The organism is Roseateles sp. So40a, from assembly GCF_048081605.1.
Taxonomy (GTDB): domain Bacteria; phylum Pseudomonadota; class Gammaproteobacteria; order Burkholderiales; family Burkholderiaceae_C; genus Roseateles.
Map to the genome: position 1 here is coordinate 4,462,848 of NZ_CP182288.1, position 108,934 is coordinate 4,571,781.

At 68.0% G+C, this 108,934-nt stretch carries 116 protein-coding genes and 2 tRNA genes (2 of these 118 only partly in view); 35 read left to right on the forward strand and 83 right to left on the reverse strand.

Annotation, left to right across the window (positions count from 1 at the left end):
• Together ACNI65_RS20250 and ACNI65_RS20255 are read left to right on the forward strand one after the other, a co-directional pair.
• Positions 1-969, forward strand: the 3' portion of a protein-coding gene (locus ACNI65_RS20250) for a transglycosylase SLT domain-containing protein (RefSeq protein WP_416758980.1). It extends 1,095 nt beyond the left edge of the window; 969 of the gene's 2,064 nt are visible here — the last part of the coding sequence; its start codon lies off the left edge, out of view; the stop codon is at positions 967-969.
• A 26-nt stretch (positions 970-995) separates the two neighbouring features.
• The gene (locus tag ACNI65_RS20255) at positions 996-1,697 is read left to right on the forward strand and encodes a glutathione S-transferase family protein (RefSeq protein WP_416758981.1); all 702 of its coding nucleotides are present in this window, start codon (positions 996-998) and stop codon (positions 1,695-1,697) included.
• Between the two features lie 92 nt (positions 1,698-1,789).
• Here ACNI65_RS20255 and ACNI65_RS20260 read toward each other — a convergent pair whose 3' ends face one another.
• Positions 1,790-2,062, reverse strand: a complete 273-nt coding sequence (locus ACNI65_RS20260; RefSeq protein WP_416758983.1) for a hypothetical protein — start codon at positions 2,060-2,062, stop codon at positions 1,790-1,792.
• Positions 2,063-2,229: 167 nt separating this feature from the next.
• Here ACNI65_RS20260 and ACNI65_RS20265 point away from each other — a divergent pair, with 167 nt between their 5' ends.
• On the forward strand, positions 2,230-3,465 hold the full coding sequence (locus tag ACNI65_RS20265) for a multifunctional CCA addition/repair protein (RefSeq protein WP_416758984.1): 1,236 nt from the start codon (positions 2,230-2,232) through the stop codon (positions 3,463-3,465).
• 107 nt (positions 3,466-3,572) lie between these two features.
• On the opposite strand, the gene ACNI65_RS20270 is transcribed toward ACNI65_RS20265, so the two are convergent.
• The 11 genes from ACNI65_RS20270 to purE form a co-directional block, all read right to left on the reverse strand.
• Complete coding sequence (locus tag ACNI65_RS20270; RefSeq protein ID WP_416763664.1) at positions 3,573-4,694, reverse strand: class I SAM-dependent methyltransferase; 1,122 nt, start codon at positions 4,692-4,694, stop codon at positions 3,573-3,575.
• Between the two features lie 56 nt (positions 4,695-4,750).
• The gene (locus ACNI65_RS20275; protein WP_416758986.1) at positions 4,751-6,868 is read right to left on the reverse strand and encodes a putative bifunctional diguanylate cyclase/phosphodiesterase; all 2,118 of its coding nucleotides are present in this window, start codon (positions 6,866-6,868) and stop codon (positions 4,751-4,753) included.
• Positions 6,869-7,840: a uracil-DNA glycosylase gene (locus ACNI65_RS20280; protein ID WP_416758988.1), complete on the reverse strand. Its 972-nt coding sequence runs from the start codon at positions 7,838-7,840 to the stop codon at positions 6,869-6,871.
• Positions 7,837-8,334 (reverse strand): ribosomal protein S18-alanine N-acetyltransferase, encoded by a 498-nt coding sequence (rimI, locus tag ACNI65_RS20285; protein ID WP_416758989.1) that lies wholly within the window; start codon positions 8,332-8,334, stop codon positions 7,837-7,839. Before rimI ends, ACNI65_RS20280 begins: the two co-directional genes overlap by 4 nt.
• The gene (gene tsaB / locus ACNI65_RS20290; RefSeq protein WP_416758991.1) at positions 8,331-9,095 is read right to left on the reverse strand and encodes a tRNA (adenosine(37)-N6)-threonylcarbamoyltransferase complex dimerization subunit type 1 TsaB; all 765 of its coding nucleotides are present in this window, start codon (positions 9,093-9,095) and stop codon (positions 8,331-8,333) included. Before tsaB ends, rimI begins: the two co-directional genes overlap by 4 nt.
• Before the next feature lie 75 nt (positions 9,096-9,170).
• Complete coding sequence (locus ACNI65_RS20295) at positions 9,171-9,869, reverse strand: OmpW/AlkL family protein (RefSeq protein ID WP_416758992.1); 699 nt, start codon at positions 9,867-9,869, stop codon at positions 9,171-9,173.
• A gap of 30 nt (positions 9,870-9,899) precedes the next feature.
• A complete protein-coding gene (locus ACNI65_RS20300; protein ID WP_416758993.1) occupies positions 9,900-11,294 on the reverse strand; it encodes an alpha/beta hydrolase family protein in 1,395 nt (464 codons plus the stop codon).
• 255 nt (positions 11,295-11,549) lie between these two features.
• On the reverse strand, positions 11,550-12,488 hold the full coding sequence (locus tag ACNI65_RS20305) for an SGNH/GDSL hydrolase family protein (protein ID WP_416758995.1): 939 nt from the start codon (positions 12,486-12,488) through the stop codon (positions 11,550-11,552).
• Between the two features lie 22 nt (positions 12,489-12,510).
• Entirely contained in the window at positions 12,511-13,500 is a 990-nt protein-coding gene (locus ACNI65_RS20310) for an L-threonylcarbamoyladenylate synthase (RefSeq protein WP_416763665.1), read from the reverse strand.
• Between the two features lie 25 nt (positions 13,501-13,525).
• Entirely contained in the window at positions 13,526-14,686 is a 1,161-nt protein-coding gene (locus ACNI65_RS20315) for a 5-(carboxyamino)imidazole ribonucleotide synthase (protein ID WP_416758996.1), read from the reverse strand.
• The gene (gene purE / locus ACNI65_RS20320) at positions 14,686-15,174 is read right to left on the reverse strand and encodes a 5-(carboxyamino)imidazole ribonucleotide mutase (RefSeq protein WP_416763666.1); all 489 of its coding nucleotides are present in this window, start codon (positions 15,172-15,174) and stop codon (positions 14,686-14,688) included. The genes ACNI65_RS20315 and purE overlap by 1 nt, the downstream gene beginning before the upstream one ends.
• 160 nt (positions 15,175-15,334) lie before the next feature.
• On the opposite strand from purE, the gene ACNI65_RS20325 reads away from it, so the two are divergent.
• The 3 genes from ACNI65_RS20325 (at position 15,335) to ACNI65_RS20335 (ending at position 17,686) form a co-directional block, all read left to right on the forward strand.
• The gene (locus ACNI65_RS20325; protein ID WP_416758998.1) at positions 15,335-16,297 is read left to right on the forward strand and encodes a tetratricopeptide repeat protein; all 963 of its coding nucleotides are present in this window, start codon (positions 15,335-15,337) and stop codon (positions 16,295-16,297) included.
• 290 nt (positions 16,298-16,587) lie between these two features.
• The gene (locus ACNI65_RS20330) at positions 16,588-16,899 is read left to right on the forward strand and encodes a hypothetical protein (RefSeq protein ID WP_416759000.1); all 312 of its coding nucleotides are present in this window, start codon (positions 16,588-16,590) and stop codon (positions 16,897-16,899) included.
• Positions 16,900-16,966: 67 nt separating this feature from the next.
• Positions 16,967-17,686 (forward strand): hypothetical protein, encoded by a 720-nt coding sequence (locus ACNI65_RS20335; RefSeq protein ID WP_416759001.1) that lies wholly within the window; start codon positions 16,967-16,969, stop codon positions 17,684-17,686.
• Positions 17,687-18,424: 738 nt separating this feature from the next.
• On the opposite strand, the gene ACNI65_RS20340 is transcribed toward ACNI65_RS20335, so the two are convergent.
• On the reverse strand, positions 18,425-19,183 hold the full coding sequence (locus ACNI65_RS20340; protein WP_416759003.1) for a DeoR/GlpR family DNA-binding transcription regulator: 759 nt from the start codon (positions 19,181-19,183) through the stop codon (positions 18,425-18,427).
• Positions 19,184-19,452: 269 nt separating this feature from the next.
• On the opposite strand from ACNI65_RS20340, the gene ACNI65_RS20345 reads away from it, so the two are divergent.
• Genes ACNI65_RS20345 through ACNI65_RS20375 form a run of 7 tightly spaced genes read left to right on the forward strand, consistent with a single transcriptional unit; the run spans position 19,453 to position 27,683 of the window.
• Positions 19,453-21,774, forward strand: coding sequence for a TonB-dependent receptor (locus tag ACNI65_RS20345; RefSeq protein ID WP_416759005.1), 2,322 nt, complete (start codon positions 19,453-19,455; stop codon positions 21,772-21,774).
• 4 nt (positions 21,775-21,778) lie between these two features.
• Complete coding sequence (locus tag ACNI65_RS20350) at positions 21,779-22,996, forward strand: alkaline phosphatase D family protein (RefSeq protein WP_416759008.1); 1,218 nt, start codon at positions 21,779-21,781, stop codon at positions 22,994-22,996.
• Positions 22,993-24,114, forward strand: a complete 1,122-nt coding sequence (locus ACNI65_RS20355) for an ABC transporter substrate-binding protein (protein WP_416759010.1) — start codon at positions 22,993-22,995, stop codon at positions 24,112-24,114. The genes ACNI65_RS20350 and ACNI65_RS20355 overlap by 4 nt, the downstream gene beginning before the upstream one ends.
• A gap of 8 nt (positions 24,115-24,122) precedes the next feature.
• On the forward strand, positions 24,123-24,968 hold the full coding sequence (locus ACNI65_RS20360) for an alkaline phosphatase family protein (RefSeq protein ID WP_416759011.1): 846 nt from the start codon (positions 24,123-24,125) through the stop codon (positions 24,966-24,968).
• Complete coding sequence (locus ACNI65_RS20365; RefSeq protein ID WP_416759013.1) at positions 24,959-25,795, forward strand: hypothetical protein; 837 nt, start codon at positions 24,959-24,961, stop codon at positions 25,793-25,795. Before ACNI65_RS20360 ends, ACNI65_RS20365 begins: the two co-directional genes overlap by 10 nt.
• Entirely contained in the window at positions 25,792-26,631 is an 840-nt protein-coding gene (locus ACNI65_RS20370) for an ABC transporter permease subunit (RefSeq protein WP_416759014.1), read from the forward strand. Before ACNI65_RS20365 ends, ACNI65_RS20370 begins: the two co-directional genes overlap by 4 nt.
• Positions 26,622-27,683 (forward strand): ABC transporter ATP-binding protein, encoded by a 1,062-nt coding sequence (locus ACNI65_RS20375; RefSeq protein ID WP_416759016.1) that lies wholly within the window; start codon positions 26,622-26,624, stop codon positions 27,681-27,683. Before ACNI65_RS20370 ends, ACNI65_RS20375 begins: the two co-directional genes overlap by 10 nt.
• 19 nt (positions 27,684-27,702) lie before the next feature.
• Here ACNI65_RS20375 and ACNI65_RS20380 read toward each other — a convergent pair whose 3' ends face one another.
• The 3 genes from ACNI65_RS20380 to ACNI65_RS20390 all read right to left on the reverse strand — a co-directional run bounded on the left by ACNI65_RS20380 (position 27,703) and on the right by ACNI65_RS20390 (position 30,627).
• Positions 27,703-28,554 carry a hypothetical protein gene (locus tag ACNI65_RS20380; RefSeq protein ID WP_416759017.1) on the reverse strand — a complete coding sequence of 284 codons (852 nt, stop codon included), beginning with the start codon at positions 28,552-28,554 and terminating at the stop codon, positions 27,703-27,705.
• A 14-nt stretch (positions 28,555-28,568) separates the two neighbouring features.
• On the reverse strand, positions 28,569-29,858 hold the full coding sequence (locus tag ACNI65_RS20385; protein WP_416759018.1) for an AAA family ATPase: 1,290 nt from the start codon (positions 29,856-29,858) through the stop codon (positions 28,569-28,571).
• An 82-nt stretch (positions 29,859-29,940) separates the two neighbouring features.
• Positions 29,941-30,627, reverse strand: a complete 687-nt coding sequence (locus ACNI65_RS20390) for a glutathione S-transferase family protein (protein ID WP_416759019.1) — start codon at positions 30,625-30,627, stop codon at positions 29,941-29,943.
• Between the two features lie 149 nt (positions 30,628-30,776).
• Between ACNI65_RS20390 and ACNI65_RS20395 the strand changes: the two genes are divergently transcribed.
• Positions 30,777-32,570, forward strand: a complete 1,794-nt coding sequence (locus ACNI65_RS20395) for a glycoside hydrolase family 15 protein (protein ID WP_416759020.1) — start codon at positions 30,777-30,779, stop codon at positions 32,568-32,570.
• Between the two features lie 21 nt (positions 32,571-32,591).
• Here the strand turns inward: ACNI65_RS20395 and ACNI65_RS20400 are convergent, their stop codons facing one another.
• Positions 32,592-33,356, reverse strand: a complete 765-nt coding sequence (locus tag ACNI65_RS20400) for an SDR family oxidoreductase (protein ID WP_416759021.1) — start codon at positions 33,354-33,356, stop codon at positions 32,592-32,594.
• A gap of 114 nt (positions 33,357-33,470) precedes the next feature.
• Between ACNI65_RS20400 and ACNI65_RS20405 the strand changes: the two genes are divergently transcribed.
• The gene (locus ACNI65_RS20405; RefSeq protein ID WP_416759022.1) at positions 33,471-34,421 is read left to right on the forward strand and encodes a LysR substrate-binding domain-containing protein; all 951 of its coding nucleotides are present in this window, start codon (positions 33,471-33,473) and stop codon (positions 34,419-34,421) included.
• 12 nt (positions 34,422-34,433) lie between these two features.
• On the opposite strand, the gene tehA is transcribed toward ACNI65_RS20405, so the two are convergent.
• Positions 34,434-35,405 (reverse strand): dicarboxylate transporter/tellurite-resistance protein TehA, encoded by a 972-nt coding sequence (tehA, locus tag ACNI65_RS20410; RefSeq protein WP_416759023.1) that lies wholly within the window; start codon positions 35,403-35,405, stop codon positions 34,434-34,436.
• Positions 35,406-35,570: 165 nt separating this feature from the next.
• Between tehA and ACNI65_RS20415 the strand changes: the two genes are divergently transcribed.
• Entirely contained in the window at positions 35,571-36,611 is a 1,041-nt protein-coding gene (locus ACNI65_RS20415; RefSeq protein ID WP_416759024.1) for an alpha/beta hydrolase family esterase, read from the forward strand.
• On the opposite strand, the gene ACNI65_RS20420 is transcribed toward ACNI65_RS20415, so the two are convergent.
• The 4 genes from ACNI65_RS20420 to ACNI65_RS20435 all read right to left on the reverse strand — a co-directional run bounded on the left by ACNI65_RS20420 (position 36,606) and on the right by ACNI65_RS20435 (position 39,939).
• Complete coding sequence (locus ACNI65_RS20420; RefSeq protein ID WP_416759026.1) at positions 36,606-37,292, reverse strand: alpha/beta fold hydrolase; 687 nt, start codon at positions 37,290-37,292, stop codon at positions 36,606-36,608. The genes ACNI65_RS20415 and ACNI65_RS20420 overlap by 6 nt on opposite strands.
• Before the next feature lie 93 nt (positions 37,293-37,385).
• Positions 37,386-38,522 (reverse strand): tetratricopeptide repeat protein, encoded by a 1,137-nt coding sequence (locus tag ACNI65_RS20425; protein WP_416759027.1) that lies wholly within the window; start codon positions 38,520-38,522, stop codon positions 37,386-37,388.
• Between the two features lie 7 nt (positions 38,523-38,529).
• A complete protein-coding gene (locus ACNI65_RS20430) occupies positions 38,530-39,426 on the reverse strand; it encodes a phosphoribosylaminoimidazolesuccinocarboxamide synthase (RefSeq protein WP_416759028.1) in 897 nt (298 codons plus the stop codon).
• Positions 39,427-39,513: 87 nt separating this feature from the next.
• Positions 39,514-39,939 (reverse strand): gamma-glutamylcyclotransferase family protein, encoded by a 426-nt coding sequence (locus tag ACNI65_RS20435; protein WP_416759030.1) that lies wholly within the window; start codon positions 39,937-39,939, stop codon positions 39,514-39,516.
• A gap of 108 nt (positions 39,940-40,047) precedes the next feature.
• Between ACNI65_RS20435 and ACNI65_RS20440 the strand changes: the two genes are divergently transcribed.
• The 3 genes from ACNI65_RS20440 to ACNI65_RS20450 are packed head-to-tail and all read left to right on the forward strand — an operon-like array spanning position 40,048 to position 42,696.
• Positions 40,048-40,716: a nucleotidyltransferase domain-containing protein gene (locus tag ACNI65_RS20440; protein ID WP_416759032.1), complete on the forward strand. Its 669-nt coding sequence runs from the start codon at positions 40,048-40,050 to the stop codon at positions 40,714-40,716.
• A complete protein-coding gene (locus tag ACNI65_RS20445; protein WP_416759033.1) occupies positions 40,667-41,158 on the forward strand; it encodes a hypothetical protein in 492 nt (163 codons plus the stop codon). Before ACNI65_RS20440 ends, ACNI65_RS20445 begins: the two co-directional genes overlap by 50 nt.
• Positions 41,155-42,696: an alkaline phosphatase D family protein gene (locus tag ACNI65_RS20450; protein WP_416759035.1), complete on the forward strand. Its 1,542-nt coding sequence runs from the start codon at positions 41,155-41,157 to the stop codon at positions 42,694-42,696. The genes ACNI65_RS20445 and ACNI65_RS20450 overlap by 4 nt, the downstream gene beginning before the upstream one ends.
• A gap of 87 nt (positions 42,697-42,783) precedes the next feature.
• On the opposite strand, the gene fba is transcribed toward ACNI65_RS20450, so the two are convergent.
• Positions 42,784-43,848 carry a class II fructose-bisphosphate aldolase gene (gene fba, locus ACNI65_RS20455; RefSeq protein ID WP_416759037.1) on the reverse strand — a complete coding sequence of 355 codons (1,065 nt, stop codon included), beginning with the start codon at positions 43,846-43,848 and terminating at the stop codon, positions 42,784-42,786.
• Positions 43,849-44,150: 302 nt separating this feature from the next.
• On the opposite strand from fba, the gene ACNI65_RS20460 reads away from it, so the two are divergent.
• Positions 44,151-45,170 (forward strand): STAS-like domain-containing protein, encoded by a 1,020-nt coding sequence (locus tag ACNI65_RS20460; protein ID WP_416759038.1) that lies wholly within the window; start codon positions 44,151-44,153, stop codon positions 45,168-45,170.
• 48 nt (positions 45,171-45,218) lie between these two features.
• On the opposite strand, the gene ACNI65_RS20465 is transcribed toward ACNI65_RS20460, so the two are convergent.
• From ACNI65_RS20465 to ACNI65_RS20480, 4 genes are all read right to left on the reverse strand, one after another.
• Positions 45,219-46,982 (reverse strand): phosphoethanolamine transferase, encoded by a 1,764-nt coding sequence (locus ACNI65_RS20465; RefSeq protein WP_416759039.1) that lies wholly within the window; start codon positions 46,980-46,982, stop codon positions 45,219-45,221.
• A 100-nt stretch (positions 46,983-47,082) separates the two neighbouring features.
• Entirely contained in the window at positions 47,083-47,859 is a 777-nt protein-coding gene (locus ACNI65_RS20470) for a substrate-binding periplasmic protein (RefSeq protein ID WP_416759040.1), read from the reverse strand.
• Positions 47,860-47,890: 31 nt separating this feature from the next.
• Positions 47,891-49,321 carry a pyruvate kinase gene (gene pyk, locus ACNI65_RS20475; protein WP_416759042.1) on the reverse strand — a complete coding sequence of 477 codons (1,431 nt, stop codon included), beginning with the start codon at positions 49,319-49,321 and terminating at the stop codon, positions 47,891-47,893.
• A gap of 98 nt (positions 49,322-49,419) precedes the next feature.
• Positions 49,420-51,738: an NADP-dependent malic enzyme gene (locus tag ACNI65_RS20480; RefSeq protein ID WP_416759043.1), complete on the reverse strand. Its 2,319-nt coding sequence runs from the start codon at positions 51,736-51,738 to the stop codon at positions 49,420-49,422.
• A gap of 266 nt (positions 51,739-52,004) precedes the next feature.
• Between ACNI65_RS20480 and pstS the strand changes: the two genes are divergently transcribed.
• On the forward strand, positions 52,005-53,111 hold the full coding sequence (gene pstS, locus ACNI65_RS20485; protein WP_416759044.1) for a phosphate ABC transporter substrate-binding protein PstS: 1,107 nt from the start codon (positions 52,005-52,007) through the stop codon (positions 53,109-53,111).
• Between the two features lie 4 nt (positions 53,112-53,115).
• Here pstS and ACNI65_RS20490 read toward each other — a convergent pair whose 3' ends face one another.
• The 9 genes from ACNI65_RS20490 to def form a co-directional block, all read right to left on the reverse strand.
• Entirely contained in the window at positions 53,116-54,687 is a 1,572-nt protein-coding gene (locus ACNI65_RS20490) for a M48 family metallopeptidase (RefSeq protein WP_416759046.1), read from the reverse strand.
• Complete coding sequence (locus ACNI65_RS20495) at positions 54,684-55,889, reverse strand: phosphoglycerate kinase (RefSeq protein WP_416759048.1); 1,206 nt, start codon at positions 55,887-55,889, stop codon at positions 54,684-54,686. The genes ACNI65_RS20490 and ACNI65_RS20495 overlap by 4 nt, the downstream gene beginning before the upstream one ends.
• A 73-nt stretch (positions 55,890-55,962) precedes the next feature.
• The gene (locus tag ACNI65_RS20500; protein ID WP_416759049.1) at positions 55,963-56,292 is read right to left on the reverse strand and encodes an AzlD domain-containing protein; all 330 of its coding nucleotides are present in this window, start codon (positions 56,290-56,292) and stop codon (positions 55,963-55,965) included.
• Positions 56,289-57,029 (reverse strand): AzlC family ABC transporter permease, encoded by a 741-nt coding sequence (locus tag ACNI65_RS20505; protein ID WP_416759050.1) that lies wholly within the window; start codon positions 57,027-57,029, stop codon positions 56,289-56,291. Before ACNI65_RS20505 ends, ACNI65_RS20500 begins: the two co-directional genes overlap by 4 nt.
• 114 nt (positions 57,030-57,143) lie before the next feature.
• Complete coding sequence (locus tag ACNI65_RS20510) at positions 57,144-57,923, reverse strand: head GIN domain-containing protein (protein WP_416759051.1); 780 nt, start codon at positions 57,921-57,923, stop codon at positions 57,144-57,146.
• A 157-nt stretch (positions 57,924-58,080) separates the two neighbouring features.
• The gene (locus ACNI65_RS20515) at positions 58,081-58,506 is read right to left on the reverse strand and encodes a hypothetical protein (protein ID WP_416759052.1); all 426 of its coding nucleotides are present in this window, start codon (positions 58,504-58,506) and stop codon (positions 58,081-58,083) included.
• A 130-nt stretch (positions 58,507-58,636) separates the two neighbouring features.
• The gene (htpX, locus tag ACNI65_RS20520; RefSeq protein ID WP_416759053.1) at positions 58,637-59,482 is read right to left on the reverse strand and encodes a zinc metalloprotease HtpX; all 846 of its coding nucleotides are present in this window, start codon (positions 59,480-59,482) and stop codon (positions 58,637-58,639) included.
• Between the two features lie 180 nt (positions 59,483-59,662).
• On the reverse strand, positions 59,663-60,628 hold the full coding sequence (fmt, locus tag ACNI65_RS20525) for a methionyl-tRNA formyltransferase (protein WP_416763667.1): 966 nt from the start codon (positions 60,626-60,628) through the stop codon (positions 59,663-59,665).
• Between the two features lie 26 nt (positions 60,629-60,654).
• Positions 60,655-61,167: a peptide deformylase gene (gene def, locus ACNI65_RS20530; RefSeq protein WP_416759055.1), complete on the reverse strand. Its 513-nt coding sequence runs from the start codon at positions 61,165-61,167 to the stop codon at positions 60,655-60,657.
• Positions 61,168-61,396: 229 nt separating this feature from the next.
• On the opposite strand from def, the gene ACNI65_RS20535 reads away from it, so the two are divergent.
• The 3 genes from ACNI65_RS20535 (at position 61,397) to ACNI65_RS20545 (ending at position 64,331) form a co-directional block, all read left to right on the forward strand.
• Positions 61,397-62,554, forward strand: a complete 1,158-nt coding sequence (locus ACNI65_RS20535; protein WP_416759056.1) for a LysM peptidoglycan-binding domain-containing protein — start codon at positions 61,397-61,399, stop codon at positions 62,552-62,554.
• A gap of 43 nt (positions 62,555-62,597) precedes the next feature.
• The gene (dprA, locus tag ACNI65_RS20540) at positions 62,598-63,767 is read left to right on the forward strand and encodes a DNA-processing protein DprA (protein ID WP_416759058.1); all 1,170 of its coding nucleotides are present in this window, start codon (positions 62,598-62,600) and stop codon (positions 63,765-63,767) included.
• A 111-nt stretch (positions 63,768-63,878) separates the two neighbouring features.
• Complete coding sequence (locus tag ACNI65_RS20545; RefSeq protein ID WP_416759059.1) at positions 63,879-64,331, forward strand: DUF494 family protein; 453 nt, start codon at positions 63,879-63,881, stop codon at positions 64,329-64,331.
• Positions 64,332-64,427: 96 nt separating this feature from the next.
• Here ACNI65_RS20545 and ACNI65_RS20550 read toward each other — a convergent pair whose 3' ends face one another.
• From ACNI65_RS20550 to yajC, 4 genes are all read right to left on the reverse strand, one after another.
• Positions 64,428-66,788: a DUF1631 family protein gene (locus tag ACNI65_RS20550; RefSeq protein ID WP_416759061.1), complete on the reverse strand. Its 2,361-nt coding sequence runs from the start codon at positions 66,786-66,788 to the stop codon at positions 64,428-64,430.
• Positions 66,789-66,821: 33 nt separating this feature from the next.
• Positions 66,822-67,856, reverse strand: a complete 1,035-nt coding sequence (gene secF / locus ACNI65_RS20555; protein ID WP_416759063.1) for a protein translocase subunit SecF — start codon at positions 67,854-67,856, stop codon at positions 66,822-66,824.
• Between the two features lie 31 nt (positions 67,857-67,887).
• A complete protein-coding gene (gene secD, locus ACNI65_RS20560) occupies positions 67,888-69,789 on the reverse strand; it encodes a protein translocase subunit SecD (protein ID WP_416759064.1) in 1,902 nt (633 codons plus the stop codon).
• Positions 69,790-69,926: 137 nt separating this feature from the next.
• Positions 69,927-70,256 (reverse strand): preprotein translocase subunit YajC, encoded by a 330-nt coding sequence (yajC, locus tag ACNI65_RS20565; protein WP_416759066.1) that lies wholly within the window; start codon positions 70,254-70,256, stop codon positions 69,927-69,929.
• Between the two features lie 216 nt (positions 70,257-70,472).
• Here yajC and ACNI65_RS20570 point away from each other — a divergent pair, with 216 nt between their 5' ends.
• Together ACNI65_RS20570 and ACNI65_RS20575 are read left to right on the forward strand one after the other, a co-directional pair.
• A complete protein-coding gene (locus tag ACNI65_RS20570; protein WP_416759067.1) occupies positions 70,473-71,138 on the forward strand; it encodes a GntR family transcriptional regulator in 666 nt (221 codons plus the stop codon).
• A complete protein-coding gene (locus ACNI65_RS20575; RefSeq protein WP_416759068.1) occupies positions 71,135-71,635 on the forward strand; it encodes a proline racemase family protein in 501 nt (166 codons plus the stop codon). Before ACNI65_RS20570 ends, ACNI65_RS20575 begins: the two co-directional genes overlap by 4 nt.
• Positions 71,636-71,641: 6 nt before the next feature.
• On the opposite strand, the gene ACNI65_RS20580 is transcribed toward ACNI65_RS20575, so the two are convergent.
• Positions 71,642-72,577: a DMT family transporter gene (locus tag ACNI65_RS20580; protein ID WP_416759069.1), complete on the reverse strand. Its 936-nt coding sequence runs from the start codon at positions 72,575-72,577 to the stop codon at positions 71,642-71,644.
• Positions 72,578-72,686: 109 nt separating this feature from the next.
• Between ACNI65_RS20580 and ACNI65_RS20585 the strand changes: the two genes are divergently transcribed.
• The gene (locus ACNI65_RS20585; protein WP_416759070.1) at positions 72,687-73,583 is read left to right on the forward strand and encodes a LysR family transcriptional regulator; all 897 of its coding nucleotides are present in this window, start codon (positions 72,687-72,689) and stop codon (positions 73,581-73,583) included.
• A gap of 86 nt (positions 73,584-73,669) precedes the next feature.
• Positions 73,670-75,223: a glycine betaine ABC transporter substrate-binding protein gene (locus ACNI65_RS20590; RefSeq protein ID WP_416763668.1), complete on the forward strand. Its 1,554-nt coding sequence runs from the start codon at positions 73,670-73,672 to the stop codon at positions 75,221-75,223.
• A gap of 31 nt (positions 75,224-75,254) precedes the next feature.
• On the opposite strand, the gene ACNI65_RS20595 is transcribed toward ACNI65_RS20590, so the two are convergent.
• On the reverse strand, positions 75,255-76,193 hold the full coding sequence (locus ACNI65_RS20595; RefSeq protein WP_416759071.1) for an HDOD domain-containing protein: 939 nt from the start codon (positions 76,191-76,193) through the stop codon (positions 75,255-75,257).
• A 410-nt stretch (positions 76,194-76,603) separates the two neighbouring features.
• Between ACNI65_RS20595 and ACNI65_RS20600 the strand changes: the two genes are divergently transcribed.
• Positions 76,604-77,074 carry a VOC family protein gene (locus tag ACNI65_RS20600; protein ID WP_416759072.1) on the forward strand — a complete coding sequence of 157 codons (471 nt, stop codon included), beginning with the start codon at positions 76,604-76,606 and terminating at the stop codon, positions 77,072-77,074.
• Between the two features lie 144 nt (positions 77,075-77,218).
• Here ACNI65_RS20600 and ACNI65_RS20605 read toward each other — a convergent pair whose 3' ends face one another.
• The 3 genes from ACNI65_RS20605 to ACNI65_RS20615 are packed head-to-tail and all read right to left on the reverse strand — an operon-like array spanning position 77,219 to position 80,835.
• Positions 77,219-77,950: an ABC transporter ATP-binding protein gene (locus ACNI65_RS20605; RefSeq protein ID WP_416759073.1), complete on the reverse strand. Its 732-nt coding sequence runs from the start codon at positions 77,948-77,950 to the stop codon at positions 77,219-77,221.
• Position 77,951: 1 nt separating this feature from the next.
• Entirely contained in the window at positions 77,952-79,778 is a 1,827-nt protein-coding gene (locus ACNI65_RS20610; RefSeq protein ID WP_416763669.1) for an ABC transporter permease subunit, read from the reverse strand.
• Between the two features lie 22 nt (positions 79,779-79,800).
• Complete coding sequence (locus ACNI65_RS20615; protein WP_416763670.1) at positions 79,801-80,835, reverse strand: branched-chain amino acid ABC transporter permease; 1,035 nt, start codon at positions 80,833-80,835, stop codon at positions 79,801-79,803.
• Between the two features lie 263 nt (positions 80,836-81,098).
• Here ACNI65_RS20615 and ACNI65_RS20620 point away from each other — a divergent pair, with 263 nt between their 5' ends.
• Entirely contained in the window at positions 81,099-81,857 is a 759-nt protein-coding gene (locus tag ACNI65_RS20620; protein WP_416759075.1) for an enoyl-CoA hydratase/isomerase family protein, read from the forward strand.
• Positions 81,858-81,866: 9 nt separating this feature from the next.
• Here ACNI65_RS20620 and ACNI65_RS20625 read toward each other — a convergent pair whose 3' ends face one another.
• Entirely contained in the window at positions 81,867-82,424 is a 558-nt protein-coding gene (locus tag ACNI65_RS20625; RefSeq protein ID WP_416759076.1) for a hypothetical protein, read from the reverse strand.
• 299 nt (positions 82,425-82,723) lie between these two features.
• Here ACNI65_RS20625 and ACNI65_RS20630 point away from each other — a divergent pair, with 299 nt between their 5' ends.
• Positions 82,724-82,963 carry a hypothetical protein gene (locus tag ACNI65_RS20630; RefSeq protein WP_091728029.1) on the forward strand — a complete coding sequence of 80 codons (240 nt, stop codon included), beginning with the start codon at positions 82,724-82,726 and terminating at the stop codon, positions 82,961-82,963.
• A gap of 52 nt (positions 82,964-83,015) precedes the next feature.
• Here ACNI65_RS20630 and ACNI65_RS20635 read toward each other — a convergent pair whose 3' ends face one another.
• Positions 83,016-83,576 (reverse strand): thymidine kinase, encoded by a 561-nt coding sequence (locus ACNI65_RS20635; RefSeq protein WP_416759077.1) that lies wholly within the window; start codon positions 83,574-83,576, stop codon positions 83,016-83,018.
• Positions 83,577-83,776: 200 nt separating this feature from the next.
• On the opposite strand from ACNI65_RS20635, the gene ACNI65_RS20640 reads away from it, so the two are divergent.
• The 4 genes from ACNI65_RS20640 (at position 83,777) to selD (ending at position 86,823) form a co-directional block, all read left to right on the forward strand.
• The gene (locus tag ACNI65_RS20640; protein WP_416759078.1) at positions 83,777-83,980 is read left to right on the forward strand and encodes a hypothetical protein; all 204 of its coding nucleotides are present in this window, start codon (positions 83,777-83,779) and stop codon (positions 83,978-83,980) included.
• Between the two features lie 171 nt (positions 83,981-84,151).
• Positions 84,152-85,009 (forward strand): ProQ/FINO family protein, encoded by an 858-nt coding sequence (locus ACNI65_RS20645; protein ID WP_416759079.1) that lies wholly within the window; start codon positions 84,152-84,154, stop codon positions 85,007-85,009.
• 42 nt (positions 85,010-85,051) lie between these two features.
• A complete protein-coding gene (locus tag ACNI65_RS20650) occupies positions 85,052-85,717 on the forward strand; it encodes a tRNA-uridine aminocarboxypropyltransferase (RefSeq protein WP_416759080.1) in 666 nt (221 codons plus the stop codon).
• An 11-nt stretch (positions 85,718-85,728) separates the two neighbouring features.
• Positions 85,729-86,823, forward strand: a complete 1,095-nt coding sequence (selD, locus tag ACNI65_RS20655) for a selenide, water dikinase SelD (protein ID WP_416759081.1) — start codon at positions 85,729-85,731, stop codon at positions 86,821-86,823.
• Between the two features lie 22 nt (positions 86,824-86,845).
• On the opposite strand, the gene ACNI65_RS20660 is transcribed toward selD, so the two are convergent.
• The 36 genes from ACNI65_RS20660 to fusA all read right to left on the reverse strand — a co-directional run.
• Complete coding sequence (locus tag ACNI65_RS20660; RefSeq protein WP_416759082.1) at positions 86,846-87,913, reverse strand: acyltransferase family protein; 1,068 nt, start codon at positions 87,911-87,913, stop codon at positions 86,846-86,848.
• Between the two features lie 152 nt (positions 87,914-88,065).
• A tRNA-Met gene (locus ACNI65_RS20665) sits at positions 88,066-88,142 on the reverse strand.
• 91 nt (positions 88,143-88,233) lie between these two features.
• Positions 88,234-88,310 (reverse strand) — tRNA-Met (locus ACNI65_RS20670).
• A 68-nt stretch (positions 88,311-88,378) separates the two neighbouring features.
• Positions 88,379-90,280, reverse strand: a complete 1,902-nt coding sequence (gene dsbD, locus ACNI65_RS20675) for a protein-disulfide reductase DsbD (RefSeq protein ID WP_416759084.1) — start codon at positions 90,278-90,280, stop codon at positions 88,379-88,381.
• Positions 90,281-90,474: 194 nt separating this feature from the next.
• Positions 90,475-90,858 (reverse strand): 50S ribosomal protein L17, encoded by a 384-nt coding sequence (gene rplQ / locus ACNI65_RS20680; RefSeq protein ID WP_416759085.1) that lies wholly within the window; start codon positions 90,856-90,858, stop codon positions 90,475-90,477.
• A gap of 92 nt (positions 90,859-90,950) precedes the next feature.
• Positions 90,951-91,943, reverse strand: a complete 993-nt coding sequence (locus ACNI65_RS20685) for a DNA-directed RNA polymerase subunit alpha (RefSeq protein ID WP_067278809.1) — start codon at positions 91,941-91,943, stop codon at positions 90,951-90,953.
• A gap of 142 nt (positions 91,944-92,085) precedes the next feature.
• Positions 92,086-92,709, reverse strand: a complete 624-nt coding sequence (gene rpsD, locus ACNI65_RS20690) for a 30S ribosomal protein S4 (RefSeq protein ID WP_088404622.1) — start codon at positions 92,707-92,709, stop codon at positions 92,086-92,088.
• Positions 92,710-92,968: 259 nt separating this feature from the next.
• Entirely contained in the window at positions 92,969-93,373 is a 405-nt protein-coding gene (gene rpsK, locus ACNI65_RS20695; RefSeq protein ID WP_056194196.1) for a 30S ribosomal protein S11, read from the reverse strand.
• A gap of 26 nt (positions 93,374-93,399) precedes the next feature.
• Positions 93,400-93,765: a 30S ribosomal protein S13 gene (rpsM, locus tag ACNI65_RS20700; protein ID WP_088404620.1), complete on the reverse strand. Its 366-nt coding sequence runs from the start codon at positions 93,763-93,765 to the stop codon at positions 93,400-93,402.
• 36 nt (positions 93,766-93,801) lie between these two features.
• Positions 93,802-93,915 carry a 50S ribosomal protein L36 gene (rpmJ, locus tag ACNI65_RS20705; protein WP_058933616.1) on the reverse strand — a complete coding sequence of 38 codons (114 nt, stop codon included), beginning with the start codon at positions 93,913-93,915 and terminating at the stop codon, positions 93,802-93,804.
• A gap of 63 nt (positions 93,916-93,978) precedes the next feature.
• Positions 93,979-94,197 (reverse strand): translation initiation factor IF-1, encoded by a 219-nt coding sequence (infA, locus tag ACNI65_RS20710; protein WP_009855680.1) that lies wholly within the window; start codon positions 94,195-94,197, stop codon positions 93,979-93,981.
• 50 nt (positions 94,198-94,247) lie between these two features.
• Complete coding sequence (gene secY, locus ACNI65_RS20715; protein WP_416759089.1) at positions 94,248-95,558, reverse strand: preprotein translocase subunit SecY; 1,311 nt, start codon at positions 95,556-95,558, stop codon at positions 94,248-94,250.
• Positions 95,559-95,584: 26 nt separating this feature from the next.
• On the reverse strand, positions 95,585-96,016 hold the full coding sequence (gene rplO / locus ACNI65_RS20720; protein WP_416759090.1) for a 50S ribosomal protein L15: 432 nt from the start codon (positions 96,014-96,016) through the stop codon (positions 95,585-95,587).
• 25 nt (positions 96,017-96,041) lie between these two features.
• Positions 96,042-96,224, reverse strand: a complete 183-nt coding sequence (gene rpmD, locus ACNI65_RS20725; protein ID WP_067065198.1) for a 50S ribosomal protein L30 — start codon at positions 96,222-96,224, stop codon at positions 96,042-96,044.
• A 16-nt stretch (positions 96,225-96,240) separates the two neighbouring features.
• Positions 96,241-96,759, reverse strand: a complete 519-nt coding sequence (gene rpsE / locus ACNI65_RS20730; protein ID WP_416759092.1) for a 30S ribosomal protein S5 — start codon at positions 96,757-96,759, stop codon at positions 96,241-96,243.
• Between the two features lie 18 nt (positions 96,760-96,777).
• Entirely contained in the window at positions 96,778-97,137 is a 360-nt protein-coding gene (rplR, locus tag ACNI65_RS20735) for a 50S ribosomal protein L18 (protein ID WP_416759093.1), read from the reverse strand.
• A gap of 11 nt (positions 97,138-97,148) precedes the next feature.
• Positions 97,149-97,682: a 50S ribosomal protein L6 gene (gene rplF, locus ACNI65_RS20740; RefSeq protein ID WP_416759094.1), complete on the reverse strand. Its 534-nt coding sequence runs from the start codon at positions 97,680-97,682 to the stop codon at positions 97,149-97,151.
• Between the two features lie 18 nt (positions 97,683-97,700).
• Positions 97,701-98,096, reverse strand: a complete 396-nt coding sequence (rpsH, locus tag ACNI65_RS20745) for a 30S ribosomal protein S8 (RefSeq protein WP_416759095.1) — start codon at positions 98,094-98,096, stop codon at positions 97,701-97,703.
• Positions 98,097-98,119: 23 nt separating this feature from the next.
• Entirely contained in the window at positions 98,120-98,425 is a 306-nt protein-coding gene (gene rpsN / locus ACNI65_RS20750) for a 30S ribosomal protein S14 (RefSeq protein ID WP_067065192.1), read from the reverse strand.
• An 8-nt stretch (positions 98,426-98,433) separates the two neighbouring features.
• The gene (rplE, locus tag ACNI65_RS20755; RefSeq protein WP_067278833.1) at positions 98,434-98,973 is read right to left on the reverse strand and encodes a 50S ribosomal protein L5; all 540 of its coding nucleotides are present in this window, start codon (positions 98,971-98,973) and stop codon (positions 98,434-98,436) included.
• Positions 98,974-98,983: 10 nt separating this feature from the next.
• A complete protein-coding gene (rplX, locus tag ACNI65_RS20760) occupies positions 98,984-99,301 on the reverse strand; it encodes a 50S ribosomal protein L24 (protein ID WP_416759096.1) in 318 nt (105 codons plus the stop codon).
• A 25-nt stretch (positions 99,302-99,326) separates the two neighbouring features.
• Complete coding sequence (gene rplN, locus ACNI65_RS20765; protein WP_058933605.1) at positions 99,327-99,695, reverse strand: 50S ribosomal protein L14; 369 nt, start codon at positions 99,693-99,695, stop codon at positions 99,327-99,329.
• A gap of 259 nt (positions 99,696-99,954) precedes the next feature.
• Complete coding sequence (locus tag ACNI65_RS20770) at positions 99,955-100,464, reverse strand: peroxiredoxin (protein ID WP_416759097.1); 510 nt, start codon at positions 100,462-100,464, stop codon at positions 99,955-99,957.
• Between the two features lie 160 nt (positions 100,465-100,624).
• A complete protein-coding gene (gene rpsQ / locus ACNI65_RS20775; RefSeq protein WP_058933603.1) occupies positions 100,625-100,894 on the reverse strand; it encodes a 30S ribosomal protein S17 in 270 nt (89 codons plus the stop codon).
• Positions 100,891-101,088 carry a 50S ribosomal protein L29 gene (rpmC, locus tag ACNI65_RS20780; RefSeq protein ID WP_088404614.1) on the reverse strand — a complete coding sequence of 66 codons (198 nt, stop codon included), beginning with the start codon at positions 101,086-101,088 and terminating at the stop codon, positions 100,891-100,893. The genes rpsQ and rpmC overlap by 4 nt, the downstream gene beginning before the upstream one ends.
• Before the next feature lie 14 nt (positions 101,089-101,102).
• Positions 101,103-101,519, reverse strand: a complete 417-nt coding sequence (gene rplP / locus ACNI65_RS20785) for a 50S ribosomal protein L16 (protein WP_416759098.1) — start codon at positions 101,517-101,519, stop codon at positions 101,103-101,105.
• A 12-nt stretch (positions 101,520-101,531) separates the two neighbouring features.
• Positions 101,532-102,341, reverse strand: a complete 810-nt coding sequence (gene rpsC / locus ACNI65_RS20790; RefSeq protein ID WP_416759100.1) for a 30S ribosomal protein S3 — start codon at positions 102,339-102,341, stop codon at positions 101,532-101,534.
• Between the two features lie 15 nt (positions 102,342-102,356).
• Positions 102,357-102,686: a 50S ribosomal protein L22 gene (gene rplV, locus ACNI65_RS20795; protein ID WP_058937144.1), complete on the reverse strand. Its 330-nt coding sequence runs from the start codon at positions 102,684-102,686 to the stop codon at positions 102,357-102,359.
• A gap of 11 nt (positions 102,687-102,697) precedes the next feature.
• On the reverse strand, positions 102,698-102,976 hold the full coding sequence (gene rpsS / locus ACNI65_RS20800) for a 30S ribosomal protein S19 (RefSeq protein ID WP_056194250.1): 279 nt from the start codon (positions 102,974-102,976) through the stop codon (positions 102,698-102,700).
• Between the two features lie 12 nt (positions 102,977-102,988).
• Positions 102,989-103,813: a 50S ribosomal protein L2 gene (rplB, locus tag ACNI65_RS20805; RefSeq protein WP_416759102.1), complete on the reverse strand. Its 825-nt coding sequence runs from the start codon at positions 103,811-103,813 to the stop codon at positions 102,989-102,991.
• Complete coding sequence (gene rplW / locus ACNI65_RS20810) at positions 103,813-104,127, reverse strand: 50S ribosomal protein L23 (protein ID WP_091728076.1); 315 nt, start codon at positions 104,125-104,127, stop codon at positions 103,813-103,815. Before rplW ends, rplB begins: the two co-directional genes overlap by 1 nt.
• Complete coding sequence (rplD, locus tag ACNI65_RS20815) at positions 104,124-104,744, reverse strand: 50S ribosomal protein L4 (protein ID WP_416759104.1); 621 nt, start codon at positions 104,742-104,744, stop codon at positions 104,124-104,126. The genes rplW and rplD overlap by 4 nt, the downstream gene beginning before the upstream one ends.
• Positions 104,744-105,415 carry a 50S ribosomal protein L3 gene (gene rplC, locus ACNI65_RS20820; RefSeq protein ID WP_416759105.1) on the reverse strand — a complete coding sequence of 224 codons (672 nt, stop codon included), beginning with the start codon at positions 105,413-105,415 and terminating at the stop codon, positions 104,744-104,746. Before rplC ends, rplD begins: the two co-directional genes overlap by 1 nt.
• A gap of 309 nt (positions 105,416-105,724) precedes the next feature.
• The gene (rpsJ, locus tag ACNI65_RS20825) at positions 105,725-106,039 is read right to left on the reverse strand and encodes a 30S ribosomal protein S10 (protein WP_067278868.1); all 315 of its coding nucleotides are present in this window, start codon (positions 106,037-106,039) and stop codon (positions 105,725-105,727) included.
• Positions 106,040-106,173: 134 nt separating this feature from the next.
• Positions 106,174-107,364 carry an elongation factor Tu gene (tuf, locus tag ACNI65_RS20830; RefSeq protein ID WP_416759106.1) on the reverse strand — a complete coding sequence of 397 codons (1,191 nt, stop codon included), beginning with the start codon at positions 107,362-107,364 and terminating at the stop codon, positions 106,174-106,176.
• A 157-nt stretch (positions 107,365-107,521) separates the two neighbouring features.
• Positions 107,522-108,934, reverse strand: the 3' portion of a protein-coding gene (gene fusA / locus ACNI65_RS20835; protein ID WP_416759108.1) for an elongation factor G. The gene runs 690 nt beyond the window's last position; the window shows 1,413 of its 2,103 coding nt (coding positions 691-2,103); its start codon lies beyond the right edge, outside the window; its stop codon occupies positions 107,522-107,524.

The window sequence follows — 108,934 nt, forward strand, 5'->3', positions numbered from 1 at the left end:
ATCACCTGGACCTACTGGCGCGCCAAGGCGCAGCAGCAACTGGCGCCCAATGGCGCGGCCGGCGACGCCCAACGCCGCGAGGCGCAGGACACGCTGCGCTCGATCGCCTCGCCGCTGAGCTTCTACGGCAAGCTGGCCGCGGACGAGCTCAAGCTGCGCCTGCCGCTGCCGCCCACGCCGGCCGAGCTCACCGCGCCGGAGCGGGCGCAGGCGGCGGCCAATCCCGGCATCCAGCGCGCGTTGCTGCTGCTGGCCGTGGGGCTGCGCAGCGAGGGTCAGCGCGAGTGGAACTTCAGCCTGCGCGGCCTGTCCGACCGCGAGCTGCTGGCCGTCGCGCAGACCGCCTGCGAGCGCGAACTCTGGGAGCGCTGCATCCAGACCAGCGAGCGCACCAAGCTCGAGATCGACCTCGCGCAGCGTTTCCCGATGCCGTATCGGGCGGACGTCTTCAAGCAGGCCACCGCGGTGGGCCTGGACCCGGCCTATGTCTACGGGCTGATCCGCCAGGAGTCGCGCTTCATGATGGATGCGCGCTCGCATGTGGGCGCCGGTGGCCTGATGCAGGTCATGCCGGCGACGGCCAAGTGGACCGCGAAGAAGCTGGGCGTGGATTTCCGACCCGACATGCTGCATGACCGCGACACCAACCTGCGTCTGGGCACCGGCTACCTGAAGCTGGTGATGGACAGCTTCGAGGGCTCGCAGGCGATGGCCGCGGCCGCGTACAACGCCGGGCCCAACCGGCCGCGTCGCTGGCGCGAGGGGCCGCAGCTCGACGCGGCGATCTGGACGGAGAACATTCCCATCTGGGAGACCCGTGACTATGTGCGCAAGGTGCTGTCCAACGCGACCATCTATGCCCAGCTGATGGGCCGCGAGGGCGGCACGCTGCTGCGCGACCGGCTCGGGCGCGTGATCGGGCCGGCCGCGGCGTCGGCGCCCGACATCCCGGCCAACGGCACGAACTGAACCAGGCACTGGACAAGGATCTCCGCATGCAATTGATCGTCGGCAACAAGAACTACTCGTCCTGGTCGATGCGCCCGTGGGTGCTGATGAAGGCGCTGGGCATCGACTTCCAGGAACGCGTGGTCCGTTTCGACTTCACGCCCGATTCGGCCTTCTATCGCGAGATCGGCGCGGTGACACCCACCGGCAAGGTGCCGGTGCTGGTGGACGACGGGCTGGCGGTGTGGGACTCGCTGGCGATCGTCGAGTATCTGGCCGAGCGCTTCCCCGAGGCAGGCGTCTGGCCGCGCGACGCGCGCCAGCGCGCCCGGGCGCGTTGCCTTTGCGCGGAGATGCACAGCGGTTTCGGCCAGCTGCGCACGCATTGCGTGATGAACATCGATGCCGATCTGACGAGCATCGGCCCGCGGCTGCTGCAGACAGAAGCCGGCCTGCGCAAGGACCTGGCGCGGGTGGTGGAGTTGTGGACCAACGCGCTGGCCGAAAGCGGCGGTCCTTTCCTGTTTGGCGAGTTCGGCGCGGCGGATGCGTTCTTCGCGCCGGTCGTGATGCGGGTGACGCGCTACGGCCTGCCGGTGCCCGAGCCGCTGCGGGCCTATCTGGCGCGCGTGGAAGCGGCGCCCGGCGTGCGCGAGTGGATCGCCGATGCGATCGCGGAGAAGGACTTCCTGGACTTCGAGGAGCCGTACCGGGACGTCAGCGGTCCGGTGCCGGTGCTGAAGGTCTGAAGTCCTGAACGGGGAGCGGAAATGAAAACGCCGCTTCTGGCGCCTTGTGCGGGCAAGGCGGGAAGCGGCGAGGTGGTCTTGGGTGCTGAGGGTCAGTGTTCGCGCCTACGCCTGACCATGAAAACGGCCGCCAGGAGGCCGCCGACCATCATGGCCTGGTTCTGGGGCTCGGACACGAAGGACGGCACCACGGTGGCACCCTCCTGCTCATTGACATCAGCCAGTTGCACCGGTGCCGGTTGGCTCTGCTGCACGAAACTGGCGTCTGCGGCGATCTGCGCCTGGGGCGCTTCGGTGGCCGACATCTCTTGCGCCTGGGCAGCGAGACCAATTCCGCCCAGCAAGAGGAGGAGAACAGACTTCATTCAAAAACTCCCTACTGCTTGCCGCCTGCCTGACTACGTGTCTCTCTCGGTAGCTGGCCTGCTGAAGCAGGCACTGGTGTGCAGGTGGCATTGGTGAATATACGGATCAACAGCCTACGTGAGCACCCCCACCCTTGGGGATGCTGCGCCGCAACATGAGTGTTCAGATGTTTCTCGTCGGAGGGGCCGTCCGGGATGCCCTGCTGGGATTGCCGGTCCAGGACCGGGATTGGGTGGTGGTCGGTGCATCACCCAAGTCCTTGATCGACAAGGGATTTATTCCTGTCGGCAAGGATTTCCCGGTCTTCCTGCACCCCGAGTCCCATGAAGAGGTGGCATTGGCGCGGACCGAGCGCAAGACGGCCGCTGGATACCACGGTTTCCAGTTCCACACGGCCCCGGACGTCACCCTTGAGCAGGACCTCGCGCGTCGCGACCTGACCATCAACGCGATGGCGCAGGCCGAGGACGGCACGCTGATCGACCCCTACGGCGGCCAGCGCGACCTGGCGGACCGGGTGCTGCGGCATGTGTCGCCGGCGTTCGCCGAGGATCCGGTGCGCATCCTGCGGCTGGCGCGCTTCGCCGCGCGTTTCGGCGATTTCAGCGTCGCGCCCGAAACCATGGCCCTGATGCGCGAGATGACGCAGGCCGGCGAGGTCGATGCCCTGGTGGCCGAGCGGGTCTGGCAGGAGGTCTCGCGCGGGCTGATGGAAAAGCACCCGGCGCGAATGATCGAGATCCTGCGCGAGAGCGGCGCGCTGGCGCGCATCGCGCCGGAGGTGGATCGGCTGTTCGGCGTGCCGCAGCCGCCGGCGCATCACCCCGAGGTCGACACTGGCGCGCACCTGCTGCTGGTCCTGGAGGAATGCGCGCGCGTGGACGCGCCGCTGCCGGTGCGCTACGCCGCGCTGTGCCACGACCTGGGCAAGGGGTCGACGCCCGAGGCCGAATGGCCGCGCCACCTGAAGCACGAAACCCGGAGCGAGGACCTGTCGGCGGCCTTGTCGCAGCGCTGGCGGGTGCCGTCGGACTGCAAGGAGCTGGCCGAGCTGGTGTCGCGCGAACACACGCACGTGCATCAGAGCCTCGATTTCACCGTCGAGGCGCGGCTGAGGCTGCTCGAGCGCTGCGACGCGACGCGGCGGCCCGAGCGTTTCGCGCAGATGCTGCTGGCCTGCGAATGCGATGCGCGCGGCCGCGAGGGGCTGCGCGATCGGGACTATCCGCAACGCGCGGCGCTGCTGCACGACCTGCGCGCGGTGCAGTCGGTGGATCAGGCGTCGATCTCGGCGGCGGCGCTGGCCGCCGGCAAGCAGGGCCCGGCCATCGGCCAGGCGATCCAGGAGGCGAGGAAGGCGGCGTTGAAGGCCGCGTCAGCGCACAGACCGGGCAACTCCTGACCCCGGCGCCGGGGCGATGAACCTGCATGGCCGGCCCGGATCAGCCGTCCTGCCACGGCCGCTGGCCCTCACCCCTCCCTCTTCCGCAAGCGGGAGAGAGTGTCAGGTCACAGCGTGTGCGAGCGGTCCCCCGCGATGAAGCCCATCGCGTCGAACCCGTCGCCCGGCGCGAAGCCGATGACCTTGAACAGCTCGCCCATCTCGTGCTCGGCGATCAGCCGGTGCGCCATGCCGCGCTGCGCCAGCGTGGCCTCGCTCATCAGGTCCACCAGGCCGCAATTGATCAGGAAGTTGGCCTGGCTCGTGTAGCCCAGCACCATCAGCCCCGCGTCCTGCCCCGCGAGCGCGATGCCGGTGAAGTTCACATGCGCGGTGATGTCCTTCTGCCCCGGCAACGCGAGCGGATCCGGATCGGCCCGGTGCAGGTGGTGGCACATCAGCGTGCCGCCCGTGCGCTGCGGGTGGTAGTACTCCGACTCCGGGAACCCGTAGTCGATCAGGAAGGCCGCGCCCCGCTTGAGCCGCTCCGCCAGCGTCTTCACGAACGCCTCCGCCTGCGGGTGGATCTCGGTCACCGTGCCCGGCACGAAACCCGCGTCCTCCTCCGCCGGCAGCGGCGGCCGCGCATCGCCGGCGCGGTCGACGAAGACCAGCTCGCCCAGCGCGTCCAGGCCCACGCCGCGTTGCAGCCACTGCTGCCCGTCCCAGCGCAGCAGGTCCACGGGAATCGCGTCCAGCAGTTCGTTGGCCACCATCACGCCGTGGATCTCGTCGGGCCAGCGGTCCAGCCATTCGACCCGCGGCGCGAATCGCGCCAGGCGCTCGGCCTGACGTTCGCGCAGCGTGCCCGACAGGTCCACGATGAAGTAGCGCGTTACCGGCTGCCCGAGCGCATCGAGCGCCTCCAGCAACTGCTCGGCCAGCGCGCCGCTGCCGGCGCCGAACTCGATCACCGTGTCGGTGCCGCTGACCTGCAGCGCCTGCGCCACCTGACGCGCCAGCGCGCGCCCGAACAACGGCGACAGCTCCGGCGCCGTGACGAAGTCCGACCCCTGCTGCGGCATCGTGCCGAACTTGCGCCGCGCGTTGGCGTAGTACCCCAGGCCCGGCGCGTACAGCGCCAGGCTCATGTAGCGGTCGAACGGCAGCCAGCCTCCGGCAGCAGCGATCTCCTCGCGCAGCAGCGCGGTCATGGCCGGATCGGTCGCGTGGGCGGCCGCTGCCGTCATGGATGGGGTGGGCGCCGCCGCGCCGTTCAGGCGGGCGGACTCGGGGGTCTTCGAAGTCATGTGTCGATCCTGGGCAGCCGCGACTGGCCGCGATCGGCCAGCCACGCTTCAAATTCCTGGGCGGGCATCGCCGGCGCGATGACCTCGCCTTGCAGCTCGTCGCAGCCCCACTCGGCCAGCAGGTGCCACTGGCGCGCGTTGCGCACGCCCTCCGCGCCGACCCGCAGACCCAGCCCCTTGGCCATCTGCACCATCGCGCGCGTGATCGCGGCCGCGCCGCCGTCATCGGGCAGCACGGCGACGAAACTCTGGTCGATCTTGAGCTTGTCCAGCGGCAGCCGGGTCAGCTGGTTCAGCGCCGTGTAGCCGGTGCCGAAGTCGTCGATCGAGATCGCCAGGCCCTGCGAGCGCAGCGTCTGCAGCAGCTCGGGCAGGCGATCGATCTCCTCGGTCAGCATGCGTTCGGTGAGCTCCAGCTCGAGCCACTCGCCCGGCACGCCGACGGTCCTGAGCACATGCGCCACCGACTTGGAGAAACTCGCCAGCCGGAACTGCATGCTCGACAGGTTCACCGCGATCGGCACCTCGGCGATGCCGCGCTCGTGCCAGGCACGGGCCTGCCGGGCGGCCTCGTACATGACCCACTCGCCCAGCGGCAGCATCAGCCGGTGGCGCTCGGCCACGACGATGAACGCGTCCGGCGTCAGCAGCCCGCGCTGCGGATGCCGCCAGCGCAGCAGCGCCTCGGCGCCGACCAGCTCGCCGCTGCGCGCGTCGACCTGCGGTTGATAGAACAGCACGAACTCGTCCGCGGTCAGCGCCTGCGCGAGCTCGCTCTCCAGCACCAGGTCGGCATAGGCGTTCTCCGCCATCGCCTGCTCGAAGAAGCGATAGGTCGCGCGGCCCGCGGTCTTGGCGAGGTACATCGCCGTGTCGGCGTGCTGCAGCAGCTCCTCGGGCGTGTCGCCGTGCTCCGGATACATCGCCACGCCGATCGACGGCGTCACCGACAAGTCCCGCCCATCCGCCTGCACCGGCACCTCCACGACGCTCAGCAGCGCGTTGAGCACCGTCTGCACGTCCTTGCGCTGATGCACGTCCTCGAGCAGCACGACGAACTCATCGCCGCCGAAGCGCGCCACCAGGTCGCTGCCGCGCAAGCCGCCGCGCAGGCGCTCGGACACGGTCTGCAGCACCCGGTCCCCCTCGAGATGGCCCAGCGAGTCGTTGACGCGCTTGAAGTTGTCGAGGTCGATGAAGAGCAGCGCCGCCCGACGTACGCCACCCGGCCCGTTGCCCGGGGCGAGCCGCTCGCGCAGCCGCTCCATGAAGGTCGACCGGTTGAGCAGCCCGGTCAGCGGATCGTGCTGCGCGAGGTGCTGGATGCGCGCCAGCGCCTCCAGGTGCGGCCGCAGGTCGCGCACGATCGTCATGCGCAGCCGCTCGCCGTTGCGCCACAGGGTGCGGACGATGAATTCGACGTCGATGCGCTCGCCGCTGCGATGCAGGATGGCCGTGGCGTAGCGGGTCTCGTGGCCGGCCGCCATGACCGCGCGCACCGTGTCGACCTGGTCCGGCGCGATCATCGACAGCGCCGAGCGTCCGACGAGCTCCTCGAGCGCGTAACCCACCAGCTCGCACAGCGGCGGGTTGACGTCGGTCATCACGCCGTCGCGGTGGAAGACGATGCCCTCCATCGACGCCTGCATGAACTTGGCCAGCCGCTCCTCGGAGTCGCGCACGGCGGCCTCGGCCTCGCGGAAGCGGGTGATGTCGGAGATCAGCACGAAGCTGGACTGCACCTCGAGCGCGCCGGGCGGCACGTACGGGATCAGGTTGACCTCGATCCAGCGCCGGCTGCCGTCGCGCCGGTCCAGCCGGCGTTCGTAGTTGACGCTGATGCGCTCGCCGAGCACGCGCTGCACATGGGGCTCGATCTCCTGCGCGGCGTCCTCGCCGATGATCTGCGCGAAGGTGCGGCCGACCACGCTGTGCTCGTCCAGGCCGAAGCTCCGGGCGTACTGGCGGTTGGCGAAGCGGCAGGTGCGCGTGGCCGCGTCGAACACGGCGATCAGCACCGGCACGTTGTCGGCGAGCAGCCGGAACTGCGCCGCCTGGTCCTCGGCGGACGGCGCCGGGGAAGCCGGCGACAGGGGCGGCACCGGCGCGGTCATTCAGCCGCCTCCGTCTCCGTCACCGGAGGCCGGCGCGCTGGCCGCATCCCCCGCGAGCGTCTGCATCGCCAGGCACAGGTCCTCCCAGGCGCGCGCCTTGTCGGGCAGGTTGCGCAGCAGGTAGGCCGGGTGGTACGTGACGATCAGCGGCACGCCCTGGTAGCGGTGCACCCGGCCGCGCAGCTTGCCGATGGGCTCCTGGCTGCGCAGCAGTTGCTGCACGGCGAAGCGGCCCATGGCGAGGATGATGCGCGGCTGGATCAGCGCGATCTGGCGTTCCAGGAAGGGCTCGCACTGCGCGAGCTCCGCCGGATCGGGATTGCGGTTGCGCGGCGGCCGGCACTTCAGCGTGTTGGCGATGTAGACCTGGCGCTCGGGCGTGCCCTCGCCGCGGGACAGACCGATGGACCGCAGCATGCTGTCGAGCAGCTTGCCGGCGGCGCCGACGAAGGGCTCGCCCTGCAGGTCCTCCTGCTCGCCGGGCGCCTCGCCGACGACCATCCAGTGTGCGCGTTCGTTGCCGACGCCGAAGACGGTCTGCTTGCGGGACTCGCACAGCGTGCAGGCCCGGCAGGCGGCGACCTCGTCGCGCAGCCCCGGCCAGTCGAGGCGGGCGATCGCCTCGCGCGAGACGGCGGGTGCGGAGGCGGGTTCCACGGCCGGTGCCGGCGCGGCAGCGGGCAAGGCCTTGGCCAGCACCTCGGCGACGCGGCGCGGCGCAGGCGCCGGTGCCGACGTCGAAGTCGGTAGTTCGGCGACGGCGACATCGCCTTCCGGCGCACGGCGCGAGACGGCCGGGGCAGCGGCTGCGGGCGCGCCGCGTGACGCGGTGGCCGGGGCAGCCACGGCGGACGGGGCGGTGGCCAGTGAGGCGACAGATGCCGGCGCGGCGTTCGATCCCGCGTCCGGCGGCAGCCACAGCTTGAGGCCCATCGCCTCCAGCATCGCGCGTTGACGGTCGGTCCAGCTCATGCGGGGGTCTCCGTCAGGCGCAAGGTCATGAGCACCGCGTTCTCGCGGCCGTCGGTGCCCGGGTAGTAGCCGCGGCGCAGGCCGCTCTGCGCGAAGCCGTAGCGGTCGTAGAGCTTGCGCGCGCGCAGGTTGCCCTCGCGGACTTCCAGCCACACCTGGTGGCAGCCTCGCGCCCGCGCCAGCAGCGCCAGCGCGTCCAGCATGCGCCGGGCCAGGCCCTGGCCCTCGCGCTCGGGCAGCACGGTGAGGTTGAGCAGGTGCATCTCGTCGATGACCTGCATCGCGAGGAAATAGGCGCACAGCCGGGCCTGCTCGTCACGCATGACGAAGGCGGCGTAACCGGCGGCCATCGAATCGATGAAGTTGCCCCGCGTCCACGGATGGCTGTAGGCCACGGACTCGATGGCCATGACCTCGTCGAGGTCGACCGCGCGCAGCGGCTGCAGCGATTGCAGCGACGCCGGCCAGACCAGGTCCTTGGGTTGGGCGCTCATCTGCCGGAACCTCCGGACGGGGCCGCGTCCGCCTTGGCGTCCGATTTGGCGTCCACCTTGGCGGCCTCGCGCTCGGCCGTCGTCAGCGCGACCTTGTCGCGTACGTACAGCGGCAGCGCGTGAGCGGCGTCCTCGGCCAGGCCGGCGTCGTAGGCCTGTTGTGCCAGCGCGCCCAGCGCGCGGGCCCGCGACACCGCCGTCGGGAAGCGGCGAGCGGTGCCGGTGTCCAGCGCGAAGGCGCCCAGCGCGGAGCCGGCGACCAGCGCCGGGGGCTCGTCGCGCCACAGCGACTGCAGCGGCTCGGGATCGGTGAGCGCCGGCGCGAGCAAGGTCGCCCAACGCGTGCCGTCCCAGCGATATCTGCCGACGTAGATCTGATTCATGCGCGCGTCCATCGCGACCCAGACCTCGAGCGGTCCGGTGGAAGGAGCTTCAGCATCCAACTGCTGACGCGCGTCCTCGGCCACCAGCATGAGGCTGTCCAGCGCGAGCACCGGCTTGCCGGCGCCGAAGGCCAGGCCCTGCGCGACCGAGCACGCGGTGCGCAGTCCGGTGAAGGCACCGGGGCCGCGGCCGAAGCCGACCGCGTCGACGTCAGCCAGCGCCACGCCGGCCTGCTTCAGCAGCGCCAGGGCGTCCGGGACCATCCGCTGCGAGGCTTGCGCCCCGCCATCGGCGTCCATAAATGCAGCATGGCCCTGACCCAGAAGGGCCAGAGCCATGTGTTCGGTCGAGCTATCCAGGGCCAGCAACACGCTCATGCGGCAAGTGTAGTGGTCCCGGACGCCCGCAGGCAGGGTGAACCCCTGTCTGCAGGGCTCATGCCGGGGTCGTCGTTAGAACGAGTAGCCCAGCGACATGGTGTAGACCATGGGGCGGAAGTTGATCTTCGTGTGCAGCTCTTCCACGCCGTCCTTGGTCGTCGTGTACGAGCGCATCGTGCTGCGCACGTCCGCGTAGGCGGCCGTGGCGGTCAGCGACCATTGCTTCGTGTACTGGACCGTGAAACCGGCGTGCGCCGCGGCGCCCCAGGAGTTGGTCAGCGTGATGCGGGTCGGGCCGCCGCTGATCGCGTCACCGGTCGGGGTGCTGCGCTTCTTCTCGAAGTAGGTGTAGTTCACACCGACGCCGACGAAGGGCTGCACCTTGGTGAAGTACTCGCCCAGGTGGTAGTTCACGAACACCGTCGGGGGCATCTGACGCACGACCGCGATCTGGCCGGCATTGGCCAGCACGCCGTTGCCGTAGATCTTGTGCGAGGGCGGGATGCCCAGCACGATCTCGCCGCTCCACTTCGGCGCGAAGCGGTAGGTGTAGCCGAAGCCCGTGGTGGTGGCGTCGCCGACGCGGATCTGCGCGCCCGGTGCCGGGAACTGCTTGGTGCCGCCTTCCAGCGGACCGGCCTTGCTGTTCACGTCGATGTGGGCCAGGCCCAGGTAGAACGTGTGCGTGCCGACAGCGGGTTCCTCGGCGCGCGCGGCGCCGGCCACGACCATCAGCGAGGCGGCCAGGATGAGGGTGATGTTCTTTTTCATGAAAAGTGTCTCCGTGCGGATCGGCTGCGATTACGGCTGAGCCGCCAGGACCGATTGGAAGTAGCCGCGCGCGATCGCGCTGCAGAACGGCGGGACCAGGGTGCCGTGGTAGGCGCCCTGCACCGCGGCCGCGCCTGCGGTGCCGCCGCCAGCCGCTGCCGACACGCCGGCCTTGGCCTGCTGGAAGCCGCCGTACAGCGTCGCCGCGGTCGTCGTGCCCAGCGGTGCCAGCGAGGCCTGGCTTTCCAGGTTGAACGCCGGGTACTGCTTGCCGCGCGAGGCGAAGTCCGCCTGGGCTTGCGTCGTGTTGAAGAAGAACACGGTCGGGTCGTTCGCGCCGCCGCACATCGCGACCGGGGCCTTCGGCGTCCAGCCCAGCAGGGTGTTGGTCTGCAGCGCCTTGCGGAAGTTGGAGGTCGCGTAACCGGCCTTGAACGAGTCGGTCAGCAGGCCACCCGTGCCGAACAGCTTCGTGAAGGTCGGATCGGCCGGCAGCTTGCCCTCGGCGATCAGCTGGCTGACCGAGACCTTGGACGGGAACAGCGTTTCCGCGGTCGCGGCGAACTGCGACTGGTACACGTCGGTCGGGGCCGAGTAGATGTTGCCGTAGGCCTTCTGGTAGCTGGTCAGCATCAGCGGCAGGAACAGCGTCGCGCCGGCGTTGACCTGCGTGTTCAGCACGTAGTCGCCGAAGGTCACCAGGTTGTAGGGGCCCGACATCGGCACCGCGGCGGTGACGGTGAACTCGGACGTGTAATCACGCTCCATCACCTTCTGCGTGGCCATGGCCACGTGCCCGCCCTGCGAGTAGCCGGAGATCAGCAGCTTGGCCGACGGCTTGACCGGGCTTTCCGCGGCCAGGTGGGTCTTGGCGGCGCGCAGGCCGTCGACCATCTCGATGGCCGACTGCTCGGCGTTCAGGTAGGTCGTGTACTGCAGGCCGGAACGGTCGTAGCCGAGGTAGTTCGGAGCAACGACGATGAAGCCTTGCGCGGCGTAGAACGCGGCGACCAGCGAACCTTCCTGGTTGTTGGTCAGGTCGGCCATGTTGAAGGCCTGGTCGGTCGTCGTGCCGTGGGCATACAGCACCACCGGGCGATTGCCCGTGCACTGGGCGGCGGTGCCCGCGGGCACCAGCACGGCGGCGGAGGCCGTCGCGGGCAGGCCTTGCGGATCGCGGGTCATGTAGTAGACGTAGCGCACGTCCACGTCGCAGGCGGCCTTGCCGGTCAGCGCCTGGATGCCCTTGGCCGCGGTGCCCGCGTCGATCTGGGCGGCCGTGGCCGCGCCCGCCTTCACGCCCAGCTGCAGCGCGCCACGCGCCGGCGGGGGATCGTCATTGGCCGGCGAGCTGCCGCCACCGCAGGCGCTCAGCAATGCCACAGCGGCCAGCGTCAGGCTGGCCAGTTTGAATTGGCTGTTCATTCGGACTTCTCCAGGGGTTGTCTCCGTCGTTCACACCGTCCCGGCGATCGCGGTCGGCATTAAATCGAACGGTCGTTCGTTTTTCTCAGGGATCACTTTAAGCGCACGATTCGTGACAAGCCCAAAGAGAAAACCCTGACAAGCCGGAGCATGCCAGGGTCTCGGAGATGACGGACGCACAACCTGACCCCTTTCGAGGCGCGGCTGCAACAGTCCTGTCACAAGTGCGCGCGTTGCGCGCGCAGCGCGACAGCGTCAGAACGGATTGTTCGTGGCGCGGCTGATCGCCTGATTGGCGACGTAGGTGTGGACGACCGGCGCGACCAGCGTGTCGCTGGCCCACATGTGGCTGGCGGACGTGGCGTTGGCGACCAGCGTCTTGTCGGTGCACACGGGCGGCAGCGAGGACGTCAGGCAGGCGCCGTCGGCCGAGTTGCTCGCGCCGTACGCGCCGGGATAGCGGCTCATCGTGCCCATCAGCTCGTCGGTCAGCAGCAGGCCGATGTAGTGGCCGTCGTTGCGGATCTTCAGGCGCATGCCGGCATTGAAGCGGCGCGAGAGCTCGCTGAGCAGCGCGGCGCGGTCGGTGTCGGCGTGGCTGGCCTTCTCCTTGATCGCGAACGGCGACAGGCCCATGTCCTGCACGGTGCTCAGCAGGATGCGGCCGTCGGCGTTGACGATGCGGTTGACCTGCGCGGCCAGTGCCTCGCCGCGCGCCTGGGCGGCGTTGCCCAGCGTGCCGGCGTCCTGCGCGGGGAATTGCGCGTAGAGCTCCAGCACGTCGTTGGCGCCGGCCAGGATCGTGACCATGTCCTTCGAGTTGAACCCGTCCAGCGCGAACTGGCGGTCGATCTGCGCGGTGACGTCGGCGACCTTCGCGCCCGCGGCGGCATACATGCGGCCGGTGGGCGTGGCGAGCTTGTCCGGGTTGCACTCGCCGAAGACCAGGCCGAAGTGCGCGGCCAGCTGCTGCACCCAGATCTGGTTGACCGCGCAGCTCACCACGTTGGTGGTCGCGTCGGTGCCGTTGATCGTGTACTTGGAGCCGTCCGAGCGGAGGGTGCTCGTCTCGTCGCCGAAGGACAGGATGCGGGTGGGCTTGAAGGGGTCGATCTGTTCGCCGCCGCCGCCACAGGCCGCCAGCATCGCGGTCGCACCCAGCAGCACGGCCAGGTGGCGCTTCACACTCTTCATGAACTCTCCAAATCTCGAAAACTCAGCGGGGCGCGAAAGCCGCCGCCGCGCGGGACAAGCGGTCCCGCACACCATCCCAGGCCGCCTCCTGAGGAGGCGACTCGATCCAGATCTGCGTCGCGCCAGCCGCGTCCAGCTCGCGCAGGACGGCAAACAGCTGCCGCGCCGCCGCGCGTGCCTGGGCCGGCATGGCCCGCAGCAGCACCGGCGATCCTCGTGTCCCGGCAAAGGACGTGCGGGAATATACCGCCAGCCCCGCCGGATGCTCGCCCGCGAGGGCTTCACGCAGCGCTTCGGTGCTCATCAGCCGGACCGTCGCCCGCGGGGCGTAATGGGCCGCGAGTGTGCCCGAGGCCCGTGGCGCCTGGGCGTCGGGCGCGTGTAAAGGCAGGCCGGCGGCCGCTTCCAACTGCTCGGGCGTCAGGACGCCGGGGCGCAGCAGCACCAGGCCGCCGCGGCTGACGTCCACGATCGTCGATTCGATGCCGACCTCGCAGGGGCCGCCGTCCAGGACGGTCAGCCCGGGGTCGAACTCGTCGGCCACGTGCGCGGCGGTGGTCGGGCTGACGCGGCCGAAACGGTTGGCGCTGGGCGCGGCCAGCCCTTCCACGCCCAGGGCGCGGCATTCGGCCATCAGCGCCCGGAAGACCGGATGCGACGGGCAGCGCAGCCCGACGGTGTCCTGCCCGCCGGCGGCCGCGGCGGCGATGCCGGGCACGCGACGCACGATCAGCGTCAGCGGGCCGGGCCAGAAGGCTTCCATCAGCAGGTGCGCGACCGGCGGCAGGTCCTGCGCGAAGACCCGGGCGCCGGCCTCGTCCAGCACGTGGACGATCAGCGGGTGGTCGCTCGGGCGACCCTTGGCGGCGAAGATCCTGGCGACCGCCTCGTCCTGGTCGGCCCGGGCGGCCAGGCCATAGACGGTCTCGGTGGGCACGCCCGCGAGTTCACCCGAAGCCAGCGTGCGCGCCGTCTGGCGGACCGCGTCGGGCGATTGACCGTCGAGCACCATGGCGCCGTTGTCCGTCATCACCTGCTCACCACGTCTCGGGCAGGCCGAGCAGCGCGCAGGCACGGCGCGCGTTGGCGCGGGCGTCCTCGGCGGTGGCGCCGATCACGTTCAGGTGGCCCATCTTGCGGCCGGGGCGCGCCTCGGTCTTGCCGTACAGGTGCAGCTCCGCGCCGGGCAGCGCCAGCACGCCGGCCCAGTCGGGGGCGCGCTCGCGGCCCTGGGCGTCGAACCACAGGTCGCCCAGCAGGTTGAGCATCACCACCGGCGAATGCAGGCGCGGCTCGCGCAACGGCAGGCCGGTCATCGCGCGGACCTGCATCTCGAACTGCGACAGGTCGCAGGCGTTCATCGTGTAATGGCCGGAGTTGTGCGGGCGCGGCGCCATCTCGTTGACGATCAGGCGGCCGTCCTTCAGCACGAAGAACTCCACGCACAGCACGCCGACGTAGCCCATCTCCGCGGCGATCGCCGAGGCGGACTCTCGCGCCTGCGCCTGCAGCGCGGCGTCGACGTCGGGAGCGGGCACCTCGGTGACGGCGAGGATGCCGTCGCGGTGCAGGTTCTGCTGGACCGGGAAGGTCACCACGGCGCCATCAGCGCCGCGCACCACCAGCACGCTGAGCTCCAGCGCCAGCGGCAGCATCTGCTCGAGCACGCAGTCCACGCCGCCGAGTTCCTCGAAAGCGGCTGCGAGCTGGACATGGTCGGCGACACGGCGCTGGCCCTTGCCGTCGTAGCCCAGCCGCGCGGTCTTGAGGATGCCGGGCAGCAGCGCCTCGGGCACGGTGTCCGGATCGGTGCCGGCGTTCAGCACCGCGTACGGGGCGCAGGGCACACCGCTGGCGGCGAAGTGGGCCTTCTCGCGGATGCGGTCCTGCGAGATCGCGACGGCGGCGGCGCCGGGCGCGACGACGCGCGTGCGGGCCAGCCGTTCCAGCGCGCGGGCCGGGACGTTCTCGAACTCGGTGGTGATGGCCTGGCAGCGCTGGCCGAGCGCCTCGAGGGCCGCCTCGTCCAGGTAATCGGCCTGGATGTGTTCGTGGGCGACGGCGCCGGCGGGGCTGGTCGCATCGGGATCCAGGACCACGCAGCGGTAGCCCAGCGCCTGCGCGGCGTGGACGAACATGCGGCCCAGCTGGCCGCCTCCCAGCACGCCCAGCGTGGCCTCACCCGGCAGCAGCGGCATCAGCGCAGCTCCTCGGTCATCGCGGTGGCGGCGGCGGTCTGGCGCTTGCGGAAGGCATCGAGCTTGTCGCGCAGGGCCGGGTTGTCGCGGGCCAGCACGGCCACGGCGAACAGCGCCGCGTTGCCCGCGCCGGCGGTACCGATGGCGAAGGTCGCCACCGGGATGCCCTTGGGCATCTGCACGATCGAGTGCAGCGAGTCGACGCCCTGCAGGTGGCGGCTGGCCACCGGCACGCCCAGCACGGGCACCAGCGTCTTGGCGGCGAGCATGCCGGGCAGGTGGGCGGCGCCGCCGGCGCCGGCGATGATCGCCCGCAGCCCGCGGCCTTCGGCCTGCTCGGCGTAGGCGAACATCTCGTCGGGCATGCGGTGGGCCGAAACCACCCGCGCCTCGAACGGCACACCGAACTCGGTGAGAATGTCGGCGGCGTGCTTCATGGTCTCCCAGTCACTGCTGGAGCCCATCACCACGCCAATGACGGGGGCGATGTCGGGAGTGGTGGCGCTGCTCACGGGTCGGTCCTCGTCTGTGAAATCGTTAAACCTTGAATTGTAGGCGGCCAGCCTCAGGTGCCGTTTTTGCCGCTTGGCGAACGCGGCCGATCCCGCCGCCGACGATGGGCTGCCCCCTTCCGCACTCCCCCCGACCATGACCGACATCACCCTCCAAAACTTCGAAGCCGACCTGCTGCAGGCCTCCATGCAGCAACCGGTGCTGCTGGACATCTGGGCGCCGTGGTGCGGTCCGTGCCGCACGCTGGGCCCGATGCTGGAGAAGCTGGAGGTGGCGTACGCGGGCCGCTGGAAGCTGGCCAAGCTCAACAGCGACGACCAGCCGGAGATCGCCACGCAGCTGAGCCAGGCGTTCGGCGTGCGTTCGATCCCCTTCTGCGTGATGTTCATCGGCGGGCAGCCGGTGGATGGTTTCGTGGGCGCGATCCCCGAGGCGCAGATCCGCGAGTTCCTGGACAGACACGTCCCGACGGGCGAGGCGCTGGAGGCCGAGGAGGACCTGGCCGAGGCGCAGGCGCTGATGGAGGACGGGGATGCCGAAGGCGCACTGCAGAAGCTGCAGGCGGCGGTGATGGCGGATCCGAACAACGAGATCGCGCGTTTCGATCTGATCAAGGCGCTGCTGGAGGATGACCAGCTGGAACACGCCAAGGCGGCGTTCGCGCCGGTGGCGCATCAGGCAGCGGACACGATCACGCCGCATGCGCGCTTCCAGGCGCTGGCCGCGTGGATCGCGGCGGCGGAGCGGGCCGAGCAGGGGCTGGACCCGGCCGCGCTGCAATCGGCGATCGCGACGAACAAGCGCGACTTCGACGCGCGTTTCGCGCTGGCGCAAGGGCTGTTCGCGGGCCGTGATTTCACCGGCGCGATGGATGAGCTGCTGGAGATCCTGATGCGCGACAAGACCTGGAACGACCAGCTGGCGCGCAAGACCTACGTGGCGATCCTGGAGATCCTGACGAAGCCGGCGGTGCCGGCGCATGCGGGCGCGACGCCGGCCGCGGGCGCGGGGCTGCAACTGTCCGGCCACAACACGGTGGCACCGAACGACCCGCTGGTCGACCAGTACCGCCGCAAGCTCAGCATGGCGTTGTTCTGAACGCCGAGGGCGCCGTGATGGCGCTTGCTGATCACAACCCGCGATACGACGCCTCGGAGAGATCTGGGGCGTTTTGCATTGAGCGCTGGGCGGGTCCGAACACGAATCGCAGGCGGTGATCCACGTCGGCGATCAACATCTTCCAGCAGTTCAAGTCAGTCCAGCCACTCGAATCGTGGTGCGCCGCAGAGGAAAGCCCTGATTGAGGCAATGTCGTGGAGGTGCTCCTACGCAAACACTTGGTCTGGCAGGCGATCCCGCCCGCCTTTGATTGCAAGTCAGGAGTCCACATGATTGAACTTGAACCGCATGAGATCGACATGGTCTACGGCGGAGACCATTGGGGATACGAGGGGTCCGCGGAGGACTGGGCGGCGATGGCCCGCAGCTACAACCATGGGTCGCAAGGGTTCTGGGGTTCGTCCTATCCGTCTTGTACGGGGAACGTGGAGTACCAGAATCGCAGCACCACGACGACCACCAGCGGCAACCTCTCTTGCACATTCGGCGGCAGCTTTCCCTTCGTGAGTTGCACGACCGGCCCGAGGACGGTGACCGAGCAGACGTCGAGCGTCACACACACCATCAACTGCGGCTATTGAGGGAGGGCCCATGGCACGTCGAATTTCGGCGTGCCGCCCTCTTCGGGCGGCCGTCCTGCTTGCAGCAATGTCGCTGCACTTCTCCTTCGCGGTCGCGGACTGCCGCACCCTCATCGTTGAGGCGCCTGATCACCTCGCGTTCTCCGGCTGCATCACGTCGATGACCGCGCAAGGACTCATTCGGGTGATCGAGGCCAACCCCGACCACCCTTTGGTGGTGCGGTCTGAAGGGGGGGCAGTCAACGCCGCACTGGATGTCGCGCGAGTGATGGCCCGGAATCGGACCAGGCTGATCGTTCGCGGCCAATGCCTGTCGGCCTGTGCCAACTACTGGGTACCGGCCGCCGCGACCGTCGAGGTCGAGTCCAACGCCGTCATTGGTTTCCACGGCGATGCACAGACGACCTATCGGGACCATGCTGCTTCGATCTCCACGGAGCCGCTTGCGCGCGAAGGCATCCAGTCCGTTGTCGACCTGGAGGAACGCGTGGGAAAGGAAATTCCGGCGATCGGGGACGTGCACACGCTGCAGGCCATTCGCACCAGCAAGTCGCCACTGGCTGTGTCGTATCGTGGCAGCTCCTTGCGTTGCGATGGCCTCGGTCGATCGGCAGTGTGGACGCCCTCACTCCAACGCTTGGCCTCGCTTGGATTGGTTGCGCGGCTGACCTCGAGGAACGTTGGCTTCGCACCGTCGATCGAGTCCAGCCACGATGACAACCTTCTGACGGCCTCGAACGACGACAGCGATCCCTTGGCGAGCTGTGTGTCGGCAGAACGACCGTGAACGTGCGAGTCCCTCTTCCCTCCTCGCCAACAAATGCGGGGCTGGTTTTGGCGGCCGAACGCGCCGCCCAGCTGAGTCCAAGTGAAACCCTCGGCTCCTGGCTGAAGGCGCAGCACAGTCGGCCTCCCCGGACGTCATTCGTAGACCAGTACGGTCGCCTTCTGTCGGAGTCCAGTGAAGACGCGCGCCCCCTCGAATGCGTCGCAGACCACGTGCGAGCTGCTTGGCGATCATCATTCGACGAACGCATGCGAGAGTTGACGACGCAGGCGCAGGCAATGGTCGCGCTCTCTCTCAGCGCAAGGCACGCGAAGACTTCGTTGCGGACCGTGCTGACTCTCGTGAGGGTCGCCACTCGATTGCGGCGAATGACCGTCTTCGTTGACTCGACCGGGCAAGCTTCCGGGGCTCTCACTTGGCTGCATATCTCGCCCCGAACACAAAACCGGATCCAGCAGAGTCCGGCCTCGCGGGATGCGCGACGAGTGCGAATTGACCCACCGACGTCGCTGCGTCACACGCACAGCGCTCTTCAAGCCGCATCTTCGACAACACCTCTTCACGTTGATCGATGGGGATCTGGACGCGCGACTTCGCTCCGATCCTGGTCTTGTCCAAGGGCTGGTCGAGGATCACGTTCGTTGCAATGTCCTGGAAGCCGGGCCAGCGAGCGCAGACGCCATGCGACTACGACTCCCGATGGCCGCAGCATGAAACTGGGAGTTCATGCATGCGCCCCTAGACCATCACCCTTGCCACCCCCGCCCTCGTCAGCCGTTCCAGCTCGATCGGATCGGCCTCGCTGTCGGTGACGAGGACGTCGATCTCCGCGCAATCGCAGACCTGCATGCGGCTGCCCTGCCCCAGCTTGCTCGCGTCGGCCAACAGCACCCGCAGCCGCGCCCGTGACAGCATCGCCTGCGCCACGGCCACCTCGGTCCACAGGTAGCTCGCCGCGCCCTGCCGCGCGTCCAGCGCCGTCGGCGAGATCAGCGCCACATCCACCCGGTGCCGCGCGATCTCGGCCACGGTGAACTCGCCGAAGGTCCCCGAGGTCTCGGGCACATACGCGCCGCCCAGCATCAGCACCTCGTGCCCCTGCCGGCCCGCCATCGCGTCGGCCACCGCCACCGAGTTCGTGATCACCCGCAGGTCCTGCGCGAGCGCCAGGGCCTGCGCCAGCGCATGCGTCGTCGAGCCCGCATCGATGAACAGGCTCATCCCCGGTTTCACCAGCGCCATCGCCTGTCGCGCGATCGCCTGCTTCTGGCGCCGGCGCGATTGCGCGCGCTCCGCGTAGCTCGCCTCCGCCGGCACCTCCGAGGGCACCGCACCACCGTGCACCCGCGCGAGCTTGCCGCCCTGCGCCAGCTCGATCAGGTCGCGCCGCACCGTCTCGCGCGACACGCCCAGCTCGCGCGCCGCCTCGTCCGTCGTCAGCCGCTGCCGCTCGCGCAGCAGCAAGAGGATCTTGTCGTGTCGTTCCTGGGACCACATGGATCGATCGTTCTCCCTTGGCATCGGCCATCGCGACCCATGCCGCAAGACCCGACCCCGCATTCCCCCAGATCCCCGCAGCCGCTTCATGACAGTTTGGGGATTCTTTTGTGATGTTGTGGATTTCCGCCATGGGCCGCGCCACACGCTGTGGTTTTCGTTGCTTGTCGTTGTTTTGTCGTGGACGGTGACGACAGTCCGACCCGTTCCTTCTTTCACCCACCGGTCTCCAACGACCTCCACCGACCTCCACGCACCGAGTCCACCCCATGAAGCACCCGATGCCGACCGCCCTGGTCCTCGCCCTCAGCCTGGCCTACCTCGCCCCCGCCGCCGCGCAATTCAGCGACGCGCCCGCTCCTGCTGAATCCACCAGCGCTAGCACCACCGGCGCCACCGACAGCGACCGCACCGCGCTCGAACGCGTCACCGTCTCCGTGGGCCGCGGCCAGCTGCGCTCGGTGCAGAGCCTCAGCCAGATCGAATTCGAGAACGCCCTGGCCGGCAGCAGCCCGCTCGCGACCGTCGCCCGACTGCCCGGCGTGAACTTCCAGTCCGCCGACGGACTGGGCAACTACGAATGGTCCACGCGCTTCACCGTGCGCGGCTTCTCGCAGAACCAGATCGGCTTCACGCTCGATGACGTGCCGCTAGGCGACATGTCCTACGGCAACTTCAACGGCCTGCACATCAGCCGCGCGCTCATCAGCGAGAACGTCGGCCGCGCCTCGCTCTCCCAAGGCGCCGGCGCGCTCGAGGCCGCGTCGTCGAGCAACCTCGGCGGCACGCTGCAGTTCTATTCCAGCGACCCGCTCGACCGCTTCGGCCTGCGCGCCTCGCAGACCGTCGGCAGCGACTCGGCCAGCCGCACCTTCCTGCGCGTGGACTCCGGCAACACCGCGCTGGGCCAGTTCTCCGTCAGCTACGTCAACCAGGACGCCGACAAGTGGAAGGGCCACGGCCAGCAGAAGCAGGAGCAGTGGAACCTCAAGTGGATCAAGGCCGTCGGCGACAGCCGCGTGTCCGCGTTCGTGAACACCTCGCGCCGCCGCGAAGTGGACTACCAGGATCTGTCGCTGGACCTGATCAAGCGTCGCGGCGACACGCTGGACAACTTCTATCCGGACTTCGCCGCCGCGGTGAACGCCGCCAACACGCTGTGCGTGGGCGCCAATGCCTCCGCCGCCTGCGATGACCAGTACTACGCCGGCGCGGGACTGCGCAACGACGAGCTCGCCGGCCTGAGCGCCGACATCCGGCTCGCCACCAACGCCACCTGGAAGACCACGGCCTACTACCACCACAACAAGGGCATGGGCCTGTGGTTCACGCCGTACAACGCCACGCCGGCGCTCAAGGACGGCAACGGGGTCGACATCCCCAACACCGGATCCCCGATCTCCGAGCGCACCACCGAGTACGGCATCCACCGCTGGGGCGTGGTCTCCAACGCCGAGGTCGAACTGGGCAAGCACCTGATCAAGGCCGGCGTCTGGTTCGAGGACAACGACTTCGACCAGGCCCGCCGCTTCTACGCGGTGCGCCCCACCGCGATCCCCAGCGTCTACCAGTTCCCGAGCAACCCGCTGGCCACCCAGTGGCAGTACGGCTTCAACACCAAGACCTCGCAGTTCTCGGTGTCCGACACCTGGTCCATGACGAAGGACCTGACCGTGGGCGCGGGCTTCAAGTCGCTGAAGGTCAAGATCGACGGCCAGCTCGAGGCCGGCACCGGTCCGTCGGGCACGATCACCGCGCAGAAAGGCTTCCTGCCGCAGCTCGGCCTGAACTACCGGCTCTCGGCCAACAACGAGCTCTACGGCACCATCGCGCGCAACATGCGTGCCTATCAGGGCGCGGCCACCGGCACCTCGCCGTTCGCGACGACGGCCGCCGGCTTCGACGCGATCAAGGGCAGCCTGCGTCCCGAGACCTCCGACACCTTCGAGGCGGGCTGGCGCACCAACGGCCGCGGCTACGAGGGCTCGATCAGCGCCTACCTGGTCAACTTCAAGGACCGCCTGCTGAGCGTGCAGCAGGGCTCGGGCATCCAGGGCAACCCGGTCGTGCTGTCCAACGTCGGCGACGTGCGCGCCACCGGCATCGAAGGTGCCCTGTCCTTCCGCCTGGCCTCGGCGCTCACCTGGTACAACAGCGTGAGCCTGTCCAAGTCGACCTACCGCGACGACGTCGTCACCGGTCCCAACCCGCAGGACCGCGTGCTCACGCGCGGCAAGCGCGTGGCCGACGCGCCTGACACGATGCTCAAGTCGCAACTGGGCTACGACGACGGCGCGCTGTTCGGCACGATCGGCGTGGACTACATGTCCAAGCGCTACTACTCGTACATCAATGACGCCTCGGTGCCCGACCGCACGCTGGTCAACCTCAGCGCCGGCTACAAGATGAAGAACGTCGCGATGCTGCGCGAGCTCAGCCTGCAGGGCAGCGTGAGCAACGTCTTCGACAAGCGCTACATCTCGACGATCGGCTCCAACGGCTTCACCAACAGCGACGCGGCCGGCACCTACGCCACGTTGCTGCCGGGTGCGCCCCGCCAGTTCTTCGTGACGCTGACCGGCAAGTTCTGAGGCGATGGCGCGCGACTCCAGCCCATCGAGCCCGGACCGCGACGCCGTCGACGGCCGGCTGACGCGCCGCCAGCTGCTGCTGGCCGGCTCGCTGGCCGCGCCGCTGGCGGGGTGCGCCACGGCGTCCGATGCACCGACCGCGACGCCGTCCACGGCGACGGCGCGGCCCGGTGCTCCCGCGCCCGAGGCGCCGCGATTCCGCGTCGCCTTCGGCTCCTGCGCCAAGCAGTCCAAGCCGCAGCCGGTGTGGCGGGCGATCGGCGCGGCGCGGCCCGACCTCTTCGTGTTCCTCGGCGACAACCTGTACGCCGACGCCCGCGACGAGGCGACGCTGCGTCAGCGCTATGCGGAGTTCATGGCCGTGGAGCCGCTGCAAGCCTTCCGTCGATCGACGCGGCACATCGCGATCTGGGACGACCACGACTTCGGCGATGACGACGAGGGCGCGGACTATCCGCTGAAGCGCTTGTCGCAGAAGCTGTTCTGCGATGCGTGGGGTGAGCCCGCGGATTCACCGCGCCGGCGCGCCGACGGCATCTACGACGCCACCGTCTTCGAGGCCTTCGGTCGCCGCATCCAGGTGATCCTGCCCGACCTGCGCTTCAACCGCACGATGCTGACGGCGGATCCCTCGCTGAAGTCGAGCTACGCGGCGATGGTGCTGCGCGCCAAGCTCAGCGGACAGCCGATGACCGGCTGGTACGTGCCCGACGCTCGCCCCGAGGCCACGCTGCTCGGCGAGGCGCAGTGGGCCTGGCTGGAGGCACAACTGCGCATTCCGGCGGACGTGCGGCTCATCGGCTCGAGCGTGCAGTTCGCCGCCGAGGGCAGCGGCTGGGAAGGCTGGGCCAACTTCCCGCGCGAGCGCGCTCGCCTGGTCGAGCTCCTTCGCAGGACCGGCGCAGAGGGCGTGGTGTTCCTCAGCGGCGACATGCATTACGCCGAGATGTCCCGGCTGGACGTGCCCGGCGGCTATCCGCTGTGGGATGCGACGTCCAGCGGGCTGACCGAGGTCTGGGACATCCCCACACCCAATCGCCATCGACAGTCGGCCGTCATGGCGGAAGTGAACTTCGGAATGATCGACATCGAACCCGCCGCCGAAGGGGAGGATGATCTGCGCCTGCGCATCGCGCTGTGCGACGTGCACGGAAAAGCCAAGGTGACGAAGGACCTGCTGCTGTCGGGTCTGCGTTGGCCGGCCAAGGAGAAGACCGCATGAGCCTGTCCCGACGTCGCTTGCTGAGGACGCTGCCCGCCATGTACGGGCCCATCGCCGTTCTCGGGCCCTTCGCCGTGTGCGGCCCCTTCGCCGCGGGCGCCGCCCTCGCGCAAGGCGGCCAGCCGGCGTCGGCGGCGCTGGACGCGCTGATGACCGCCGCGCGCAAGGAAGGCCGCGTGCACAGCCTGGGCATGCCCGACGACTGGGCCAACTGGCGCGCGACCTGGGCCGACCTGCTGCGCCTCTACGGGCTGACCCACGTCGACACCGACATGAGCAGCGCCGAGGAGATCGCCAAGATCGAGGCGGAGAAGTCCAACGCGAGCGCCGATCTCGGCGATGTCGGTTTCGAGTTCGGCGCGATCGCCAAGGCGCGCGGCATCACGCAGCCCTACCGCCCGACCACCTGGGCCGACGTGCCCGACTGGGCCAAGGACGCCGAGGGCCACTGGGCGCTGGCCTACACGGGCACGATCGCGTTCGCGGTGAACCGCAAGCGCGTGAAGGACATCCCGCGCAGCTGGCAGGCGCTGTTCGCGTCCAAGGCCCGCGTGATGATCGGCGAGGTCGGCCGCGCGGCGCAGTCCAACGCGGCGGTGCTCGCGGCGGCCGTGGCGCTGGGCGGCGACGAGACGCGGCTGCAGCCCGCGCTCGCCGCCTTCGCGCAGCTGGCCCGGGACAAGCGCCTCATCGGCACCAACGCCACGCCCGCGCTGATGGAACGCGCCGAGGCCGACGTCTTCCTGCTGTGGGACTTCAACGCGCTGTCCTATCGCGCGAAGCTGCCCAACGCGTCGGACTACGAGGTGCTCATTCCCTCGGACGGCTCGATCACCAGCGGCTACACGACGATCATCAACCGCTGGGCGCCGCATCCCAACGCGGCGATGCTGGCGCGTGAATACATCTTCAGCGACGCCGGCCAGATGAACCTCGCGCGCGGCCACGCCCGGCCGATCCGCATCGCGCGGCTGACGCTGCCGCCCGAGCTCAAGGACCGCCTGGTGCCCGAGGGCCAGTACGCGAAGGCCCGCGCGCTCAAGCCCGCGGTGTGGACCGAGGAAGTGAAGAAGCTGCCGCGCGCGTGGCAGCGAGAGGTGCTGGGAGCGGCGCGATGAGCAGCGCGATGAGCGACGGGAAAAGCGACGGGATGAGCCGCGTGACGGATGCGGTGATCGGCGGCCGCAAGCTGGTCGTGCTGCTGGCCGACGGCCTGCGCGCCGACACCGCGCGGACCTACATGGGCTACCTGCAGGCGCTGCACGAAGCGGGTCGCGCGCAATGGCGCTCCTTGCGCTGCGAGCTGCCGAGCCTGTCGCGCCCGCTGTACGCGACGGTGATCAACGGCGAGCCGCCGCTCGCGCACGGCATCCTGGGCAACGGACAGGCCGGCCAGGCGCTGTCGCATCACCTGTTCCACCGGCTCGATGCGCAAGGCGTTCCCGCCGCGGTGGCGGCCTATCACTGGTTCTACGAATTGCTCGCCGGCGAGGTCTTCGATCCACTGCTTCATCGCGACGCGGTGCCCGCGAGCTGCGGCATCGCCGGGGCGCGCTGGTACTGGGAGGACGACTATCCCGACAGCCACCTGCTGGCCGATGCGGAGTCGCTGCGTCGCACGCACCTCACGGTAGACGTGCCCTCGCTGCTCTTCATCCATCCGATGGGACCGGACCTCGCGGGCCACCTGCACGGCGGTGAATCGACGGCCTACGCGATGAGCGCGCGCAAGCTCGACATGCTGCTCGCGCAACTGCTGCCGCGCTGGCACGCCGATGGCTTCGATCTCCTGCTGACCAGCGACCACGGCATGAACGCGGATCGCATGCATGGCGGCCCGCTCGACATCGAGCGCGAGGTGCCGCTGATCTGGGCGCCGCACGATGGCGCGGTCGACCTCGCGCTGCCGGAGCGCCAGACGGCGATCGCGCCGTGGATCCTGGCGCGGCTGGGCGTGGACGCATGCCGCTGAACACCAGCACGGCCTGGCGGGGCGCTCGCCCCTTGCTGCTGCTGACGGGGATCGCGCTCGTGCTGCCCTTCGGATGGCGCGTCGTGTCGGTGCTCGGCGACTGCGTCGGGCAAGGCGGCAACTGCGCGCTCGGCGAGCTGACCGCCGACAGCTACTACCTCGAAGCCGCCTGGAACACGCTGTGGCTGAGCGCCGTCTCCGCGTTGATCGGCCTGGCCATCGGGCTGGGCGCGTCGATCGCGCTGCTGCGAATGCCGCGCCTGGAGCGGCCTGTCGCGCTGATGGCCAGCCTGGGCGCCAACTTCTCCGGCGTGCCGCTCGCGGTGGCGCTGCTGCTGCTCTTTGGCGCGCAGGGCGTGGTCACCGTGTCGCAACAGGCGCTGGGCCTGACGCCCTGGATCGACCTGCAAGGCATGGGCGGCCTGCTGCTCGCGTATGTCTGCTTCCAGGCGCCGCTGGCGGCGCTGCTGCTGATCGCGCCGGTGCGCATGCTCGACGCGACCCTGCCCGATGCGGCGGCCACGCTGGGCGCGGGTCCGGTGCTGTATTGGCGTCGCGTCGGCCTGCCGCTGCTGCTGCCCAGCGCGGTGGAGGTCTTCGGGCTGCTCTTCGCCAACGCGGCCGCGGCCTTTGCGACGCCGTTCGCGCTCAGCGGCACGGCCGCGCATGTGCTGGCCGTGCGCATCGCCGCGCTGGTCAGCGGCGACATCTTCTCGCAGCCGGAACTCTCCGCCTGGCTGGCGCTGGTGCTCTTCGCGATGCTGGCGACGGTGCTCGGCGCGACGCGTTGGGCGGCCGCACGACTGCGTCAGGAGCCTAGGCCATGAACCGCGCGCGCCTCACGACGCTCCAGAACGTCTCGGCGCGGCCGGCGATCTCGGCGTTGGCCCTCGTCGCGCTGCTGGTCGTGGTGCTCGTGCCGATGCTGGCGTTGCTGCTCTACGGCGTGACGACGCGCTGGGATCGGCATTGGTGGCCCGAGGGCCCGACGCTGCGCTGGATGGCCGAGGCAGTGCTCGATCCGCGGGTGCAGGCGGCGGTGGTCCGGACCGCGGTGCTGGCGCTGGCGAGCGCGTCGCTCGCGCTGGTGTGCGGCGCGATGGCCACGATCCCGTCGGCGATCGCGGCGCAGCTCGACACCCATCCGGGCGCGCGCACGCTGCGCCGGGTGCTGGACCTGGCCGCGCTGCTGCCGTTCGCGATCGCACCGGTGGTGATTGCGATCTCCGCGCTGGAGTTCTTCGTCGGACGCTGGGGCGCGTGGCTGCCCCTGCCGCTCGTGTACATCGCGGTCGTGGCGCCGACGCTGTTCCCGCTGGTGCACAAGACGCTGCAATCGGCGATGGCGCAGCTCAACGCGGTGTCGCTGATCGAGGCCGGGCGCACGCTGGGCGCGAGCGACGGCCACACGCTGCGCCGCGTGCTGCTGCCGATGCTGGCGCCGGCGCTGCTGGCGGCGTTCCTGCTCGCGTGGGTCACGGCCGCCATGGAATTCGCGATCGCCAACCTGCTGTTGGGCGGTCAACTCGAGTTGCTGCAGCCGCTGATGAACAGCCTGCGCAACGCCAATGGCCACCAGGCGGCCGCGTTGATGGTGCTGGCGTTCGCCGGCGTCGGCGCGATCGTCGCGGCCGTCTCCGGACTCACTCGCCGATGGACCTGACCGCTCGACCCGATCAAGCCGATCAAGCCGACCAACCCGATCCGCCCGATCAGCTCCGCGTGCGTGGTGCACGGCTGGCGTTGGGCGGCCGGCCGGTACTGCGCGGCATCGACCTGAGCCTGGCGCGCGGCGAGGTGGTCGCGCTGCTGGGGGCCTCGGGCTGCGGCAAGACGACGCTGCTGCGCTCGATCGCGGGACTGCAGCGCCTGGACGCGGGATCGATCGCGATGGCCGGTCAGTACGTGCAGTCGCTGCCCGCGCAACGGCGCGACATCGGCATGGTCTTCCAGCATTACGCGCTGTTCCCCAACCTGACGGTGCGCGAGAACATCCGCTTCGGCCCCCTGGCGCGTGGCGAGTCAGCCGCGGTGGCCGATGAACGCGCGGAGGCGTTGCTCGCGCTGATCGATCTCGCGGAGCTTGCGCATCGACTGCCTGCGGCGCTGTCGGGCGGTCAACGGCAGCGGGTCGCGTTGGCGCGCGCACTCGCGACGCGGCCGATGCTGCTGCTGATGGACGAGCCGTTCTCGGCGCTGGACGAGCATTTCCGCCTGCCCTTGCGGCGGCAGTTCCGCCAGCTGCAGCGGGCGCTGGGACAGAGCTGCGTGATCGTCACGCATGACCGCGAGGAAGCGTTCGAGATCGCCGACCGCGTTGCGGTGATGTTTGATGGCGTGATCGCGCAATGCGCGTCGCCACGCGAGCTGCGCCGCGCGCCGGCGAATCGCCGCGTCGCGGATTTCCTCGGCATGTTCAACCGGCTGGACGCGCGTTCGCTCGATGGGATCTGGCGTCGCGACGAGGGGCATTGGATCGCGCCGGTGGAGGCGCTGTCGCTGGCCGGGCCGAGCGATGTGGATGGCGCCGCGCTGCGCTTCCCGGCGACACTGCGGGCGAGCTATCCCGGTCAGCAACGCGTGGCGTGCGAGCTCGAAGGCCCGGGCGGCGCGATGCTCACGATGTGGCGCGGGCACGAGGATGCGGAGATCGAGCCCGGCACCCGCCTGGAGCTCGCGATCGCCGAGCCGGCGATGCGGTGGATCGGGGAGTGAGGCAGGCGGCCTCGCGGCATCAGGGAATGACGAGGGGCCACATCGACGCCTCGGGTGCGCGATTCAGCAGATCGTCGATTTCAGGGAGCCACAGGCGTTGCACCCGCATCTCATGAAGTACGGTCAGGTGAGGCGTGCCGAGCAGGTCGTCTCGCAGCCGGGCCAGTTCAGCCACGTCGGCCCCTGCCTCCATCTTCTCGGCATACTCTCGCAGCCTGGCCCGAAAGCCGCCGAATGCATTGCTACGCGCCTTGCGCAGCACCTCCCGGTTCAAGCCAAGGGTCTTGATCGTGTACTCGGCTCGAGCCGTTGCCGTCGCGCTCAGGTCTTCCTTCGGCAGAAAGTCGAACGTGGGATCCAGTTGCGTGCCATCTGCCCCGACACCACCCAGATCAAGCTCCAGGAACTCTGTCGGATCCTCAGTCCGCGGGTCGATCAGCGCGCACCGTCCCGCTGGCGCCGGAGCCGGTGGCAACCCCCTCGTTCGTACGACCTCCCTGAGGGTGCCGCGACTGACGACTGCATAGCGACTTCCTTTCGGGCCATTGCAAGGACCGCATGCGAATGCGTAATTCGCCCAGACGAAAGCCAGATCGGGGAAGAAGCTCTTCGGTTTGATGTGCTCAACTTCATCCGCCAGCGAATCCTCGCAGTAGGCACACCGAATGGGCCCGATGCACATCTGCGCCAGCGTAGCTCGAACCGCCTTGAAGGCGGCCTCGCCCTTGACTGTTGAGGTTCGCGTCTTCCAGGCGCTGGCCGCTGCTTCCACCCGGTCTGCGTAGTCAGCGAGCGCATCGACGCTTGCCTGGAAAACATTGAGCTGCTGCTGGGCGGCAGCGGGGAGCATTTGATCTCGAATGATCAGCATGACCCAGGTTGCCCTTATTGCGACGCGACATCGGTCGCGTGCGTCGGCAACATGCCGCGAAGCTCTTCAAGTCGTTTCGAATCGTGGCTGCTGAGCTTGGCCTTCAAGGCCTTGCGATTCAAACGGGCCATTTCCTCGATCAACTTCTTCGAATCCTCCGAGATCGCCACGTCGCGACCGAAGAACTCGGTGCCATAGGCCTCAAGGATGGAACCATGGATCAGGCGATTTAGCGCGGTCCCCTCGATCCGGCTCGATGACTCCCCAGATCCAGGCTCCGGAAGACGCCAGACGGAGGTCGCATTCCGGCAAATGATGGGGCTGTGTGTGGTCACGATGAACTGCACCCGCGGGAAGCACCTCGTGAACCAAGGCCCTATCTCCTTCTGCCAAGAGGGGTGGAGGTGCGCGTCGACCTCATCGATGGCAACGACGCCAGGCAACTGGACGACGCCGGGGGTCCTTTGTAGACCTTCGATCACGGTCTTGATGCCGTACGACTTGGTCATCTGGCGGAGGATCTCGAAGATCATCGACAGGATCGACCGATAGCCGTCGCTCATCTGCTCGACGATCACCCGAGAGCCTGCCGCGTCCACGATCACGACCTCTTCTGAACGCACATCAGCGATCTGTGCGCCGTGAGGGAGCAGGTCCGAGTTGTTCAGAAAGGACGTCAACTCCTGGAGCAGTTCGGCTTCATCGACGTTCTTCTCAAGTTCCTTGACGCGCAGGTCTCGCAGCCATCGGAGTCCTTCTGTTAGCGCGACGTCCTCGCCAAAAGCAGAGAGGTGAGACGCGAGGCGAGGGTTGGAGTAGAAGAGCCTGTCGAAGGCCTGATCGCCGCCGGTGAACCGCCGGAAAGGGCCGAACGAGGCGGAGAACCATCCTGCATTGGTCCCCCAGATGGTCCGTTCCGCGCTTTGCTTGCCAGCCGGCACGCCAAGTTCGACGCGGGGTCCCCCAATCGCGCTGGCAATCGGTCTGAAGTCGATGCCAACTTCAATGTCCTTCTTGCTGCGCGCCCCTCGGTCCGTGAAGATGTCTTCCGAGTCCGGGAAGAAATGCAAATGGATGCTGCTTTCGCTAGACCCATTCCGTTGCCAGGTCGACCAACTCTGGCGCAATGCCGCAGCCTCCTTGGGACCCGCAAGTACCAAGGCGAGCGACCGCACGACGCTCGACTTCCCCGAACCATTGGCGCCAAGAACGACATGCCAGCCTACGGTTTCCTCTGGCTTGAGCCGGAAGTCGAAGGTCTCGATGGATCGGACGTTCTTGATCGTCAGTCGTCGTACGTACATGGGGCGCCTTGCTGCGGGAAGCCCCAGGAGCATATCGCGCCCTGAGAGGGGCAAAGTCCAAGTCAGTCCGACCCACGCCCCGTCATCCGATGTCCCCCTTGCGGAAGCGCGCCGGCAGCCCCTCTTCATACGGATAGAACTTGAAGAACGGCTTCGCCTCCTCGAGGGTACGCGCGACCGAGGGGCGCGCCATCAGGCGCTCGAAGTAATCAGCGAGCCGCTCTTGCGTCGGCATGAACTTCACCAGCGTCGTCGCGTAGAACAGTGATGGGGCGGCCGCGCAATCCGCCATGCTGAAATCCTCGCCCGCGATCCAGCGGCGATCGGCCAGGCGCTCGTCGAGCAAGCCATACGCCATCGCCAGCGTCTCCCGCGACTTCACGACCCCGACCGGATCACGGTCCGCCTCCGCGCGGATCCGATCACCCACCACCTGCTGCATCGGCAGCATCACGTAGAAATCCAGCAAGCGGTCCATCAAGCGGACCTCCAACGCGGTGTCCGCATCGGCGGGCATCAACTGCTGCTCGCCACGCGCGTGATGCCGCGCCAGGTATTCGATGATCACGCTGGTCTCGGGCACGACCCGCTCGCCGTCCTCCAGCAGCGGCATCTTGCCCGTGGGCCAGCGCGCGAGGAACGCGGCGCGCTCATCCGGATCGCCGAGATTGAGGAACGACCGCTCGACATCGACGCCCAATTCGTCGATCGCGATCAGGACCTTCTGGCAGAACGACGAGAGCGGATGGAAGTGAAGGCGCAGCGCCATCGCGATCCCCTGGAGCAGTTGGTGACCGCCAGAGGTTAACCGCCTCTTCCTCCGGACCAACTTGCCGCACGAAAGCGAATCTCGCCCGGTTCGCAGCAGGAACGCGATTTGCCGGAAAAACCGCTCCCCGACTGTGAAGGAGGACCTCGGTGGAAGCAGCCTCTCTGAAACTTGGCCTCGTCGGCAATTGCGCGGTCAGCGCGCTGATCGACGACCGCGCCCGCGTCGTCTGGTGCTGCGCCCCGCGCTTCGACGGCGACCCGGTCTTCCACGCGCTGATCGACTCGCCCGACGGCATCGGTCCCGACGGCACCTTCCAGGTCCAGCTCGAGGACTTCTCCCACAGCCAGCAGTCCTACGACCACGGCACCGCCGTGCTGCGCACGCGCCTCTTCGATCTCCACGGCAATGCGATCGAGATCACCGATTTCATGCCGCGCTTCTTCCTCAACGACCGGCCCTATCGCCCGATGATGCTGGTGCGCCGCATGCGCCCGATCCAGGGCCATCCGCGCATCCGCGTCATCCTGCGGCCCGTCATCCAGTGGGGATCCGCGCACCCGGCCCGCACGCGCGGCAGCAATCACCTGCGCTTCGTCGGCCCGGAAGGCACCATCCGCCTCACCACCAACGCGCCGCTCACCTACGTCCAGGAAGAAACGCCCTTCGCGCTGGACATGCCGATGAGCTTCATCTTCGGCCCCGACGAGACGCTCGATCGCGCGGTCGAGGACACCGCCCGCGTGCTCGAGGAAAAGACCATCAGCTACTGGCGCGACTGGACGCGTCGCCTGGCGATCCCGCTCGAATGGCAGGAAGCCGTGATCCGCGCGGCCATCACGCTGAAGATGTGCCTGTATGAGGAGACCGGCGCCATCGTCGCGGCCATGACCACCAGCGTGCCCGAGGCGCCGCACACGCAGCGCAACTGGGATTACCGCTACTGCTGGCTGCGCGACGCGTTCTTCGTCGTGCGCGCGCTCAACAGCCTCTCCGAGACGGGCACGATGGAGGACTACCTGCGCTGGATGCGCAACATCATCGGCCAGTCCAAGGACGGCCACGTCCAGCCGCTCTACGGCATCGGGCTGGAGGCCAAGCTCACCGAGTACATGGTCCCGCACCTGCGCGGCTATCGCGGCATGGGCCCGGTGCGCGCCGGCAATCAGGCCTACGAGCATTTCCAGCACGACGTCTACGGCAACATCGTGCTCGGCTCCGCGCAGGCCTTCTTCGATCACCGCCTGCATCAGCGCGCGGGCATCGACGAATTCGCGCTGCTGGAGCGCGCCGGCGAACAGGCCTTCGCGATCCACGACAAGCCCGACGCCAGCATGTGGGAGCTGCGCACCCGCGCGCGCGTGCACACGTCCTCGGTGCTGATGAACTGGGCCGCGTGCGACCGTCTCGCCAAGATCGCCACCGAGCTCCGCCTGCCGCAGCGCGCCACGCTCTGGCAGGAACGCGCCGAGCTCATCAAGCGCAAGATCCTGGACAACGCCTGGAGCGAGCAGCGCCAGGCCTTCGTCGAGAGCTTCGGCGGCAAGGACCTCGACGCCAGCGTGCTGCTCATGACCGAGGTCGGCTTCATCGACCCGATGGATCCGCGCTTCGTGAAGACCGTCGACGCGCTCGAGGCCTCGCTCTGCGACGGCCCCTACATGCGCCGCTACGAGGCCCCGGACGACTTCGGCCGGCCCGAGACCTCGTTCAACATCTGCGCGTTCTGGCGCATCGACGCGCTCGCGCGCATCGGCCGCGTCGAGCAGGCCCGCGAGCTGTTCGAGGCGCTGCTCGCCTCGCGCAACCACCTCGGGCTGCTCTCCGAGGACACGCATCCGACCACCGGCGAGCTCTGGGGCAACTTCCCGCAGACCTACTCGATGGTCGGCATCATCAACGGCGCGATGCGACTGTCCCGCTCGTGGGAATCGCGCATCTGAGCCGTTGATGCGGTCCGGGCCTCAGGCCTGGACCATGCCGCCGTCGGCGAACAGCTCCACGCCGGTCACGAAGGACGACGCGTCCGAGGCGAGGAACACCGCCGCCTTGGCGATGTCCTCGGGCTGGCCGATGCGGCCGATGGGCAGCTGCGCGGTCAGGTAGTCCAGCAGGCCCTGCTGCTGCGCGGCGTCCGGACCGGCGAGCTCCACCAGGCCCGGCGTGTGGATCGGACCGGGCGACAGCGTGTTGACGCGGATCGCGCGGCCCTTGAGATCGAGGATCCAGCTGCGCGCCAGGTTGCGCACCGCGGCCTTGGTCGCGCTGTAGATGCTGAAGTTGGCCGTGCCCATCGAGCTCGTCGTCGATCCGGCCAGGATCACCGACGCGCCGTTCACCGCCTTGTCCAGCAGCGGCAGCGCCTTCTGCACGGTGAAGATCACCGCCTTGACGTTGCGCTCGAAGGTCTCGTCGACGTGCTGCTCGGTGAGCGCGCCCAGCGGGGCCATGGTGCCGCCGCCCGCGTTGGCGTAGAGCACATCCAGGCGGCCATGGCGCGCGGCGACTTCCGCGTACAGACGATCCAGATCGGCGAGCTTGGTGGAGTCCGCCTGCACGCCGATCGCCTGCGGGCCGATCGCGGCCACGGCCGCGTCCAGTTCGGGCTTGCGGCGCCCGGTGATGTAGACGACGGCGCCTTCGGCCGCGAAGGCCTTGGCTGCGGCGAGGCCGATGCCGGTGGTGCCGCCGGTGATGACGGCGACTTTGCCTTCGAGTTGCTTGCTCATGATTCGCTCCAGTTCAGGACGTGTTGATGGGATGAGCGAACTTTAGAAATTTCCATGGAGCGAATAAAGACGTCATTCACGACATCTTTTTTTCCATTGCTGAATAATCGACCAATGGATCAATTGCTTGCTTTGCGCGTCCTCGTGCGCATCGCCGAATCGGGCGCGTTCTCCAAGGCCGCGGACGCGATGAACATCCCGCGGCCCACCGTGACGAAGCTGGTGCAGGACCTGGAGCGCCACCTCGGCACGCGGCTGCTGCAGCGCACGACGCGCCGCGTCAGCGTGACGCCCGAAGGTGCCGCTTATCTGGCCCGCGCCAAGCGGCTGATCGAGGACCTCGAGGAGATGGACGAGCTGGCCGCGCAATCGCGCGCGCAGGCACGTGGCCGGCTGCGCGTGGACATCGGCTCGGTGCTGGCCAACATGATCCTGATCCCCGCGCTGCCGGACTTCCGCGCGAGGCATCCCGAGCTGCATGTGGACCTCGGCGTCAGCGATCGGCCGATTGATCTGATCGGCGAGGGCGTGGACTGCGTGATCCGTGGTGGCGAGTTGGCCGACACCTCGCTGGTGGCGCGGCGCATCGCCGATCTGGATTGGGTCACCTGCGCGAGCCCGCTCTACCTGAAGGCGCGCGGCACGCCGAAGCACCCGTCGGAGATCGCCGCCCGTGTGCATGGCGCCGACGAACGCGCGCGGGTGCCCGGGCATGCGGTGGTGGGCTACTTCTCGTCGCTGACGGGTCGCGCGTTCCCGCTGGAGTTTTATCGCGGTGACGAGCACCTGCAGGTCAGCGGCGAGGCGGTGCTGGCCGTCAACGAGAGCACCGCGCACCTGAGCGCGCTGCTGACCGGCTCGGGGCTGGGGCAGACCTTCCGCTTCGCGGCCGGGCCGCATCTGAAGAGCGGCGCGCTGCGCACGGTGCTCGACGACTGGACGCGGCCGCGGCATCCGCTGCACATCGTGTATCCGGCCTCGCGCCACCTGAGCGCGAAGCTGCGTCTCTTCGTCGACTGGGTGGCGGAGGTCTTCGCGCCGTTTGATGACAGACCGGGCCGATGAGCCCGCGCCGCTTCAGCGCGCAGGCGCCGCAGCGGCGGGCGCCTTGCCGCGCAGCAGCCACACGACCGACGCGATCGCGAGTCCGATCACCACGACATTGCTGACGACGAAGAGCACCGGCGCGAGCGTCGTGAACACCCGATCGCCATTGCGTTCGGCGAAGCGCATCGTGCCGGTGGCGATCGCCGTCGCGCCGAAGCTGAAGGCCCACGCGGACAGCGAGAACGGTTGGCGGATCCACGGCAGCAGGCGGATCACGATCAGCGACTGCACCAGCGCGTAGCCCAGCAGCATGTGCGCGATCAGGTCGGGCGGGCCGATGCTCACGCTCGCGTAGGCGAGCAGCGCCACCGCGGGCGGCGCCTGCTGGATGCCCAGCGTCGGACGCAGCGCCAGCGGCAGCGGGTCGGCGTTGAGGAAACGCGCCACCATCACCGATTCCAGCGCCAGCCACGCGATCACGCCCGCGCCGAAGAACAGCTGGCCCCACTCGGGCCATCCCAGCGCCGAGGCGGCGATCGCCGACACCAGGTTGGCCGCGACCGTGGGCAGGTACAGGACCGGTGTCGTCGCCTTCACATCGCGATCGCCACGCCAGAGCCCGCCATGGCGCCACACGCCGAAGACCAGCGCGCCGAGCGCGCCCGCCACGCACAGCCCCTGCGCGATGCCCGGCGCGTGCGGCGCGATGCCCAGCCCGACGAGCATCGTCGCGACGAAGGCCAGCGACACAAAGCAGCACAGGATGGGATGGGCGATCTCGGCCGCGGCCTCCTGGCGCGCGACCAGCCACTTCATCGCGTAGCGGATCACGAGCACGGCCCACACGGCGACCGCCACGGTCATCACCGCCTCGCCGATCCACGCCGGCCAGCCCCACAGCCGCGCCGCGACGCGCCAGCCGTTGCCCAGGCCGGTCAGTCCCAGCACCATGCTGAAGTAGGACGCGGGCACCGCCCATCCGGACCATCGTGATGCATTCATCTTCTGACTCCTCGGGTCATGACGGGCTGGATTCTGCGGGGATGTCAGCGTCCGAGGCGAGGCCTTCATGAAAGCCCGTGGCGTCGTCGCTCAGAATGGACCCGCGTCCTCGGGACCGGTGACCTCCGCGCCCTCCCTGAGCCTCTTCTCCAACGCCCAGCGCCCATGCCTCGACGTTCTGCTCACGCTGCCCTGCGCAAGGCCTGGCACAAAGGCCTGAACGCGCTCACCGGACAGGTGATGCGCGCGGCCAAGGACGTGGCACGCGGCGCGCAGTCCGCCGTGCCCGACCTGACGAAGACGCCCAAGCATCCGTCACCCGGCCTGGGCGACTGGCTCGCCGGGGTGGCCACGGGGCGCGGCGGCATGCGGCGGTTCCGGCTGTTCCGCCCATTCGGGCTGACGCCCGGCGAGCGCGTGCCGCTGATCGTGATGCTGCACGGCTGCGGGCAGGATCCGGCCGGTTTCGCGGCCAGCACGCGGATGAACCGGCTCGCGGCGCGCGAGCGCTGCCTGGTGCTCTATCCGGCGCAGAGCCGGCTGGCCAACCCGCAGCGTTGCTGGAACTGGTTCGACATCGAGAACGGCCGCGCGCAGGCCGAGGCGGCGCTGATCCTCGCGGCGATCGATCAGGCCTGCGTGCTGTATCCGGCGGATCGCTCGCGGGTGGTGATCGCGGGGCTGTCGGCCGGCGCGGGCATGGCGGCGCTGATGGCGACGACCTGGCCCGAGCGATTCCGCGCGGTGGCGATGCACGCGGGGGTGGCGCCGGGCCTGGCCACGACGACCGCGTCGGCGTTGCGCGCGATGCGCGGCGACATCGCGTCGGCCGCACTGGGCGCGTCGACTGCGGCCTCTGCGGCATCCATGTCATCGACGGCCAAGCCACTCGATTGGCCGCCACTGCTCGTGATCCAGGGGACGAAGGACGCGGTGGTCGCCCCATCGAATGGGCGTGAAGCGCTGCGCTTGTGGGCACAGGCCTCGGGCGCCACGACCGAGCGCACGAGGACCGTGCAACGCGGGCGGCGGCTGCCGATGACGGTGGTGGATGTGGGGCGGGGACGCGCGGTCAACGCGACGCTCGTCGAGATCGAGGGACTCGGCCATGCGTGGAGCGGCGGCGCCGCCAACGCGTCTTTCAGCGATCCGACGGGGCCGGATGCGACGGCGATGATCTGGCGGTTTTTTGCGAAGCGGCTATAGACCCCGCATGAATTCCCGGATGACCTGCGCCGCTTCTGCGGGCGCGGCTTGCAGCAGGCAATGCGGCCCCTCGATCTCCTTGACCTGCGCCGAGGGCTGGAGATGCTGGATGAACTCGCTCGCGCGCTTCGGTACCAGGCGATCTTCGGTCGCGCGTAGATAGAGGATCGGCGCCGTCACCCGCGCAAGATCCGCCGAGACATCGACGGAGAGGACGGCTTGGGTCCGAGCGCGAAGCGCGGCTCCGGAAACCATGTCGAGGGCTGCGCCCAATGCGTGTCGCAGCTCCGGCGTCGCGTGGCGCCCCAACAGCGCCGCACTGGCGAAGGCCAAGGGCACGTGCTTGATCGGTACCAACGAGGCCAAGAAGCCAAGCGGCGCCAGACCGGGGTGCGGGCTCCGCGCGAAGGTGCAGCAAAGCACGACACCCTTGATGCGGTCCGGATGCTTGGCCGCGAGCGAAATGGCGATGGGCCCGGAGAACGATTCGCCCAGCAAGATGATCGACTCATCCGCGGGGAGCGCGGCTTCAGCGATGTCCTGAAGTGCCTGATATCCGTTGGGCGCCTCTGGCGGGTAAGCCACCACCTTGATCGCCGTGGTCGCTGACAGCGCGTTGACCAAGGGCGCGAAAAGCGTGCCCGTGCCGTCCATGCCTGGGAGAAGAACCAACGTGGTCATGGTCGGACGGCATCTGCAGGCTCGACCGGCCGCGAGACGCTCAAGGTGTGCGGCATCGTCGCCTCAAGCCGCTTGGTCGATGCCGGATCGCGCTCAGGGCTCCAGCCCACTCGCCGTGATCAGCGCGCGCCACTGTCCTTGCTGCTCGGCGAACTGCGACCAGGCCGTGTCGGCCAGCGCCTGATGGCGGTCAGCGTCGGCGGCTTCGCCCAGGTGGCGGAAGGTCTGCGCCAGCCGGCTGTGCGTGATCGCGCGGTCGTCGAGCTCGCAGTCCGGATCGAGCTCGATCTCGGCCTCGCGCGCCTGATGCAGCGCATGCTCGTGCTGGCCCAGGTTCGCCCGGCACCATGCCAGATCCGACAGCAAACTGCTGCCCAGCCGCTCCAGCCCCAAGGACATCGCCTGCGGCAGGTGTTCCTCGTACAGCTGCCGCGCCTCGTCGAAACGGCCCTGCATCGTCAGCACCTGCGCACGCAGCACCGGCGTCAGCTCGTTCATCATCTGCGCGCCGACGGCGGCGTCGAAGTGATGCATCGAATCCACCGTCAGCAGCAGCTCGGGTCCCCGCGCCGCGTGGCTGGACAGGCTCTCGCGACGCAGCTGCGCCGCGCGCATGCCGGCCATGTTGAACATCAGCGCGGACAGCGACGCGTCGTCGCCCTCCATCGCCGCGTGGCGGCGCGCTTTGATGTACCAGCGCTGCGCGGCCTCGATGTCGCCGGCGTAATGCCAGCCCACACCCATCGCCATCGACACGCGCGCCAGCGCGACGTTGTCCTCGGGCACGGCCTCGTCGAGGCAGCGTCTGGCGTGCTCGACCATCGCCGCCGGGTCATGCCGGATGAAGCCCAGCTGCGCGAGCCAGGCCGAGGCCAGCACGCGCACCTCGCGCAGCGACGGCGCGGTGCCGGCGATCGCCTGCGCGCGCTGGATGCGATCCCAGGCCTGCTGCGCGACGAAGCCGTTGTAGTAGCTCATCAGCCCCTCGGCCATGTGCAGCCACGAGCCGATCTCCGGATGCGGATGCTGGAACGACAGCTGATGCAGCGCGGTGAGCGCCTCGCGGGCATCGCCGACCGCGCCGTGCCGCGCCAGCAGCATCGCGCGCTTGGCCCGCGCGGCGGCCGAGGCCATCGGCGACGGGGCCGCGGCGATGTCCTTCTCCAGCTGCTTCAGCAGCCGGGACTTGATCACGGGAGCTGGGTTCGCGTCGGGCGAGGCGTCGTGCATGCCGGCCTCAGCGGGTGAGGCGCTCGAGCGCTTCCTGATACTTCGCCGACGTGTTGGCGATCACGTCCTGCGGCAGCGTCGGCGGCGGCGCGACCTTGCCCCAGGGCTGACCGTTCACCGTCGCCTGCTCGAGCCAGTCGCGCAGGAACTGCTTGTCGTAGCTCGGCGGGTTGCTGCCCACGGCATAGGACTCGGCGGGCCAGTAGCGCGAGGAGTCCGGCGTCAGGACCTCGTCCATCAGCGTCAGCGTGCCGTCGGCGTCCAGGCCGAACTCGAACTTGGTGTCCGCGATGATGATGCCCTTGGTCAGCGCGTAGTCCGCGGCGCGCTGATACAGCTGGATGGCGATGTCGCGCACGCGCTCGGCCATCTCGCGGCCGATGATCTGCGCGCAGCGCTCGAAGTCGATGTTCTCGTCGTGGTCGCCCATCTCGGCCTTGGTGGCGGGCGTGAAGATCGGTTGCGGCAGCTTGCTCGCGTTCTGCAGGCCGGCGGGCAGCTCGACGCCGCAGACCTTGCCGCTGGCCTTGTACTCGGACCAGCCGCTGCCGGCCAGGTATCCGCGCACCACGGCCTCGATGGGCAGCGGCTTCAGGCGCTTGACCAGCATCGCGCGGTCGCGGACCTGGTCCTTCTCGGCGTCCGACACCACCGACAGCGGATCGTCCCCGGTGAGGTGGTTGGGGACGATGCCGTCGAGCTTGTCGAACCAGAACAGCGCCATCTGCGTCAGCAGCGCGCCCTTGCCCGGGATGGGCTCGTCCATGATGACGTCGAAGGCCGAGATGCGGTCCGACGCGATCATCAGGATGCGGTCCTCGCCGACCGCGTAGTTCTCGCGCACCTTGCCGCGCGCGATGAGGGGAAGGGAGGTGATCGACGAGGTGTGCAGGGCGGCGGTCATGGGCGTGCGGTCGGACGGAACGGCAAAGCCGGGATTCTAGAGGCGACGCATGAACGGCCCCGGCTGGGGTCGCCCCGCCGATCGGGGTCAGAGGGCATCAAAGCCGACGTAGCGCGCGATGAAGCGGGCCTTGCCCTCGCGCTCGAAGCGGGCCTCGTCCCAGTCGCCGCCATCGAGCCGGCCGACGAGCGCGGGTTTGAAGAGGTAGGTCCAGGCCCGGCGCCAGGAGCCATCGGCCAGGGTCACGAGGACTTCATGGCGCTCGTAGTCGTCGCCCTCGAAGCGGTCGAGGCGGGCCCAGGCGGCTTCCGGGACGTCCAGGTAGAGCCGCCCGACGACCTGATGGCCGGCGTCCGGGACCATGGCGGGGTAATCGTGATCGCGCACCGGGTGGCGGATGTGATCGGCGAGGGTGGCCGTCACCGGCGCCGCGGCGGGCGTGGCCTCGCCGCCGCAGACGCGGGCCATGATGTCCGGCCACATCAGGGTGCCGTAGGTGAATGCGTGCGCCATCAGAAGGACCTCGTCTGAGATGAGGAAGCGAAGCGAACGGCTTCGTCCCGGTTGGCGATGATAGCCAGCGCACCAGCGTCAATCCTGGCGAATCCACACAATGTGGATATGAATCCATGTTTTGTGGATCTACCTAGAATCAGCCGCTTGTTCCTCACGAAGACTGTCATGGGCGCCGTCGACTTCCTGTTCACCCCCAGCATGCAGCGCGTGCTGGCGATCGTGCTCACGCAGCCCGATCGGCGCTTCATGCTGGCGGAGTTGCTGAAGCAGGCGGGCAGCGGCCGCGGCAGCACGCAAGCGCAGATCGAACGCCTGCTGGCGGCGGGCGTACTGGTCGAGGAACCTCGACAGGGCCGACAGCGAAGCATCCGCGCCAACACCGAGTTCTTTCTCTTTCCCGAGCTGAGCAGCATCGCCTTGAAGACCTTCGGGCTGGTGCAGCCGATCTCGGAGGCCTTGGCGCCGTTTGCCGGTCGCATCGACGAGGCCTTCGTCTTCGGCTCGGTGGCGAAGGAACTCGATTCCGGCAAGAGCGACATTGACGTGATGGTGATCGGTGATGTCCCGCACCTGGCGCTGATCGAGGCGGCCGACAAGTTGCGCGCGCGGATGCATCGCGCGGTGCAGTTTGTCCTCTACGACCCGGTCGAATGGCGAGAACTGGTCGAGAGCGACCCCGTCATTCGCCAGATCGTGAGCGGCCCGAGGCTGCACGTGGTGTCCCATGCAACGACCGTTGGAGTACGACAACCTGATCCAGCGCCGCGCGCTTGAGGCGGTACAACCGACCCCTGGCGCTGTGGCCGGCTTTCTTCACAATGCAGAGCAATTCCTTGTGCTCGCCAGGAGCCTGATCGCCGGACAGCCTGTGAAGACACAACCGATGCAGATCTTCACCGTCGCCTACGAGGGCTATCACCAGCTGGTGCAGGCGGTGCTCGAGCACCATCAGGTGCGGACGAAGGATGCAGGACGTGCGATGGCGATCGGCCGCGTGAGCGCCGACCTGCAGCTGTCAAGCCAGGAGATGGGCGCGATCCTTCGCGCGCACGATCGACGCAACGACACTTGTTATCGATCGCCGTTGCCCCCGCTGTCCAAGGCGGAAGCCGCGACGATGGTCCAGATCCTTGAGACTTCCCTGCCGGCTGCCCGTGCGCTCACGCGAAGCAGTTGGATGCCCTCTGAAGCGACATCTGGAGGAGATTCCGCATGACCCGACCCCCGACCGCCCTGCCCCGCCGCCGCCTGCTGCAGGCGGCACTCGCCGCCGGCACCGCGCCTGTCTGGTTGAAATGGGCCCACGCGGCCGGCGACAGCATCGACCGCTTCGCGCTCGGGGTCTCCTCCGGCACGCCCCGCGCCGACACCGTCGTGCTCTGGACGCGCCTCACCGGCGCCGACCTGCCCGAGCGCGTCGACGTCGCCTGGGAGATCGCCGAGGACGAACGCTTCGAGCGCATCGCCGCCCGCGGCACCGAGGTCGCCTTCGAGACCGAGGCCCACAGCGTCCACGCAGAACCCGCCGGACTCAAACCGGACCGGTGGTACTGGTATCGCTTCCGCGCGCTCGGCCAGCAGACCGCCACCGCCCGCACCCGCACCTCGCCCGCGCCCGACGCCGACGTGCGCTCACTGCGCTTCGCCACCGCCTCCTGTCAGCGCTGGGATCAGGGCCGATGGGCCGCGTGGTCCGACCTCCGCGCCCGCGATCCCGATGTCGTCCTCTTCCTCGGCGACTACATCTACGAATACGGCACGCCCGCCAATCGCCACGAGCCGCGCCGCCACGAGGGCGGCCGCTGCCGCACGCTCGCCGACTACCGCGCCCGCTACGCGCAGTACAAGTCCGATCCCAAGCTGCGCGACCTTCACGCCCAGGCGCCGTGGATCTGCATCTGGGACGACCACGAGGTCGACAACGACTACGCCGGCGACGTCGACTACGACCTGTCCCCCGACTTCCACCACCGCCGCGCCACGGCCGTGCAGGCCTACTGGGAACACATGGCCTTTCCCCGCGCCTGGAAGCCCGACGACGGCGCGATGCGGATCTACACCCAGTTCGACTGGGGCCGCCTCGCTCGCATCCTGGCCGTCGACGACCGCCAGTACCGCGATCCGCAGGCCTGTCCCCTGAAGGGCCACGGCGGCGCCAACACGCTGCCCGCCAAGCACTGCCCGCAACTGTTCGATCCCAAGCGCACCCTGCTCGGCGCGCCGCAGGAGCAGTGGCTCGCCAACGCCTGGGACCGCGAGCGCGGCTGGAACCTGCTGATGCAGCAGACGCTGATGGCGCGCCTCACGCATGAACCGATGTCCACCGGCGGCCGCTTCTGGACCGACGGCTGGGACGGCTATCCCGCCGCGCGCCAACGGCTGCTCGCCGGCATGGTCGACGCACGGGCGCGCAACCCGGTCATCCTCGGCGGCGACGTGCATGCCAACGTGGTCTCCGACCTCCGCATGGACTTCGAACGCGAGGACCTGCCCATCATCGCCGCCGAGTTCTGCGCCACCTCCATCAGCAGCGCCGGCCGCGATCAGGCCCACATGGACAAGTGGAAGCCGCTCAACCCGCATGTCCACCTGGCCCGCAGCGACACCCGCGGTTACCAACTCTTCGAGTTGCGCGGCGATCGGCTCGAGGCCGAGATCCGCCACGTGGTCTCGCCCTGGGATGACGACAGCCCGGTGGCGTCGCTGGCGCGCTTCACGGTCGAGGCCGGCCGGCCCGGCGTGCAGGACGCCTGAAGACGCTCCTTCAACGACAACGGGGCCCGCAGGCCCCGTTGTCCGTTCACCGCCGCGGCGCCCCGACAGGCACCGCGCACCGCGTGATCACTGCACCACTTGCGCCAGCTCGCCGCGCGCGTAGGCGGCGGCGGTGTCGACCAGCGAGCGCGGCTTGATCTTGGCCGCCTGGCCTTCGCAGCCGAACTCCAGGTACCGCGCCTTGCAGACCAGCTTGGCCGCCTCGCGCGCCGGCTTCAGCCATTCGCGGGCGTCGAACTTGTCCGGGTTCTCGAACAGGAACTTGCGCACCGCGCCCGTCATCGCCAGGCGGATGTCGGTGTCGATGTTGATCTTGCGCACGCCGTGCTTGATCGCTTCCTGGATCTCCTCGACGGGCACGCCGAAGGTCTCCTTCATCTTGCCGCCGTACTGGTTGATGATCGCCAGCAGTTCCTGCGGCACGCTCGACGAGCCGTGCATCACCAGGTGGGTGTTGGGAATGCGCTTGTGGATCTCCTTGACGCGCGAGATCGCCAGGATGTCGCCCGTGGGCTTGCGCGAGAACTTGTAGGCGCCGTGGCTGGTGCCGATGGCGATCGCCAGCGCGTCCAGCTGCGTGGCCTTGACGAAGGTCGCCGCTTCTTCCGGGTCGGTCAGCATCTGGCTGTGGTCCAGCTTGACGTCGGCACCGATGCCGTCTTCCTCGCCCGCATCGCCGGTTTCCAGGTTGCCCAGGCAGCCCAGCTCGCCCTCGACCGTCACGCCGACCTTGTGCGCCATCTCCACGACACGGCGAGTGACGTCCACGTTGTAATCGAAGCTCGCGGGCGTCTTGCCGTCGTCCATCAGCGAGCCGTCCATCATCACCGAGCCGAAGCCCAGGTTGATCGCGCCCTCGCAGATCTTGGGGCTGGTGCCATGGTCCTGGTGCATCACCAGCGGGATGTGCGGGAAGGCCTCCACAGCGGCCTGGATCAGGTGCTTGATGAAGGGCTCGCCGGCGTACTTGCGGGCGCCGGCGCTGGCCTGCAGGATCACCGGGGCGCCGACTTCATCGGCGGCGGCCATCACGGCCTGGACCTGTTCCAGGTTGTTGACGTTGAACGCCGGGATGCCGTAGCCGTGTTCGGCCGCGTGATCCAGCAGCTGGCGCATCGAGACGAGTGCCATGAGAGTTCTCCGGGGAAGTGAAAAATCCTGGGGTCGCGACCAGCGCCAATCCACCCGCTGTAACCGCGCCGTAACTGAGCGGGATTCTAACGAGCCCCCATGACCCCCCCTGTAACCAAGCTCGTGATCCCCCCGGACGGGGGTCTGTGCGCTTGCGCGGCGGCGGAGGCGGCCGGTAGGCTCGGGGCCGGGCGTCCCGGCCGGTCGGAGCAATTGCCGTGCCGAGCCGTGACTTGCCGCGGCAACCGCTGCCGAGGACTGCCGCCGAGGACCGCCCAAGCGTCCGCCCCAACAGGAATTTCATGACCCGTCTCGCGATCGATCAGCTGACGCTGTGGATCACCGCCGCCGCCAACGAACACTCGCTGGACCTGCCCGCCTTCGTCGAGCAACGCACCGGCGCCAGCCATCGCGCCACGCTCGCGGCGCTGCGCCGCCTCGTCGAGGCGCAATGGCTGACGCGCTCCGGCACCGCCCGCCGGCCCGTCTTCGCGCCCGGCGCGCTGCGCCAGGTGGCGCGCAGCTACACGCTGCACGGGCTGATGGAGGACGTCATCTGGCAGCGCGATTTCGCCCCGCATTTCGCGCTGCCTCGCCACGTCGCGCGCATGGTGCAGCACGGCTTCACGGAGCTCGTGAACAACGCCATCGACCACAGCGGCGGCACCAGCGTCACCGTGTCGCTGCGCCAGACGCCCACCCACGCGCAGCTGCTCGTGTCGGACGACGGCTGCGGCGTCTTCGAGCGCATCCGCGACACCTACGAGCTGACCGACGCCCGGCACGCGATGCTGGAGCTCAGCAAGGGCCGGCTCACCACGCAGCCGCAGGCGCACACCGGGCGGGGGCTGTTCTTCAGCTCGCAACTGGCCGATGTCTTCGACATCCACGCCAACGGCCGCGCGTTCCAGCGCCGCGCGTGGGAAGGCAACGCCTGGAAGGACGGCAAGGGCCTGCCGCGCCAGGGCAGCTCGATCTACATGGCGATGTCGCTGGAGAGCACGCGCACGCTCGAGCAGGTGCTGGAGCAGTGGAGCGTGGACGGCACCGGCATCGCGTTCGACCAGACCCGCGTGATGCTGAACCTGGTCGTCGGCGAGGGACAGATGCTGGACTCGCGGGCGCAGGCGCGGCGCGTCGCCGCGCGTCTGCCGCAGTTCAAGCGGGCCGAGGTCGATTTCCACGGCGTCACCGACGTGGGCCATGCCTTCGCCGATGAGCTGTTCCGCGTCTTCGCGCGGGCGCACCAGAACGTGGAACTCGTGCCCCTGAACATGACGCCGCGCATCGCCGCGCTGGTGCAGGCGGCGCGGTCGAGCTGAGCGCCCGATGGGTTCCCGGACCGGCGGATCGGCGGATCAGTCGGTGAATCAGTCGGCGGGCCGGATCGGCGGCGCGGTCATGGACGCCTCCGGGGCGTAGGCGGGCGAGCTGGGGTCCAGCGTCGGCTCGTACCAGCGTGAACGGATCCTGAGCAGCGCGTGCATCAGGTGGTCGGCCGAGTCCAGCCGGAAAGGCCGTTCATCCCACCGCGGCGGCTCGGCGTCGGACGCCGACGTGACGGCATCGCCCGATGCGGTCCCGTCCCGCCGCCACCAGAGCATCGGAATGGCGAAGCCGCTCTCCGCGCGCTCGCTGTGGCTGGCCTCGTTGCGCTGATGCCCGACATCCTGGCCGTGGTCCGAGAAATGAAGCACGTCCACCGCGCGGTCCGGCCGGGCCTCATGGACAAGCGCCAGGATCCCCGCCAGCACGCGAGACCCGCACAGCATCGCGTTGTCATAGTCGTCGCGGGCGGCGCGCACCCACCAGGCGCGACCTTGCGCCTTCATCTGGCGGGTGACGTCGTCGTCCTCCTTGCCCGGCCAGGGCCCCACGCCCTCGGGACATCGCTGCGCGTAGCGGAAATGCTGGCCGAGCAGGTGCACGACGATGAGTTCACGCGCCGCGGGCGGGATCGCCGCGGCCGCTGCGGCTGGCGTTCCCGCCGAGAGGCCCAACTGCTCGCGCAATACCGGAAGCAGCGCGTCGTCGGTGGCGGAGCTGTCGTTCCAATAGCCGTTGTTGACGAAGCGATTGGCGTCCGCCGAGTCGGCGATCGCCGCGAACCAGCCCTCGCGCCGCGCCTGGTTCGACAACCAGCTGACGTGATAACCCGCGGCCTGCGCCAGTTGCGTGATGTCGGGCAGATGCCGGGTCTGCGCCTCGTCGCCGTCCAGGCGCGCGGGAGTCAGCGCCAGCCGCAGCGAGGGATAGGTCGTGGACGCCGCGGACCAGGCGTGTCGCCAGAGCACCGTGCGCCCCGGCAGGCTCGACAGCGTGCGCGCCAACGGTGCGGTGGTGTCGCGGGAATAGCCGTACAGGCCCCAGTTGAACCGGGTGCCGCTCTCGCCGATCACCACCACCACGGTGCGGGGCGACGGATCGGTCAGATGCAGCGCCCAACTGGCGCGATCGCGCCACACCGCGGCGCGGTCGTCCGCCTGATGGCGGATGTCGCGCTCGGCATCCCGGTGCTGCGCCAGCAGCACGCTCCAGCGCAGGAGCGGATGACGCTTCATCATCGACCGGTTGTTGTGCAGCGCGATCGTCGCCAGCACGAGCGCGACCAGCATCGGCGCATGCCGGCGCGACCGGAGGCGCCGACGCGCCGCGCAGGTCCAGACGTCGGCGGGCGGCCGGCCGCGCAGGCCCAGCGCGACGGCCCCCGCCGCGAAGGACAGCCCCTTGAGCAGGCTCCAGGCCTGGGCCTCGATGAAGGCGCGCACCTCGGCCGCCTGCGTGTTCGCCAACGCCTGCACGAGCACGCCGGGCCGAGGCGTCGTCCCGAAGTGGCGCAACACCACGCTCGCCACGGCGATGTCCACGCCGAAGAGCAGGAAGAGGCTGAGCCAGGCCGCGCCGCAGACCCGCGCGCCCCATCGCAGGCACGACACCAGAAGGAGCGATCCGCCCAGCGACCACCACAGCAGGCTGATCAGGGCGGTCTTGGGCGTCAGCCAGCTGCCGGCCCAGGCCGCCAGGTGGAGCAGCAGCCCCATGGCGAGAAAGCGGCACAGCGGGGCCATGCGATAGCCGAAGGGCACGGCACCGCTCGCGGACGCGGACGCCAGGGCGGACGTTCCGTCCTGCATGGGAATCCCCGGGGAGATGTCGAAGCTCGGGAGTTGCCACGGGGGCCCACCCGGTTCCCGCGAGGAAACGACGCGGGATCATCGCGGGACCCGCTCGGGATCAGGCCTCGCTGTCCACCAGCGCCTGGATCGCCGCGCGCGCCCGCTGGATCGCGTCATCCAGCCGAGGCAGCTGCGCGGCGGGTTCGCTGTCCCTGGCGGCGGCGAAAAGAATGCCTTCCTCCACCAGCGGCTTGGGCAGCACCTGCAGCTGATCGCCGTCGCGCAGCGTGCGCAGCCGGCGCTCCAGCGCGAGCGCGCTGCCACGATGGGTGGCGAGCATCGCATCGCAGCGGCCCGCGGCCAGCATCCGCGCGCGGCCGGCGAGATCGTTGCCGCCGGGCTCCACGCGGAACAGGCGCTGGCGCGCGTCCTCGAAGACCGGCCCGTAGGTCGCCCCCCGCGACACGCACAGCGTGCGGCCGCGCAGGTCCTCGATCTGGTCGAACTTGAACGGTCGCGCCTTGGACACGACCAGCCAGCCGCGGCTCATGAACACGGGCTGGCTGTAGCGGAAGATCTTGTCGCGCGCCGGATTGCGCGACAGCCCGAAGACCAGGTGCTGGCCGAGCTCCGCGCCCAGCAGCGCGCGCGACCAGGGCAGCTCGAGCAGCTCCCAGCGCAGTCCGGCGGTGTCGGCGATCAGCTCGAGCAGCGGCAGGACGAAGGGCTTGTGGGTCTGGTCGCTGATCGCGAGCCGGATCGGCGCGGGCGCCGCCTTCGTTGTCGTCGACGAGGGGGCCGGCCGGGTCGATGCGACCGCGTCGCCGCCCGCCCAGGACCCGCAGGCCGCGGCGACACCGCCGAGCATCAGCTCACGGCGGTGGATCGAGGACATCGCGCGCGTCTCCGGCCCAGGGCCTCCAGCGTCAGGCGACGCGGCAGACCTTCAGCATGTTGGTGCCGCCCGGGTAGCCCATGGGCTCGCCGCAGGTGATCGCGTAGGTGTCGCCGGGCATCAGCACGCCGCGCTCGATCAGCAGGTCCTCGGCGGCCTTGAGCGCCTCGTCGCGGTCGTTGAAGTTGGGCATCAGCAGCGGCGTCACGTTGCGGTACAGCGCCAGCTTGCGCTGCGTGAGCATCTGCGAGGTCAGCGCGAAGATGGGCACATGGATGCGGTGACGGCTCATCCACAGCGCGGTCGAACCCGACTCGGTCAGCGCCACGATCGCCTTGCAGCCCAGGTGGTGCGCGGTGAACAGCGCGCCCATCGCGATCGACTGGTCGATGCGGCCGAACTGGCGGTTGGCGAAGTCCGTGTCCAGCGTCACGAACTCGGCGTTCTCGGCTTCCAGCGCGATCGCGGCCATCTGCTGGATGGTCTCGACGGGGAAGCGGCCGGCGGCGGTCTCGGCCGACAGCATCACCGCATCGGTGCCGTCGAGCACGGCGTTGGCGACGTCGGAGACCTCGGCGCGGGTCGGCACCGGGTTCACGATCATCGACTCCATCATCTGCGTGGCGGTGATGCAGACCTTGTCGAGCTCCAGCGCCATCTTGATCATGCGCTTCTGCAGCGCGGGCACCGCCGCGTTGCCGACTTCCACGGCCAGGTCGCCGCGGGCGACCATGATGCCGTCGGAGGCCTTGAGGATGGCCTCGAGGTGCGGGATGGCCTCGTAGCGCTCGATCTTGGCGATCATGCCGGGCTTGTGGCGATACGGCTCGCCGGCGACGTTGGCCAGCTGGCGGGCCATCTCCATGTCGGTGGCGTTCTTGGGGAAGCTCACCGCGAGGTACTCGCACTGGAAGGACATCGCGGTCTTGATGTCCTCCATGTCCTTGCCGGTCAGGGCCGGGGCGGTCAGGCCGCCGCCCTGCTTGTTGATGCCCTTGTTGTTGGACAGCTCGCCGCCCTGCTTGACGATCGTGTGGACCTGCGAGCCGCGCACCGCCTCGACGGTCAGCACCAGCAGGCCGTCGTTCAGCAGCAGCGTGTCGCCGGGCTTCACGTCACGGGGCAGTTCCTTGTAATCGAGGCCCACGACCATCTCGTTGCCGGGCTCGGTGCGGTCGGCGTCCAGCACGAAGGGCGTGCCGTTGACCAGCTCGATCTTGCCGTTCTCGAACTTGCCGACGCGGATCTTGGGACCTTGCAGGTCGGCCATGATCGCGACCTGCTTGCCGGCGCGGGCGGCGGCCTCGCGGACCATGCGGGCCCGGTCGATGTGGTCCTGCGCCTTGCCGTGCGAGAAGTTCAACCGCACCACGTCGACCCCCGCTTGAATCATCCGCTCCAGGATCTCGGGAGAGGACGAGGCGGGACCGAGGGTGGCAACGATCTTGGTAGCTCGCGACATGGCTTGTCTCTGTCTGAAATTTAGTTACAGCCGACGATTATGGAGCGACCTCGGCCGCTCCAACCGGTTTCGACAGGTTACGGTGCGGTTTCCAACGATCAGGCCTTGGCCGCCTTGACGTCGGCGCTGGCCAGCGCGGTCATGTTGACGATGCGCCGCACGGTGGCGGACGGGGTCAGGATATGGACCGGCCGCTGGGCGCCGAGCAGGATGGGGCCGACGGTGACGCCCTGCCCGCTGACGACCTTGAGGACGTTGAAGAGGATGTTGGCCGCGTCCAGCGTGGGCAGCACCAGCAGGTTGGCCGAGCCGGTCAGCGTCGAGTCCGGCAGGAAGCTGCTGCGCACGTCCTCGGACAGCGCCGCGTCGCCGTGCATCTCGCCGTCGCATTCGACCTCGGGATGGGCGGCCGAGAAGAGATCGCGCGCCTTGCGCATCTTCACGGCCGACGCGCGCTTGCTGCTGCCGAACATCGAGTGCGACAGGAAGGCGACCTTGGGCGGCAGGCCGAAGCGCTGCAGTTCCTCGGCGGCCTGCCAGGCGATGTCGGCGAGCTGCTCCGCGGTGGGGTCCTCGTTGACGAAGGTGTCGGCGATGAACAGCGTGCGCTGTTCCAGCATCAGCGCGTTCATCGTGGCGAAGTTGGAGACGTTGGCCTTCAGCCCGATGAGGTTCTGGATGTGTTCCAGGTGCGAGTCGAAGCGGCCGACCATGCCGCAGATCATCGCGTCGGCGTCGCCGAGCTGGATCGCGAGCGCGCCGATCGTCGTGTTGGAGCGGCGCACCGCCGACTTGGCCATCTCGGGCGTGAAGCCGTTGCGGCCCATCGCGTGGTGATAGGCCTCCCAGTACTGGCGGAAGCGGTGGTCGTTCTCGGGGTCGATGACGGCGACGTCCTCGCCGAGCTTCAGGCGCAGGCCGGCGCGCTGCAGCCGCATCGCGATGACCTCGGGACGGCCGATCAGCGTCGGCCGGGCGAGGCCTTCATCGAGCGCCACCTGCACCGCGCGCAGCACGCGTTCGTCCTCGCCCTCGGCGTAGATCACGCGGGCCGGATGGGCCTTGGCCTCGGCGAAGACCGGGCGCATGAACATGCCGGTCTGGTAGACGAAGCGCGAGAGGTGCTCGCGGTAGGCAGCCATGTCCTGGATCGGACGCGTGGCGACGCCCGATTCCTCGGCGGCCTTGGCCACGGCCGGCGCGATGCGCAGGATCAGCCGGTTGTCGAAGGGCTTGGGAATGATGTAGTCGGGGCCGAAGGCGAGGTCCTGGCCCGGGTAGGCGGCGGCGACCTCGGGCGGGGTCTCGGCCTTGGCCAGCGCGGCGATCTCGCGCACGCAGGCCAGCTTCATCGCCTCGGTGATCTTCGTCGCGCCGCAGTCCAGCGCGCCGCGGAAGATGTAGGGGAAGCACAGGACGTTGTTGACCTGGTTCGGGTAGTCGGAGCGGCCGGTCGCGACGATGCAGTCGGGGCGGGCTTCCTTGGCCAGCTCGGGGCGGAGCTCCGGTTCTGGATTGGCCAGCGCCAGGATGATGGGCTGACGCGCCATCGTCTTGACCATCTCGCCGGTGAGCACGCCGGCGGCGGAGCAGCCGAGGAACACGTCCGCGTCCTTGACCACGTCGGCGAGCGTGCGGGCCGGGGTGATCTGGCAGTAGCGGCGCTTGGACTCGTCGAGCTTGGCCGCGTCGGCGCGCTCGCTGTGGATCACGCCCTTGGAGTCGACGACGAAGACGTTCTCGCGCTTGACGCCCAGGCCCACCATCACGTCCAGGCAGGCGATGGCCGCAGCACCGGCGCCCGACACGGCGACCTTCACCGCGGCGATGTCCTTGCCCACGAGCTCCAGCCCGTTGAGCAGCGCCGAGCTGGAGATGATCGCGGTGCCGTGCTGGTCGTCGTGGAAGACGGGGATGTTCATGCGCGCGCTGAGCTGCTTCTCGATGTAGAAGCACTCGGGCGCCTTGATGTCCTCGAGGTTGACGCCGCCCAGCGTGGGCTCCATCGCCGCGATGATCTCGACGAGCTTGTCGGGGTCGCGCTCGGCGAGCTCGATGTCGAAGACGTCGATGCCGGCGAATTTCTTGAACAGGCAGCCCTTGCCTTCCATCACCGGCTTGGCGGCCAGCGGGCCGATGTCGCCCAGGCCCAGCACGGCGGTGCCGTTGGTGATCACGCCCACGAGGTTGGCGCGGGAGGTGTAGTCGGCGGCGAGCGACGGGTCCTTCTCGATGTCCAGGCAGGGGTAGGCCACGCCGGGCGAGTAGGCGAGCGACAGGTCGCGCTGATTGGCCAGCGGCTTGGTCGGCGTGACGGCGATCTTGCCGCGCGTCGGGCTGCGGTGGTATTCCAGCGCCGCTTCGCGCAGGGCGGCTTCAGCCGGGCTCAGGCCGAGGCCATCGTTCTTGTCGGTCATGCAAATCTCCGTCGCGATGAGGGGGCGGGGGGCGCAAAGCTTAATCCTCCCGGTCCTGCGGTGCGATGAATTCAGCTTTAACTGCCATGCAAAGATGGCAATCGACGATGCACGGAGCGGAACCCGCATCGGGATTTGCCCGCAAGTGAGAGCGTTCTCACGAGATCCGCGTCCAAGTGCGCATTCGGCGCGGCTCGTCACGACGTGCGAGGAACGCGCTCACTAGAATCCGCGCCGCCTTCGAACAACGCCTGCGAGTCCCTGCCGTGCCTGCCTTCCGTCCTGAATCGTCGCGCGCTCCGCGCCGCGCGCTGCTGCGCCTGAGCGCCGCGCTGCCCCTGTCCTTCACGCTGTTCACGCTGGGCGCCTCGCGCGGTGTGTCCGCCCAGGCCGCCGCGGTGGCGGGCGCCGGGGCCTCGTTCCCGTCGCTGGTCTACGGCCGCTGGGCGCAGGCCTACGAGAAGGCCAAGGGTCAGGTCGTGAGCTACAAGCCCACGGGCTCGGGGGACGGCGTCAAGCAGATCACCGCGCACAGCGTGGCTTTCGGCGGCAGCGATTCGCCGCTGAACGCCGAGGACCTGGCCAAGCGCAAGTTGATCCAGATCCCGATGCTGGTGGGCGGCATCGTCCCGGTGGTGCACCTGCCGGGCGTGCCCGATGGCCGGCTGCAACTGACCGGCGACCTGCTGGCCGAGCTGATGGCGGGCCGCGTCGCCAAGTGGAACGACGGGCGCATCGTCGCGCTCAATCCGGGCGTGGCGTTGCCCGCGCTGCCGGTGAAGCGCATCGTGCGCGCGGACAAGTCGGGCACCAGCGAGGGCTTCACGAAGTATCTGAGCGCGGTGTCCCCGGTCTTCGCCAAGGAGATCGGCGCGAGCTCGCAGCCGAAGTGGCCGGGCGAGGTCGAGGCCGCCGAGGGCAATGACGGGATGGCCAAGGCGCTCAAGGCGACGCCGGGCGCGATCGCCTACGTCAGCTATGACCGCGTGCAGCGCGACAAGCTGACCTCGGTGCGGCTGCGCAACGCGGCGGGCCAGTGGGTGGCGGCGGGCGAGGCGGGTTTCAAGTCCGCGATCGCCAACAGCGATCTGTCGCGCAGGGGGGACGATCTCGCGTCGCTGATGGACCGCGAGGGCAACGAGAGCTGGCCCATCACGATGACGAGCTTCATCCTGATCGACGCCACGCCGGCGTCGGGCGCGAGCGCCACGCCGGTGATGAGCTTCCTGTACTGGTGCTTCATGCACGGCGACGACCTGACGCGCGGCACGGGATTCGCGCCGCTGCCGGTGGTGCTGCAGTCCAAGCTCGCCGCGCGCTTCGCGTCGGTGAAGCCCGGAGACGGCAAGCTGCCAAGCTATCTGGGGCTTTGAGGCTTCAGCCCTTCAGGCGCCGCATCGCATCGAGGCGTGCCTGCAACTCGGGCGGCAGGCCCTCGGTCGTGTAGCTCGGTCGTGGCCGGCAGTCGCGATCGGTCGGCAACAGCAAGGCCGTGGACAGCGCCGTGCTGCGCGTGGCTTGGTCGAGATTCACGCCCTGGGATTCCATCTCCCGTGGGTCGATCCGGAGCACTAGGCCGCACACCGGCTGACCCTTCTTCACCGGCACCTCCACGAGCCAGGCCTGACCGATGGCCGGATTGACCGCCAGCGCGGCGGCCAGCGCTTCCTGACGCCACGCGTCGATCGACGACGGGGCGTTCACGCGCCCCTGCTCGATCGCCTCGGCGGCCATCGACAAGCGCTTAAGACGGCGCGCGCGGCTCGCCGCAACAGCGCGCTCGTCCTCCTCGACCACCGCCGTCCCGGCGTTCTGCCCGGCCGCGACGGCAGGCCATTCCGTTGCCGGCACGGCCGCGAGCGCCGCATGGGCCATGGCCCAGCTCATCCGATCCACGGGCGCGGACCACGGACCGAGTTCCGCGCAGAGGCTCTCCCACGTGTCGCCCAGCCAACTCGACGCCGCGCTCTCGCGCCAGGAGGCAGGGCTCAGGTCCAGTTCCCTGGCGTCCACGCCCATCGCCTCGATCCGCTGACGATGCGGCGGATGACTGCCGCGCGGCTGGCGATGGCGCATCGCCTCGCTCAACTCCTCGGGCGCCACGGGTCGCGTCATCATCGCCCTCGCCGGGCGCTCGGCCCAGTCCGAAGGGGGCTGCGCGCTCGATCGGAGCGCCGTCAGGTCCAGGCCCTCGGGATCGCCGTCCTGGCGCATCGCCGCCAGCTCCATCAGCAGCAGCGCTCGCGCCGCAGCCTGCGGCGACGACCATCTGGCGGCGAGCGCATCCGCCTCGAATTCGCAGCGGCGCGAATGCGCCTCGGAGATGCGTCGGAACCAGGGCAGGAACACCGAGGCGAAATTGGCGCCAGCCCGTTCCCACGGGCTGCTCTCCTGCTCGTCGCCGGACACGCGGTCCGACCAGTCCGCCCAGGCCTCGCGGGTGCGGTAGAGCCAGTGACCCAGACGCCCGTGCCGACGCGAGAAGTGGCCGAGCTCATGCGCGATCACCGCCTCGGCGGCCGCCGTGTCCAGCAGGCGCAGCATCGGCAAGCCGAGGAACAGCACCCGTCTCGTGGGCCGCAGAGAAACGCCGCGATGCTCTTCAAGCGCGCCCGCGTTGAGCTGCGCGTCCAGCGCGATCGCATGCAGCCGCGGCGCGCCGATGGCATCGGTCATCGCGTCCACGTGCGCGTACAGGCGGGGCGCCTGCTCGCGGCTCAGGGTCCGCGTGCGTGCCGGTGCCGATGGCTGGACCAGCCAGGCGAGGAACACGAACGCGATGCCGCCGACGATCCAGAAGAACCGGTTGTTGAGCAGGGCCACCGGCACCAGTGTGATCACCGCGACCGGCACCAGCAGCACGAGCTGATGCAAGGCGGCGGCCGCGAGGGCCACCGCTGCCAGACCGCTCACCGGCCAGGCGCCGGGCTCGGCCTGGTCGCGCCTCACCCCTGTGCGCGCTTGGCCAGGATCTCGAAGGCGGGCAGGGTCTTGCCTTCCAGCACTTCCAGGAAAGCGCCGCCGCCCGTCGAGATGTAGCCGACATCCTTCTCGATGCCGTACTTGGCGATCGCCGCCAGCGTGTCGCCGCCGCCGGCGATCGAGAACGCGTCCGACGCTGCGATCGCGCGCGCGATCGTCTCGGTGCCGTGCGCGAAGGCGTCGAACTCGAACACACCCACCGGGCCGTTCCACACGATCGTGCCGGCCGCCTTCAGCTGCTCGGCCAGCAGCGCCGCCGTCTTCGGACCGATGTCCAGGATCAGGTCGTCATCGGCCACGTCCGTCGCCGCCTTCACCGTCGCCGGCGCATCCGCCGCGAAGGCCTTGGCCGTCACCACGTCCACCGGGATCGGCACCGCCGCGCCGCGCGCCGCCATCGCCTCGATCACCGCCTTCGCCTCGCCGACCAGGTCCGCCTCGGCCAGCGACTTGCCGATCTTCAGACCGGCCGCCAGCATGAAGGTGTTGGCGATGCCGCCTCCGACGATCAGGCCGTCCACGTTCTTGGCCAGCGACTGCAGGATCGTCAGCTTGGTCGAGACCTTCGAGCCCGCCACGATCGCCACCAGCGGGCGCTTCGGATTGGCCAGCGCCTTGCTGATCGCGTCGATCTCGGCGGCCAGCAGCGGGCCCGCGCAGGCGATCTTGGCGAACTGCGCGATGCCGTAGGTCGAGGCTTCCGCCCGGTGCGCGGTGCCGAAGGCGTCGTGCACGAAGATGTCGCACAGCGCGGCCATCTTCTTCGCCAGCTCCTCGCTGTTCTTCTTCTCGCCCTTGTTGACGCGGCAGTTCTCGAGCAGCACCACCTGGCCCGGCTTGACGTCGACACCGTCGACCCAGCCCGACACCAGCGGCACCTCGCGGCCCATCAGCTCGCCCAGGCGCTTGGCGACCGGCGCCAGCGAGTCCTCGGGCTTGAACTCGCCCTCGGTCGGGCGGCCCAGGTGCGAGGTCACCATCACGGCGGCACCGGCCTTGAGCGCCATCTCGATCGCGGGGATCGACGCGCGCACGCGGGTGTCCTCGGTGATCTGGCCGGCATCATTGAGCGGCACGTTCAGGTCGGCGCGGATGAACACGCGCTGGTCGGCCACCTTGCCGGCGGCGATCAGATCGGCAAAACGTTGGACGTTCGGCAAGACGTTCATGGGAGGTGTCTCGAGTAGTTGGAAAGCGGGGCGCCGGGCGAGCAGCGCGCTCGCCAGCAAATCGGGCCGCAGCTTACCAGCCCAGGCCCAGCCGCAAGCTCAGCATCACCGCCGTGCCGCTGACGATGGTGCCGAGGATGCCGCGCTTCCAGAAGAAGTAGGCCGTGCCCACCGCGGTGGCGTACAGCCGCGCGTCCTTCCAGGTGTGGATCAGCTCGCCCTGCGTCATGACGATCTCCGGGATGATCACCGCCGCGAGCGCGGCCAACGGTGCATAGCGCAGGCCGTCGCGCACCCACTGCGGCAGCGGGATCTCCCGGTCCGGGATCATGAAGAAGCTGCGCGTGATCATCGTGATCGCCGCCATCCCGAGGATGCCCAGCACCGCTTCCCACCAGCTCATGCGGACCTCCCGTCAGCGCCCGGGGCGGCCGGCGGCAGCCATTTCTGCATCAGCAGGCCCACGGCCACCGCCGCGGCGATCGCCACCAGGATGTTCAGCCGCAGCGGCAGCCCGTAGGCCGCCACCGCCGCGCAGCCCGCCACCGCGCCCGAGACCCAGGTGTTGCGGTCCTTCAGCAGCGAGTAGCTCAGCCCCAGCAGCGCCAGCACGCCGGCGAAACCCAGACCCCAGTTCGTCGGGATGCTGTCGGCCAGCAGGATGCCGGCGATCGCGGGCACCTGCCACGCGAACCAGTTGGTCGCCACCCCGCCCCAGAAGTAGGGCAGCTGATTGGCCGGATCGGGCTTGAGGTCGGGGAATCGCTTCAGGAAGGCAACGTAGTTCAGATCGGCGGCGAAGTAGCCGATCAGCAGGCGCTGCGCGCGCGGCAGCGGCTCGAAGTACAGGCGCCACTGGGCGCTGAAGATCACGAAGCGCAGGTTCACGCAGAAGGACGTGGCCCACAGCACCCACAGCGGCGCGCCGCTCGCGAGCAGCGGCAGCGAGGCCAGCTGCGAGCTGCCGGCGAAGACCACCAGGCTCATCAGCAGCGACAGGCCCACGCCCAGACCGCTCTTGACCATGGCCACGCCGGTCACCAGGCCCCAGGCGGAAATGCCCAGCGTGATGCCGAGCATGTCGCGCGCGCCGCGCTTGAATTCCGGGTGGCGCACCAGCGCCGAGAGTCCTTCCGCCATGGGCGCGATTGTCGTCTGGCCCATCCCCAAACGAATCGCCCCTCGCCCGCCGAGGCGGTGAGGGGCGTCCACAGAGCGCCCGTCGCGGGGCGCTCTCGCGGGGGTTCTCGCGGCTTACTTCAGCTTGCGCACCGAGCCCGAGCCCGCGTTGGACATGCTGATCTCCGGGCTGCCGACATAACCGACGTCACCCGAACCGGCGATGCGCACCTCGAGCTTGCGGGCGGGCGCCACGGTGACGTCGCCGCTGCCGGAGATCGTGACCTTGGCCTCGTCCACGGTCAGCTCGCGCGTCTTGACGTCGCCGCTGCCGGCCACGGACACGGTCAGCCCGTTGGCCTTGCCGTTGAAGAGCATGTCCCCGCTGCCGGCGACGCGCAACGAGACGTGGTCCGCCTCCAGGCCCTGCACGCGCAGGTCGCCGCTGCCGGCGATGCTCGCCTCCAGGTTGCCGGTCTTCATCGGCTCGACGCGGATGTCGCCCGAGCCGGCGATCGACAGCGCGCGCAGCTGACGCATGTCCAGCGTGATCGTGGGCGAGCCCTTGGCGTTCAGGCTGTAGCCGCGCTTGGGCGAGATCTCCAGCGTGCGGCCCTTGCTGCCGTCGACGATCTTGGTCTCGATGTAGCTCAGCAGGTTGCGGTCGGACTTCACCTCGACCTTGTCGGCCGAGCCCGAACGCACCAGCACCTTGAAGTCGCCCGACAGCGCGACCGCGTCGAAGTTGCCGACATCGCGGGCCTCGGTGGCGATGTCGCCGTTGCCTTCGATGCGTTGCGAGCTGCCGAAGCTCAGCGACCAGGCGTGGGCGGAGCCGACCGCCGTCACGGCGGCCAGTCCCAGGGCGGTGACGGCGAACAGACGGCGGGTGGCGCGGAAGGACGTGGTGGTCATGGGCGATCTCCTGATCTTTCGGATGATCGCATCTTCGCGGCGGGCAGCCGCTCCGGCGAGCGGCGGATGACGAACTGCGCCATCCGGGGGATCAGCTGCAAAGCCGCGAGATAGCCCGGTCGAACCGGCCGGCGGGATTCGCCAACCGGTGCGGGACTCAGTGGCCGCTCTTCTCCGAGCCCTTGTCAGAACCCTTGTCCGAGCCCTTCTCGCTCACCTGCCCCTTGGCCGAGCGCGGCGACGGCGACTCCTCCTCGTCCGAGGCGGCCGCGGCGGGACGGCTGGCCTGCGCGTTGGCCACGACCGGGCGGGTGCCCTCGAGCTTGTTCTCGCGCATGTACTCGTCCATCTCGCGCCAGCCCTCGTAGACCGCGGCCTTCTGGGCCTTCGGGTTCAGGGCGTAGCAGTCCTCGATGGCGCGCAGCGCGTTGCGGCACGCGCCGCCGATGGCCTTGGCGTCGGCTTCCTTGGCGGCGGCCACCTTGGCCGGGTCCTCGATGCCGAGCTGGTCGCAGCCGGCCAGCAGCGCGGCGGCGCCGAGCAGCGCCGCCATCGCGGTCAGGGAGCGGAGAGGAGCCTTCATGCTGTCCTTTATCGAAACGCCCGCACGCAGGCGGAACGTCCGGCATTGTGCGCGCGGGCCCCACCCCGCCGGTCCAACGAAAAACACCGCCCGAAGGCGGTGTTTCGACGGTTGTGGCGCCCCGGCCCGCTCAGCGCTTGACCATCGCCATCAGGCGCTGGATGCGTTCCTCGGTCGACGGGTGGGTGCTGAACAGACCCCGGATCCCGCCGCCCGAGAGCGGATTCATGATCATCATCTGGGCCGTCTCGGGGTGGCGCTCAGCGGTCTCCAGCGGGATGCCCTGGGCGTAGCGGTGGATCTTGTCCAGCGCCGAGGCCAGCGCCTGGGGGTCGCCCGAGATCTCCGCGCCGCCGCGGTCGGCCTCGAACTCGCGCGCGCGGCTGATCGCCATCTGGATCAGCGACGCGGCGATCGGCGCCAGGATCGCCACCAGCAGGCCGACGATCGGGTTGGCCGGACGGCCCTCGCTGTCGCGCGGGCTGAAGAACATCGCGAAGTTGGCCAGCATCGAGATCGCGCCGGCCATCGTCGCGCTGATCGTCGAGATCAGGATGTCCCGATGCTTGACGTGCGCCAGCTCGTGGGCCATCACGCCGCGCAGCTCGCGCTCGGAGAGCACGCGCAGGATGCCGGTCGTCGCCGCGACCGCGGCATGGTCGGGGTTGCGGCCGGTGGCGAAGGCGTTGGGCGCCTCCTCCTGGATCAGGTAGACCTTGGGCATCGGGAGCTGCGCGCGCTGGGCCAGCTCCTTGACCATGTTGTAGAACTGCGGCGCGCTGCGCTCGTCGACTTCCTGGGCGTTGTACATCTTCAGCACCAGCTTGTCGGAGAACCAGTAGCTGAAGAAGTTCATGCCCACGGCGACTACCAGCGCGATCAGCATGCCCGTCTGGCCGCCCAGCAGGGAGCCGATGGCCATGAACAGCGCGGTGATGGCAGCCATCAGGATGGCGGTCTTCATCAGGTTGAACATGCAATCACTCCTTGAGAGACGCGGCCTCGGCCGCGAATGGACAACAGCCTGAACGGTACACCGTCCAGGCAGTCCCAAATGATGGCGGAACCGGCGTGTTCAAGCCGGTTCCGCCGCAGATTCAGTCAGGGTTAAGCGAAGCGGCCCGTCCCGAGCCGCGCCGCCGATCCGCCTTGCCGCTCAGCCCAGCTGCTCGCCGACCTGCAACGGACGTGCCTGCAGGAAGGACGCCGCCGGCAGCCGCTTGCCGCCCGCACGCTGCAGCTCGGTCAGGCGCACGCTCCCGCGGCCGCAGGCGACGACCGGGCCCTCGGGCGACACGGCCAGCACCCGGCCGGGTTCGCCATGGCTGCCGTCCGCGCCGTCCGCGCTCACGACCTCCGCGCGCCAGACCTTCAGCGGCTCACCGTCGAGTTGGGCCAGCCCGCCGGGGAAGGGATCGAAGGCGCGCAAGCGGCGCGCGATCTGCGCGGCCTCGTCGGTCCAGCGGATCTGGCTCTCGGCCTTCTCGATCTTGTGGGCGTAGGTGACCCCGGCTTCGGGCTGCTTCACCGGCTGGAAGCCGCCGCGAGCGGCGAGCTCCAGCGCCTGGACGATCATCCGACCGCCCATCGACGCGAGCTCATCGTGCAGCGACGCGGTCGTGGCGTCCACGGCGATCGGCTGGCGCTCGATCAGCAGCATGTCGCCGGTGTCCAGGCCCTCGTCCATCTGCATGATGGTGATGCCGGTCTCGGCGTCACCGGCCTCGATGGCGCGGTGGATCGGCGCGGCGCCGCGCCAGCGCGGCAGGATCGAGCCGTGGATGTTGAGACAGCCCAGGCGCGACAGTTCCAGCACCCACTTCGGCAGGATCAGGCCATAGGCCGCCACGACCAGCACGTCCGGGCGCGCGTCCAGCAGCGCCTGGCGTCCGGCCTGCGCCTCGTCGGGGAACTTGCCGTCCAGGCGCAGGCTGCGCGGCTGCGCGACGGCGATGCCGTGCGTCACGGCCAGCTGCTTGACCGGCGAGGCCTGCAGCTTCATGCCGCGTCCGGCCGGGCGGTCGGGCTGGCTCAGCACGAGCGGCACCTCGAAGCCCGCGTCCAGCAGCGCCTGCAGCGCCACGGCGGCGAACTCCGGCGTGCCGGCGAAGGCGACGCGCAGGCCGCTCGGGTTCACGGCGCCGGCCATCAGTGGCGGGCGTCCTCGCGCGCCTTCTTGACCAACTTGGTCTTGATGCGCTCGCGCTTGAGCGGGCTGAGGTACTCGACGAACACCTTGCCGGCGAGATGGTCCATCTCATGCTGCACGCACACGGCGAGCAGCCCTTCGGCGTCGAACTGGAAGGTGTGGCCGTCGCGGTCCAGCGCCTGCACGGTGACCTTCTTGTGGCGCATCACCTTGTCGTAGATCGTCGGCACGGAGAGGCAGCCCTCCTCGCCTTCCATCATCTCGTCGCTCGTGGCGACCAGCTCCGGATTGACCAGCACCAGCGGCTGGTTGCGCTCTTCGGAGACGTCCATCACCAGCACGCGCTCGTGGACGTCCACCTGCGTGGCGGCCAGGCCGACGCCGTCGGCGTCATACATGGTCTCGAGCATGTCGTCGGTGAGGGCGCGGATGCGGTCATCGACCGTCGCCACGGGCTTGGCCACCGTGTGCAGGCGCGGATCGGGGTATCGAAGAATGTTGAGTTTCGCCATGGTAGGGACGCGAGGCGGCGTCTTTTGCTGTGGACAGCGCACAACGCCGGTTTGTAAGGGCTTGCAAGGGAGGGCGGGCACCTTCATTGCGGGTGCCCCTGAACCGGGGCAGAATCGCCGCCAGCGAGTTGGTCGATTTTCGCCGATTTGGCGGTCAGTACGGCCCTCGTCCTAAAAGCGCCATTGGCCACGAGGGGCCTTCGATCTCGGCGCGGGAGAACAAGTAATGATGCATAGGTCGCCGCTGGGCTTCACGACCATTTCCGCAGCCCTGTTGGCGGTCTGCGCCGCTGCGCCGTCCTTCGCGGCGGGCGATTACCCCATCACGCCCGCCCAGCGCCAGACCGCGCAGCAGGTCGCCCACGCGGGCGTGCCGCTGTCGGAGCTGGCGCCCAACGCGCCTGACACCTACACCGTCAAGGCCGGGGACACGCTGTGGGACATCTCCGGCATCTTCCTGAAGAGCCCGTGGCGCTGGCCCGAGCTCTGGGGCATGAACACCGACCAGATCCGCAATCCCCACCTGATCTACCCCGGTCAGGTGCTGATGCTGGTGAAGGCCGACGGCCGCGCCCGCCTGCAGATGGGCCGCGATGTCGGCTCCAGCGGCCCCGGCGGCACGGTCAAGCTCTCGCCGCGCGTGCGCGCCGAGTCGCTCTTCGACGGCTCCATCGCCGCGATCCCGCAACACCTGATCGAGCCCTTCCTCAACGAGGCGGTGGTGCTCGACAGCAACCAGCTCGAGACCGCTCCGCGCTTGTTCTCGGCGCAGGAGAACCGCGTGTGGATGGCCAAGGGTGACCTGGCCTACGCGCGCGGCACGATGCCGGCCAATGTCGACAAGTTCCGCGTGTTCCGTGAGCCGCGCCCGCTGCGCGACCCGATCACCAAGGAAGTGCTGGGTTACGAGGCCGCCTACGTCGGCACGGCCGACCTGACGCGCCCGGGCAGCGGCTCGGCGGCGACCAAGGACGAAGTGCCGGCGACGCTGACGCTCACGCTCAACCGCATGGAAGCGCAGCCGGGCGACCGTCTGGCGCCGGTGCCCGAGCGCGGCTACACCAGCTACGTGCCGCACGCGCCGGCCGGTGACATCAACGGCTTCGTGATCTCGATCTACGGTGACGCGCTGAATGCCGGCAAGAACCAGATCGTCGCGCTGAACAAGGGCCGTCGCGACGGCCTGGAGCGCGGCCATGTGCTGGGCCTGTGGCACACCGGCCGGGTTGTCCGCGACCCCACCACGCCCAAGCGCGATGAAGTGAAGCTGCCCGACGAGCGTCTGGGTCAGGTCTTCGTCTTCCAGGTCTTCGAGCGCGTGTCCTACGCGCTGATCCTGAGCTCCGACGGCCCGGTCGTCCCAGGCGACAAGGTCACCCAGCCGTAAACGGCGGGGCTCTCCGGATCGGGTCGCAGTCAGGACCGCGCGGATGAGCCCTCAAGACCTGCGCGACTGGTTGCACCTGCTGGCCAGCGTCAGCCGAGGCGGCGCTCGCCGCCTGCTGGCGCGCCACGGCAGCCCTGGCGCTGTGCACCAGGCCGGACGCTCCGGCTGGGGCGGCCTGCTCGAAGCCGGGGACGCCGACCGCCTCGCCCGCCCCCATGCTGACCTGGACGCCCGCGTGCGGCGCACCGAAGCCTGGCTGGCCGGCGGCGATCGCCGCTCGATCCTGCTGCTGGGCGACCCCGACTACCCGAACCCGCTGCTCCAGACGGCCGATCCGCCGTTGATGCTCTACCTGGAGGGCCGCCGCGAGCTGCTCAACACCCGCTGCGTGGCAGTGGTCGGCAGCCGCCAGCCCAGCGCGCTCGGAGACGAAAATGCCCGCCACTTCGCCGCGGGCCTGGGGGAAGCCGGGATCTGCGTCGTCTCCGGACTGGCGCAAGGCATCGACGGCGCCGCCCATGAGGCCGCATTGAACACGCCCGGCGGCACGATCGCCGTCCTCGGCACCGGCCCCGACAAGGTCTATCCGCTCGGCCATGAAGACCTCGCCCGCCACATCGGCCGGCGCGGACTGCTCGTCAGCGAGTACTTCGTCGGCACGCCGCCGGTCCCCACCAACTTCCCGCTGCGCAACCGCATCATCGCGGGCCTGTCCGAGGGCTGCCTGGTCGTGGAGGCCGCGATGAAATCGGGCTCGCTGATCACCGCGCGGCAGGCCTCCGAAGCCGGGCGCGAGGTCTTCGCCATCCCCGGACCGATCCACGCGCCGCAGTCCAAGGGCTGCCACCACCTGCTCAAACAGGGCGCCTGCCTGGTGCAATCGCTGGAAGACCTGCTCAGCGAATTGCCGGTCGGCGGACTGCCGCGCAACGAGGCGCTGGCCCTCGAGGAACCGTCGCCCAAAGCGCCCAAGTCCGCGCCCACGCCGGTGCCCAAGTCCGCGCCCGCGCCCGAAGCCGCCGCCGCGCCCGACTCGGCCAAGGACCACCCCCTGCTGCGCGCCATCGGGCAGGAAACCGTGTCCTTGGAAGAACTGTCCCAGCGCAGTGGTTGGCCGCAGGACGAACTCAATGCGACGCTGCTGGATCTGGAGCTGGACGGGCACATCGCGCGCTTGCCGGGTGCGCTGTTCCAGCGCCGTCGCCGGGCCTGACGTCGGGCCTGGCGGGGGCCTGATCCGGCCCCTCGTATCCGGAGATTTCGGCGCCCTCCCCGCCCCAATTCGGGCGGAAGGGGCTTCCAGCGGTCGGTTATAGTCCGCGCCATGTTCGACGTGCTCGTCTATCTGTACGAAACCTACTGGCGCCCCGACGCCTGCCCGGATCACGCACAACTGACCCGGAAATTGTCGGCAGTCGGCTTCGAGGATGACGAAATCCGCGATGCGCTGTCCTGGCTGGACGGCCTGGCGGCATCGTCGGCATCGCATCACGCCGAACCCGGCGAGCGCAGCCTGCGCATTTACACCCGCGACGAGCAGGAGCATCTCGGCGAGAGCTCGATGGGCTTCATCAGCTTCCTGGCCTCGGCCGGCGTGCTGCCGACCGCGATGCGCGAGATGGTGATCGACCGCGCGATGGCGATTCCCGGCGGTCCGCTGGACCTGGAAGATCTGAAGATCATCGTGCTGATGGTGTTCTGGAGCTTGGGCGAGGAACCCGACGCGCTGATCCTCGACGAGCTGTTCGTCGCCCCGGAAGAGCGGCTGATCCACTGATCGCCGCCCGGCCTCGGTCCACACCTGGCCCCCAGAAAGCAAAACCGGCCCCGCTTCACGCGGCGCCGGTTTTTTCATGCCTGCCGTGGATCGGGCTCAGGCCAGCAGGCGGCTCGGATCAACCTCGAGCTTGGCCAGCGCGTTGCGCGTGGCCTTGACGGTGAGCGATTCATCCTGCGCCGGCAGCATCAGCCCGGCCTGCAGGAACGCGGCCAGGCGGCTCAGCTGGAACAGCACGCCGCGGCCATGCGGCGAGACGAACAGGATCAGGTGGTGGCGCAGGCCGCGCCAGACCAGTTGCACCGGTTCGACCCGGCCGCGGTAGTCCAGCATGTACCAGCTCCCGACCTGCAGCTCGCGCGCCCAGGCCAGCATCGCCGGCGACGGCGCCGTGCCGCCCTCGGCCACGACTTCCAGGCCCTCGCACTCGTGGCTGGACAGGTCGCGGACCAGCGTCTCGTTGATCTCGCCCGCTTCCGGCGACGGCAGCATCGCCTCCAGCGTCTCGAGCTGGCTCATCAGGTCGTCCAGGCGCTCGCGCGGAATCGCCGCGGTCTTGGCCGTGAACGCTGCCGCCAGGGCGTTGTTCAGCGAGCGGATGTGTTCATCCTGGCGCTCGTGGCTCATGCCGGCATGGCCCATGCCGTCGCGCAGCGTCTTGAGCAGCGGCGGCAGCCGCCGGATCACCTCGGCGCGGTCCTCGCGGGACACCTTCGCGCTGGCCGACCAGATCAGGTCGGCGGCGGCGCGTTTCATCGCCTTGGTCTGCTCGGCCTGCGGGCCGTAGCGCACGCCGGTCACCGCCAGCACGTCCGCCCACACCTGGAACAGGAAGTCGCGCACGCCGTCCTGCACCGGGACCTCGGACAGCATCTTGCGCAGCTCGATCGTGTACTGGATGGCCAGCGTCTCGCGCTGCTCCACCTGCTGTGCCAGCGACACGCCCTTCTTCGAGACCTCGTTTTCCTGCTCGAAGTAGTGATCGAGGAATTTCTCGAACTCGGTCAGCACGGTCTGGAACACGCGCCGGCCGGTGTCGGGATAGGCCTCGACGACCTGCACCACGCGTTTGATCTCGCGCTCGAGCGCGTCGCCGATCTCGGCGGTCGAGGTGCTGAAGCCCATCACGCACGAACCCATCCGGTCGATGAGGCGGCGCGCGGGATGGTCGTCGGTGGCGAAGAAGTCCGGCTCGCTGACGGCCACGCGCAGCACCGGCATCTGCAGGCGCGCGAACCAGACGCGAATGGCCGGCGGGATGCGCTCTTCCTGCAGGATCGCCTGGAACAGCAAGGCCACGAGCTCGATCGTGGCGCGCTCGGCCGGCGTGTCCGCGGCCTGCTTCAGCACCGACTTGAGCGCCTGGTTGCGGTCCCGGATCTCGTCGAGCGCCTGCGGCGCGGTCAGTTCCTGGTCCGCGGTCGCGACCTGGTCGGCGCGCCGCTGCACGGCCTGCTGCGCATGATTGATCGCGGCGCTCAGGCGCGCTGATCCGGCGCGGGTGGACGGACCGGCGGCCATCGCCGCCCCTTGGGGCATCGACGATGCGGCCGGCGCGGCCGGCAGCCCGCTGCGCGTGGCCGGGCCCGGCGCGGGCATGCCACGCGACGGCGCCTGCGCCAGTTCCGGCACATGGCGCGCGAGCACGCGCTGCAGCTGCGCCATCACCTGCTGGGCGGACTGGCTCGATGGGGTCGCCACCGGGCCGGATGGCTGGGCAGCGACCGCGGCCTGCGGCGCGATGCCGCCATGCACGGTGCCCGGACCGGCCAGCGGCGCGGCCTGCGTCATGCCGCCCGCCGGGGCGTTGCGGCGGATGAAGGGACGCAGATCCACCTCGGGCATCACGCCCTGCTGGATCAGCCAATGATTGGCCTCGTGATAGGCCTCGTTGATCAGCTGAGAGAACTCGTGATGCAGCCAGCGCTGCAGCATCTGCCAGACGGAGCTGCTCAGGCCGGCGTCGAACCACGCGTCCAGCACCAGCCGCGCCAGGACTTGCGCGCGCAGCAGGTCCTGCTGCGGCAGGTCGTCCGTGCGCTGCAGCGACTGCATGCGGTTGCGCAGGTCGCTGAACTCCCAGCTCGCCTTGTCCATCATCGCCAGCGCCAGGCGCGAGGCGATGATCTCGCGCTCGATCGTGTCGTCGCTGACGAGGGACAGGTTCTGCGGGCGGGAGTTCAGCGAGGCCGAACGCGAATCGCCGGCCCCGTGGTGGAACGCATGCCGCAGCGACTTGCCCAGACGCGCGTGCCACGGCGTGGAGGACCGCTGCCACGCCTCGAAGGCATCGCGGCGGGCCATCTGCAACGAGTGCTCGGCGGGCTGCGCCAGCATGTCCTGCACGGCCGAGGTCAGGACTGCCACCACGGCGGGCAGCCCTCGCAGCAGCACCTCCGTGTGGACGCGCCGCGCTTGCGAAGCCAGGGCCTGGGATCTTGCGTCGGCGGCGGTCATCGAGCGTGAGATTGAGGAGTGCGGACGACTCTACTACACCACCGCGCCAGCGTTGGGATCATCCGGGTCCTCGCGCTTGGACGGACCCGTCTTGACGAGGTCCTCGCGCTTGACACCCAGCCACATGGCGATCGCCGCGGCCACGAAGACCGACGAGTAGATGCCGAACAGGATGCCGATCGTCAGCGCGATGGCGAAGTAATGCAGCGTCGGGCCGCCGAACAGCAGCATCGACAGCACCATCATCTGCGTCGAGCCGTGCGTGATGATCGTGCGGCTGATCGTGGACGTGATCGCGTGGTCGATGATCTCGTGCGTGTTGAGCTTGCGGTACTTGCGGAAGGCCTCGCGGATCCGGTCGAAGATGACGACCGATTCGTTCACCGAGTAACCCAGCACCGCCAGGATCGCCGCCAGCACCGCCAGCGAGAACTCCCACTGGAAGTAGGCGAAGAAGCCCAGGATGATCACCACGTCGTGCAGGTTGGCGATGATGCCGGCCACGGCGAACTTCCACTCGAAGCGGAAGGCCAGGTACAGCATGATGCCGATCACGGTGAAGCCCAGCGCCATCGCGGCGTCATGGGCCAGCTCGGCGCCGACGGACGGGCCGACGACCTCGCTGCGGGTCATCTTCAGCGGCTCCGCGCCGCCGACCGCACAGGCCTGACGCGCCACCGACTCGCCCTGCGGCGTGACCTCGGTGTGCTGGACGACCTGCCCCTTCTCGGACTTGCACAGCTCGGCGAAGACCTGGCCGGCCACGGTGTCCTGCTTGACGCCGGGCTTGATCGGCAGGCGGATCATCACGTCGCGCGAGGTGCCGAAGTTCGTGACCTGGATCTCGCCGAAGCCCATCTGCTCGACGGTGTGGCGGGTCTTGTTGATGTCCGCGGCCTGGGCGTACTGGACCTCGACCACCGTGCCGCCGGTGAACTCGATCGAGAAGTGCAAGCCCTTGGTGACCAGGAAGAACACCGCGGCGATGAAGGTGATGAAGGAGATCGCGTTGAGGATCAACGCGTGCTTCATGAACGGGATGTCCCGCTTGATTCGGAAGAATTCCATGGCGTTGTGCGCTCTCTTCTTGTAGGGGCGCTTACTGCGCTTCGGCGGCCGGGTCGGCCGGCGTGCCGGCGGTGTTGCCCGGCTTCCAGACGGTGCCGATGGCCACGGACTTCAGGCGCTTGCGGCGGCCATACCAGAGGTTGACCAGCGCGCGCGAGAACATCACCGACGAGATCATCGACGTGATGATGCCCAGGCAGTGCACGACGGCGAAGCCCTTGATCGGGCCCGAGCCGAAGGCCAGCAGCGCCAGGCCCGCGATCAGCGTCGTCACGTTGGAGTCCAGGATGGTGGCCCAGGCGCGCTCGTAGCCGGCGTGGATTGCCTGCTGGGGCGCCAGGCCCGCGCGCAGTTCCTCGCGGACGCGCTCGTTGATCAGCACGTTGGCGTCGATGGCCATGCCCAGCACGAGCGCGATGGCCGCGATGCCGGGCAGGCTCAGCGTGGCCTGCAGCATCGACAGCACCGCCAGCAGCAGCAGCAGGTTGAAGCCCAGCGCGACCGCGGAGAACACGCCGAACATCATGTAGTACAGGCACATGAAGATCGCCACGGCGACGAAGCCCCACGTGACCGACGCGATGCCCTTGTCGATGTTGTCCTTGCCCAGCGACGGGCCGATGGTGCGTTCCTCGATGATCTCCATCGGGGCGGCCAGCGAGCCCGCGCGCAGCAGCAGCGCGGTGTCGCTGGCTTCCTGCGTGGTCATGCTGCCGCCGCTGATCGAGAACGTGTTGCCCAGTTCGCCGCGGATCGTGGGCGAGGTCACGACCTGGCCCTTGCCCTTCTCGAACAGGATGATGGCCATGCGCTTGCCGATGTTCTCGCGCGACACGTCCTTCATGATGCGGGCGCCCTTGGCGTCGACCTTCAGGCTGACGGCGGGCTGGTGGTTCTCGTCGAAGCTCGGTTGGGCGTCGTTGAGGTTGTCCCCGGTGATCACGACCTGGCGCTTGACGATGATCGGCGTGCTGCCGTCCTTCTCGGTGAAGCGCTCGGTGCCGAAAGGCACGGGGCCGGTGCCGGCCAGCGCGGCGGAGGCCTCGGCGCTCTCGTCGACCATGCGCAGTTCCAGCGTCGCGGTGCGGCCGATGATGTCCTTGGCCTTGGCGGTGTCCTGCACGCCGGGCAGCTGGACGACGACGCGGTCACGGCCCTGCTGCAGGATCACGGGCTCGGCCACGCCGAGCTCGTTCACGCGGTTGTGCAGCGTGGTGATGTTCTGCTTGATCGCGGCGTCCTGGACGGCGATCTCGGCCTTGGGCGTGAGCGAGCCGGTCAGGCGCAGCTCGGTGCCGGTGCCCGAGGGCACCCAGGCGAAGTCGGGCACCTGGTCGCGCAGCACGTTGAGCGTCTGCGTGCGGGTGGCCTCGTCGCGGAAGTTGATGACGACGTCGTTGCCTTCGCGGCTGATGCCGGCGTGGCGGATGTTCTTGTCACGCAGCGTGGTGCGGACGTCGGAGGCGGTCGATTCGGCCTTCTTGGTCAGCGCCGCCTTCATGTCGACCTGCATCAGGAAGTGCACGCCGCCGCGCAGGTCCAGGCCCAGGTACATGGGGAAGGCGTGCAGCGCGGTCAGCCACTCCGGGCTGCGCGACACCAGGTTGAGCGCGACGATGTAGGTCGGGTCGGCGGTCTCGCCACCGTTGAGCGCCTTGGCGATCGCGTCCTTGGCCTTGATCTGGGCGTCGGTGTCGTGGAAGCGGGCGCGCACGGAGCCGGCTTCCAGGTGCACGAAGTCCGGCGTGACGCCGGACTGCGCGATGGCCTGCTCGACGCGTTGACGCACGGCGTCGTCGACCTTGACGGTGACCCTGGCGCTGGACACCTGCACTGCCGGCGCCTCGCCGAACAGGTTGGGCAGCGTGTAGATCAGGCCGACCAGCAGTGCCACGACGAGCAGCGCGTACTTCCACAGCGGATAACGGTTCATGAGGAGATCCTCTGACAACCAGGCGCCTCGCGGGGCGGGCACCTCTGAAAGCCGACCCGGCCGGTGCATGGCACGGGCCGGGTCGTCAGGGAGCGGTCACGCCTTGGGCGCGGCGCGCTCCGGGTGGGGACGTCGATTTACTTCGACACGGTGCCCTTGGGCAGGACCTGGACCACGGCGGTGCGCTGGACCTTGATCTCCACGCCGCTGGCGATCTCGACGCTCAGGTACTGCTCATCGATCTTGCTGACCTTGCCGAGCATGCCGCCCGAGGTGATGACCTCGTCGCCCTTGGCCAGGGCCTCGACCATGGCGCGGTGCTCCTTCTGGCGCTTCATCTGGGGGCGGATCATCACGAAGTACATGACGACGAACACGGCCACCAGCGGCAGCATCTGCATGAAGCCGGCCGTGGCGCTCGTGGAAGCGGCGCCGGCGGTCTGCGCGAAAGCGTTGGAAATAAACACGTCGATATCCCTCAGGAAATGCGTTGGCTTCGGCCTCAGGGCCTCGGCGCCGCCGGACACGGGGTCCGGGCGTACGGAAGAACCGGTGATTGTATGCGGCCCGTCCGGCAGGCTCGGCGGCCGCCGGACGCGGATTTAACTGGGGTTGACCTGCGCAAACTCAATCACCTAGCGTGCGGGATCGCGGTCCGGCCGGACCTGCGATGATGCGCGCCCATGACTTCAGACACCCTCGAGCAGCAGGACGTCGACAAACGCCGCCAGGCGGACCAGGCCTATGACGCGATCGAGACCCTGATCGCGACGCTGCAATTGCGTCCCGGGGCGCCGGTGGTGGAGTCCGAGCTGATCGCGAGGATCGGCCTGGGGCGCACGCCCACGCGGGAGGCGCTGATGCGGCTGGTGGCCAGCGGGCTGATCGCGCAGCAGCCGCGGCGCGGGCTGCTGGTCAGCGCGATGCCGCTGGCCGAGCACCTGGACCTGCTGGAGGCGCGCCGGCCGCTGGAGCGGCTGATCGCGTGCTGCTCGGCGCGGCGGGCCTCGCCCGCGCAGCGCGCCGCGTTGCGGGACTGCGCCGCGCGAATGGCCGAGGCAGCCGGGCGCGGCGACCTGGAGGCCTACATGCGGGTGGACCAGGCGCTGGACCGGGTCAATCACGCCGCCTGCCGAAACCGCTACGCGGTGGCGGCGGTGCTGCCGATGATCATCCAGTGCCGGCGCTTCTGGTACGCGTACCGGCACCTGGGCGACGTCGCGAGCGGGGCGCGGGCGCATCAGCGCCTGGCCGAGGCGATCGCGAGCGGGGATGGCGAGGCGGCCGCGCAGGCCTCGGATGCCCTGATGGATCACCTGCGCGCCTTCACGCAACAGGTCATCGCATGAACTTCCTGTCCGACCCGATCCGGCTGATCGACGCGCATGTCGAGGGTCTGCTCACGCGGATCGTCGCCAGCGGCGGGCCGGCGCTCGTCGGAGCGACGATGCCGGACCGGCTGGCCGACTTCCGCGCGCGGCATGACGCCTGGCGGCTGGCGCTGAGCGGCCCGCCGCGCAGCGCGCCGGGCACGCGGGTGGCGCTGCTGACCGAGCCCGAGCGGCCCGGGAGCCTGGCCGGCGTGCTGTTCCTGGATGCCGATGGACCGGCGCCCGCGGGACCGGGCGTGGTGATCGCGGTGATCGCGGCGCTGGCGCACTTGGGCCGCTTGCGGCCCGGCCCGGTGCAACTGGACACGCCGACGGGCGCGGTGACCGCGAGCTTCGCGCTGGACGGCTCGGTGCGGGTCGATCTCGCGGATGGCGACAGCCGGGAGGGCCGCGCCCATCTGCTGCTCGACGGCACGATGCTCGCCGAGCCGGACGATCCGCGCGCCTGGGGCTGAGCGGGCTCACGCCCGCCGGCGCAGCGACCACAGCGCCACGCCGATCAGCGCGACGCCGGCCATCTGCGCCGGACCGAGCGCGCGGCCATAGACCAGCCAGTCAACGACGACCGCGCTGCCGGGATACACGAACTGCAGCACCGCGATCCGACCGGTGCCCAGCCGCGCCATGCCGGCGTAGAGCACCACGTACGCCAGTCCGGTATGCAGCACGCCCAGTCCGGCCAGCCATCCCCAGGCCGGGCCGGCCGCCGGCAGTCCCTGCATCAGCGGCCACGGCAGCAGCACCAGCGTGCCGACGACGCACTGCCCGGCCGACAGCGCGAACGACCCCGCACGCTCGGCGTGGATCTTGGCGATGAAGCTCGCCGCCGCATAGCTGATCGAGCCCAGCAGGCACAAGGCAACGCCGGCCGCGTAGCCGGGCAAGGCCCGCGCGCTGCCGGCGGCGGTGGCGCCGAAGGCATCGTCGGCGATGCCGGTCGCCAGCGTCAGGCCGAGCAAGGCCACGCCGGTCGCGGCCCACTGCGCGCCGGTGACGCGCTCGCGCAGCCAGAACGCGCCCATCGCCATCAACCAGAACGGCTGCACATGGAACACCACCGTCGCCACCGCGATCGAGCAGCGCGGGATCGCCGCGAAGAACAGCCCCCAGTTCAGCACCGTGAGCGCACCGACCGCGATCACTGCGGCCAGCGCGCTTCCTCGCAATCGCGCGAGCTCGCCCAACTGCCCGCGCGCCGCACCCCAGGCCAGCAACGCGGCCAGTCCGAACACACAGCGGAACCACACGGTGGTGGCCGGGTCCTGCGCCGCTTCCTCGACGAACACGCCGATGGTGCCCAGCAGCAGGCCGCCGCCGATCATCAGCGCCTGGCCCTCGCGCAGACGGCGCGCATCGGCGGGCATCGACGCCAGCGAGGCGTCCTGAACGTGAGACAACGAGGAACTCATGCGCCGAGTCTGGCCTCCCGACCTCATCCCGCAAAGCGATTCCTCATCACGTTTAGCATCACGGATTCGAATGGTTCCCCGATGGGCGGGAGATCACATGGCGTCGACGGATCTTCAACTGGACTGGCTGCGCGCGTTCGTCGCGGCGGTGGATGCGGGGTCGCTGACGGCGGCCGGCGCGCTGGTGCATCGCTCGCAGTCCGCGCTGAGCATGCAGATCGCCAAGCTCGAGCACGCGGTCGGCCAGCCCGTGCTGGTGCGCAGCCCGCGGCGGCTGGACCTGACGCCGGCGGGGCGTGAGCTGCTCGGCCATGCGCGCCGAGTGCTCGCGCAGCATGACGAGGCGGTGCAGGCCCTGCGTCGCGAGACTCTGCACGGCCGCCTGACCATCGGCGTGCCCGAGGACTACGCCGTGCCCTATCTGACACCGGTGCTGCGCGACTTCGCCGGGCGGCACACGGCGGTGGAGCTGACGCTGGTATGCCAGCAGTCCACGGTCCTGATCCCGCGCGTGACGCGCGGCGAGATCGACGTGGCGGTGGTCACGCGCGACCGCGCCGGCCGCGGACAGGCGCTGTTCGAGGAGCCCCTGGCGTGGTTCGGCGCGCCGCGCTTCGAGGCCTGGCGCCAGACCCCGCTGCCGGTGGCGGTGTACGAGTCGGGCAGCCTGGCTCGCAAGGCGGCGCTCGCGGCGCTGGCCGCGCTCAAGCGGCCGTATCGCATCGTGTGCGACAGCGCGAGCCCCGCGGGCATGCTGGCCGCGGTGGAGAGCGGCCTGGCCATCGCGCTGTTCACGCGATGCAGCGTGCCCGAGGGCATGGAGCTGCTGGACGAGCGCCATGGGCTGCCGCCGGCCACGACGCTGCCGGCGATGTCGGTGGTGCTGATGCGGAGCAAGGCCTCCGCGGCCTCGCCCGCGGCCCAGGCCTTCGCGGGCCAGGTGTTGCGCACGCTGGCGCGCAGCCGGGGTGGCTCGACTATGCTGCGCCGATGATGTCGCTGAGCTGGCTGCGGCCCCTTCTTCGTCTCGTGCCGCTGCAGTTGCCGCTGCTGCTGCGGTTGCCGCTGCCACTGCTGCTGATGGCGGTTGTCGCGCAGATGGCCTTGAGCGCGAGCGCCTGGGCGGCCGAGCCGCTGCGCATCGGCTCCAAGCGCTTCACCGAGAGCTACGTGCTGGCCGAGATCCTCGCGCAGACGGCGCGGGCCGGCGATCCCGGGGCCGTCGTCGAGGTCAGACAGGGACTGGGCAACACGGCCATCGTGCACGCGGCGCTCAAGTCCGGCGCGATCGACGTCTATCCTGAATACCTCGGCACCATCGAGCGCGAGATCCTGGGCCACGCCGCGACTGGCGCGCCGCTGGCCCAGCTGCAGGCGGAGTTGCGACCGCTGGGGCTCGCGATCGGCGTGCCGCTCGGCTTCAACAACGGCTACGCGCTGGCCATGCGCTCGGCGCAGGCGCGCGAGCTCGGCCTCACCGCGCTGTCCCAGCTCAAGGGCCAGGCGTCGCTGCGATTCGGGCTCAGCAACGAGTTCCTCGGCCGCGCGGACGGCTGGCCCGGCCTGTCTCGGCGCTACGGCCTGCCGCAGTCGCCGACAGGGCTCGACCACGGCCTGGCGTATCGCGCGCTCGCGGACGCGCAGATCGACGTCACCGATGTCTACACGACCGATGCGCAGATCGAAGGCCTCGCGCTGACCGTGCTGAAGGACGACGCGGGTTTCTTCCCGCGATATGACGCGGTGCTGCTGTATCGACTGGACCTGCCGGCGAGACACCCTCGGGCCTGGGCGGCGATGCAGGCGCTGCAGGGCCGCATCGACGAGCCCGCGATGATCGCGATGAACGCGCAGGCCGAGAACAAGCAGCGGCCCTTCGACGCCATCGCTCGAGACTTCCTCGCGCGGCACACCGCGTCGGCATCGGTGCCCTCCTCGACCGCGGCATCGACCTCGGGGGCGTCCGTGGCGTCAGCGTCTGCCTCTACGGACGCCGCATCCTCCGGCGGCCTGTGGGCGCGGCTGACTGGGCCGGACCTCCGCCGGCTCACGTGGCAGCACCTCTCGCTGGTGCTGGGCGCAGTCGCCCTGGCCGCGTTGATCGGCGTGCCGCTGGCGGTGGCGCTGCATCCCTGGCCGCGCTGGCGCGAGGCCTTGCTCGCGGTCTGCGCGCTGCTGCAGACGGTGCCGTCGCTGGCCATGCTGGCCTTGCTGATCTGGGCGATGAACCGCATCGGGCCGGTGCCCGCGCTCGTCGCGCTGACGCTCTACGCGTTGCTGCCGGTGCTTCGCAACTGCACGGTCGGCATGAGCGAGGTGCCCGACGGCCTGATCACCGCGGCGCGGGCGCTGGGGCTGTCGCGCGGTCAGGTGCTGCGCTGCGTGCAGCTGCCGCTGGCGTTGCCGGTGATGCTCGCGGGACTGCGCACGGCGACGAGCCTCTCGGTCGGGACCGCGACGATGGCGGCCTTCATCGGTGCGGGCGGCTACGGCGAGCGCATCGTCACCGGACTCGCGCTGAACGATCAGACCTTGCTGCTCGCGGGGGCGCTGCCGGCGGCGGCGCTGGCGTTGTTGCTCGAGGGTGCATTCGGGCTCGCGGCCTGGCGGCTGACCAGGCGCCGCGGCGGCTGAGGATCAGATCGAATCTGCCCGGATCGGGCGATCAGACCGCGGCGCCGGTGCCGCTGAACTCGCGGTCGAGCTCGGCGTAGCAGCGCTGCTGCGCGGCGGACCAATCACCCAGTTGCGCCGGCTGCAGGCCGGGCTGCATCAGCTGGCGCAACGCGACGGCCTGGGCCTGGCGGACCAGTTGAGCCAGGACCGTCGACTCGGCGCTGCGGCCGGGACGCGGCACGAGCGCCTCGGCGACCTTCACCGGGAAGCCCCAGTGCTCGACGATCTGCGCCGACCACGCGGCGGTGAGCGGCAGCAGTTGACGATGCAGGCCCTCGCGGTCCATCGGCGGCACCGAGGGCGCGGACATCGCGTCCAGCGCGCGCAGCAGGGCCATCAGTCCCAGCTGCGAGCTCAAGCCCGCGAGGTAGGCGGCGAACTCGTCGTCGCCGGCGTTGGCCAGGCGCAGGGTCGCGAACGCGGTGCGCTCGCTCAGGTCCCAGAGCAGCGTGCCGGCGCGGCTGCCGTAGCGGCCCTTGCCCTGGTGGAAGATGGGGCGCATCGCCACGCTCATCACCAGCTGGTTCAGGCCCTGCTGGCCGAGCACCATGACGGCGCCGGAGAGGTCGGTGATCTCACGCTCGGTGCGATAGCGCGGCGAGTTGGCCAAGCGCATCAGCTCGCCGACGAGGCTGGGATCGCGCGACAGCAGCTGCACGAGTTCCGACCCGGCCACGTCCTCGCGGCGCACCAGGCGCATCAGTTGCGGCAGCACGGCGGGCAGCCGGGGCAGCAGGTCGGCCCACTGCGAGCCGCGCTGGGCTTGCAGGCGTTGCATCAGGCCTTGCTCGCCGGTCGACGGCGGAACGTCCTTCAGACGGGACAGGCCCAGCAATCGGGTGCTGAACTGCAGCCATTCGGGAGAGGCGTCGAGCGTCGGGAAGACGAGATCGCCCCCGCTGTACACGGCGGTCTGGGTCGAGACCATGCTCGGGCCTTGCGAGTACGCCGTGCCTGGCGGTTGCGAGACCGGGGCGGGAGGGCTCGGAGGTGCGGTGGGCACCGTGGCGGGCGACGCGCTTCGCGCGCCTGTTCCCATGGCGGACGCTCCACCGGCCGACGGGGTATCGCCGGAGCCGGAGAGGAGTTTGCGGAGGGAGGACAGGAGCGCCATGGTGGAGGGTCGGCGGATTATGGTGGGCGAGGCGGTGGGGCGTGTTTCGGGGACGTCACGGAGAGCCCCCCGGAATCGGGGTGTCAGCGGGGTGTCAAGGGGGTGTCCGGCGAACGCGGGACGAGGGAGCGACGATCCTGTCACGGACTGGCAGGCTGGGCGTGTCGAATCTGGTGACGGCTGTACGTCGTACCGATGTTGATTCACCACCGAAGGAGATTGTGATGACTGCTGTTTCTGCTGTGCCGGCTGCCAATGGCGCGACGCCGTATCTGACGATTCGCGACGCGGCTGGCGCGATCGATTTCTATCAGCGCGCGTTTGGCGCGAAGGTGGAGTTGCGGCTGGATGCGCCGGATGGCGTGATGCATGCCGAGTTGAATGTGGGGGGCGCGAAGTTCATGTTGACCGAGGAGCGGTCGAACTGTGGGGCGCTGAGTCCGTTGAGCCTGAACGGCAGCCCGATCACGGTGGTGATCTACGTGCCGGACGTGGATGCGACGGTGAAGGCGGCGGAGGGTGCGGGCGCGAAGGTGGAGATGCCTGTGGCGGACCAGTTCTGGGGTGACCGGATGGGTGTGATTGCTGATCCGTACGGACACAAGTGGATGGTGTCCACGCACAAGGAGGATGTGTCCGAGTCGCAGCTGAAGGAGCGTCTCGCCAAGATGTTCGCAGAGGGCCAACCCCACTGACTGCGCCCGACACCCGCTGCCAGAGCGCATCGGGATCACCCCGGCCGGGTGCCCCCTTCGGAAGTATTGGGGGGAATTGGGTACCCGGAGAGGGTACCCAAGGAGGACATGGAGAAGGGGGCACCCGGTCGGGGTGATCCTTGCTCAATGTTGTTTGCGACTCGCCCCGAGGTAGGTCTCGATGACGCGGGGGTCTTTGGCGAGGTCGGCGGCTTTGCCTTCGAGGGCGATGTCGCCGGTCTCGAGCACGTACCCGTAGTCCGCGACTTCGAGTGCGGCGCGGGCGTTCTGCTCGATGAGCAGGATGGAGACGCCGGCGTCGCGCAGTTGGGCGACGATGCGGAAGACTTCCTTGACGATGAGCGGTGCGAGTCCGAGCGAGGGCTCGTCGAGCATGAGGAGTTTGGGTCGCGCCATGAGCGCGCGACCGACGGCGAGCATCTGGCGTTCACCGCCGGAGAGCGTGCCGGCGAGCTGCGTGCGCCGTTCCTTCAGACGGGGGAAGAGCGCGTAGACGCGCTCAAGCTCATCGCGCCACGCCTTGATGCCGAGCCGCATCGGCCGGAAGCCGCCGAGGATGAGGTTGTCCTCGACGGACATGGTGGTGAAGAGCTCGCGTTTCTCGGGCACGAGGGCGAGGCCTTTCATCACGCGATCTTCGAGGCCGAGGCCGTTCACGTCCTCGCCGTCGAAGATGATCTGGCCGCGCGCGGGCAGCACGCCCATCAGCGCGTTGAGCGTGGTGCTTTTGCCGGCGCCGTTGGGGCCGATGACGGTGACGACCTCGCCCTGGCGCAGGCGCAGGTTCAGGCCGGTCAGGACTTCAGCGCGGCCGTAGCCTGCGTGCAGTCCGCTGACGTTCAACAGCTCGCTCATGTCAGTGTTCCGTTCCGAGATAGGCCGCGCGGACCTCGGGGCTGGCCTGCACGTCGGCGGGCGTGCCCTCGATCAGTTTGGTGCCGAACTCCATGACGACGATGCGGTCCGTCAGGCCCATCACGAAGTCCATGTCGTGCTCGACGAGCAGGATGCTCATGCCTTCGGCGCGGAGCTGGCGCAGCACATCGGAGAGTGCCTGTTTCTCCTTGTGGCGCAGGCCCGCGGCGGGCTCGTCGAGCAGCAGCAGCGACGGGTCGCTGCACAGCGCGCGCGCGATTTCCATCAGGCGTTGCGGGCCCAGCGCGAGGTTGCCGGCGAGCTCGTTCAGATGGTCCTGCATGCCGATGCGGCGCAGCTGCGATTCAGCCTCGGCGAAGAGGCGTTTCTCCTCCGCGCGATCCATGCGGAGCATCGCGCGCGCGGTGCCGCTGCTGGCGCGCAGGTAGCCGCCAAGCGCGACGTTCTCGAGCACCGTCATGTCCGGGATCATCTTGACGTGCTGGAAGGTGCGCGACATCCCGCGGCGGGCGATCTCACGCGAGGGCAAGCCGGTGATCGGCTCGCCCGCGAAGCGCAGCTCGCCACTGGTGGCACCGAGCACGCCCGAGACCAGGTTGAAGGTCGTGGACTTGCCCGCGCCGTTCGGGCCGATCAGGCCCATGATCTCGCCGGCGCGCAGCTCGAAGCTCACGTCGTTCACGGCGACCAGTCCGCCGAACTGCTTGCGCAGCTTGTCGACCTTCAGCAGCACCGATCCGGCTTGCGGTTTCGAGCGCGTGGCCAGCGGGGCCGCGCCGTCCCAGTCGCGCTCGCGCGGCCGAACCGGCCACCAGCGCGACAGCGCGCCCTGCATCGACGGCCACAGGCCCTTGGGCGCGTACTTCAGCATCAGCACCAGCACGACGCCCAGCACGATGATCTCGAAGTTGCCGTTGCTGCCCAGCAGTCGCGGCAGCAGCTCCTTGAGCTGGTCCTCGATGATCTTGAACACGCCCGCGCCGACGAACGCGCCCCACACGCTGGACACGCCGCCCACGACGGCCATGAACAGGTACTCGATGCCCATCTTCAGCCCGAAGGGACTGGGGTTCACCGTGCGCTGCACATGCGCGAACAGCCAGCCCGAGACCGCCGCGAGCAGCGCTGCGATCAGGAAGATCACGACCTTGTAGCGGAAGGTCGAGACCCCCATCGATTCGGCCATCACTGTCGCGCCGCCCAGCGCGCGGATCGCGCGTCCGGGCCGGGAGTCCAGCAGGTTGCGCACCGCGATCGCGCCGAGGATCGCGAACAGCCAGATCAGGTAGTAGATCGCGCGGCCATCAGCCAGGCTCATGCCGAAGAGCTCGATCGCCGGCACGCCCAGCAGCCCGTCGTACTTGCCCAGCGTCTCCATGTTGGCGATCGTGAAGTTCAGGCTCAGCGCCCACGCGATCGTCGCGAGCGGCAGGTAATGGCCCGACATGCGCAAGGTGATCAGCGCCAGCACCAGTGCGATCAGCAGCGTGATCGCCAGTCCGGCCGCCAGGCCGATCCAGGGCGACAGCCCGTACTTCGCGCTCAGCAGCGCCGTCGTGTAGGCGCCCACGCCGACGAAGGCCGCCTGGCCGAATGAGGTCAGCCCGCCGACGCCGGTCAGCAGCACCAGCCCCAGCGCGACGAGCGCGAACATGCCGATGTAGTTCAGCTGCGTGATCCAGAACTCGGGCACCGGCAGCAGCGGCAGCACTGCGAGCACTGCCAACAGCAGCGCGGGCACGATGCGACGGGACCACGGATGCGCCTTCGCGGCCGAGGGCAATGGAGCGTTGGTCGCGGACTTCATGGCGGCGGGATCGGTGCTCACGTCAATGCTCTTCATGGTGCGGGTCGCGCCAGCTGCGCCACAGCAGCACCGGCAGGATGGAAGTGAAGACGATGACCTCCTTGAAGGCGCTGGCCCAGAAGGAGCTGAACGATTCGATCAGGCCCACCAGCAAGGCGCCCAGCGCCGCGCCCGGATAGCTGGACAGCCCGGCGAAGACGGCGGCCACGAATCCCTTGAGGCCGATGAGGAAGCCGCTGTCGTAGAAGATTGTCGTGGTCGGGCTGATCAGGATGCCGGACAGCGCGCCGATGAAGGCGGCGAGCGTGAACGACAGCCGTCCCGCCGAGGTGCTCGAGATGCCCATCAGCCGCGCGCCCAGCCGGTTCACCGCGGTCGCGCGCAGCGCCTTGCCGTACAGGCTCTTCTCGAAGAACAGCCACAGGCCGACGATCAGCGCGGCCGACGCCAGCACGATGATCAGCGTCTGACCCGAGACCATCAGCGGACCGGCCGTGTAGCTCGCGTCCCAGAAGCTCGGGTTGCGGGAGCCCTCGGCGCCGAAGAACACCAGGCCGAGGCCGGTCAGCGCGAAGTGCACGCCGACCGAGACGATCAGCAGCACCAGCACCGAGGCGTCGGCCAGCGACTGGTAGGCGAGCCGATACAGCAACCCGCCCATCGGCGTGACCACGGCCAGCGTGAGCATTGCTTGCGCGACCAGCGGCAGCTTCATCGGCGCCAGCCACAGCGCGCAGAGTCCGATCGCCACTCCCGGCAAGGCGCGCAAGGCGATCGGCGCCAGCTCGGCCGAGACGCGCCGGGCGCGGATGGCGGCCACCAGGTCCAGCAGCGCCGCCAGCAGCGCCATCGCGATCAGGAAGTGGATGGTCAGCGGCGTGTGCCCGAGTTGAAGTCCCGCCAGCGTCAGCGCGCCGAAGGCGACGAACTCCCCCTGGGGAATGAAGATCACCCGTGTGACCGCGAACACGAGGACCAGGGCCAGCGCCAGCAACGCGTAGATCGCGCCGTTGGTCACCCCGTCCAGCATGAGGATGCTTGCAATCGCCCCGTCCACCTTGTCTCCTGTCGTGGTGCCGGGCGTGGCCGTTGACCGCGCGTCGCCGATGCGTGCCGACGACGTCGCGACCGCTCCGAAGGCCATCGCCCGGGGGTTGGTCGTCCATTGCGACGTGAAACCCACTCTAGCGGGAAGCGTTCAGGAAACCGTCAGTGGATGCCGCATTGACTTTTCGCAAGACGTTAATCCGACCGGTCGGTCGAAGTTAAGGCTCAAACGGCGGGTTTGTGCTAGGCGCCGCTTCGCTAGACTGCGCCGCCATGCCTCAACACATCCCTGCGCTGGAGATCGACGGCCCGCTGGCCCGGGTCACCCTGCGGCGACCGCATGTCGCCAACCGGCTCGAGTTGATCGACCTGCAGGCGCTGGAAGCGCATCTGCGTCAGGTCAACGGGACGCCTGAGGTCCGCGTGCTGCTGCTGCAGGCGGAGGGCCGGCATTTCTGCAGCGGCTTCAACATCCATGCGGCGCCCGGCGTCGACGCGGGCGCGCTCTTCGAATCGCTGACCGATGCGTGGGAGCAGGCGCGGCCGGTGACCGTCGCCGCGATCCAGGGCGGGGTGTATGGCGGCGCCACCGATCTGGCGCTGGCCTGCGATTTCCGACTGGGCGTGCGCCGCTGCGAGATGTTCGTCCCCGCCGCGCGGCTGGGGCTGCATTTCTACCGCGGCGGCATGGAGCGCTATGTGAATCGGCTGGGGTTGTCGATGGCCAAGCGGGTGCTGCTCGCCTGCGAGACCCTCGACGCGCAAGCCATGCGCGACAGCGGATTCCTGGACCAGTTGCTGGACGACGAGGACGGGTTGGACGCGGCGACCCAGGCCTTGTGCGAGCGGCTCTGCGGCTACGCGCCGCTGGCCTTGTCGGGCATGAAGAAGCACCTCAACGCGATCGCCAACGGGCGGCTGGACCTTCACGCGTTGCGCGCGGACCTGGAGATGTCGAACGCATCGGAAGACCAGGCGGAGGGCCTGCGCGCCTGGCAGGAGAAGCGGGCGCCGCGCTTCCAGGGACGCTGACGCGAGGCGTCAGACGGTTTCCAGCTCGTGTCGCAGCGCGTGCAGGTGCAGACAGGCCTTGGCCGTGGCACGACGCAGATCGAGCTCCTCGCGCTTGCTCCAGATGCGGGCCTCGTCGCGCTGTCCCAGCGCGATCACGCCGAAGGTCTTGCCGTTGATCTGGCCGCTGACATCCAGCATCGCGCGCCAGGTGGGCGGCGGCTCGAGCGCGGACAGACGCGGGTCGGTCCGGGCATCGGCGCAGTGGAAGACGCCCTCGCTCAGCAGCGCGTCAAAGTAGCCGGGATAGGCGCGCTGCTCGCAGACCGGGCGCTGATGGCTCGGGCCATCGATCGCGTGGGATCCGAGGCAACGCAGGCGGTACTCGCCGGGCTCGCCATCCAGCAACCACAGGCTGGCGTGCGAACTGCGGAAGTGTCCGCACAGGGCCGCGCTGACAGCCTGCGCATAGCGCTCGGCCAGTTCGCCCACGCTCTCCAGGCCGCTGTCGCGGGCCTCGGTCGCCGGCCATTCCATGTCCTGACTGGCCGCCCGCATGGCGGCAAACAGCCCTTCGATCCTTTCCATCGACGCGCTCGCTCCCTGATGTGTCGTTGTCTTGGACGCCACGGTGAAACGGCGCGGGCGCGATTCTAGGTGTTTTCCCTAGATCATGCCAAGGTGCCCAGGGCCTGTGTTACATGCCCTCCGAAGTGGGAAATGTCACTTGCCGCCGATTCGGGCGACCTTCGCGCGAGGTCATTAGCGATGCCCCGGTACGGGGAGGGCCCGGCTTATAGGAAAATACGGGTTTCGCCGTCTGCCCCTGGGGGGAACTTGGGGCCGGCGGCGCGGCATTTCATACTCTTATCAGGATCAGGAACAGCGTGGCTAAGGATACGACCAAGACGACCATCGAAGCCGATGGTCTGCGCTATCGCTCTAAAGCTCCCGGTTCGCCCTTCGCGGCGACCTCTTCGTTTGGCGCGGCGACCATGTCGTGCTTCCTCTGCGGCAAGCATCGCCCCCGGGCACTGCTGAAGTCCCGCAAGCTGCTGGGCAAGTCCCAGCCGGTCTGCGCTCCGTCCTGCAAGGAACTGGAAGAGCAGCTGGCGACGAAGAAGTAAGCCCAGGCTTACCGGCGGCCTTGCGCCGCCAGGTCCTGGGGACGCCCAGTCCTCAGGACGCTCTGAAGCAGCGTCCGCAGACCGCGCGGTAACGGGAGTTGCCGCCGATCTCGACCTGCGCGCCCTCGGTCTGCTTGCGGCCGGTGGCGTCGACGCGCATGTTCATCGTCGCCTTGCGGCCGCAGTCGCAGATGGTCTTCATCTCGTCCATCTCGTCGGCCAGCGCCAGCAGCGCCGCCGAACCGGTGAACAACTCTCCGCGGAAGTCCGTGCGCAAGCCGTAGCCGATCACCGGCACGTGGCGCATGTGCGCGATCTCGTGCAGGGACCAGACCTGGTCCTTGGTCAGGAATTGCGCCTCATCGACGAGGATGCAGGCGATGTTGGGTGTCTGCGTGATCAGCGCCCGGAAGTCCGTTTCCGCGTTGAACACCTCCGCCACCCGCTGCGGGCCCAGCCGCGAGGTGATCAGGCCCTTGCCGTAACGGTCATCCACGCCCGCGGTGAACAGGCGCACCGCATGGCCGCGCTCCTCGTAGTTGTGGGCCACCTGCAGCAAGGCGGTGGACTTGCCGGCATTCATCGCGGCATAGCGGAAAAACAGTTTGGCCATGGTTCTCTGGAGCCCGCGGCAGCGCGCAGCGGGCGATTGTCGGCGCAAACGCCGCCGTTCGTCGGGCAGTGCTTTCACCCCCGGGCAAGCGATGTAGCGGGGCGTCATACGCCCCACCTAATATGGTCTGCGAGGGAATCGAGGCGCCGACGGGCTACGAGCTCGCCGGCGCGAACAAGAGCGCCACGCGAAGCGAGACCATGAGCAAAGATACCTGCACCGCCGTTCGGGATAACGGCCTGCGCTATGAATCCAAGCTGGGCGGTTCGCCGTTCCAGGGCAGCGGCCAGACCCGTTCCTGCTTCAAGTGCGGACGCCACCGTCCGCCCAGCAGCCTGCAATCGAAACGGATCCTGGGCCGCACCGAGCTGATCTGCAAGCCCGCCTGCGAACCGAAGACCTGATTTCCCCTTCGGCGGGCCCGCCTCAGGCAGGACGGGTTGTCGCCGTTGATCGGTGCGAATTGCCACGCCCGCGCGGCCTTGGGCACAATCCCCCTTTTTCCCGAAGGCCGGCCCCGCGCCGCTTGATGCATGTCCTCCAGCACCCCGTCGCAAGACGAAGTGACCTCTCCCGTGTCTCCCGATCCCAAGGCCACCGCCACCGAGACGACCGACGCCGCGCTGACAGCGCCGGAAGCCGGCGCCGACGCGCTGCCCCAAGAAGCGGATGACGCCAGCGCCGAGGCCACGCCGGTGGCCGACGAGGCCGCCGCATCGACCGCAGGGGCGCCAGGCCAGGCCAAGGCGTCCGAAGGCGGCCGCGTCGACGTGCAAGCCGTGGCCGCCAAGCTGAAGGAACTGTTCCCCGCGCTGTTCGGCGGCGGCGTCAAGCCGCTGAAGCTGCGCGTCCAGTCCGACATCCAGCAGCGCGCTCCCGGCCAGTTCACGAAGGCGCAGTTGTCGGCCTTTCTGCGCCGCTACACCGGCGGCACCGGCTACCTGATCGCGCTGACCCGGGCCAAAACCCGTTTCGACCTGGACGGCCAGCCCGCCGGTGAGCTCACCGACGAACACCGCGCCGCCGCTCAGGAAGAGCTGACGCGGCGTCGCGGCATCACCGACGCACGCCGTGCCGAGGAGGATCGCGGTCGCCTGGAGCGCGCCCAGCTGCTGCGTGACTTCTCCCGCACCACGCTGACGCCGGCCAACTTCTGCGCGCTCAAGGGCCTGACCCAGGAAGCGCTCGACGCGCAGCTGAAGCTGGCCCGCGAGGAAGAAGCCCAGCAACCTCCGCGGCCGGAACGCCAGGACCGCCCGCCCAGAGGACAGGAACATCGTCGCGGCGCCCCCCGTGGCGAAGGCCGGCCGGGTGGCCCCGGGCAAGGTCCGCGTGGTGATCGCGGGGATCGCGGCGATCGCGGTGATCGCCCCCGCCGCGAGGGCCAAGGCCGACCGAACGACGGCCGCAAGCCACCGCGTCAGCCGCGCTGAGCGCTGATCCTGAGCTGACCCTGCGCTGACGCGCTCCCACCGATGGCTGCCCCCACGCCACCCGCGAGTGGCGGCCCCGGTGGGCGCCGCCCGCTTTGCGGCGCGTGCGCCCGTCCGCTGGCGGGCTGCTGGTGCGCCTGCGTGCGCAAGGTTCAGAACGCGACACCGCTGCTGATCCTTCAGGATCCCGATGAGAGCCGACAGGCGAAAGGCACAGCCGCCTTGCTCGCGCGCTGCTTGTCTCGTGTGGAACTTCGGGTCGGCGAGCGCTTCGACCCGCCTGCCTCGACGGCGGGGCTCGTCCTGCTGTACCCGCAGACTGCGGGCGACGTGGCGCGGCCCGCGCCTGCGCCCCAGCCTGCGCCCATGCCGACGGCGACCGATGGGCGAATCAGCGAAGCACCCATCACGCTGATCGTCCTGGACGGCACCTGGCGACGCAGCCGCCGCCTGCTCTATGAGAACCCGTGGCTGCGGTCGCTGCCCCGGCTCGCGCTCGACACGCCGCCGCCCTCTCGCTACGCCATCCGACGCGCGCAGGCGGATTCGCAGCGCAGCACGCTGGAGGCTTGCGCACTCGCGCTCACGCAGTTGGACGACGACGCCGCACGCTACGCCCCCTTGTGGGAGGCGATGGACGAGTTCATCGCCTTGCAGCAAGCGCTGGCCAAGCACCCTCCCCCGCCTGGTCAGGCCGGGGCGCGGTAAGCTGCCCGCCCATGAACGCATCCACCGCCTCCGTCCCGCCCGCCCCGTCTGCTTCAGCGCCGGCGGAACCGCGCCTGACCTCGCTGTCCCATGGCGGAGGCTGCGGCTGCAAGATCGCGCCGGGGGTCCTGGCCGAAATCCTCAAGGGCACCAGCGCGCTGCCGATCCCGCCCGAGCTGCTCGTCGGCATCGAGACCGCCGATGACGCCGCGGTCTATCAGCTCAACGACGAGCAGGCGCTGATCGCCACCACCGACTTCTTCATGCCGATCGTCGACGACCCGTTCGACTTCGGCCGCATCGCCGCGACCAACGCGATCAGCGACGTCTACGCGATGGGCGGCAAGCCGATCATGGCCTTGGCGCTCGTGGGCATGCCCATCGCGGTGCTGAGCACCGCGACGATCGGCCGGATCCTCGAGGGCGGCGCCTCCATCTGCCGAGAAGCTGGCATTCCGATCGCGGGTGGGCACACGATCGATTCGGTCGAGCCGATCTACGGATTGGTCGCGCTGGGGCTCGTGCATCCGAAGCGCGTGAAGCGCAACGCGGACGCGCGCGTCGGCGACGTGCTGGTGTTGGGCAAGGCGCTCGGTGTCGGCGTGATGTCGGCGGCGCTCAAGAAGGGCCAGCTCGACGAGAACGGCTATCGGCGGATGCTCGCCTCGACGACGAAGCTGAATACCCCCGGGCCCGAGCTCGCGGCGCTCGAGGGCGTCCACGCGCTGACGGATGTCACCGGCTTCGGGCTCGCCGGGCACGCGCTGGAACTGGCGCGCGGGTCGGGTTGCGCGGTCGAGATCGACTGGTCCGCGGTGCCCGTGCTCGACGGCGTGCCGTCGCTTGCCGCCGAAGGCTTCATCACCGGCGCCTCCGGGCGCAACTGGGCGGCCTACGGCGCGGAGATCAGCCTGAGCGCCGCCCTGCCGGCGCAAAGTCAGGCGCTGCTGAGCGACCCACAGACCAGCGGCGGCCTGCTGGTGTCGTGCAGCGCCGAGGCGGTCGACGAGGTGCTCGCGATCTTCGCGCGCCACGGCTTCGAAGCGGCATCGGTCATCGGCCGCGTCATCGCGGCGGACGGGAACGAGGCGTTGCGCGTGCGCTGATCCAGCAACTGGACGCCGAGGCTCAAGCTCTGCCTTCGAGCTCGCGGGCGCCCGTCGCCGCGCGCTCATCGGTTGACGCCGGCTTGCGCGTCAGCGGCCGCTCGACCAGGCGATAGAACAGCCAGCCCAGCGCGAGTGTCGCCAGCGTCCAGATCAGGATGCCGCCATCGCGCTGCAAGGGCTCATGAAACCATCCGCGCTTGATCAGGCCCGCGTAGACGTAGACGATCACGCCGTGCGTCAGGTACAGCGAGTACGAGCTGTCGCCCATGGCGCGCAGCGCCCGCCCCACCTGGAACGAGCCCTCCATCGCCACCAGCCCGTACACGATCAGCGCCGACGGCACGCCCCACATGAGAAGTCGCCAGGCGGGGTCGTAGGTGAACACGGACAGCACCAGCAGTGCAACACCCATCAGGCAGGCGATCAGGCCCAATCTGGGCCGGTGGCCGCGCAGCAGATAGATCACCATGCCGAAACCGAACTCCAGCACGATGTCGTTGGCCGCGAACTGCGATAGCACGCCTCCGCCGCCACGGGTCGCAGCCAAGACAAGCGCCAGCAAAGCGGTGGTCACCACCGCGGTGAACAAGGGGCGCGCCTTCGTCCATGCCGCTGCCAGGATGAGCAAGGCGTAGAAGTAGAGCTCGTAGCTCAGAGTCCAGCCCTGATGCAGGAAGGGTTGGATCTCGCGCGTGACTGGATGGACGACCGGGATCAGGAAGATGCTGGACAGCAGGAACGCCGGATCGAATAGCGGCTGGTTCAAGGCGCTGACGCCGCCCTTGGCGATCGTGGAGGCAGCCACGACGGTCACAAACAGCAAGGTCGCAATCCAGTAGGCCGGCAGGATTCGGCGGAACCGCGCGAGAGCGAAGGCCTTGGGGTCAAAGTGCCGCCCCCGGTCGATGGAGCTGAGCATCACGAAGCCGCTGATGCAGAAGAACAGGTCCACGCCAACGGCGCCCAGTTCGGCGAGATGGTGGTAGTTCGCAATCGACGAGCCGCCGCCGCGGTTCACCAGCAGGAAGTGGTGGAGCACGACGAGCAGCGCGGCAATGCCCCGCAGAGCCTGGATGTTCTGGAACATATCGCGTAAGAGGGTGGCTCCGCGCCCCACCTCTGGCCCGTGCCGACATCTGAAAGAAGAGGCAGATTATGCCGGGGCGATTCACCGGGGCAGAAAGCACAAACCCGCTGCAAGCGAGGCTTGGAGCGGGTTTGCGGGTCTTGCGACCTGATTGGTTGCGGGGGCCGGATTTGAACCGACGACCTTTGGGTTATGAGCCCAACGAGCTACCAGACTGCTCCACCCCGCGGCTGTTTGCCGTGTTGATCGGATCGCACGTTGCCAGAAGCCTTCGTGTCGATCCCATCAACAACGCTGTCCGTAGACAGCGTTCGATGTTCTGGTTGCGGGGGCCGGATTTGAACCGACGACCTTTGGGTTATGAGCCCAACGAGCTACCAGACTGCTCCACCCCGCGATCGAAGAAAGAGAGTGTAGCACGGAATGGACTATCGCCTCAACATTCGACGACAGTCTTTCAAGGAATCAGAGGCCGGCCGCCTGGAGCGACTGCAGGAAGCGGTCCGCGTCCTGGAAGCCGATCACGCGAACGCCTGTCAGCTCCTCGCCCTTGGGGTCGAAGAAGATCGTGCCCGGCGGGCCGAACAGCTTGAAGCGCTTGAGCAGTTCGCGGTCCTCGGCGTTGTTCGCGGTGACGTCGGCCTTCAGCAGCACGGCGCCCGCCAGCTTGGCCTGCACCCGCGCATCGGTGAAGGTGAAGCGCTCCATCTCCTTGCACGACACGCACCAGTCGGCGTAGAAGTCCAGCATCACCGGCTTGCTGGCCGTACGCAGCGCCTCGTCGAGTTCCGCGACGCTCTTGATCTTGCGGAAGTTCACAGCAGCAGCCTCGGCCGATGCGGCCGACGTCGCCGCGGACTTGCTGCCCCCCATCACGCCCGCGAGCGGCTTGAGGGTATCGGTGCCGCCAGCGGCCACGCCGATGAACTGCGCCACGCCGAACACCATGGCGGCCACTGCCGCGCTGCGGCGCAGCCAGACGCGCGGCGTGTTGGCCTCCACGCGCTGGAAGAGCCCCAGCAACGCGGCCACGGCAACCAGCAGCGCGCCCCACAGCAACTGCGCCACGACAGCCGGCAGCACCGGCTGCACGATCCACAGCGCCACCGACAGCAACAGCAGGCCGAAGAAGTACTTCACCGTCTCCATCCACGGACCGGCGCGAGGCAGCAGCGTCCCGGCCGACAAGCCGAGCAGCAGCAGCGGAACGCTCATGCCCCAGGCCAGCGCGAACAGCGCCAGGCCGCCGATGGCCACGTTGCCCGTCTGGCTGATGTAGAGCAGCGCGCCGGCCAGCGGCGCCGCGACACAGGGGCTCACGATCAGCGCCGACAGCCCGCCCATCACGAAGACGCTGAAGAACTTGCCCGCCGGCAAGCGCTGGGTCGCATCGGACACCCCGCCGGTGAAGCGGCTCGGCAACTGGATCTCATAGACACCGAACATCGACAGCGAGAAGCCCACCAGCAGCAGCGCGAAGAGCGCCAGGACCCACGGCTTCTGCAGATAGGCCGCGAGGCCGCCGCCAGCCAGTCCGGCCGCGACGCCGAGCGCCGTGTACAGCAGCGCCATGCCCAGCGAGTAGCTGAACGCCAGGAAGAATCCGCGCGCTCGAGACGGCGTTCCGCCTTGGCCAACGATGATCGAGGACAGGATGGGGAGCATCGGCAACACGCAGGGCGTCAGCGACAGCAGCACGCCGGCGGCGAAGAACGCGCCGATCACCAGCCACAAGCGGCCAGAGGCCAGCACCTCATCCAATGGGTTGCCGCTGGCGGTCACGGGCGCTGCCACCGCAGGCACCGCTTCAGCCTTGGCGGGCGCCGCATCCGCCGCCGTCGAGGCCACCGCGTTCGACACCCCGAAGCCGCTCAGCGCATCCGGCGCCGCGCCGATCTTCACCGCGCCGTCGCCACCGAAGCCCTTCAGGCCCAGTGTCAGCTCGCTTTTCATCGGCGGATAGCACAGGCCCTTGTCCGCGCAGCCCTGGCCGGTCAGCACCAGCTTGAGCGGCGCTGCCTGCAGCGCGGTCACCGGCACCTTGATGCTCAGCCGGTCGCGATAGGTCTCGACTTCCTTCTGGAAGGTCTCGTCGAACTTGCGCTTGGGCGTCGGCCAGGCGATATCGCCCAAGCTGCCCGTGGCGGGCTCCAGCTTGAACTGGTCGCGGTACATGTAATAACCGGGCGCGATGGTGAAGTTCACCTGGAACTCGCGGTCGCCGACCAACTGCACGTCAACCTTGAAGGCCTGCTCCGGGTCGAGGAAATCGTCGGCGCGTGCCAGGCCCGAGACCAGGGAAGCGGTCAAGGCCATCAGCAGGAACAACGCCGGCATCAGGCGTCGCATCAGGGCAAGAGGAGTCATGAAGCGCGGAACGCGTGCGGACTCGTGGCCCGCGCGTCGTCGAGAGATCGGAAAGGCGCGAAGCTTAGCGCCAAGCACGACCGCATGACGTTCGACAGGTGCCATGGCCCTGCCGATTTGCGCGTATCGCGGATACACAAGAAAAAAGGCCAGCATTGCTGCTGGCCTTCATGCGCGGATGCGAGTCGCTGAGATTATTCAGCGTCGCCTTCGGCCGCTTCCGGACGGTCGACCAGCTCGACGTACGCCATCGGGGCGTTGTCGCCGACGCGGAAGCCCATCTTCAGGATGCGGGTGTAGCCGCCCGGACGGGTGGCGAAGCGCGGGCCCAGTTCGTTGAACAGCTTCACGACGATGTCGCGGTCGCGCAGGCGGTTGAAGGCCAGACGACGGTTCGCGAGGGTCGGTTCCTTGGCCAGCGTGATCAGCGGCTCGACGATGCGACGCAGTTCCTTCGCCTTGGGCAGCGTGGTCTTGATCGCTTCGTGTTGCAGCAGGGACACTGCCATGTTGCGGAACATCGCGGCGCGGTGTTCGCTGGTGCGGTTCAGTTTACGGAGACCGTTACGGTGGCGCATGGTGCTTTCCTTTCCTTCAGTTATTGCCGGCAGCCGGATCAGGTACTGCCGGGGGCACCGGACGGGTCGATGACCCGTCCATGTTCAAAAAATCAACGCTTGTCGAGACCTTGGGGCGGCCAGTTCTCGAGACGCGAGCCCAGGGTCAGGCCGCGCGAGGCGAGCACTTCCTTGATCTCGTTGAGCGACTTGCGACCCAGGTTCGGGGTCTTCAGCAGCTCGGTCTCGGTGCGCTGGATCAGGTCACCGATGTAATAGATGTTCTCGGCCTTCAGGCAGTTGGCCGAACGCACCGTCAGCTCGAGCTCGTCGACCGGACGCAGCAGGATCGGATCGAAGCTGCTGGAACGGGCAGCCGGCGCTTGATCGAACACGTCGACCAGGTCGGTGCCTTGCAGCTGCGCGAACACGGCCATCTGCTCGACCAGGATCTTGGCCGAGGCACGGATCGCTTCCTCCGGGCTGATCGCACCGTTGGTCTCGATTTCCATGACCAGCTTGTCCAGGTCGGTACGCTGCTCGACGCGGGCGTTCTCGACGGCGTAGCTGACGCGCTTGACCGGGCTGAACGAAGCGTCCAGCACGATGCGGCCGATGGCCTTGGTCGGTTCGTCGCCGTAGCGGCGCATGTTGCCGGGGACGTAGCCGCGGCCCTTCTCGACCTTGATCTGCATGTCCAGCTTGCCGCCTTGCGACAGGTGGGCGATGACGTGATCGGGGTTGATGATCTCGACGTCGTGCGGGGTCTGGATGTCGGCGGCCGTGACCGGGCCTTCGCCTTCCTTGCGCAGGACCAGGGTCACTTCCTCACGGTTGTGCAGACGGAACACCACACCTTTGAGGTTCAGCATGATGTGAACCACGTCTTCCTGCACGCCGTCGATGGCGGAGTACTCGTGCAGCACGCCCGCGATCGTCACTTCCGTCGGCGCATAACCCACCATCGAGGACAGCAGCACGCGACGCAGGGCGTTGCCCAGCGTGTGGCCATAGCCGCGTTCGAACGGCTCCAGGATCACCTTGGCGCGATGACCGCCCAGGGGCTCCACAGTGATGGATTTGGGTTTGAGCAGATTCGTTTGCATGAGGTCTTTCTTTCAATACCCTCGGTTCGTTACACCGATAAGGCTGAGGGACCAACCAGGCGCGCCCCAATACAGCTGGCAACGCCCGGACGAGGAAAAGCCGAGCAGGCCCCTGCGGGGCCGCTCGGCAGGCACGAAAGAATTAACGCGAGTACAACTCAACGATCAGCGATTCGTTGATCTCGGCGCCGAACTCGTCACGGTCCGGGGTCTTCTTGAAGATGCCTTCCAGCTTGGTGGCGTCCACAGCGACCCAGGCCGGCAGACCGATCGACTCGGCCAGCTTCAGGCTGTCGATGATGCGCAGCTGCTTCTTGGACTTCTCGCGCACGGCGACGACGTCACCGGCCTTCACCAGGTAGGAAGCGATGTTCACGACTTCGCCGTTCACGGTGATGCTCTTGTGCGAGACCAGCTGGCGGGCTTCCGCGCGGGTCGAGCCGAAGCCCATGCGATAGACGACGTTGTCCAGGCGCGATTCCAGCAGGACCAGCAGGTTCACGCCGGTCGAGCCCTTGCGGCGCTCGGCTTCGGCGAAGTAGCGGCGGAACTGACGCTCCAGCACGCCGTACATGCGCTTGACCTTCTGCTTTTCACGCAGTTGCAGACCGAAGTCCGAGGTGCGCTGACCCGAAGTGCGGCCATGCTGACCCGGCTTGGTGTCGAACTTGGCCTTGTCGCTGATGGCGCGGCGGGCGCTCTTCAGGAACAGGTCGGTGCCTTCACGGCGGGAAAGTTTGGCCTTCGGGCCGAGGTAACGTGCCACTTTGCGTGTCCTTCATCAATCTGACGCGAGCATGGAAACATTCCGTGCAACGCGCGAGTCCGGCCAGTGTTTTTGTCGGCTCGGACGGTGGGCTTCAAGAAGTCAGAGACTTCACCGGGCGGGTGTCTCCACCCGCTCGCACCGAGGTGGCGCAAGCGCCAACCTCAGCAAAACGGCCGGCTGGCACTTGCGCGCCAGCCGGCTGGTTCTGAACGAATCAGAGATTATCGCACTGATCCTGATCGCGTGGCGTAACCGCTTAGATGCGGCGACGCTTCTGCGGACGGCAGCCGTTGTGCGGCACCGGCGTCACGTCAGAGATCGAGTTGATGCGGATGCCGAGCGCAGCCAGGGCGCGCACCGACGATTCGCGACCCGGGCCGGGGCCCTTGATCTTGACGTCCAGGTTCTTGATGCCTTGTTCTTGAGCAGCGCGGCCGGCCACTTCAGCAGCCACCTGGGCAGCGAAGGGGGTCGACTTGCGCGAGCCCTTGAAGCCCTGGCCACCGGAGGAGGCCCAGGACAGCGCACCACCCTGACGATCCGTGATCGTGATGATGGTGTTGTTGAACGAAGCGTGCACGTGGGCGATGCCGTCGGCAACGTTCTTGCGAACCTTCTTGCGAACGCGCTGGGCAGCCGAGTTATTGGGTGCTTTTGCCATGGTTTGCTTTCTTCAGATGCCGCGGATTACTTCTTGCCGGTCGCCGCAGACTTGCGCGGACCCTTGCGGGTACGCGCATTCGTGCGGGTACGCTGGCCGCGCACCGGCAGGCCACGGCGATGGCGGAAGCCACGATAGCAACCCAGGTCCATCAGGCGCTTGATGTTGATGGACATCTCGCGACGCAGGTCGCCTTCGATGGTCAGGCGGCCGACTTCCTCACGGATCTTTTCCAGATCGGAGTCGTTCAGGTCCTTGACCTTCTTGTCCAGCGGAATGCCGCAGCTGTTGCAGATCTTCTGCGCGGTCGTACGGCCAATGCCGTAGATCGAGGTCAGACCGATCTCGGTGTGCTTGTGCGGCGGAATGTTGATACCAGCAATACGTGCCATGTGCGTCCTCTAATTCGCTTGCAGTCGTGAGGCCAATCAGCCTTGGCGCTGCTTGTGGCGGGGATCGGTACAGATCACACGCACCACGCCATTACGACGGATGATCTTGCAATTGCGGCACATCTTCTTGACGGATGCCGAAACTTTCATGGTCTGCTCCTTGACCTACTCTGTTCGCTCAATCAGCGTTAATCCGGGGGGTTGCTAAAAAGCTCACTTCGCCCGGAACACGATGCGAGCACGACTCAAATCGTACGGCGTCAGTTCTACAGTCACCTTGTCGCCGGGAAGGATGCGGATGTAGTGCATGCGCATCTTCCCGGAAATGTGACCGAGAACGACGTGACCGTTCTCCAGCTTGACTCGAAAGGTTGCATTCGGGAGGTTCTCAAGAATCTCGCCTTGCATCTGAATGACGTCATCTTTCGCCATACCTTCGATACTTGCCGAATCGGGTCGGAATTTCTACATAGCCTGGTGCGTCAGTTGGCCTTGAAGCTGGCCTTCTTCAACAGCGACTCGTACTGCTGGCTCATCACATAGGACTGGACCTGGGCCCAGAAGTCCATCGTGACGACCACGATGATCAGCAGCGACGTGCCACCGAAATAGAACGGAACGTTGTACTTCAACGTCAGGAACTCAGGCAGCAGGCACACGCCGGTGATGTACACCGCACCTGCCAGCGTCAGCCGGGACAGGATCTTGTCGATGTGCCGAGCCGTCTGGTCACCGGGACGAATCCCGGGGATGAACGCCCCGCTCTTCTTCAGGTTGTCTGCGGTCTCACGGCTGTTGAACACCAGCGCCGTGTAGAAGAAGCAGAAGAACACGATCGCAGCCGAATACAGCAGCACGTAGATCGGCTGTCCCGGACGCAGCGCATCAGCGATGTCCTTCAGCCAACGCATGCTGTCACCGGTTGCGAACCAGCTCACCAGCGTGGTGGGCAGCAGGATGATCGACGACGCGAAGATCGGCGGAATCACACCCGACATGTTCAGCTTCAGCGGCAGATGCGAGCTCTGACCACCGTAGACCTTGTTCCCGACCTGGCGCTTGGCGTAGTTCACCAGGATCTTGCGCTGACCGCGTTCCACGAACACGACCAGGAAGGTCACGGCGATCACGATCGCGATCACGACCAGGCAGGAGATCACGCTCATCGCGCCGGTACGCACCAGCTCGAGCAGACCACCGATGGCGCCCGGCAGACCCGCGGCGATACCGCCGAAGATCAGGATCGAGATGCCATTGCCCAGACCGCGCTCGGTGATCTGCTCACCGAGCCACATCAGGAACATCGTGCCGGCCACCAGGCTGGTCACCGCAGTCACGCGGAAACCGAAACCAGGGCTAAGCACCAGACCGGGCGAGCTCTCCAGGGCGAAAGCGATGCTCAAGCTCTGGAAGATCGCCAGGCCCAGGGTGCCATAGCGCGTGTACTGCGTGATCTTGCGACGGCCGGCCTCGCCTTCCTTCTTCAGCGCTTCCAGGCTCGGCACCACGTACGTCATGAGCTGCATGACGATCGAGGCCGAGATGTAGGGCATGATGCCCAGCGCGAAGACGGTGAAGCGCGACAGCGCACCGCCCGAGAACATGTTGAACAGGCTCAGGATCCCGCCCTGCTGGCCCTTGAACAGCTGCTGAAGCTGCGCCGGATCGATACCGGGCACGGGGATATGCGCCCCGATGCGGTACACGACCAGCGCAAGGACCAGGAACACCAGCCGACGACGCAGGTCGCCGAACTTGCCGCTCTTGGCCAACTGGGATGCGTTGCTTGCCACTGCTGCCTAGTCCTGTGCTTGGCTGATTAAGCGACGGAGCCGCCGGCGGCTTCGATCGCCGCCTTCGCGCCGGCCGTCACGCCCAGACCCTTGATCGACACCTTGCGGGTGATCTCGCCGGACTTGATGACCTTCACCGACTTCGCCAGCTCGGACACCAGGCCGACAGCCTTCAGCGTCAGCAGGTCGATCTCTTCGCCGGTCAGCTGGTTCAGTTCCGACAGCGTCACTTCCGCGTTGAACGGACGAGCCAGGGACTTGAAGCCACGCTTGGGCAGGCGACGCTGCAGCGGCATCTGGCCGCCTTCGAAGCCGACCTTGTGGAAGCCACCGGCACGCGACTTCTGACCCTTGTGACCACGGCCGGCGGTCTTACCCAGACCCGAGCCGATGCCACGGCCCACGCGACGCTTGGCGTGCTTGGCACCAGCGGCGGGCTTGATGGTATTGAGTTGCATCTTCTATTCCTCGTCGATGCTGTGCTTACAGCACCTGCACCAGGTAGGCGATCTTGTTGATCATGCCGCGCACCGCGGGCGTGTCTTCCAGCGTCTTCGTGCTGTTCAGCTTGCGAAGACCCAGGCCGACGACCGTCGCGCGATGATCGGCGCGGCAGCCGATCGGGCTGCGGACCAGCTTGACCGTGAGCGTTTTCTTGTCAGACATCTCGATCTCCTGGCGCTCAGTTGAAGATTTCTTCAACCGTCTTGCCGCGCTTCGCCGCCACTTCGGCGGGCGTGGAGCAGCGCTTCAGCGCGTCCAGCGTGGCACGGACCATGTTGTAGGGGTTGGTCGAACCGTGGCTCTTGGTCACGATGTCGGTCACACCCATCACTTCGAAGACAGCACGCATCGGGCCGCCGGCGATCACGCCGGTACCGGCCGGGGCCGGAGCCATGATCACGTGCGCCGCGCCGTGCTCACCCACCACGTTGTGCTGGATGGTGCCATTGCGCAGGGCGACCTTGATCATGTTGCGGCGGGCCGATTCCATCGCCTTTTGCACGGCGACGGGCACTTCCTTGGCCTTGCCCTTGCCCATGCCGATGCGGCCATCGCCGTCACCGACCACGGTCAGAGCGGCGAAGGACAGCGTACGGCCACCCTTCACAACCTTCGTGACGCGGTTGACCGCGATCATCTTTTCCTTCAGGCCGTCGTCATTGCCTTCGGTCTGAGCGCGGGGTTGAAACTTTGCCATTTCCTAATCCTTTGAGCGTCAGAACTGCAGGCCGGCTTCGCGAGCGGCTTCAGCCAGGGCCTTGACACGGCCGTGGTAAGCGAAGCCCGAGCGGTCGAAAGCGACCTTCTCGACGCCAGCAGCCTTCGCCTTCTCGGCGATGCGCTTGCCGATCAGGGTCGCGGCGGCAACGTTGCCACCCTTGCCCGACAGCTGGGTACGCACTTCCTTCTCGGCGGTCGAGGCGGCGGCCAGCACGCGCTGACCGTCTTCGGAAATGACCGAGGCGTAGATGTGCAGGTTCGAGCGGAAGACCGTCAGACGGGCCACGCGCTGGAGAGCGATGCGAGCACGCGTTTGACGCGAACGACGCAGGCGTTGTTCCTTCTTGTTCAGCATGGCGCGGCTCCTTACTTCTTCTTGGTCTCTTTGAGGGAGACCTTCTCGTCGGCGTAACGGATGCCCTTGCCCTTGTAGGGCTCCGGCGGGCGGATCGCGCGCACTTCAGCGGCGATCTGACCGACGACTTGGCGATCCGCACCCTTGATCAGGATTTCCGTCTGGGTCGGGCATTCCACCTTGATGCCGGCGGGCATGTCCTTGACGACCGGATGCGAGAAACCGATCTGCAGGTTCAGCTTCTGGCCTTGGGCTTGGGCACGGAAGCCCACGCCAACCAGGTTCAGCTTCTTCTCGAAGCCCTTGCTGACGCCGTTGACCATGTTGGCCAGCAGGGCGCGCATCGTGCCGCTCATCGCATCGGCTTCTGCCGACTCGTTGACCGGAACGAAGGTCAGCTTGCCGCCTTCGAGCTTGACCGTGACCAGCGCATTCGCGGCCACGAACAGGGTGCCTTGGGCGCCCTTGACGCTGATCTTCTCAGCGGTGATCGTCACTTCCACGCCTTGCGGGAGGACGACCGGCATTTTTCCAACGCGGGACATTGTCTGTCTCTCCTTGGCTTACGCGACGTAGCAAAGCACTTCGCCGCCGACACCGGCTTGACGTGCCTTGCGATCGGTCATCACGCCCTTGGGGGTCGTGACGATCGCCACGCCCAGGCCATTCATGACCTGAGGAATGTCGTGGCGGCCCTTGTAGATGCGCAGGCCGGGACGGCTCACGCGCTCGATGCGCTCGATCACCGGACGGCCGGCGTAATACTTCAGCGCGATCTCGAGCTCGGGACGGGCTGCATCGCCACGCACCGCGAAATCGTCGATATAGCCTTCATCCTTCAGGACCTTGGCGATCGCGACCTTCAGCTTCGACGACGGCATCACCACGGTAGCCTTCTCAACGCTTTGGGCGTTGCGAATGCGGGTCAGCATATCGGCGATAGGATCACTCATGCTCATACGAAATCTCCTAAACCTGCCGATTACCAGCTGGCCTTGACGACACCAGGGATGTCGCCCTTGAAGGCCAGCTCACGGATCTTGTTACGGGCCAGGCCGAACTTGCGGAACGTGCCACGCGGGCGGCCGGTCAGCTCGCAGCGGTTGCGCTGGCGGGTCGGGTTGGCGTTGCGGGGCAGCTTCTGCAGCTCCAGGCGGGCCAGATAGCGCTCTTCGTCCGACTTCTTGCTGTCGTCGATGATGGCCTTCAGTTCCGCGTACTTCTTGGCGTACTTGGCGACCAGTTGGGCGCGCTTCAGCTCACGTTGCTTGATCGAGAGTTTTGCCACGGGTCACCTCAGTTCTTGAACGGGAACTTGAACGCAGCCAGCAGTGCCTTGGCTTCGTCGTCCGTCTTGGCCGTCGTCGTGATGCTGATGTTCAGACCACGCAGAGCATCCACCTTGTCGTATTCGATTTCGGGGAAGATGATCTGTTCCTTGACGCCGATGTTGTAGTTACCGCGACCGTCGAACGAGCGACCGGAGATACCGCGGAAGTCACGCACGCGCGGCAGGGCCACGGTCACGAAACGGTCCAGGAATTCGTACATCGTGGCGCCACGCAGGGTCACCATGCAGCCGATAGGCACACCGTCACGGATCTTGAAGCCGGCGATCGCCTTCTTCGACTTCGTGACCACGGGCTTCTGGCCGGCGATCTTGGTCAGGTCGCCCACGGCGTGGTCCATGACCTTCTTGTCAGCGACCGCCTCGCTCACGCCCATGTTCAGCGTGATCTTGGTGATGCGCGGCACTTCCATCACGGACTTGTAGCCGAACTTCTCGGTCAGACCGGGGACGACCTTCTCGCGATAGAACTCTTGCAAACGAGCCATGTCTTACCCCTTAGGCCTTGATCTCTTCGCCGGTCGACTTGAACACGCGCACCCGCTTGCCATCGGCGCCGAGCTTGATGCCCACGCGATCGGCCTTGCCGGAAGCGGCGTTGAAGATCGCCACGTTGGATTGATGGATGGGCATGGACTTGTCGACGATGCCGCCGGTCGTACCCTTCAGCGGGTTCGGCTTGACGTGCTTCTTGACGACGTTGATGCCGTCGATGACGACGTGATCAGCGTCCACGCGCAGCGTCACGGTGCCGCGCTTACCCTTGTCGCGGCCGGTCAGAACGATGACCTCGTCGCCTTTGCGAATCTTGTTCATGGCAATACCTTTGTCTGAGCGGGGCTTAGAGCACCTCAGGCGCCAGCGACACGATCTTCATGAAGCGCTCGGTACGCAGTTCACGCGTGACCGGGCCGAAGATGCGGGTGCCGATGGGCTCCAGCTTGGCGTTCAGCAGCACGGCGGCATTGCCGTCGAACTTGACCAGGGAGCCGTCTTGGCGGCGCACACCCTTGGCAGTGCGCACGACCACCGCGTTGTAGACCTCGCCCTTTTTGACGCGGCCGCGCGGAGCAGCTTCCTTGATGCTGACCTTGATGATGTCGCCAATGTGTGCATAGCGACGCTTGGAACCACCAAGCACCTTGATGCACATGACGGACTTGGCGCCAGTGTTGTCCGCGACGTCGAGTCGCGATTGCATTTGGATCATGTCTGTCCCCAACTTTTCCCGCTCAGGCAACTGCGACCATCGCAGCCATCCAGAGAGCGGTCAGTCTTGGGCCCGTAAGCCAATCACCTGTCACCTTGCGGCGACCCGCGTCTGGCCTAAATGGGCAAGAAACCTAGAACCGATGGTGGCGCGTTTCGAGAGCGGGTCACGAAACACCGTCGAGCGACGGAACCACCATTCGGCGAAGCTGCGGATTATGCGTCAAGCACAATCCGCCTGTCAACTGAAGGGAATGACTTCAGTTCGATTGCGCTTGTTTCAGCAGCGTCGAGGCATCGCTGACCTCGAACTTGCCGGGCGCCTCGACGTTCAGCGTCTTGACGACGCCATCCTTGACCAGCATCGAGTAGCGCTGCGAGCGCAGGCCCATGCCGCGGGCGACCAGGTCCAGCGTCAGACCGGTGGCCTGCGTGAACGCGGCGCTGCCGTCGGCCATCATGCGGACCTTGCCGGCCGTCTTCTGGTCCCGGCCCCATGCGCCCATCACGAAGGCGTCATTCACCGACACGCACCAGATCTCGTCGACGCCCGCCGCCTTCAGCGCGTCGGCTTCGGCGACGTAGCCGGGCACATGCTGCGCGGAGCAGGTCGGCGTGAAGGCTCCCGGCAGCGCGAAGATCGCGACGGTCTTGCCGGCGGTCAGCTTCTCGATGTCAAACGTGTTCGGGCCGAGCGAGCAGCCGTCGCCCTCGACTTCGATGAATTCCTGCAGATTGCCGGCCGGCAGACGATCGCCTACTTTCAGCATGACGTGCTCCTGATTGCTGTTGTCGATGAGAGGAAACGGCAGAGTGTGCCGCGAAAAATGAAAAATGGCTGGACACCGGGATTACCGGCGTACCAGCCATTCAGGCCTCAGGGCGGTTGCCCGCTCCAGGCGTGCATCGCCTCGAGGGCGGCGCGGGCGATCAGACCAGCTGAGCCTTCTCGACCAGGCGGGTCACGACCCAGCTCTTGGTCTTGGACAGCGGACGGCCTTCGGCGATCTCGACGACGTCACCCATCTTGTACTCGCCCTTTTCGTCATGGGCGTGGTACTTGCGGGAACGGGCCACGATCTTGCCGTACAGCTCGTGCTTGGCACGACGCTCGACCAGCACGGTGACGGTCTTGGCGCGCTTGTCGCTGACGACGCGACCGACCAGGGTGCGGGTGTTCTTCTCTTGAGCTTGCGTCATTTCGCGGCTCCCTTCTTCTCGGCCAGGATGGTCTTGGCGCGGGCGATGTCGCGACGCGTATTGCCCAGCACCGAGGTGTTGGTCAGTTGTTGCGTCGCCTTTTGCATGCGCAGACCAAAGTGGGCCTTCAGCAGGTCGGTGACTTCCTTCTTCAGGGCAGCCACGTCTTTTGCGCGCAGTTCAGATGCTTTCATGGGGTGTTCTCCAATCAGGCGCCGAGCTGGCGAGTCACGAAGGTGCAACGCAGGGGCAGCTTGGCAGCGGCCAGCGTGAACGCTTCGCGCGCCAGAGCCTCGGGCACGCCATTGACCTCGTAGAGCACCTTGCCGGGCTGGATCTCAGCCACGTAGTACTCCGGGTTGCCCTTGCCGTTACCCATCCGGACTTCGGCGGGCTTCTGCGAGATCGGCTTGTCCGGGAAGATGCGGATGAAGATCCGGCCACCGCGCTTGATGTGACGCGAGATGGCGCGGCGAGCCGCTTCGATCTGACGGGCCGTGATACGGCCGCGCTCCGTGGACTTCAGGCCGAAGTCACCGAAAGCGACGGTCGCGCCGCGGGTCGCAACACCAGTGTTGCGGCCCTTTTGCTCCTTGCGATATTTGCGACGAGCGGGTTGCAGCATGTTGAGTTCTCCTTACGCCTGGCCGCCGTCAGCGGCGGGCTTGCGCACCACACGCTTCGCAGCAGGCTTGTCGCCGCCTTCGGCAGGCTTGTCGCCACGACCACGGCCACCCGGCGCGCCCGGACGGGCGTTGCGACGGGGACGGCGATCATCTTCGGCACCCGGGGGGGTGTTGATCACGGGGGCCTCGCCATTGGCCAGGCGGTCACCGCGGTACACCCACACCTTGACGCCGATCACGCCGTAGGTGGTCTTGGCTTCGGAGAAGCCGTAATCGATGTCAGCCTTCAGGGTGTGCAGCGGCACACGGCCTTCGCGATACCACTCGGTACGAGCGATTTCGATGCCGTTCAGACGGCCGGCGGACATGATCTTGATGCCCTGCGCGCCCAGACGCATCGCGTTCTGCATCGCGCGCTTCATCGCACGACGGAACATGATGCGCTTCTCGAGCTGCTGGGTGATCGAGTCGGCGATCAGCTGAGCATCGATTTCGGGCTTGCGCACTTCTTCGATGTTGACGGCGACGGGCACGCCCAGACGCTTGGTCAGCTCAGCCTTCAGGTTCTCGATGTCCTCGCCCTTCTTGCCGATCACGACGCCCGGACGAGCCGAGAAGATCGTGATGCGAGCGTTCTTGGCCGGACGCTCGATCAGGATGCGCGACACGGCGGCGTTCTTCAGCTTGGCCTTCAGGAAGTCGCGCACTTGCAGATCTTCGGCCAGCATGCTGGCGAAGTTCTGGTTGTTCGCGTACCAGCGCGACGCCCAGTTACGGGTGACGGGCAGGCGGAAGCCAGTCGGATGAATTTTCTGTCCCATAGTCTTCCTTCAGGCTCAGTTGCCGACGGTCACGTAGATATGGCAGGTCGGCTTGCTGATGCGATTGCCGCGGCCCTTGGCGCGCGCGGAGAACCGCTTCAGCGTGGTGCCCTGCTCCACGTAGATCGAAGTGACCTTCAGCTCGTCAATGTCGGCACCGTCGTTGTGCTCAGCATTGGCGATTGCCGATTCCAGCGCCTTCTTGATGATCAGCGCGGCCTTCTTCTGGGTGAATTCCAGGATGTTCAGCGCTTGATCCACCTTCTTGCCGCGGATCAGGTCCGCCACCAGGCGGCCTTTATCGAACGACAGGCGGACGCCACGAACGATTGCTTTGGTTTCCATCGTCGTCATCCTTACTTCTTGCCGGCCTTCTTGTCGGCCGGGTGGCCTTTGAAGGTGCGGGTCAGAGCGAATTCACCCAGCTTGTGGCCGACCATCTGGTCAGACACATAGACCGGCACGTGCTGCTTGCCGTTGTGCACGGCGATCGTCAGACCGATGAACTCGGGCAGGATCGTCGAGCGGCGCGACCAGGTCTTGATGGGCTTCTTGTCCTTGATGGCAACGGCCTTGTCGACCTTGGCCATCAGGTGGTGATCCACGAAGGGACCCTTCTTGAGGGAACGAGTCATGTGGTCAACCCCTTACTTCTTGCGACGCGAGACGATGAAGGTCTGCGTGCGCTTGTTGTTGCGAGTGCGGTAGCCCTTCGTCAGGGTGTTCCACGGCGACACAGGGGCCTGACCTTCACCCGTACGACCCTCACCACCACCGTGCGGGTGGTCGACCGGGTTCATGGCGGTACCACGCACGGTCGGGCGGATGCCCTTCCAGCGGATGGCGCCGGCCTTGCCGTACTGACGCAGGCTGTGCTCTTCGTTGCTCACTTCACCGATGGTGGCGCGGCAGTCGATGTGCACGCGGCGGACTTCGCCGGAGCGCAGACGGATCTGGGCGTACATGCCGTCACGGGCCATCAGCACGACGGACGTGCCGGCGGAACGCGCGATCTGGGCACCCTTGCTCGGCAGCAGTTCCACGCAGTGGATCGTCGAACCCACGGGAATGTTGCGGATGGGCAGCGTGTTGCCGACCTTGATCGGAGCTTCAGCGCCGCTCAGGATCGTCGAACCCACTTCCAGGTTGCGCGGGGCGATGATGTAGCGACGCTCGCCGTCGGCATAGCACACCAGAGCGATGTGAGCCGTGCGGTTCGGGTCGTACTCGATACGCTCGACCTTCGCGGGGATGCCGTCCTTGTTGCGACGGAAGTCGACCACGCGGTAGTGGTGCTTGTGACCACCGCCCTTGTGGCGCATCGTGATGTGACCGTTGTTGTTACGGCCCGACTTTTGCTTCTGGGGCTCGAGCAGCGAAGCCTCGGGAGCGCCCTTGTGCAGGTGCTTGTGCACCACCTTCACCACGCCACGACGGCCAGGCGAAGTCGGCTTGACTTTAACGACGGCCATTACGCAGCCTCCCCGGAGAAGTTGAGCTCCTGGCCAGCCTTCAGCGACACGTACGCCTTCTTGACGTGGTCGCGACGGCCCAGACGGCCACCGAAGCGCTTGGTCTTGCCCTTGACGTTGACGATGTTCACCGCCTCGACTTCGACCTTGAACATCAGTTCAACGGCGGCCTTGACTTCAGGCTTCGTCGCGTCGCGCAGGACCTTGAACAGGACTTGGTTGTGCTTTTCGCCAGCCATCGTGGCCTTCTCGGACACGATCGGAGCGAGCAGCACCTTGGCCAGACGGCCATCAGCAAACTTGGGGGCGCTCATGCCAGCATCTCCTGGAGTTGCTCGATCGCGGCCTTCGTCACCAGGATCTTCTTGTAGAAGACCAGCGACAGCGGATCGACGTAGCGCGGCTCGACGACCAGCACGTTCGGCAGGTTGCGCGAGGCCAGCAGCAGGTTGTCATCAACCTGGTCGGAGATGACCATCACGTGGTCCAGACCCATGCCCTTGAGCTTGGCGGCCAGCAGCTTGGTCTTCGGGGCTTCGATCGAGATCGAATCCACCACGGCCAGGCGGCCTTCACGGGCCAGCTGCGACAGGATCGCGGCCATGCCGGCGCGGTACATCTTCTTGTTCAGCTTGTGCGAGAAGTTCTCGTCAGGCTTGTTCGGGAAGATGCGACCGCCCCCACGCCACAGCGGCGAGGACGTCATACCAGCACGGGCGTTGCCGGTGCCCTTCTGACGGAACGGCTTCTTCGTCGAGTGACGGACTTCAGCGCGGGTCAGCTGGGCGCGAGTGCCTTGGCGAGCGTTGGCCTGATAGGCCACGACCACCTGGTGCACCAGGGCTTCGTTGTAATCACGAGCGAAAAGGGTGTCGGGAGCGTCGACCTTCGACGTCGCCTGACCCTGCTCATTCAGGAGCTCGAGTTGCATCAGTTGGCTCCCTTCTTGACCTTGACCTTGACGGCCGGACGGATCACGACGAATCCTTCCTTCGCGCCAGGAACGGCACCACGGACCAGCACCAGCTGGCGGGCTTCGTCGATGCGGACGACGTCCAGGTTCTGGACGGTCACGGTGACGTCGCCGAGGTGGCCCGACATTTTCTTGCCCGGGAACACGCGGCCCGGATCCTGCGCCATCGAGATGGAGCCAGGAACGTTGTGCGAGCGGCTGTTACCGTGCGAAGCGCGCTGCGAACCGAAGTTGTGGCGCTTGATGGTGCCTGCGAAGCCCTTACCGATCGAGGTGCCCTGCACGTCGACCATCTGGCCGGCGGCGAACAGCGTCACGGGGACTTGAGCGCCAGCCTTGTATTCGGCGGCGACCGCGGCATCCACGCGGAATTCCTTGATGATTTCACCGGCTTCGACGCCAGCCTTCGCGAGGTGACCCGCTTCCGGCTTCGTGACGCGGGACGCCTTGCGGGCACCGTAGGTCACTTGAATGGCGCTGTAGCCGTCAGACTCTTCGGTCTTGATCTGGGTCACGCGGTTGTTGGACACGTCCAGCACGGTCACGGGGACGGTATCACCGTCGACCGTGAACACACGCATCATGCCAACCTTGCGGCCCAGCAATCCGAGACGATTGCTAAGACTCATGGTTTTCTCCTGACCCCGAACGCAAGAACGGAGACACCGTTCGCGCCTGAAGTCATTTCACACACCCGACATCGATTGGCCGGGCCGACAAAGCATCGCTCCTTCGTCGAGGACAGGGGTAAAGGCCCCGAACCCTCTTCGACGGCGATGCGACGAAGCCGCACCAGGGAACCCCGGCGCGGAAAAGCTGGCGAGTATAGCGTCAACCCTACTCAGCCCGCAAGCGGGGCGCTGGGCGCGCGCATGAAAAAGGCGACCCGAGGGTCGCCTTCCGGGAAGCGGCCGGATCGCTCCGGCAGCCTGGCCGCATTACTGCAGCTTGATCTCGACGTCCACGCCGGCCGGCAGGTCCAGCTTCATCAGCGCGTCGACCGTCTTGTCGGTCGGATCGACGATGTCCATCAGACGCTGGTGGGTGCGGATTTCAAACTGGTCGCGCGAGGTCTTGTTGACGTGCGGCGAACGCAGGATGTCGAAACGCTCCTTGCGGGTCGGCAGGGGCACCGGGCCCTTGACGATCGCGCCGGTGCGCTTGGCGGTTTCCACGATTTCCAGGGCGGACTGGTCGATCAGCTTGTAATCGAAGGCCTTCAGCCGGATGCGGATCTTTTGCTTGGTAGACATGACTTTTCCTTCAAAGAGCGACGCAATGCCAGAGGCATCGCGGAGGCAGCGATGGCGCCGCCGAGCACCGAGCGGGCCACCCACCGAAGCGGGCGGCGCCTCTCATCGGTACCCAGCGGGTACCAGCAAAAGATTTACTCGATGATGGTGGCCACGACGCCCGAGCCGACGGTACGACCGCCTTCACGGATGGCGAAGCGCAGACCCTGCTCCATGGCGATCGGAGCGATCAGCTTCACGGTGATGCTGACGTTGTCGCCAGGCATGACCATTTCCTTGTCCTTCGGCAGCTCCACGGCACCGGTCACGTCCGTCGTGCGGAAGTAGAACTGGGGACGGTAGTTGTTGAAGAACGGGGTGTGACGGCCGCCTTCTTCCTTGCTCAGAACATAGATCTCAGCAGTGAAGTGGGTATGCGGCTTGATCGTGCCGGGCTTGGCCAGCACTTGGCCGCGCTCGACGTCTTCACGCTTGGTGCCGCGCAGCAGGATGCCCACGTTGTCGCCGGCTTGACCTTGGTCCAGCAGCTTGCGGAACATTTCCACGCCCGTGACGGTGGTCTTCTGGACTTCGCGGATACCGACGATCTCGATTTCCTCGCCGACCTTGATGATGCCGCGCTCGACACGACCGGTCACCACGGTGCCGCGGCCCGAGATCGAGAACACGTCTTCCACCGGCAGCAGGAACGCGCCGTCAACGGCACGGTCCGGCTGGGGGATGTACGTGTCCAGCGCGTCAGCCAGGCGCATGATGGCCTGCTCGCCCAGATCGCCCGTGTCGCCTTCCAGCGCCAGCTTGGCCGAACCCTTGATGATCGGGGTGTCGTCGCCGGGGAAGTCGTACTTGCTCAGCAGCTCGCGGACTTCCATTTCCACCAGCTCCAGCAGCTCGGCGTCGTCCACCATGTCGCACTTGTTCAGGAAGACGATGATGTACTTCACACCGACCTGACGCGCCAGCAGGATGTGCTCGCGGGTCTGGGGCATCGGGCCGTCAGCGGCCGAGCACACCAGGATCGCGCCGTCCATCTGAGCCGCGCCCGTGATCATGTTCTTCACATAGTCAGCGTGGCCCGGGCAGTCAACGTGCGCGTAGTGGCGGTTGGCCGTCTCGTACTCGACGTGCGCGGTGTTGATCGTGATGCCGCGCGCCTTTTCTTCGGGCGCCGCATCGATCTGGTCGTAGGCCTTGGCTTCGCCGCCGAACTTCTTCGACAGCACGGTCGCGATCGCAGCCGTCAGCGTGGTCTTGCCGTGGTCAACGTGACCAATCGTGCCCACGTTCACGTGCGGCTTGGTACGTTCAAACTTGCCTTTTGCCATTTCAATTCTCCAAAAAGAGCATCTGTCCGGTCTGTTGGTTTAGCGTTTCCGCAGCGTCCTGGAACCCCGGCGACCGGCAACCGGGAGGAGGCGCTGCGAAGACGATTCGATGATCGAGAACAAGAAGAGCCGGCACCCAGGGCACCGGCTCCATTCATCACTTCGCGCGAGCGGTGATGATCGCGTCGGCGACGTTCTTCGGAGCTTCGCTGTAGTGCTTGAACTCCATCGTGTACGTCGCACGGCCTTGCGTGGCGGAACGCAGCGAGGTCGAGTAGCCGAACATCTCCGACAGAGGAACCTCTGCCTTGATGATCTTGCCACCGCCGACCATGTCGTCCATGCCCTGCACCATGCCGCGACGGCTGGACAGGTCGCCCATCACCGTACCAGCATAGTCTTCCGGCGTTTCGACTTCCACGGCCATCATCGGCTCGAGGATGACCGGGCTGGCGCGACGGCAGGCTTCCTTGAAGCCCATCGAGGCGGCCATCTTGAACGCGTTTTCGTTCGAGTCCACATCGTGGTACGAACCGAAGGTCAGCGTGACCTTCACGTCCACGACCGGGTAGCCGGCCAGCACGCCGTTGGGCAGGCTGTCGATGACACCCTTCTCAACCGCGGGGATGAACTCGCGAGGCACCACGCCGCCCTTGATGGCGTCGACGAACTCGAAGCCCTTGCCGGCTTCTTGCGGTTCCAGCGAGAACACGACGTGACCGTACTGGCCCTTGCCGCCCGACTGACGCACGAACTTGCCTTCGACGTCCGTGACCGACTTGCGCACGGTTTCACGGTAGGCCACCTGCGGCTTGCCGACGTTGGCTTCCACGCCGAATTCGCGCTTCATGCGGTCGACGATGATTTCCAGGTGCAGCTCGCCCATGCCGGAAATGATGGTCTGGCCCGACTCTTCGTCGGTACGCAGACGGAAGGACGGGTCTTCGGCAGCCAGACGGCCCAGCGCGATACCCATCTTTTCCTGGTCGGCCTTGGTCTTGGGCTCGACGGCCTGCGAGATCACCGGCTCCGGGAACACCATGCGTTCCAGCGTGATGATGCTGTCCGGATCGCACAGGGTTTCGCCCGTGGTGACGTCCTTCAGACCCACGCAAGCCGCGATGTCGCCCGCCAGAATTTCCTTGATTTCCTCACGCTGGTTGGCGTGCATCTGCAGGATCCGGCCGATACGTTCCTTCTTGCCGCGGACCGGGTTGTAGACGGTCGCGCCCGACTGCAGCACGCCCGAGTACACACGCACGAAAGTCAGCTGACCCACATACGGGTCGGTCATCAGCTTGAAGGCCAGCGCCGAGAACTTCTCCTCGTCGGTACGCTCACGCGTGATCGGCTGGTCGTCTTCGTCCGTGCCGGCAACCGGCGGGATGTCCAGCGGCGAGGGCAGGAAGTCGATGACGGCGTCCAGCATGCGCTGCACGCCCTTGTTCTTGAAGGCGGTGCCGCACAGCATCGGCTGGATCTCGGTCGCGATCGTGCGCTTGCGGATCGCCACCTTGATCTCTTCCTCGGTCAGGTCGCCCGTCTCGAGGTACTTGTTCATCAGTTCTTC

What these genes read in the sequence shown, in the direction of transcription:
- ACNI65_RS20255 (WP_416758981.1), top strand. Translation starts at nt 996, where the DNA reads ATGCAATTGATCGTCGGCAACAAGAACTACTCGTCCTGGTCGATGCGC.
- ACNI65_RS20260 (WP_416758983.1), bottom strand. Translation starts at nt 2,062, where the DNA reads ATGAAGTCTGTTCTCCTCCTCTTGCTGGGCGGAATTGGTCTCGCTGCC.
- ACNI65_RS20265 (WP_416758984.1), top strand. Translation starts at nt 2,230, where the DNA reads ATGTTTCTCGTCGGAGGGGCCGTCCGGGATGCCCTGCTGGGATTGCCG.
- ACNI65_RS20270 (WP_416763664.1), bottom strand. Translation starts at nt 4,694, where the DNA reads ATGACGGCAGCGGCCGCCCACGCGACCGATCCGGCCATGACCGCGCTG.
- ACNI65_RS20275 (WP_416758986.1), bottom strand. Translation starts at nt 6,868, where the DNA reads ATGACCGCGCCGGTGCCGCCCCTGTCGCCGGCTTCCCCGGCGCCGTCC.
- ACNI65_RS20280 (WP_416758988.1), bottom strand. Translation starts at nt 7,840, where the DNA reads ATGAGCTGGACCGACCGTCAACGCGCGATGCTGGAGGCGATGGGCCTC.
- rimI (WP_416758989.1), bottom strand. Translation starts at nt 8,334, where the DNA reads ATGAGCGCCCAACCCAAGGACCTGGTCTGGCCGGCGTCGCTGCAATCG.
- tsaB (WP_416758991.1), bottom strand. Translation starts at nt 9,095, where the DNA reads ATGAGCGTGTTGCTGGCCCTGGATAGCTCGACCGAACACATGGCTCTG.
- ACNI65_RS20295 (WP_416758992.1), bottom strand. Translation starts at nt 9,869, where the DNA reads ATGAAAAAGAACATCACCCTCATCCTGGCCGCCTCGCTGATGGTCGTG.
- ACNI65_RS20300 (WP_416758993.1), bottom strand. Translation starts at nt 11,294, where the DNA reads ATGAACAGCCAATTCAAACTGGCCAGCCTGACGCTGGCCGCTGTGGCA.
- ACNI65_RS20305 (WP_416758995.1), bottom strand. Translation starts at nt 12,488, where the DNA reads ATGAAGAGTGTGAAGCGCCACCTGGCCGTGCTGCTGGGTGCGACCGCG.
- ACNI65_RS20310 (WP_416763665.1), bottom strand. Translation starts at nt 13,500, where the DNA reads ATGGTGCTCGACGGTCAATCGCCCGACGCGGTCCGCCAGACGGCGCGC.
- ACNI65_RS20315 (WP_416758996.1), bottom strand. Translation starts at nt 14,686, where the DNA reads ATGCCGCTGCTGCCGGGTGAGGCCACGCTGGGCGTGCTGGGAGGCGGC.
- ACNI65_RS20325 (WP_416758998.1), top strand. Translation starts at nt 15,335, where the DNA reads ATGACCGACATCACCCTCCAAAACTTCGAAGCCGACCTGCTGCAGGCC.
- ACNI65_RS20330 (WP_416759000.1), top strand. Translation starts at nt 16,588, where the DNA reads ATGATTGAACTTGAACCGCATGAGATCGACATGGTCTACGGCGGAGAC.
- ACNI65_RS20335 (WP_416759001.1), top strand. Translation starts at nt 16,967, where the DNA reads ATGTCGCTGCACTTCTCCTTCGCGGTCGCGGACTGCCGCACCCTCATC.
- ACNI65_RS20340 (WP_416759003.1), bottom strand. Translation starts at nt 19,183, where the DNA reads ATGTGGTCCCAGGAACGACACGACAAGATCCTCTTGCTGCTGCGCGAG.
- ACNI65_RS20345 (WP_416759005.1), top strand. Translation starts at nt 19,453, where the DNA reads ATGAAGCACCCGATGCCGACCGCCCTGGTCCTCGCCCTCAGCCTGGCC.
- ACNI65_RS20350 (WP_416759008.1), top strand. Translation starts at nt 21,779, where the DNA reads ATGGCGCGCGACTCCAGCCCATCGAGCCCGGACCGCGACGCCGTCGAC.
- ACNI65_RS20355 (WP_416759010.1), top strand. Translation starts at nt 22,993, where the DNA reads ATGAGCCTGTCCCGACGTCGCTTGCTGAGGACGCTGCCCGCCATGTAC.
- ACNI65_RS20360 (WP_416759011.1), top strand. Translation starts at nt 24,123, where the DNA reads ATGAGCGACGGGAAAAGCGACGGGATGAGCCGCGTGACGGATGCGGTG.
- ACNI65_RS20365 (WP_416759013.1), top strand. Translation starts at nt 24,959, where the DNA reads ATGCCGCTGAACACCAGCACGGCCTGGCGGGGCGCTCGCCCCTTGCTG.
- ACNI65_RS20370 (WP_416759014.1), top strand. Translation starts at nt 25,792, where the DNA reads ATGAACCGCGCGCGCCTCACGACGCTCCAGAACGTCTCGGCGCGGCCG.
- ACNI65_RS20375 (WP_416759016.1), top strand. Translation starts at nt 26,622, where the DNA reads ATGGACCTGACCGCTCGACCCGATCAAGCCGATCAAGCCGACCAACCC.
- ACNI65_RS20380 (WP_416759017.1), bottom strand. Translation starts at nt 28,554, where the DNA reads ATGCTGATCATTCGAGATCAAATGCTCCCCGCTGCCGCCCAGCAGCAG.
- ACNI65_RS20385 (WP_416759018.1), bottom strand. Translation starts at nt 29,858, where the DNA reads ATGTACGTACGACGACTGACGATCAAGAACGTCCGATCCATCGAGACC.
- ACNI65_RS20390 (WP_416759019.1), bottom strand. Translation starts at nt 30,627, where the DNA reads ATGGCGCTGCGCCTTCACTTCCATCCGCTCTCGTCGTTCTGCCAGAAG.
- ACNI65_RS20400 (WP_416759021.1), bottom strand. Translation starts at nt 33,356, where the DNA reads ATGAGCAAGCAACTCGAAGGCAAAGTCGCCGTCATCACCGGCGGCACC.
- ACNI65_RS20405 (WP_416759022.1), top strand. Translation starts at nt 33,471, where the DNA reads ATGGATCAATTGCTTGCTTTGCGCGTCCTCGTGCGCATCGCCGAATCG.
- tehA (WP_416759023.1), bottom strand. Translation starts at nt 35,405, where the DNA reads ATGAATGCATCACGATGGTCCGGATGGGCGGTGCCCGCGTCCTACTTC.
- ACNI65_RS20415 (WP_416759024.1), top strand. Translation starts at nt 35,571, where the DNA reads ATGCCTCGACGTTCTGCTCACGCTGCCCTGCGCAAGGCCTGGCACAAA.
- ACNI65_RS20420 (WP_416759026.1), bottom strand. Translation starts at nt 37,292, where the DNA reads ATGACCACGTTGGTTCTTCTCCCAGGCATGGACGGCACGGGCACGCTT.
- ACNI65_RS20425 (WP_416759027.1), bottom strand. Translation starts at nt 38,522, where the DNA reads ATGCACGACGCCTCGCCCGACGCGAACCCAGCTCCCGTGATCAAGTCC.
- ACNI65_RS20430 (WP_416759028.1), bottom strand. Translation starts at nt 39,426, where the DNA reads ATGACCGCCGCCCTGCACACCTCGTCGATCACCTCCCTTCCCCTCATC.
- ACNI65_RS20435 (WP_416759030.1), bottom strand. Translation starts at nt 39,939, where the DNA reads ATGGCGCACGCATTCACCTACGGCACCCTGATGTGGCCGGACATCATG.
- ACNI65_RS20440 (WP_416759032.1), top strand. Translation starts at nt 40,048, where the DNA reads ATGAATCCATGTTTTGTGGATCTACCTAGAATCAGCCGCTTGTTCCTC.
- ACNI65_RS20445 (WP_416759033.1), top strand. Translation starts at nt 40,667, where the DNA reads ATGCAACGACCGTTGGAGTACGACAACCTGATCCAGCGCCGCGCGCTT.
- ACNI65_RS20450 (WP_416759035.1), top strand. Translation starts at nt 41,155, where the DNA reads ATGACCCGACCCCCGACCGCCCTGCCCCGCCGCCGCCTGCTGCAGGCG.
- fba (WP_416759037.1), bottom strand. Translation starts at nt 43,848, where the DNA reads ATGGCACTCGTCTCGATGCGCCAGCTGCTGGATCACGCGGCCGAACAC.
- ACNI65_RS20460 (WP_416759038.1), top strand. Translation starts at nt 44,151, where the DNA reads ATGACCCGTCTCGCGATCGATCAGCTGACGCTGTGGATCACCGCCGCC.
- ACNI65_RS20465 (WP_416759039.1), bottom strand. Translation starts at nt 46,982, where the DNA reads ATGCAGGACGGAACGTCCGCCCTGGCGTCCGCGTCCGCGAGCGGTGCC.
- ACNI65_RS20470 (WP_416759040.1), bottom strand. Translation starts at nt 47,859, where the DNA reads ATGTCCTCGATCCACCGCCGTGAGCTGATGCTCGGCGGTGTCGCCGCG.
- pyk (WP_416759042.1), bottom strand. Translation starts at nt 49,321, where the DNA reads ATGTCGCGAGCTACCAAGATCGTTGCCACCCTCGGTCCCGCCTCGTCC.
- ACNI65_RS20480 (WP_416759043.1), bottom strand. Translation starts at nt 51,738, where the DNA reads ATGACCGACAAGAACGATGGCCTCGGCCTGAGCCCGGCTGAAGCCGCC.
- ACNI65_RS20495 (WP_416759048.1), bottom strand. Translation starts at nt 55,889, where the DNA reads ATGAACGTCTTGCCGAACGTCCAACGTTTTGCCGATCTGATCGCCGCC.
- ACNI65_RS20500 (WP_416759049.1), bottom strand. Translation starts at nt 56,292, where the DNA reads ATGAGCTGGTGGGAAGCGGTGCTGGGCATCCTCGGGATGGCGGCGATC.
- ACNI65_RS20505 (WP_416759050.1), bottom strand. Translation starts at nt 57,029, where the DNA reads ATGGCGGAAGGACTCTCGGCGCTGGTGCGCCACCCGGAATTCAAGCGC.
- ACNI65_RS20510 (WP_416759051.1), bottom strand. Translation starts at nt 57,923, where the DNA reads ATGACCACCACGTCCTTCCGCGCCACCCGCCGTCTGTTCGCCGTCACC.
- ACNI65_RS20515 (WP_416759052.1), bottom strand. Translation starts at nt 58,506, where the DNA reads ATGAAGGCTCCTCTCCGCTCCCTGACCGCGATGGCGGCGCTGCTCGGC.
- htpX (WP_416759053.1), bottom strand. Translation starts at nt 59,482, where the DNA reads ATGTTCAACCTGATGAAGACCGCCATCCTGATGGCTGCCATCACCGCG.
- def (WP_416759055.1), bottom strand. Translation starts at nt 61,167, where the DNA reads ATGGCGAAACTCAACATTCTTCGATACCCCGATCCGCGCCTGCACACG.
- ACNI65_RS20535 (WP_416759056.1), top strand. Translation starts at nt 61,397, where the DNA reads ATGCATAGGTCGCCGCTGGGCTTCACGACCATTTCCGCAGCCCTGTTG.
- dprA (WP_416759058.1), top strand. Translation starts at nt 62,598, where the DNA reads ATGAGCCCTCAAGACCTGCGCGACTGGTTGCACCTGCTGGCCAGCGTC.
- ACNI65_RS20545 (WP_416759059.1), top strand. Translation starts at nt 63,879, where the DNA reads ATGTTCGACGTGCTCGTCTATCTGTACGAAACCTACTGGCGCCCCGAC.
- ACNI65_RS20550 (WP_416759061.1), bottom strand. Translation starts at nt 66,788, where the DNA reads ATGACCGCCGCCGACGCAAGATCCCAGGCCCTGGCTTCGCAAGCGCGG.
- secF (WP_416759063.1), bottom strand. Translation starts at nt 67,856, where the DNA reads ATGGAATTCTTCCGAATCAAGCGGGACATCCCGTTCATGAAGCACGCG.
- secD (WP_416759064.1), bottom strand. Translation starts at nt 69,789, where the DNA reads ATGAACCGTTATCCGCTGTGGAAGTACGCGCTGCTCGTCGTGGCACTG.
- ACNI65_RS20570 (WP_416759067.1), top strand. Translation starts at nt 70,473, where the DNA reads ATGACTTCAGACACCCTCGAGCAGCAGGACGTCGACAAACGCCGCCAG.
- ACNI65_RS20575 (WP_416759068.1), top strand. Translation starts at nt 71,135, where the DNA reads ATGAACTTCCTGTCCGACCCGATCCGGCTGATCGACGCGCATGTCGAG.
- ACNI65_RS20585 (WP_416759070.1), top strand. Translation starts at nt 72,687, where the DNA reads ATGGCGTCGACGGATCTTCAACTGGACTGGCTGCGCGCGTTCGTCGCG.
- ACNI65_RS20590 (WP_416763668.1), top strand. Translation starts at nt 73,670, where the DNA reads ATGGCGGTTGTCGCGCAGATGGCCTTGAGCGCGAGCGCCTGGGCGGCC.
- ACNI65_RS20595 (WP_416759071.1), bottom strand. Translation starts at nt 76,193, where the DNA reads ATGGTCTCGACCCAGACCGCCGTGTACAGCGGGGGCGATCTCGTCTTC.
- ACNI65_RS20600 (WP_416759072.1), top strand. Translation starts at nt 76,604, where the DNA reads ATGACTGCTGTTTCTGCTGTGCCGGCTGCCAATGGCGCGACGCCGTAT.
- ACNI65_RS20605 (WP_416759073.1), bottom strand. Translation starts at nt 77,950, where the DNA reads ATGAGCGAGCTGTTGAACGTCAGCGGACTGCACGCAGGCTACGGCCGC.
- ACNI65_RS20610 (WP_416763669.1), bottom strand. Translation starts at nt 79,778, where the DNA reads ATGAAGTCCGCGACCAACGCTCCATTGCCCTCGGCCGCGAAGGCGCAT.
- ACNI65_RS20620 (WP_416759075.1), top strand. Translation starts at nt 81,099, where the DNA reads ATGCCTCAACACATCCCTGCGCTGGAGATCGACGGCCCGCTGGCCCGG.
- ACNI65_RS20625 (WP_416759076.1), bottom strand. Translation starts at nt 82,424, where the DNA reads ATGGAAAGGATCGAAGGGCTGTTTGCCGCCATGCGGGCGGCCAGTCAG.
- ACNI65_RS20635 (WP_416759077.1), bottom strand. Translation starts at nt 83,576, where the DNA reads ATGGCCAAACTGTTTTTCCGCTATGCCGCGATGAATGCCGGCAAGTCC.
- ACNI65_RS20640 (WP_416759078.1), top strand. Translation starts at nt 83,777, where the DNA reads ATGAGCAAAGATACCTGCACCGCCGTTCGGGATAACGGCCTGCGCTAT.
- ACNI65_RS20650 (WP_416759080.1), top strand. Translation starts at nt 85,052, where the DNA reads ATGGCTGCCCCCACGCCACCCGCGAGTGGCGGCCCCGGTGGGCGCCGC.
- selD (WP_416759081.1), top strand. Translation starts at nt 85,729, where the DNA reads ATGAACGCATCCACCGCCTCCGTCCCGCCCGCCCCGTCTGCTTCAGCG.
- ACNI65_RS20660 (WP_416759082.1), bottom strand. Translation starts at nt 87,913, where the DNA reads ATGTTCCAGAACATCCAGGCTCTGCGGGGCATTGCCGCGCTGCTCGTC.
- dsbD (WP_416759084.1), bottom strand. Translation starts at nt 90,280, where the DNA reads ATGACTCCTCTTGCCCTGATGCGACGCCTGATGCCGGCGTTGTTCCTG.
- rplQ (WP_416759085.1), bottom strand. Translation starts at nt 90,858, where the DNA reads ATGCGCCACCGTAACGGTCTCCGTAAACTGAACCGCACCAGCGAACAC.
- ACNI65_RS20685 (WP_067278809.1), bottom strand. Translation starts at nt 91,943, where the DNA reads ATGCAAACGAATCTGCTCAAACCCAAATCCATCACTGTGGAGCCCCTG.
- rpsK (WP_056194196.1), bottom strand. Translation starts at nt 93,373, where the DNA reads ATGGCAAAAGCACCCAATAACTCGGCTGCCCAGCGCGTTCGCAAGAAG.
- rpsM (WP_088404620.1), bottom strand. Translation starts at nt 93,765, where the DNA reads ATGGCACGTATTGCTGGTATCAACATTCCGCCGCACAAGCACACCGAG.
- rpmJ (WP_058933616.1), bottom strand. Translation starts at nt 93,915, where the DNA reads ATGAAAGTTTCGGCATCCGTCAAGAAGATGTGCCGCAATTGCAAGATC.
- infA (WP_009855680.1), bottom strand. Translation starts at nt 94,197, where the DNA reads ATGGCGAAAGATGACGTCATTCAGATGCAAGGCGAGATTCTTGAGAAC.
- rplO (WP_416759090.1), bottom strand. Translation starts at nt 96,016, where the DNA reads ATGCAACTCAATACCATCAAGCCCGCCGCTGGTGCCAAGCACGCCAAG.
- rpmD (WP_067065198.1), bottom strand. Translation starts at nt 96,224, where the DNA reads ATGTCTGACAAGAAAACGCTCACGGTCAAGCTGGTCCGCAGCCCGATC.
- rpsE (WP_416759092.1), bottom strand. Translation starts at nt 96,759, where the DNA reads ATGGCAAAGTTTCAACCCCGCGCTCAGACCGAAGGCAATGACGACGGC.
- rplR (WP_416759093.1), bottom strand. Translation starts at nt 97,137, where the DNA reads ATGCTGAACAAGAAGGAACAACGCCTGCGTCGTTCGCGTCAAACGCGT.
- rplF (WP_416759094.1), bottom strand. Translation starts at nt 97,682, where the DNA reads ATGTCCCGCGTTGGAAAAATGCCGGTCGTCCTCCCGCAAGGCGTGGAA.
- rpsH (WP_416759095.1), bottom strand. Translation starts at nt 98,096, where the DNA reads ATGAGCATGAGTGATCCTATCGCCGATATGCTGACCCGCATTCGCAAC.
- rplE (WP_067278833.1), bottom strand. Translation starts at nt 98,973, where the DNA reads ATGGCTCGTTTGCAAGAGTTCTATCGCGAGAAGGTCGTCCCCGGTCTG.
- rplX (WP_416759096.1), bottom strand. Translation starts at nt 99,301, where the DNA reads ATGAACAAGATTCGCAAAGGCGACGAGGTCATCGTTCTGACCGGCCGC.
- rplN (WP_058933605.1), bottom strand. Translation starts at nt 99,695, where the DNA reads ATGATCCAAATGCAATCGCGACTCGACGTCGCGGACAACACTGGCGCC.
- ACNI65_RS20770 (WP_416759097.1), bottom strand. Translation starts at nt 100,464, where the DNA reads ATGCTGAAAGTAGGCGATCGTCTGCCGGCCGGCAATCTGCAGGAATTC.
- rpsQ (WP_058933603.1), bottom strand. Translation starts at nt 100,894, where the DNA reads ATGACGCAAGCTCAAGAGAAGAACACCCGCACCCTGGTCGGTCGCGTC.
- rpmC (WP_088404614.1), bottom strand. Translation starts at nt 101,088, where the DNA reads ATGAAAGCATCTGAACTGCGCGCAAAAGACGTGGCTGCCCTGAAGAAG.
- rplP (WP_416759098.1), bottom strand. Translation starts at nt 101,519, where the DNA reads ATGCTGCAACCCGCTCGTCGCAAATATCGCAAGGAGCAAAAGGGCCGC.
- rpsC (WP_416759100.1), bottom strand. Translation starts at nt 102,341, where the DNA reads ATGGGACAGAAAATTCATCCGACTGGCTTCCGCCTGCCCGTCACCCGT.
- rplV (WP_058937144.1), bottom strand. Translation starts at nt 102,686, where the DNA reads ATGGAAACCAAAGCAATCGTTCGTGGCGTCCGCCTGTCGTTCGATAAA.
- rpsS (WP_056194250.1), bottom strand. Translation starts at nt 102,976, where the DNA reads ATGACTCGTTCCCTCAAGAAGGGTCCCTTCGTGGATCACCACCTGATG.
- rplB (WP_416759102.1), bottom strand. Translation starts at nt 103,813, where the DNA reads ATGGCCGTCGTTAAAGTCAAGCCGACTTCGCCTGGCCGTCGTGGCGTG.
- rplW (WP_091728076.1), bottom strand. Translation starts at nt 104,127, where the DNA reads ATGAGCGCCCCCAAGTTTGCTGATGGCCGTCTGGCCAAGGTGCTGCTC.
- rplD (WP_416759104.1), bottom strand. Translation starts at nt 104,744, where the DNA reads ATGCAACTCGAGCTCCTGAATGAGCAGGGTCAGGCGACGTCGAAGGTC.
- rplC (WP_416759105.1), bottom strand. Translation starts at nt 105,415, where the DNA reads ATGAGTCTTAGCAATCGTCTCGGATTGCTGGGCCGCAAGGTTGGCATG.
- rpsJ (WP_067278868.1), bottom strand. Translation starts at nt 106,039, where the DNA reads ATGTCTACCAAGCAAAAGATCCGCATCCGGCTGAAGGCCTTCGATTAC.
- tuf (WP_416759106.1), bottom strand. Translation starts at nt 107,364, where the DNA reads ATGGCAAAAGGCAAGTTTGAACGTACCAAGCCGCACGTGAACGTGGGC.